General features: G+C 60.7%; 110 protein-coding genes, 7 tRNA genes and 3 rRNA genes (2 of these 120 running past the window's edge). 39 read left to right on the top strand and 81 right to left on the bottom strand.

The window, feature by feature from the left end; translation table 11 throughout:
- From HU719_RS14760 to tyrS, 55 genes are all read right to left on the bottom strand, one after another.
- Nucleotides 1–239, bottom strand: the start of a protein-coding gene (locus tag HU719_RS14760) for a catalase (protein WP_186534699.1). It extends 1201 nt beyond the left edge of the window; 239 of the gene's 1440 nt are visible here — the first part of the coding sequence; its start codon is at nucleotides 237–239; its stop codon lies off the left edge, out of view.
- A gap of 172 nt (nucleotides 240–411) precedes the next feature.
- Entirely contained in the window at nucleotides 412–798 is a 387-nt protein-coding gene (gene rplQ / locus HU719_RS14755) for a 50S ribosomal protein L17 (RefSeq protein ID WP_003255451.1), read from the bottom strand.
- A 42-nt stretch (nucleotides 799–840) separates the two neighbouring features.
- On the bottom strand, nucleotides 841–1842 hold the full coding sequence (locus HU719_RS14750) for a DNA-directed RNA polymerase subunit alpha (RefSeq protein ID WP_003255452.1): 1002 nt from the start codon (nucleotides 1840–1842) through the stop codon (nucleotides 841–843).
- A gap of 22 nt (nucleotides 1843–1864) precedes the next feature.
- Nucleotides 1865–2485 (bottom strand): 30S ribosomal protein S4, encoded by a 621-nt coding sequence (gene rpsD / locus HU719_RS14745; protein ID WP_011531898.1) that lies wholly within the window; start codon nucleotides 2483–2485, stop codon nucleotides 1865–1867.
- A 15-nt stretch (nucleotides 2486–2500) separates the two neighbouring features.
- Nucleotides 2501–2890 (bottom strand): 30S ribosomal protein S11, encoded by a 390-nt coding sequence (gene rpsK, locus HU719_RS14740; protein ID WP_003255454.1) that lies wholly within the window; start codon nucleotides 2888–2890, stop codon nucleotides 2501–2503.
- Nucleotides 2891–2908: 18 nt separating this feature from the next.
- Nucleotides 2909–3265 carry a 30S ribosomal protein S13 gene (gene rpsM, locus HU719_RS14735; RefSeq protein WP_186519385.1) on the bottom strand — a complete coding sequence of 119 codons (357 nt, stop codon included), beginning with the start codon at nucleotides 3263–3265 and terminating at the stop codon, nucleotides 2909–2911.
- Nucleotides 3266–3396: 131 nt separating this feature from the next.
- Entirely contained in the window at nucleotides 3397–3513 is a 117-nt protein-coding gene (rpmJ, locus tag HU719_RS14730) for a 50S ribosomal protein L36 (RefSeq protein WP_002555468.1), read from the bottom strand.
- Between the two features lie 29 nt (nucleotides 3514–3542).
- Nucleotides 3543–4874, bottom strand: coding sequence for a preprotein translocase subunit SecY (secY, locus tag HU719_RS14725; RefSeq protein ID WP_186519382.1), 1332 nt, complete (start codon nucleotides 4872–4874; stop codon nucleotides 3543–3545).
- Nucleotides 4875–5309 (bottom strand): 50S ribosomal protein L15, encoded by a 435-nt coding sequence (gene rplO, locus HU719_RS14720; protein WP_110996350.1) that lies wholly within the window; start codon nucleotides 5307–5309, stop codon nucleotides 4875–4877. It abuts the gene before it with no gap.
- A 3-nt stretch (nucleotides 5310–5312) separates the two neighbouring features.
- Nucleotides 5313–5489, bottom strand: coding sequence for a 50S ribosomal protein L30 (rpmD, locus tag HU719_RS14715; protein WP_008089798.1), 177 nt, complete (start codon nucleotides 5487–5489; stop codon nucleotides 5313–5315).
- A gap of 2 nt (nucleotides 5490–5491) precedes the next feature.
- Nucleotides 5492–5992, bottom strand: coding sequence for a 30S ribosomal protein S5 (rpsE, locus tag HU719_RS14710; RefSeq protein ID WP_011531894.1), 501 nt, complete (start codon nucleotides 5990–5992; stop codon nucleotides 5492–5494).
- A gap of 3 nt (nucleotides 5993–5995) precedes the next feature.
- The gene (gene rplR / locus HU719_RS14705; protein WP_029614571.1) at nucleotides 5996–6346 is read right to left on the bottom strand and encodes a 50S ribosomal protein L18; all 351 of its coding nucleotides are present in this window, start codon (nucleotides 6344–6346) and stop codon (nucleotides 5996–5998) included.
- 10 nt (nucleotides 6347–6356) lie between these two features.
- Entirely contained in the window at nucleotides 6357–6890 is a 534-nt protein-coding gene (rplF, locus tag HU719_RS14700) for a 50S ribosomal protein L6 (protein WP_186519380.1), read from the bottom strand.
- 12 nt (nucleotides 6891–6902) lie between these two features.
- The gene (gene rpsH, locus HU719_RS14695; RefSeq protein WP_186519378.1) at nucleotides 6903–7295 is read right to left on the bottom strand and encodes a 30S ribosomal protein S8; all 393 of its coding nucleotides are present in this window, start codon (nucleotides 7293–7295) and stop codon (nucleotides 6903–6905) included.
- 210 nt (nucleotides 7296–7505) lie between these two features.
- Nucleotides 7506–7811 carry a 30S ribosomal protein S14 gene (rpsN, locus tag HU719_RS14690; protein WP_186519376.1) on the bottom strand — a complete coding sequence of 102 codons (306 nt, stop codon included), beginning with the start codon at nucleotides 7809–7811 and terminating at the stop codon, nucleotides 7506–7508.
- A 13-nt stretch (nucleotides 7812–7824) separates the two neighbouring features.
- On the bottom strand, nucleotides 7825–8364 hold the full coding sequence (gene rplE / locus HU719_RS14685) for a 50S ribosomal protein L5 (RefSeq protein ID WP_003255474.1): 540 nt from the start codon (nucleotides 8362–8364) through the stop codon (nucleotides 7825–7827).
- A 20-nt stretch (nucleotides 8365–8384) separates the two neighbouring features.
- Entirely contained in the window at nucleotides 8385–8699 is a 315-nt protein-coding gene (rplX, locus tag HU719_RS14680; protein WP_023629180.1) for a 50S ribosomal protein L24, read from the bottom strand.
- Nucleotides 8700–8710: 11 nt separating this feature from the next.
- Nucleotides 8711–9079: a 50S ribosomal protein L14 gene (gene rplN, locus HU719_RS14675; RefSeq protein WP_186519374.1), complete on the bottom strand. Its 369-nt coding sequence runs from the start codon at nucleotides 9077–9079 to the stop codon at nucleotides 8711–8713.
- Between the two features lie 23 nt (nucleotides 9080–9102).
- A complete protein-coding gene (gene rpsQ, locus HU719_RS14670; protein WP_023534981.1) occupies nucleotides 9103–9369 on the bottom strand; it encodes a 30S ribosomal protein S17 in 267 nt (88 codons plus the stop codon).
- A 2-nt stretch (nucleotides 9370–9371) separates the two neighbouring features.
- On the bottom strand, nucleotides 9372–9563 hold the full coding sequence (rpmC, locus tag HU719_RS14665) for a 50S ribosomal protein L29 (RefSeq protein ID WP_186519372.1): 192 nt from the start codon (nucleotides 9561–9563) through the stop codon (nucleotides 9372–9374).
- Entirely contained in the window at nucleotides 9563–9976 is a 414-nt protein-coding gene (gene rplP, locus HU719_RS14660) for a 50S ribosomal protein L16 (RefSeq protein WP_009397508.1), read from the bottom strand. The genes rpmC and rplP overlap by 1 nt, the downstream gene beginning before the upstream one ends.
- A 12-nt stretch (nucleotides 9977–9988) precedes the next feature.
- Nucleotides 9989–10675, bottom strand: coding sequence for a 30S ribosomal protein S3 (gene rpsC, locus HU719_RS14655; RefSeq protein WP_003255481.1), 687 nt, complete (start codon nucleotides 10673–10675; stop codon nucleotides 9989–9991).
- A gap of 13 nt (nucleotides 10676–10688) precedes the next feature.
- A complete protein-coding gene (gene rplV, locus HU719_RS14650) occupies nucleotides 10689–11021 on the bottom strand; it encodes a 50S ribosomal protein L22 (protein ID WP_003103908.1) in 333 nt (110 codons plus the stop codon).
- An 11-nt stretch (nucleotides 11022–11032) separates the two neighbouring features.
- Nucleotides 11033–11308, bottom strand: coding sequence for a 30S ribosomal protein S19 (gene rpsS, locus HU719_RS14645; protein ID WP_010486981.1), 276 nt, complete (start codon nucleotides 11306–11308; stop codon nucleotides 11033–11035).
- 16 nt (nucleotides 11309–11324) lie between these two features.
- Nucleotides 11325–12149: a 50S ribosomal protein L2 gene (gene rplB / locus HU719_RS14640; protein ID WP_008089816.1), complete on the bottom strand. Its 825-nt coding sequence runs from the start codon at nucleotides 12147–12149 to the stop codon at nucleotides 11325–11327.
- A gap of 14 nt (nucleotides 12150–12163) precedes the next feature.
- Nucleotides 12164–12463 (bottom strand): 50S ribosomal protein L23, encoded by a 300-nt coding sequence (rplW, locus tag HU719_RS14635; RefSeq protein WP_010220306.1) that lies wholly within the window; start codon nucleotides 12461–12463, stop codon nucleotides 12164–12166.
- On the bottom strand, nucleotides 12460–13062 hold the full coding sequence (rplD, locus tag HU719_RS14630; protein ID WP_186519370.1) for a 50S ribosomal protein L4: 603 nt from the start codon (nucleotides 13060–13062) through the stop codon (nucleotides 12460–12462). The genes rplW and rplD overlap by 4 nt, the downstream gene beginning before the upstream one ends.
- A gap of 12 nt (nucleotides 13063–13074) precedes the next feature.
- Complete coding sequence (gene rplC, locus HU719_RS14625; RefSeq protein ID WP_186519368.1) at nucleotides 13075–13710, bottom strand: 50S ribosomal protein L3; 636 nt, start codon at nucleotides 13708–13710, stop codon at nucleotides 13075–13077.
- Between the two features lie 80 nt (nucleotides 13711–13790).
- Nucleotides 13791–14102 (bottom strand): 30S ribosomal protein S10, encoded by a 312-nt coding sequence (rpsJ, locus tag HU719_RS14620; protein ID WP_003186070.1) that lies wholly within the window; start codon nucleotides 14100–14102, stop codon nucleotides 13791–13793.
- 141 nt (nucleotides 14103–14243) lie between these two features.
- Nucleotides 14244–15437: an elongation factor Tu gene (gene tuf / locus HU719_RS14615; protein WP_186519348.1), complete on the bottom strand. Its 1194-nt coding sequence runs from the start codon at nucleotides 15435–15437 to the stop codon at nucleotides 14244–14246.
- Nucleotides 15438–15468: 31 nt separating this feature from the next.
- Nucleotides 15469–17616 (bottom strand): elongation factor G, encoded by a 2148-nt coding sequence (gene fusA / locus HU719_RS14610; protein WP_186519365.1) that lies wholly within the window; start codon nucleotides 17614–17616, stop codon nucleotides 15469–15471.
- Between the two features lie 30 nt (nucleotides 17617–17646).
- Nucleotides 17647–18117 (bottom strand): 30S ribosomal protein S7, encoded by a 471-nt coding sequence (gene rpsG / locus HU719_RS14605; RefSeq protein ID WP_003246741.1) that lies wholly within the window; start codon nucleotides 18115–18117, stop codon nucleotides 17647–17649.
- 106 nt (nucleotides 18118–18223) lie between these two features.
- Complete coding sequence (gene rpsL, locus HU719_RS14600) at nucleotides 18224–18595, bottom strand: 30S ribosomal protein S12 (protein WP_003255492.1); 372 nt, start codon at nucleotides 18593–18595, stop codon at nucleotides 18224–18226.
- A gap of 209 nt (nucleotides 18596–18804) precedes the next feature.
- A complete protein-coding gene (gene rpoC, locus HU719_RS14595; RefSeq protein WP_186534698.1) occupies nucleotides 18805–23004 on the bottom strand; it encodes a DNA-directed RNA polymerase subunit beta' in 4200 nt (1399 codons plus the stop codon).
- Nucleotides 23005–23069: 65 nt separating this feature from the next.
- Entirely contained in the window at nucleotides 23070–27143 is a 4074-nt protein-coding gene (rpoB, locus tag HU719_RS14590; protein WP_186534697.1) for a DNA-directed RNA polymerase subunit beta, read from the bottom strand.
- Nucleotides 27144–27362: 219 nt separating this feature from the next.
- On the bottom strand, nucleotides 27363–27728 hold the full coding sequence (gene rplL, locus HU719_RS14585; protein WP_007957596.1) for a 50S ribosomal protein L7/L12: 366 nt from the start codon (nucleotides 27726–27728) through the stop codon (nucleotides 27363–27365).
- A 78-nt stretch (nucleotides 27729–27806) separates the two neighbouring features.
- Nucleotides 27807–28307: a 50S ribosomal protein L10 gene (rplJ, locus tag HU719_RS14580; protein WP_186534696.1), complete on the bottom strand. Its 501-nt coding sequence runs from the start codon at nucleotides 28305–28307 to the stop codon at nucleotides 27807–27809.
- Nucleotides 28308–28506: 199 nt separating this feature from the next.
- Nucleotides 28507–29202: a 50S ribosomal protein L1 gene (gene rplA, locus HU719_RS14575; RefSeq protein WP_186534695.1), complete on the bottom strand. Its 696-nt coding sequence runs from the start codon at nucleotides 29200–29202 to the stop codon at nucleotides 28507–28509.
- Nucleotides 29202–29633, bottom strand: coding sequence for a 50S ribosomal protein L11 (rplK, locus tag HU719_RS14570; protein WP_186519355.1), 432 nt, complete (start codon nucleotides 29631–29633; stop codon nucleotides 29202–29204). The genes rplA and rplK overlap by 1 nt, the downstream gene beginning before the upstream one ends.
- A 119-nt stretch (nucleotides 29634–29752) precedes the next feature.
- Nucleotides 29753–30286 (bottom strand): transcription termination/antitermination protein NusG, encoded by a 534-nt coding sequence (gene nusG, locus HU719_RS14565; RefSeq protein ID WP_186519353.1) that lies wholly within the window; start codon nucleotides 30284–30286, stop codon nucleotides 29753–29755.
- A 9-nt stretch (nucleotides 30287–30295) separates the two neighbouring features.
- Nucleotides 30296–30664 (bottom strand): preprotein translocase subunit SecE, encoded by a 369-nt coding sequence (secE, locus tag HU719_RS14560; protein ID WP_186519350.1) that lies wholly within the window; start codon nucleotides 30662–30664, stop codon nucleotides 30296–30298.
- 44 nt (nucleotides 30665–30708) lie between these two features.
- Nucleotides 30709–30784 (bottom strand) — tRNA-Trp (locus HU719_RS14555).
- A gap of 54 nt (nucleotides 30785–30838) precedes the next feature.
- A complete protein-coding gene (gene tuf, locus HU719_RS14550; protein ID WP_186519348.1) occupies nucleotides 30839–32032 on the bottom strand; it encodes an elongation factor Tu in 1194 nt (397 codons plus the stop codon).
- Between the two features lie 80 nt (nucleotides 32033–32112).
- Nucleotides 32113–32188 (bottom strand) — tRNA-Thr (locus HU719_RS14545).
- 28 nt (nucleotides 32189–32216) lie between these two features.
- Nucleotides 32217–32290: transfer RNA gene (locus tag HU719_RS14540), tRNA-Gly, on the bottom strand.
- 23 nt (nucleotides 32291–32313) lie between these two features.
- Nucleotides 32314–32398: transfer RNA gene (locus HU719_RS14535), tRNA-Tyr, on the bottom strand.
- A 143-nt stretch (nucleotides 32399–32541) separates the two neighbouring features.
- Nucleotides 32542–32967, bottom strand: a complete 426-nt coding sequence (locus tag HU719_RS14530) for a hypothetical protein (protein WP_186534694.1) — start codon at nucleotides 32965–32967, stop codon at nucleotides 32542–32544.
- A gap of 7 nt (nucleotides 32968–32974) precedes the next feature.
- Nucleotides 32975–33724, bottom strand: a complete 750-nt coding sequence (locus tag HU719_RS14525) for a pantothenate kinase (RefSeq protein WP_186534693.1) — start codon at nucleotides 33722–33724, stop codon at nucleotides 32975–32977.
- A complete protein-coding gene (gene birA, locus HU719_RS14520) occupies nucleotides 33714–34673 on the bottom strand; it encodes a bifunctional biotin--[acetyl-CoA-carboxylase] ligase/biotin operon repressor BirA (RefSeq protein WP_186534692.1) in 960 nt (319 codons plus the stop codon). Before birA ends, HU719_RS14525 begins: the two co-directional genes overlap by 11 nt.
- Nucleotides 34674–34827: 154 nt before the next feature.
- Nucleotides 34828–34943, bottom strand: a 5S ribosomal RNA gene (gene rrf, locus HU719_RS14515).
- 133 nt (nucleotides 34944–35076) lie between these two features.
- Nucleotides 35077–37970 (bottom strand): 23S ribosomal RNA (locus HU719_RS14510).
- Between the two features lie 242 nt (nucleotides 37971–38212).
- A tRNA-Ala gene (locus HU719_RS14505) sits at nucleotides 38213–38288 on the bottom strand.
- Between the two features lie 23 nt (nucleotides 38289–38311).
- Nucleotides 38312–38388: transfer RNA gene (locus HU719_RS14500), tRNA-Ile, on the bottom strand.
- 87 nt (nucleotides 38389–38475) lie between these two features.
- Nucleotides 38476–40012, bottom strand: a 16S ribosomal RNA gene (locus HU719_RS14495).
- Together the 16S, 23S and 5S rRNA genes with 2 tRNA genes alongside form the textbook arrangement of a ribosomal RNA operon.
- A gap of 565 nt (nucleotides 40013–40577) precedes the next feature.
- Nucleotides 40578–41777: a tyrosine--tRNA ligase gene (gene tyrS / locus HU719_RS14490; RefSeq protein WP_186537218.1), complete on the bottom strand. Its 1200-nt coding sequence runs from the start codon at nucleotides 41775–41777 to the stop codon at nucleotides 40578–40580.
- 212 nt (nucleotides 41778–41989) lie between these two features.
- On the opposite strand from tyrS, the gene HU719_RS14485 reads away from it, so the two are divergent.
- Together HU719_RS14485 and HU719_RS14480 are read left to right on the top strand one after the other, a co-directional pair.
- Nucleotides 41990–43405 carry a peptidoglycan DD-metalloendopeptidase family protein gene (locus tag HU719_RS14485; protein WP_186537217.1) on the top strand — a complete coding sequence of 472 codons (1416 nt, stop codon included), beginning with the start codon at nucleotides 41990–41992 and terminating at the stop codon, nucleotides 43403–43405.
- Between the two features lie 4 nt (nucleotides 43406–43409).
- Nucleotides 43410–44501 carry an anhydro-N-acetylmuramic acid kinase gene (locus HU719_RS14480; RefSeq protein ID WP_186537216.1) on the top strand — a complete coding sequence of 364 codons (1092 nt, stop codon included), beginning with the start codon at nucleotides 43410–43412 and terminating at the stop codon, nucleotides 44499–44501.
- Between the two features lie 74 nt (nucleotides 44502–44575).
- Here HU719_RS14480 and erpA read toward each other — a convergent pair whose 3' ends face one another.
- Both erpA and argC read right to left on the bottom strand, forming a co-directional pair.
- Entirely contained in the window at nucleotides 44576–44926 is a 351-nt protein-coding gene (gene erpA, locus HU719_RS14475; RefSeq protein ID WP_186522465.1) for an iron-sulfur cluster insertion protein ErpA, read from the bottom strand.
- A 143-nt stretch (nucleotides 44927–45069) separates the two neighbouring features.
- Nucleotides 45070–46104: an N-acetyl-gamma-glutamyl-phosphate reductase gene (gene argC / locus HU719_RS14470; RefSeq protein WP_186537215.1), complete on the bottom strand. Its 1035-nt coding sequence runs from the start codon at nucleotides 46102–46104 to the stop codon at nucleotides 45070–45072.
- A gap of 140 nt (nucleotides 46105–46244) precedes the next feature.
- On the opposite strand from argC, the gene hemJ reads away from it, so the two are divergent.
- The 6 genes from hemJ (at nucleotide 46245) to HU719_RS14440 (ending at nucleotide 50129) form a co-directional block, all read left to right on the top strand.
- Complete coding sequence (gene hemJ / locus HU719_RS14465; protein ID WP_186522463.1) at nucleotides 46245–46670, top strand: protoporphyrinogen oxidase HemJ; 426 nt, start codon at nucleotides 46245–46247, stop codon at nucleotides 46668–46670.
- Nucleotides 46671–46766: 96 nt separating this feature from the next.
- On the top strand, nucleotides 46767–47549 hold the full coding sequence (locus tag HU719_RS14460; RefSeq protein ID WP_186537214.1) for an SDR family NAD(P)-dependent oxidoreductase: 783 nt from the start codon (nucleotides 46767–46769) through the stop codon (nucleotides 47547–47549).
- Nucleotides 47550–47612: 63 nt separating this feature from the next.
- Nucleotides 47613–47951 carry a histidine triad nucleotide-binding protein gene (locus tag HU719_RS14455; protein ID WP_151925239.1) on the top strand — a complete coding sequence of 113 codons (339 nt, stop codon included), beginning with the start codon at nucleotides 47613–47615 and terminating at the stop codon, nucleotides 47949–47951.
- A 66-nt stretch (nucleotides 47952–48017) separates the two neighbouring features.
- On the top strand, nucleotides 48018–48665 hold the full coding sequence (gene coq7 / locus HU719_RS14450; RefSeq protein WP_186522461.1) for a 2-polyprenyl-3-methyl-6-methoxy-1,4-benzoquinone monooxygenase: 648 nt from the start codon (nucleotides 48018–48020) through the stop codon (nucleotides 48663–48665).
- Between the two features lie 10 nt (nucleotides 48666–48675).
- Entirely contained in the window at nucleotides 48676–49713 is a 1038-nt protein-coding gene (locus HU719_RS14445) for a DUF2157 domain-containing protein (protein ID WP_186537213.1), read from the top strand.
- On the top strand, nucleotides 49710–50129 hold the full coding sequence (locus HU719_RS14440) for a hypothetical protein (RefSeq protein ID WP_186537212.1): 420 nt from the start codon (nucleotides 49710–49712) through the stop codon (nucleotides 50127–50129). Before HU719_RS14445 ends, HU719_RS14440 begins: the two co-directional genes overlap by 4 nt.
- 24 nt (nucleotides 50130–50153) lie before the next feature.
- Here HU719_RS14440 and HU719_RS14435 read toward each other — a convergent pair whose 3' ends face one another.
- The gene (locus tag HU719_RS14435) at nucleotides 50154–50576 is read right to left on the bottom strand and encodes an OsmC family protein (RefSeq protein ID WP_186522458.1); all 423 of its coding nucleotides are present in this window, start codon (nucleotides 50574–50576) and stop codon (nucleotides 50154–50156) included.
- Between the two features lie 187 nt (nucleotides 50577–50763).
- Between HU719_RS14435 and crp the strand changes: the two genes are divergently transcribed.
- Nucleotides 50764–51408 (top strand): cAMP-activated global transcriptional regulator CRP, encoded by a 645-nt coding sequence (gene crp / locus HU719_RS14430; protein WP_186522457.1) that lies wholly within the window; start codon nucleotides 50764–50766, stop codon nucleotides 51406–51408.
- Here the strand turns inward: crp and HU719_RS14425 are convergent.
- The 13 genes from HU719_RS14425 to HU719_RS14365 all read right to left on the bottom strand — a co-directional run bounded on the left by HU719_RS14425 (nucleotide 51405) and on the right by HU719_RS14365 (nucleotide 65996).
- Nucleotides 51405–52109, bottom strand: coding sequence for a lipoate--protein ligase family protein (locus HU719_RS14425; RefSeq protein ID WP_186537211.1), 705 nt, complete (start codon nucleotides 52107–52109; stop codon nucleotides 51405–51407). The genes crp and HU719_RS14425 overlap by 4 nt on opposite strands.
- A 118-nt stretch (nucleotides 52110–52227) precedes the next feature.
- Entirely contained in the window at nucleotides 52228–53061 is an 834-nt protein-coding gene (gene trpC, locus HU719_RS14420) for an indole-3-glycerol phosphate synthase TrpC (RefSeq protein ID WP_186537210.1), read from the bottom strand.
- Nucleotides 53058–54107: an anthranilate phosphoribosyltransferase gene (gene trpD, locus HU719_RS14415; RefSeq protein WP_186522454.1), complete on the bottom strand. Its 1050-nt coding sequence runs from the start codon at nucleotides 54105–54107 to the stop codon at nucleotides 53058–53060. The genes trpC and trpD overlap by 4 nt, the downstream gene beginning before the upstream one ends.
- Before the next feature lie 9 nt (nucleotides 54108–54116).
- Nucleotides 54117–54710 (bottom strand): aminodeoxychorismate/anthranilate synthase component II, encoded by a 594-nt coding sequence (locus tag HU719_RS14410; RefSeq protein WP_186522453.1) that lies wholly within the window; start codon nucleotides 54708–54710, stop codon nucleotides 54117–54119.
- A 74-nt stretch (nucleotides 54711–54784) separates the two neighbouring features.
- Complete coding sequence (trpE, locus tag HU719_RS14405) at nucleotides 54785–56266, bottom strand: anthranilate synthase component I (RefSeq protein ID WP_186522452.1); 1482 nt, start codon at nucleotides 56264–56266, stop codon at nucleotides 54785–54787.
- Between the two features lie 70 nt (nucleotides 56267–56336).
- Nucleotides 56337–57155 (bottom strand): phosphoglycolate phosphatase, encoded by an 819-nt coding sequence (locus tag HU719_RS14400; protein ID WP_186537209.1) that lies wholly within the window; start codon nucleotides 57153–57155, stop codon nucleotides 56337–56339.
- Nucleotides 57152–57826 carry a ribulose-phosphate 3-epimerase gene (gene rpe, locus HU719_RS14395; RefSeq protein ID WP_186522450.1) on the bottom strand — a complete coding sequence of 225 codons (675 nt, stop codon included), beginning with the start codon at nucleotides 57824–57826 and terminating at the stop codon, nucleotides 57152–57154. Before rpe ends, HU719_RS14400 begins: the two co-directional genes overlap by 4 nt.
- A gap of 453 nt (nucleotides 57827–58279) precedes the next feature.
- Nucleotides 58280–59107, bottom strand: coding sequence for an ABC transporter permease (locus HU719_RS14390; protein WP_186523555.1), 828 nt, complete (start codon nucleotides 59105–59107; stop codon nucleotides 58280–58282).
- An 11-nt stretch (nucleotides 59108–59118) separates the two neighbouring features.
- Nucleotides 59119–60366 (bottom strand): ABC transporter permease, encoded by a 1248-nt coding sequence (locus tag HU719_RS14385; protein ID WP_186535128.1) that lies wholly within the window; start codon nucleotides 60364–60366, stop codon nucleotides 59119–59121.
- A 66-nt stretch (nucleotides 60367–60432) separates the two neighbouring features.
- Complete coding sequence (locus tag HU719_RS14380) at nucleotides 60433–61467, bottom strand: ABC transporter substrate-binding protein (protein WP_186523559.1); 1035 nt, start codon at nucleotides 61465–61467, stop codon at nucleotides 60433–60435.
- Between the two features lie 40 nt (nucleotides 61468–61507).
- Nucleotides 61508–62620: an ABC transporter ATP-binding protein gene (locus tag HU719_RS14375; protein WP_186523560.1), complete on the bottom strand. Its 1113-nt coding sequence runs from the start codon at nucleotides 62618–62620 to the stop codon at nucleotides 61508–61510.
- Nucleotides 62621–62967: 347 nt separating this feature from the next.
- Nucleotides 62968–63597, bottom strand: coding sequence for a response regulator (locus HU719_RS14370; RefSeq protein ID WP_186518272.1), 630 nt, complete (start codon nucleotides 63595–63597; stop codon nucleotides 62968–62970).
- Nucleotides 63594–65996, bottom strand: coding sequence for a PAS domain-containing sensor histidine kinase (locus HU719_RS14365; protein WP_186535129.1), 2403 nt, complete (start codon nucleotides 65994–65996; stop codon nucleotides 63594–63596). Before HU719_RS14365 ends, HU719_RS14370 begins: the two co-directional genes overlap by 4 nt.
- Nucleotides 65997–66092: 96 nt before the next feature.
- Between HU719_RS14365 and HU719_RS14360 the strand changes: the two genes are divergently transcribed.
- Complete coding sequence (locus tag HU719_RS14360; protein WP_186535130.1) at nucleotides 66093–67091, top strand: alpha/beta hydrolase family protein; 999 nt, start codon at nucleotides 66093–66095, stop codon at nucleotides 67089–67091.
- A gap of 154 nt (nucleotides 67092–67245) precedes the next feature.
- Here the strand turns inward: HU719_RS14360 and HU719_RS14355 are convergent, their stop codons facing one another.
- The 3 genes from HU719_RS14355 to HU719_RS14345 are packed head-to-tail and all read right to left on the bottom strand — an operon-like array spanning nucleotide 67246 to nucleotide 69699.
- Complete coding sequence (locus HU719_RS14355; protein WP_186535131.1) at nucleotides 67246–68010, bottom strand: TerB family tellurite resistance protein; 765 nt, start codon at nucleotides 68008–68010, stop codon at nucleotides 67246–67248.
- 1 nt (nucleotide 68011) lies between these two features.
- Complete coding sequence (murU, locus tag HU719_RS14350) at nucleotides 68012–68683, bottom strand: N-acetylmuramate alpha-1-phosphate uridylyltransferase MurU (RefSeq protein ID WP_186518281.1); 672 nt, start codon at nucleotides 68681–68683, stop codon at nucleotides 68012–68014.
- The gene (locus HU719_RS14345) at nucleotides 68680–69699 is read right to left on the bottom strand and encodes an aminoglycoside phosphotransferase family protein (RefSeq protein WP_186535132.1); all 1020 of its coding nucleotides are present in this window, start codon (nucleotides 69697–69699) and stop codon (nucleotides 68680–68682) included. The genes murU and HU719_RS14345 overlap by 4 nt, the downstream gene beginning before the upstream one ends.
- Nucleotides 69700–69831: 132 nt before the next feature.
- Here HU719_RS14345 and HU719_RS14340 point away from each other — a divergent pair, with 132 nt between their 5' ends.
- The 11 genes from HU719_RS14340 to HU719_RS14290 all read left to right on the top strand — a co-directional run bounded on the left by HU719_RS14340 (nucleotide 69832) and on the right by HU719_RS14290 (nucleotide 83922).
- Complete coding sequence (locus HU719_RS14340) at nucleotides 69832–72645, top strand: LPS-assembly protein LptD (RefSeq protein WP_186535133.1); 2814 nt, start codon at nucleotides 69832–69834, stop codon at nucleotides 72643–72645.
- Entirely contained in the window at nucleotides 72626–73945 is a 1320-nt protein-coding gene (gene surA / locus HU719_RS14335) for a peptidylprolyl isomerase SurA (RefSeq protein WP_496197694.1), read from the top strand. The genes HU719_RS14340 and surA overlap by 20 nt, the downstream gene beginning before the upstream one ends.
- Nucleotides 73942–74931 carry a 4-hydroxythreonine-4-phosphate dehydrogenase PdxA gene (pdxA, locus tag HU719_RS14330; protein ID WP_186535134.1) on the top strand — a complete coding sequence of 330 codons (990 nt, stop codon included), beginning with the start codon at nucleotides 73942–73944 and terminating at the stop codon, nucleotides 74929–74931. Before surA ends, pdxA begins: the two co-directional genes overlap by 4 nt.
- Nucleotides 74928–75728: a 16S rRNA (adenine(1518)-N(6)/adenine(1519)-N(6))-dimethyltransferase RsmA gene (gene rsmA / locus HU719_RS14325; protein WP_186518290.1), complete on the top strand. Its 801-nt coding sequence runs from the start codon at nucleotides 74928–74930 to the stop codon at nucleotides 75726–75728. The genes pdxA and rsmA overlap by 4 nt, the downstream gene beginning before the upstream one ends.
- Before the next feature lie 246 nt (nucleotides 75729–75974).
- Nucleotides 75975–76355 carry a Co2+/Mg2+ efflux facilitator ApaG/CorD gene (gene apaG, locus HU719_RS14320; protein ID WP_186518292.1) on the top strand — a complete coding sequence of 127 codons (381 nt, stop codon included), beginning with the start codon at nucleotides 75975–75977 and terminating at the stop codon, nucleotides 76353–76355.
- Complete coding sequence (locus HU719_RS14315; protein WP_186518295.1) at nucleotides 76355–77236, top strand: symmetrical bis(5'-nucleosyl)-tetraphosphatase; 882 nt, start codon at nucleotides 76355–76357, stop codon at nucleotides 77234–77236. The genes apaG and HU719_RS14315 overlap by 1 nt, the downstream gene beginning before the upstream one ends.
- A complete protein-coding gene (glpE, locus tag HU719_RS14310) occupies nucleotides 77233–77562 on the top strand; it encodes a thiosulfate sulfurtransferase GlpE (protein ID WP_186535135.1) in 330 nt (109 codons plus the stop codon). The genes HU719_RS14315 and glpE overlap by 4 nt, the downstream gene beginning before the upstream one ends.
- Before the next feature lie 282 nt (nucleotides 77563–77844).
- Nucleotides 77845–79767, top strand: a complete 1923-nt coding sequence (locus tag HU719_RS14305) for a PrkA family serine protein kinase (RefSeq protein ID WP_186518299.1) — start codon at nucleotides 77845–77847, stop codon at nucleotides 79765–79767.
- A 152-nt stretch (nucleotides 79768–79919) separates the two neighbouring features.
- Nucleotides 79920–81191: a YeaH/YhbH family protein gene (locus tag HU719_RS14300; protein ID WP_186518301.1), complete on the top strand. Its 1272-nt coding sequence runs from the start codon at nucleotides 79920–79922 to the stop codon at nucleotides 81189–81191.
- A complete protein-coding gene (locus tag HU719_RS14295) occupies nucleotides 81188–82756 on the top strand; it encodes a SpoVR family protein (protein WP_186535136.1) in 1569 nt (522 codons plus the stop codon). The genes HU719_RS14300 and HU719_RS14295 overlap by 4 nt, the downstream gene beginning before the upstream one ends.
- 59 nt (nucleotides 82757–82815) lie before the next feature.
- The gene (locus HU719_RS14290) at nucleotides 82816–83922 is read left to right on the top strand and encodes a multifunctional CCA addition/repair protein (protein ID WP_186535137.1); all 1107 of its coding nucleotides are present in this window, start codon (nucleotides 82816–82818) and stop codon (nucleotides 83920–83922) included.
- A 14-nt stretch (nucleotides 83923–83936) separates the two neighbouring features.
- Here HU719_RS14290 and folK read toward each other — a convergent pair whose 3' ends face one another.
- A complete protein-coding gene (gene folK / locus HU719_RS14285; RefSeq protein WP_186535138.1) occupies nucleotides 83937–84446 on the bottom strand; it encodes a 2-amino-4-hydroxy-6-hydroxymethyldihydropteridine diphosphokinase in 510 nt (169 codons plus the stop codon).
- Entirely contained in the window at nucleotides 84437–84793 is a 357-nt protein-coding gene (folB, locus tag HU719_RS14280) for a dihydroneopterin aldolase (protein WP_186518309.1), read from the bottom strand. The genes folK and folB overlap by 10 nt, the downstream gene beginning before the upstream one ends.
- A gap of 74 nt (nucleotides 84794–84867) precedes the next feature.
- Here folB and plsY point away from each other — a divergent pair, with 74 nt between their 5' ends.
- On the top strand, nucleotides 84868–85437 hold the full coding sequence (gene plsY, locus HU719_RS14275) for a glycerol-3-phosphate 1-O-acyltransferase PlsY (protein ID WP_186518312.1): 570 nt from the start codon (nucleotides 84868–84870) through the stop codon (nucleotides 85435–85437).
- Nucleotides 85438–85464: 27 nt separating this feature from the next.
- Here plsY and tsaD read toward each other — a convergent pair whose 3' ends face one another.
- Nucleotides 85465–86490 (bottom strand): tRNA (adenosine(37)-N6)-threonylcarbamoyltransferase complex transferase subunit TsaD, encoded by a 1026-nt coding sequence (gene tsaD / locus HU719_RS14270; protein ID WP_186518314.1) that lies wholly within the window; start codon nucleotides 86488–86490, stop codon nucleotides 85465–85467.
- Nucleotides 86491–86695: 205 nt separating this feature from the next.
- On the opposite strand from tsaD, the gene rpsU reads away from it, so the two are divergent.
- The 16 genes from rpsU to HU719_RS14190 all read left to right on the top strand — a co-directional run bounded on the left by rpsU (nucleotide 86696) and on the right by HU719_RS14190 (nucleotide 106768).
- Nucleotides 86696–86911 (top strand): 30S ribosomal protein S21, encoded by a 216-nt coding sequence (gene rpsU, locus HU719_RS14265; protein WP_002551877.1) that lies wholly within the window; start codon nucleotides 86696–86698, stop codon nucleotides 86909–86911.
- A 276-nt stretch (nucleotides 86912–87187) separates the two neighbouring features.
- Nucleotides 87188–89179 (top strand): DNA primase, encoded by a 1992-nt coding sequence (dnaG, locus tag HU719_RS14260; protein ID WP_186518316.1) that lies wholly within the window; start codon nucleotides 87188–87190, stop codon nucleotides 89177–89179.
- A gap of 67 nt (nucleotides 89180–89246) precedes the next feature.
- Entirely contained in the window at nucleotides 89247–91094 is a 1848-nt protein-coding gene (gene rpoD, locus HU719_RS14255; protein ID WP_186518318.1) for an RNA polymerase sigma factor RpoD, read from the top strand.
- Between the two features lie 119 nt (nucleotides 91095–91213).
- On the top strand, nucleotides 91214–94957 hold the full coding sequence (locus HU719_RS14250) for an EAL domain-containing protein (protein WP_186518320.1): 3744 nt from the start codon (nucleotides 91214–91216) through the stop codon (nucleotides 94955–94957).
- A 16-nt stretch (nucleotides 94958–94973) separates the two neighbouring features.
- Nucleotides 94974–95050: transfer RNA gene (locus HU719_RS14245), tRNA-Ile, on the top strand.
- Between the two features lie 479 nt (nucleotides 95051–95529).
- Nucleotides 95530–95991, top strand: a complete 462-nt coding sequence (locus HU719_RS14240) for an Lrp/AsnC family transcriptional regulator (protein WP_186535139.1) — start codon at nucleotides 95530–95532, stop codon at nucleotides 95989–95991.
- A gap of 248 nt (nucleotides 95992–96239) precedes the next feature.
- Nucleotides 96240–96554: a helix-turn-helix domain-containing protein gene (locus HU719_RS14235; protein WP_186535140.1), complete on the top strand. Its 315-nt coding sequence runs from the start codon at nucleotides 96240–96242 to the stop codon at nucleotides 96552–96554.
- A 160-nt stretch (nucleotides 96555–96714) separates the two neighbouring features.
- Nucleotides 96715–98397, top strand: coding sequence for a flavin monoamine oxidase family protein (locus tag HU719_RS14230; protein ID WP_186535141.1), 1683 nt, complete (start codon nucleotides 96715–96717; stop codon nucleotides 98395–98397).
- A gap of 16 nt (nucleotides 98398–98413) precedes the next feature.
- Nucleotides 98414–99202, top strand: coding sequence for a carbon-nitrogen hydrolase family protein (locus HU719_RS14225; RefSeq protein ID WP_186518326.1), 789 nt, complete (start codon nucleotides 98414–98416; stop codon nucleotides 99200–99202).
- A 37-nt stretch (nucleotides 99203–99239) separates the two neighbouring features.
- On the top strand, nucleotides 99240–101534 hold the full coding sequence (gene pqqF / locus HU719_RS14220) for a pyrroloquinoline quinone biosynthesis protein PqqF (protein ID WP_186518329.1): 2295 nt from the start codon (nucleotides 99240–99242) through the stop codon (nucleotides 101532–101534).
- Between the two features lie 164 nt (nucleotides 101535–101698).
- Nucleotides 101699–101770, top strand: a complete 72-nt coding sequence (gene pqqA / locus HU719_RS14215) for a pyrroloquinoline quinone precursor peptide PqqA (protein ID WP_003243383.1) — start codon at nucleotides 101699–101701, stop codon at nucleotides 101768–101770.
- A 77-nt stretch (nucleotides 101771–101847) separates the two neighbouring features.
- The gene (pqqB, locus tag HU719_RS14210; RefSeq protein ID WP_186535142.1) at nucleotides 101848–102759 is read left to right on the top strand and encodes a pyrroloquinoline quinone biosynthesis protein PqqB; all 912 of its coding nucleotides are present in this window, start codon (nucleotides 101848–101850) and stop codon (nucleotides 102757–102759) included.
- Nucleotides 102760–102786: 27 nt separating this feature from the next.
- Entirely contained in the window at nucleotides 102787–103524 is a 738-nt protein-coding gene (gene pqqC, locus HU719_RS14205) for a pyrroloquinoline-quinone synthase PqqC (RefSeq protein WP_186535171.1), read from the top strand.
- The gene (gene pqqD, locus HU719_RS14200) at nucleotides 103521–103796 is read left to right on the top strand and encodes a pyrroloquinoline quinone biosynthesis peptide chaperone PqqD (RefSeq protein WP_186518333.1); all 276 of its coding nucleotides are present in this window, start codon (nucleotides 103521–103523) and stop codon (nucleotides 103794–103796) included. Before pqqC ends, pqqD begins: the two co-directional genes overlap by 4 nt.
- A 31-nt stretch (nucleotides 103797–103827) precedes the next feature.
- A complete protein-coding gene (pqqE, locus tag HU719_RS14195; protein WP_186535173.1) occupies nucleotides 103828–104967 on the top strand; it encodes a pyrroloquinoline quinone biosynthesis protein PqqE in 1140 nt (379 codons plus the stop codon).
- Nucleotides 104948–106768, top strand: coding sequence for a S9 family peptidase (locus HU719_RS14190; RefSeq protein ID WP_186535143.1), 1821 nt, complete (start codon nucleotides 104948–104950; stop codon nucleotides 106766–106768). Before pqqE ends, HU719_RS14190 begins: the two co-directional genes overlap by 20 nt.
- 112 nt (nucleotides 106769–106880) lie before the next feature.
- On the opposite strand, the gene HU719_RS14185 is transcribed toward HU719_RS14190, so the two are convergent.
- Entirely contained in the window at nucleotides 106881–107039 is a 159-nt protein-coding gene (locus HU719_RS14185) for a YqaE/Pmp3 family membrane protein (protein ID WP_033727371.1), read from the bottom strand.
- A gap of 154 nt (nucleotides 107040–107193) precedes the next feature.
- A complete protein-coding gene (locus HU719_RS14180) occupies nucleotides 107194–108465 on the bottom strand; it encodes an aspartate aminotransferase family protein (RefSeq protein ID WP_186535144.1) in 1272 nt (423 codons plus the stop codon).
- Nucleotides 108466–108675: 210 nt separating this feature from the next.
- Here HU719_RS14180 and HU719_RS14175 point away from each other — a divergent pair, with 210 nt between their 5' ends.
- On the top strand, nucleotides 108676–109599 hold the full coding sequence (locus HU719_RS14175) for a LysR family transcriptional regulator (protein ID WP_186518339.1): 924 nt from the start codon (nucleotides 108676–108678) through the stop codon (nucleotides 109597–109599).
- Nucleotides 109600–109918: 319 nt separating this feature from the next.
- Here HU719_RS14175 and HU719_RS14170 read toward each other — a convergent pair whose 3' ends face one another.
- Nucleotides 109919–111697: an acyl-CoA dehydrogenase C-terminal domain-containing protein gene (locus HU719_RS14170; protein WP_186535145.1), complete on the bottom strand. Its 1779-nt coding sequence runs from the start codon at nucleotides 111695–111697 to the stop codon at nucleotides 109919–109921.
- Between the two features lie 123 nt (nucleotides 111698–111820).
- Nucleotides 111821–112627, bottom strand: partial view of a GGDEF domain-containing protein gene (locus tag HU719_RS14165; protein ID WP_186518343.1) — the 3' portion only. It continues 477 nt past the right edge of the window; 807 of the gene's 1284 nt are visible here — the last part of the coding sequence; its start codon lies off the right edge, out of view; its stop codon occupies nucleotides 111821–111823.

The following is a 112627-nucleotide window of genomic DNA, read 5'->3' as shown; positions in this document are numbered from 1 at the left end:
GCGGCAAACAAGGCAGCGCTGCTGTAGCCCGTGATGTCCCGGGTTACGGTAAAGGTGCCGTAGGCGCCCGAGCCCTTGGCGTGTACCCGGCGCTCAGGAATGTTCTCGCGGTTGAAGTGGGCGAGCTTCTCAATCAGGTGGAAGTCATCGAGCAACAGCGGGCCACGGGGGCCTGCGGAACGGGAATTCTGGTTGTCGGCTACGGGTGCACCGCTGGCGGTGGTGAGAATCTTGCTCATGGGCTCTCCTTATCGATCTTCAGTCGCCGGCTAATCGGCATGCAGTGAAGTATCCGCGAGGTGTACAACCAGAGCCAATTAATTGATTAGGTAGTTACGATAGATATTTGCAATGTTTGCAGACACAAAAAACCGGGCACTAGGCCCGGTTTCTTGTAAGCAGACTGACGTCTTACTCGGCGGCTTCTACAGCACCACCAACTGGACGATCAACCAGCTCGACGTACGCCATAGGCGCGTTGTCGCCAGCGCGGAAACCGCACTTCAGGATGCGCAAGTAGCCGCCCTGACGAGTGGCGTAGCGCTTGCCCAGATCGTTGAACAGTTTGCCAACAGCAGACTTCGAACGGGTACGGTCGAAGGCCAGACGGCGATTGGCAACGCTGTCTTCCTTGGCCAGGGTGATCAGCGGCTCGGCAACGCGGCGCAGTTCCTTGGCTTTCGGCAGGGTGGTTTTGATCAGCTCGTGCTCGATCAACGACACAGCCATGTTCTGGAACATAGCTTTGCGGTGAGAGCTGGTACGGCTCAGGTGACGTCCACTTTTACGATGACGCATGATTCATTCCTTACCAAACACTACGTTCGGTGATTACGACGATCAGGCAGTCGCCTTGTCGTCTTTCTTAAGGCTTGCAGGCGGCCAGTTGTCGAGGCGCATGCCGAGAGACAGACCACGGGAGGCCAGGACGTCCTTGATTTCAGTCAGGGACTTCTTGCCCAGGTTAGGAGTCTTCAACAACTCTACTTCGGTACGCTGAATCAGGTCGCCGATGTAGTAGATGTTCTCCGCCTTGAGGCAGTTGGCCGAACGTACAGTCAGTTCCAGGTCGTCAACCGGGCGCAGCAGGATCGGATCGATCTCGTCTTCCTGCTCGACCACAACCGGCTCGCTGTCACCTTTGAGGTCGACGAACGCGGCCAGCTGCTGTTGCAGGATGGTCGCGGCACGACGGATAGCCTCTTCAGGATCCAGGGTACCGTTGGTTTCCAGATCGATGACCAGCTTGTCCAGGTTAGTACGCTGTTCAACACGGGCGTTTTCGACCACGTAGGCGATACGACGCACCGGGCTGAACGAAGCGTCCAGCTGGAGACGGCCAATGCTGCGGCTTTCATCTTCGTCAGTCTGACGAGAGTCGGCCGGCTCGTAACCGCGACCACGAGCTACAGTGAGCTTCATGTTCAGGGCGCCGTTGGACGCCAGGTTCGCGATTACGTGATCGGGGTTGACGATCTCGACATCGTGATCCAGCTGAATATCGGCAGCGGTAACCACCCCCGAACCCTTTTTCGACAAGGTCAGCGTAACTTCGTCACGACCGTGCAGTTTGATAGCCAGGCCTTTCAGGTTCAACAGGATTTCAATGACGTCTTCCTGTACACCTTCGATCGCGGAGTACTCATGGAGTACGCCATCGATCTCGGCCTCGACTACTGCACAGCCAGGCATGGAGGACAACAGGATGCGGCGCAGCGCGTTGCCCAGGGTATGGCCGAAGCCACGCTCGAGAGGCTCGAGCGTGATCTTGGCGCGGGTTGGACTGACAACCTGCACGTCGATGTGACGGGGTGTCAGAAACTCATTTACCGAAATCTGCATGGATGCACCTATTTTCTAGCCCTTACTTGGAGTAGAGCTCGACAATCAGGTTTTCGTTGATGTCGGCGGACAGGTCGCTGCGAGCAGGAACGTTCTTGAAAACGCCCGACTTTTTAGCAGCATCCACGTCTACCCACTCAACGCGGCCACGCTGAGCGCACAGTTCAAGGGCTTGAACAATGCGAAGCTGGTTCAGCGACTTCTCGCGAACCGAGACCACGTCACCCGGACGAACTTGGTAGGATGGAATGTTTACAGTCTTGCCGTTTACGCTGATCGCTTTGTGCGAAACCAGCTGACGGGATTCGGAACGAGTCGAACCGAAGCCCATACGATAAACGACGTTATCCAGACGGCACTCAAGCATCTGCAGCAGGTTCTCACCAGTGGCGCCTTTCTTCGAGGCTGCCGCTTGGTAGTAACCGCGGAATTGACGCTCCAGTACACCGTAGATACGACGAACTTTCTGTTTCTCGCGCAGCTGGGTACCGTAGTCGGACTGACGGCCACGGCGCTGGCCGTGGATACCTGGGGCTGCTTCGATGTTGCACTTCGATTCCAGAGCGCGAACGCCGCTCTTCAGGAACAGGTCAGTGCCTTCACGGCGAGACAGTTTGCATTTTGGACCAATGTAACGTGCCATTTATCTGTCTCCTGATTACACGCGACGCTTCTTCGGCGGACGGCACCCGTTGTGCGGGATTGGCGTCACGTCGGTGATGCTGGCGATCTTGTAGCCGCAGCTGTTCAAAGCACGAACGGCGGACTCACGACCTGGACCTGGACCCTTGACGTTTACGTCGAGGTTTTTCAGACCGTATTCCAGCGCAGCTTGACCAGCACGCTCTGCAGCGATCTGAGCTGCGAACGGGGTGGATTTGCGCGAACCACGGAAACCCGAACCACCGGAGGTAGCCCAGGACAACGCGTTGCCCTGACGATCGGTGATGGTCACGATGGTGTTGTTAAAAGAAGCGTGGATGTGGGCGATGCCATCAACCACTGTCTTTTTGACTTTCTTACGAGGACGAGCAGCAGGTTTTGCCATGTCTATATTCCTGGGCGGTTACTTGCGGATCGGCTTACGCGGGCCCTTACGGGTGCGTGCGTTGGTCTTGGTGCGCTGACCGCGAACCGGCAGACCTTTACGATGACGCAGGCCGCGGTAGCAACCCAGGTCCATCAAGCGCTTGATCTTCATGTTGATGTCACGACGCAGGTCACCTTCAGTGGTGAACTTCGCAACTTCGCCACGCAGGGTTTCGATTTGCTCGTCGCTCAGATCCTTGATCTTTGCGGCTGGGTTAACCCCAGTGTCTGCACAGATTTTCTGCGCAGTAGTGCGACCGACACCATAGATGTAGGTCAGCGAGATAACAGTGTGCTTGTTATCTGGAATGTTGACGCCTGCAATACGGGCCATTCAGTGGGACTCCAATTGACAGCTACCTACGCCCCGGAAGCCAAGAAATAGGGCGCGAGATAATATCGCTGTAGAAACGAATAATCAACCCAGCAGCGCACTAGCTGCTGGGTTTGAAACGCAGATCACACTCAGCCTTGGCGCTGCTTGTGACGCGGTTCCGCGCTGCAGATCACGCGCACGACACCTTCGCGACGAATGATCTTGCAGTTGCGGCACAGCTTTTTCACCGATGCACGAACTTTCATACCGACTCCTCGAACCTTAAGGGGCTAAATCAGCGCAGCAAACCGCTGCCGCCGTAGCCTTTCAGGTTGGCTTTCTTCATCAGGGATTCGTACTGGTGCGAAACGAGGTGCGATTGTACTTGGGACATGAAGTCCATCACAACCACTACCACAATCAGCAACGAGGTCCCGCCAAGGTAGAACGGCACGTTTGCAGCCACCACCAGGAACTGGGGCAGCAAGCACACGGCCATCATGTAAAGAGCACCGAACATGGTCAAACGGGTCAGAACGCCATCAATGTAGCGTGCCGACTGCTCACCAGGACGGATACCCGGAATAAAGGCACCGGACTTCTTCAGGTTTTCCGCTACGTCTTTCGGGTTGAACATCAACGCTGTGTAGAAGAAGCAGAAGAAAATGATCCCTGCACTAAACAGCAGAATGTTCAACGGCTGACCAGGAGCGATCGACTGCGAGATGTCCTGCAGCCAGCCCATACCTTCGGACTGACCAAACCAGGCACCCAGCGAAGCCGGGAACAGCAAGATGCTGCTCGCGAAGATGGCCGGGATTACCCCCGCCATGTTCACTTTCAGCGGCAAGTGGCTGGTCTGCGCAGCGAAGACCTTGCGGCCCTGCTGACGCTTGGCGTAGTGAACGGCGATACGACGCTGACCACGCTCAATGAACACCACGAAACCGATAATCGCTACTGCCAGCAAACCGATAGCGACCAAGGCGAAAATGTTGATATCGCCTGTGCGTGCAGACTCGAAAGACTGCCCGATTGCTCTCGGAAGACCGGCAACGATACCCGCGAAGATCAACATCGAGATACCGTTGCCCACACCGCGCTCGGTGATCTGCTCGCCGAGCCACATCATGAACATCGCGCCTGCCACAAAGGTGGAGACGGCGACGACATGGAAGCCCAGGTCTACAGAAAACGCCACGCCCTGGTTGGCCAGGCCAATGGACATGCCAATGGCTTGAACCAGCGCCAGGATAACGGTGCCGTAGCGGGTGTACTGGCTGATCTTGCGACGGCCAGCTTCACCTTCCTTCTTCAACTGTTCCAGCTGCGGGCTGACAGCGGTCATGAGCTGCATGATGATCGATGCCGAAATGTACGGCATGATCCCCAGTGCAAAGATGCTCATGCGCTCCAGCGCGCCACCGGAAAACATGTTGAACAAGCTAAGAATGGTCCCCTCATTCTGCCGGAACAGATCCGCAAGACGGTCCGGGTTAATGCCTGGTACAGGGATGTGCGCGCCGATCCGATAGACGATGATCGCCATGAACAGAAAGCGCAGACGAGCCCAGAGTTCCGACATCCCGCCCTTACCGAGCGAAGAGAGAGCACCTTGCTTAGCCATTTATTCCTCGAACTTGCCGCCAGCTGCTTCGATAGCCGCACGTGCACCTTTGGTGACGGCGATACCCTTGAGGGTGACTGCGCGAGTGACTTCGCCCGACAGCATGATTTTCACACGCTGTACGTGCTGGCCGATCACGTTGGCGTCCTTGAGGGACTGAACGGTGATCAGATCGCCTTCCACCTTGGCCAGCTCGGACAGACGCACTTCTGCGCGATCCATGGCTTTCAGGGAAACGAAGCCGAACTTCGGCAGGCGACGGTGCAGCGGCTGTTGACCGCCTTCGAAGCCTGGAGCAATGGTGCCACCGGAGCGCGAGGTTTGACCTTTGTGGCCGCGGCCACCAGTCTTACCCAGACCGCTACCGATACCACGGCCCGGACGGTGCTTCTCGCGACGGGAACCCGGCGCTGGACTCAGATCATTGAGTTTCATCGATTAGCCCTCGACGCGCAGCATGTAGTAAGCCTTGTTGATCATCCCGCGATTCTCGGGAGTATCCTGGACTTCTACAGTGTGACCGATACGACGCAGACCCAGACCCTTAACGCACAGTTTGTGGTTAGGGATGCGGCCCGAGACGCTCTTGATCAGCGTTACTTTTACAGTTGCCATGATCAGAAGATCTCCTCGACAGTCTTGCCGCGTTTGGCAGCAATGGACTCAGGGGATTGCATGGCTTTCAGACCCTTGAAAGTGGCATGAACCACGTTCACTGGGTTAGTCGAGCCGTAGCACTTGGCCAGAACGTTCTGTACGCCAGCAACTTCGAGGACGGCACGCATGGCACCACCAGCGATGATACCGGTACCTTCCGAGGCAGGCTGCATGTAAACCTTCGAGGCGCCGTGGGCGGCCTTGGTGGCGTACTGCAGGGTGGTGCCTTTCAGGTCAACCTGGATCATGTTGCGACGAGCAGCTTCCATAGCTTTCTGGATAGCAGCTGGTACTTCGCGCGATTTACCACGGCCGAAACCAACACGACCTTTACCATCACCCACCACGGTCAACGCGGTGAAGGTGAAGATACGGCCGCCTTTGACGGTTTTGGCTACGCGGTTAACTTGAACCAGCTTCTCGATGTAGCCTTCGTCGCGCTTTTGATCGTTATTTGCCATAACTTAGAACTCCAGCCCGCCTTCACGAGCAGCATCAGCCAGCGCTTTGACGCGGCCATGGTACTTGAAGCCGGAACGGTCAAAGGCAACTTGAGATACACCGGCGGCTTTCGCGCGCTCAGCTACCAGCTTGCCAACCTTAGTGGCCGCGTCGATGTTGCCAGTGGCGCCATCACGCAGGTCTTTGTCCAAGGTCGAGGCGCTTGCCAGAACCTTGCTGCCGTCGGCCGAAATAACCTGGGCATAAATGTGCTGCGACGAGCGGAACACGCAGAGACGCACGGCTTCGAGCTCGTGCATTTTCAGGCGTGCTTTGCGAGCGCGACGCAGTCGAGTAACTTTTTTGTCGGTCATTTGCTAGGCCCTACTTCTTCTTGGCTTCTTTACGACGGACTACTTCATCCGCGTAACGCACACCCTTGCCCTTGTAAGGCTCTGGCGGACGGAAACCGCGGACTTCAGCGGCCACCTGACCCACGAGCTGCTTATCGATACCCTTGATCAGGATGTCGGTCTGGCTTGGGGTTTCAGCGGTGATACCGGCTGGAAGTTCGTAATCCACTGGGTGCGAGAAGCCCAGAGCCAGGTTCAGGATGGTGCCCTTGGCCTGAGCCTTGTAACCAACACCGACCAGCTGGAGCTTACGCTCGAAGCCTTGGCTTACGCCCTGGACCATGTTGTTCACCAGGGCGCGGGTGGTACCGGCCATGGCGCGAGCTTGCTGATCACCGTTGCGAGCGACGAAACGCAGCTCACCAGACTCTTCGGTAACTTCAACAGACGAGTGAACGTTCAGTTCGAGAGTGCCCTTGGCACCCTTCACCGAAAGCTGTTGGCCGGCGAATTTAACTTCGACGCCTGCTGGCAGCTTAACGGGGTTCTTAGCGACGCGAGACATGCCTATCCCCCCTTAGAACACTGTGCACAGAACTTCGCCGCCGACACCGGCAGCGCGCGCAGCGCGGTCAGTCATCACACCTTTGTTGGTGGAGACAATAGACACGCCCAGACCGCCACGTACTTTCGGCAGGTCAGTGACGGCCTTGTACTGGCGAAGGCCAGGACGGCTGGTACGCTTCAGTTCCTCGATGACCGGACGGCCTTCGAAGTACTTCAGTTCGATAGAGAGGGAAGGTTTGGCTTCGCCGGTAACTTCGTAGCTGGCGATGTAACCTTCGTCTTTCAGTACTTTGGCAACCGCGACCTTCAGGGTAGAAGAAGGCATGCTTACGACAGACTTTTCAGCCATCTGGGCATTACGGATGCGAGTTAGCATGTCCGCTAACGGGTCCTGCATACTCATGGGCTAGATGCTCCTGATACAAGAATTATTAGCCTTGCGGCTATCACAACCACCCGAGCAGGCAGGGTAAAAACCCCAGGCTCAGGTGAGCCGGTCATTCTAGACACAAGCCAGAAACGAAACAAGCCCCATATAGGGGCTTGTTTCTTTGCGAGGTCACCGGCGGTCGGAAGATTACTCCCCCTCCCCCCGGTGTCACGGCAACTGGGATTACCAGCTAGCCTTGACCAGACCAGGCACGTCACCGCGCATCGCAGCTTCGCGCAGCTTGTTACGGCCGAGGCCGAACTTGCGGTACACGCCGTGCGGACGACCGGTGATGCGGCAGCGGTTACGCATGCGCGCAGCGCTGGCGTCACGTGGCTGCTTCTGCAGAGCGACTACGGCAGCAAAACGCTCTTCAGGAGAAGCGTTCAGGTTGACGATGGTCGCTTTCAGCTCGGCACGCTTTTTGGCGTACTTGGCTACCGTGAGCTGACGCTTCAGCTCGCGGTTTTTCATGCTCTTCTTGGCCATTTTCCTACTCCAATCAGTTGCGGAACGGGAACTTGAAAGCACGCAGCAGAGCGCGGCCTTCGTCGTCCGAACGAGCAGTGGTGGTCAGGGTGATGTCCAAACCGCGCAGAGCATCGATCTTGTCGTAGTCGATTTCCGGGAAGATGATCTGCTCTTTCACGCCCATGCTGTAGTTGCCACGACCATCGAAGGACTTGGCATTCAGGCCGCGGAAGTCGCGAACCCGAGGCAGGGAGATCGCCAGCAGGCGGTCCAGGAACTCGTACATCTTGTCGCTACGCAGAGTCACCTTGACGCCGATCGGCCAGCCCTCACGGACTTTGAAGCCCGCGATGGATTTACGAGCGAAAGTCACAACTGGCTTTTGGCCAGTGATCTTTTCCAGGTCAGCTACAGCGTGCTCGATGACTTTTTTGTCGCCGATCGCTTCGCCCAGACCCATGTTCAGGGTGATTTTGGTAACGCGCGGGACTTCCATCACGTTCGAAAGCTTAAGTTCTTCCTTAAGCTTGGGAGCGATTTCGTTCCGGTAAATCTCTTTCAGTCGTGCCATGGTCTTCTACCTAGCAGTGTTCAAGCATCAACCGCTTTTTGGGTCGACTTGAAGACACGAATTTTCTTGCCTTCTTCTACTTTGAAGCCAACGCGATCAGCCTTGTTGGTTTCGCTGTTGAAGATAGCAACGTTGGAAGCGTGCAGAGGCGCTTCTTTCTCGACGATACCGCCTTGGACGCCCGCCATCGGGTTAGGCTTGGTATGACGCTTGACCAGGTTCACACCACCAATGACCAGACGGTCATCAGCGAGAACCTTCAGCACCTTACCGCGCTTACCTTTGTCTTTGCCGGCGATCACGATGATCTCGTCGTCACGACGAATCTTTTGCATGTCGGATCTCCTTAGAGCACTTCAGGGGCGAGCGAGACGATCTTCATGAACTTCTCGTTGCGAAGTTCACGGGTCACTGGCCCGAAGATGCGAGTGCCGATCGGCTCTTGCTTGGTGTTCAGCAGAACAGCAGCGTTACCGTCGAAACGAATGATGGAACCGTCAGCGCGACGTACACCGTGACGGGTACGGACGACAACAGCAGTCATCACCTGGCCTTTTTTGACCTTACCGCGAGGAATTGCTTCCTTGACGGTAACTTTGATGATGTCACCGATGCCAGCGTAACGACGGTGCGAACCGCCGAGCACTTTAATGCACATGACGCGACGAGCGCCGCTGTTATCGGCCACATCGAGCATGGATTGAGTCTGAATCATAAAATTTCTCCGACCCCTAGCCCTTAGACTTCAACAGCGCGTTCGAGGACTTCAACCAGTGCCCAGGACTTGGTCTTGGCCAGCGGACGAGTTTCGGTAATCGAAACTTTGTCGCCGATCTTGCACTGGTTGGTTTCGTCGTGCGCGTGCAGCTTAGTCGAACGCTTAACGTATTTACCGTAGATCGGGTGCTTTACGCGACGCTCGATCAGAACGGTGATGGTCTTGTCCATTTTGTCGCTGACGACACGGCCAGTCAGCGTACGGACGGTTTTTTCAGCTTCAGCCATGATCACTTACCTGCCTGCTGGTTGAGCACAGTTTTCACGCGAGCGATGTCACGCTTAACTTGCGAGAGCAGGTGCGACTGCCCCAACTGGCCAGTTGCTTTCTGCATACGCAGATTGAACTGGTCGCGCAGCAAGCCGAGCAGTTGCTCGTTCAGCTGCTGTGCCGATTTTTCACGAAGGTCATTCGCTTTCATCACATCACCGTCCGCTTAACAAAGGAGGTGGCGAGTGGCAGCTTTGCAGCAGCCAGGGCGAAAGCTTCGCGCGCCAGCTCTTCAGAAACACCCTCGATTTCATACAGGACTTTGCCTGGCTGAATCTGGGCAACCCAGTATTCCACGGAACCCTTACCTTTACCCATACGAACCTCGAGAGGCTTTTTGGTAACCGGCTTGTCCGGGAAGACACGGATCCAGATCTTGCCGCCACGTTTGACGTGACGGGTCAGAGCACGACGTGCCGACTCGATCTGGCGGGCGGTGAGGCGACCGCGAGCAACAGCCTTCAAGGCGAACTCGCCGAAGCTGACCTTGCTACCGCGCAGTGCCAGACCACGGTTGTGGCCAGTCATCTGCTTGCGGAATTTTGTACGCTTTGGTTGCAACATTTGGCGTACCCCTTACTTAGCAGCTTTTTTACGAGGCGCTGGTGCTTGTGGTTTCAGTTCTTCTTGGCGACCACCAATTACTTCGCCTTTGAAGATCCAAACCTTCACACCGATCACACCATAAGTGGTGTGAGCTTCGTAGGTGTTGTAGTCGATATCGGCACGCAGGGTGTGCAGAGGCACACGACCTTCGCGATACCACTCGGTACGTGCGATCTCGGCACCGCCGAGACGACCGCTCACCTGGATCTTGATGCCCTTGGCACCAATACGCATGGCGTTCTGCACGGCGCGCTTCATGGCACGACGGAACATAACGCGGCGCTCCAGCTGCTGGGCAACGCTTTGAGCAACCAGCATAGCGTCGAGCTCCGGCTTGCGGATCTCTTCGATGTTGATGTGCACAGGCACACCCATCTGCTTGGTCAGGTCCTGACGCAGTTTCTCAACATCTTCACCTTTCTTGCCGATAACGATACCGGGACGAGCAGTGTGGATGGTGATGCGTGCAGTTTGAGCCGGACGATGGATATCGATACGGCTTACGGACGCGCTTTTTAGTTTGTCTTGGAGGTACTCACGTGTTTTCAGATCCTTCAACAGGTAATCTGCGTAAGTAGCGCCGTCTGCATACCAGACGGAGGTGTGCTCCTTGACGATTCCCAGGCGAATGCCAGTGGGATGTACTTTCTGACCCATCTGATCGACTCCGTTACTTGTCCGCAACCTTGACAGTGATATGGCAAGACCGCTTGACGATGCGATCAGCGCGGCCTTTGGCACGCGGCATGATGCGCTTCAGCGAACGCCCTTCGTTGACGAAAACGGTGGAGACCTTCAGGTCATCAACGTCTGCGCCTTCGTTGTGTTCGGCGTTGGCAACGGCCGACTCGAGGACTTTCTTCATGATTTCAGCGGCTTTTTTGCTGCTGAAGGCCAACAGGTTGAGCGCTTCGCCCACCTTCTTCCCGCGGATCTGGTCGGCGACCAAGCGGGCTTTCTGGGCGGAGATGCGAGCGCCCGACAACTTAGCGGCTACTTCCATTTCCTAACCCCTTAACGCTTGGCTTTCTTGTCAGCCACGTGCCCGCGGTAGGTGCGGGTACCGGCAAACTCGCCCAGTTTGTGGCCGACCATGTCTTCGTTCACGAGAACGGGGACGTGTTGGCGACCGTTGTGTACCGCGATGGTCAGACCGACCATTTGTGGCAGGATCATCGAACGGCGCGACCAGGTTTTAACTGGCTTGCGATCGTTCTTCTCCACCGCCACTTCGATCTTCTTCAACAGGTGAAGATCGATAAAAGGACCTTTTTTCAGAGAACGTGGCACTGTCGTATCCCTCTAGTTACTTGCGACGACGGACGATCATGTTGTCGGTACGCTTATTACCACGGGTTTTAGCACCCTTGGTTGGGAAGCCCCATGGCGATACCGGATGACGACCACCGGAGGTACGACCTTCACCACCACCATGCGGGTGGTCAACCGGGTTCATGGCAACACCACGAACGGTTGGGCGAACGCCGCGCCAGCGTTTGGCACCAGCTTTACCCAGCGAGCGCAGGCTGTGCTCGGAGTTCGAGACTTCGCCCAGGGTCGCACGGCACTCAGCCAGTACTTTACGCATTTCGCCAGAGCGAAGACGCAGGGTCACGTAGACGCCATCACGCGCAATCAGCTGAGCCGAAGCACCAGCGGAACGAGCGATCTGTGCACCTTTACCCGGCTTCAGTTCGACGCCGTGAATGGTGCTACCTACTGGGATGTTGCGCAGCTGCAGGGAGTTACCGGCCTTGATTGGGGCCAGGGCACCTGCGATCAGCTGATCGCCAGCACTCACGCCTTTAGGGGCGATGATGTAGCGACGCTCACCGTCTGCGTAGCACAGCAGGGCGATGTGAGCAGTACGGTTCGGGTCGTATTCGATACGCTCGACAGTGGCAGGAATGCCATCTTTGTCGTTGCGACGGAAGTCAACCAGACGGTAATGCTGCTTATGACCACCACCAACGTGACGAGTGGTGATGCGGCCATTGTTGTTACGACCACCAGACTTCGATTTTTTCTCGAGCAGCGGTGCGTGAGGAGCGCCTTTGTGCAGCTCCTTGTTGACCACCTTGACCACAAAACGGCGGCCAGGGGAAGTCGGTTTGCATTTAACGATTGCCATGATGCACCCCTTCCTTACTCAGCACTGCTGCTGAAATCGAGATCTTGGCCTGGCTGAAGGGAGACGATCGCCTTCTTCCAGTCATTACGCTTGCCCAGACCACGTGCGGTACGCTTGGTTTTACCCAGAACGTTAACAGTCGACACGTTTTCGACTTTTACGCCGAACAGGCCTTCGACAGCTTTCTTGATTTCCAGCTTGGTTGCATCAGTAGCAACCTTGAATACGAACTGGCCTTTCTTCTCAGCCAGAACGGTAGCCTTCTCGGAAACGTGCGGGCCAAGGAGGACTTTAAATACGCGTTCCTGGTTCATCCCAGCAGCTCCTCGAATTTCTTCACGGCCGAGACAGTGATCAACACTTTCTCGTATGCGATCAGACTGACCGGGTCGGAACCTTGAACGTCACGAACATCGACGTGCGGCAGGTTGCGAGCAGCCAGGTACAGGTTCTGATCAACAGAGTCCGAAACGATGAGAACATCGGTCAGGCCCATGCCGTTCAGCTTGTTCAGCAGATCTTTGGTTTTCGGCGCTTCAACAGCGAAGTCCTGAACCACGACCAGACGGTCGCTACGCACCAGCTCACCGAGGATGGAGCGCAGAGCTGCGCGATACATCTTCTTGTTGAGCTTCTGCGAGTGATCTTGAGGACGAGCTGCGAAGGTTACACCACCGCCACGCCAGATCGGACCACGGCTGGTACCAGCACGAGCACGGCCAGTACCCTTCTGACGCCATGGGCGCTTACCGCCACCGGATACGTCAGAACGAGTCTTTTGCTGCTTGGTACCTTGACGACCGCCAGCCATGTAGGCCACGACTGCCTGGTGCACCAGCGTCTCGTTGAATTCGCCACCGAAAGTCAGTTCGGAAACTTCGATCGCCTGAGCGTCATTTACATTAAGTTGCATGTCAGTTTCCCCTTACCCGCGAGCCTTGACAGCTGGACGTACAACCACGTCGCCGCCAGTAGCGCCTGGAACGGCACCCTTGATCAGCAGCAGGTTGCGTTCAGCGTCTACGCGTACTACTTCCAGGGACTGCACAGTCACGCGCTCAGCGCCCATGTGACCGGACATTTTCTTGCCCTTGAATACACGACCAGGAGTCTGGCACTGGCCGATAGAGCCAGGAACGCGGTGCGATACGGAGTTACCGTGGGTGTTATCTTGACCACGGAAATTCCAACGCTTGATGGTACCGGCAAAGCCTTTACCTTTGGACTGACCGGTTACGTCTACCAGCTGGCCTGCAGTGAAGAGTTCAGCTTTGATCAGATCGCCAGCCTGGAAATCGCCTTCTTCAAGACGGAACTCCCAGACACCGCGACCAGCGGCAACGTTGGCCTTGGCAAAGTGGCCTGCCTGAGCGGCGGTCACGCGCGAAGCACGACGCTCGCCGACAGTGACTTGCACTGCACGGTAGCCATCAGTTTCTTCGGTTTTGAACTGGGTGACGCGATTCGGTTCGATCTCAACGACCGTGACCGGAATGGAGACACCTTCTTCGGTGAAAATACGGGTCATACCGCATTTACGACCGACTACACCAATAGTCATGTTGTAAACCTCATGAGTGTACGGGGCTTTCACCCGCTATGGCCGCCCATTTCAGAGCGTTACACGACAAGACCGAAGTCTTAGCCGAGGCTGATCTGCACTTCCACACCTGCCGCAAGATCAAGCTTCATCAGCGCATCAACGGTTTTATCCGTTGGCTGGACGATGTCCAGAACGCGCTTATGAGTGCGGATCTCGTACTGGTCACGCGCGTCTTTGTTGACGTGCGGGGAGACCAGAACGGTGAAACGCTCTTTGCGGGTAGGCAGTGGAATTGGACCACGCACTTGTGCACCAGTACGTTTCGCGGTTTCCACGATTTCCTGGGTGGATTGGTCGATCAGGCGATGGTCGAAAGCCTTCAACCTGATACGGATTTGCTGATTTTGCATTGGATTTCAGACTCCAGGCTGTTCCCAACGGACGCACTACGCCCGCTAAAAGGAGGCGTGATTCTATAGAGGCCTCAATTTAGTGTCAACCCAATAAAAAAAACCCCCGCTGAGCGGGGGTCTTTTTAATCGGTCGAGTAATTACTCGATGATTTTGGCTACGACGCCGGCGCCGACGGTACGACCGCCTTCACGGATGGCGAAGCGCAGACCGTCTTCCATTGCGATGGTCTTGATCAGGGTGACTTCCATCTGGATGTTGTCACCTGGCATTACCATCTCAACGCCTTCTGGCAGCTGGCAGTTACCGGTTACGTCAGTAGTACGGAAGTAGAACTGAGGACGGTAGCCTTTGAAGAACGGAGTGTGACGACCGCCTTCTTCCTTCGACAGAACGTAGACTTCTGCGGTGAACTTGGTGTGCGGCTTGACCGAACCTGGCTTGACCAGAACCTGGCCACGCTCAACGTCGTCACGCTTGGTACCACGCAGCAGAACGCCGCAGTTCTCGCCAGCACGACCTTCGTCCAGCAGCTTGCGGAACATCTCAACACCGGTGCAGGTGGTGGTGGTGGTGTCACGCAGACCAACGATTTCCAGCGGATCTTGAACGCGGACGATACCACGCTCGATACGGCCGGTAACAACGGTACCACGACCCGAGATCGAGAATACGTCTTCGATTGGCATCAGGAACGGCTTGTCGATAGCACGCTCTGGCTCTGGGATGTAGCTGTCCAGAGTTTCGACCAGCTTCTTGACGGCAGTGGTGCCCATCTCGTTGTCGTCTTTGCCTTCCAGCGCCATACGAGCCGAACCGATGATGATCGGGGTATCGTCGCCTGGGAAGTCGTAGGTGGACAGCAGGTCGCGAACTTCCATCTCGACCAGTTCCAGCAGCTCAGCGTCGTCTACCAGGTCAGCCTTGTTCAGGAAGACCACGATGTACGGAACGCCAACCTGACGGGACAGCAGGATGTGCTCACGGGTTTGTGGCATCGGGCCATCAGCGGCCGAGCAAACCAGGATCGCGCCGTCCATCTGGGCAGCACCGGTGATCATGTTCTTCACGTAGTCAGCGTGACCTGGGCAGTCAACGTGAGCGTAGTGACGGATCTTCGAGTTGTACTCGACGTGCGCGGTGTTGATGGTGATGCCGCGTGCTTTTTCTTCTGGAGCCGAGTCGATCTTGTCGAAGTCAACAACAGCCGAACCGAAAACTTCGGAGCAGACGCGAGTCAGAGCAGCAGTCAGAGTGGTTTTACCGTGGTCGACGTGACCGATGGTGCCAACGTTGACGTGCGGGAGGGAACGATCAAATTTTTCTTTAGCCACGACAGTGAACTCCTAGCCTAAAGGGGCTGAATCAGCCTTGTTTTTTAACGAGAGCTTCGACGATGTTCGACGGAGCTTCGGCGTATTTGGAAAATTCCATGGAGTAGCTCGCGCGACCCTGAGACATGGAACGAACGTCGGTTGCGTAACCGAACATCTCTCCGAGTGGCACCTCAGCAGTGATTACCTTGCCGGACACCGAGTCTTCATTACCCTGGATCATCCCGCGACGACGGCTCAGGTCACCCATCACGTCACCCAGGTAGTCTTCCGGGGTTACAACCTCGACCTTCATGATCGGCTCGAGAACCACGCCACCGCCCTTCTGGGCCAGTTGCTTGGTTGCCATCGAAGCAGCGATCTTGAACGCCATTTCGTTGGAGTCGACGTCGTGGTACGAACCGTCGAATACCGTGGCCTTGAGGCCGATCAGAGGATAACCGGCAACAACGCCGTTTTTCATCTGCTCTTCGATACCCTTCTGGATCGGGGCGATGAATTCCTTAGGAATCACGCCACCAACGACTTCGTTGGTGAACACCAGACCTTCGGTGATGTTGCCTTTGTCGTCCTGATCTGGCTCCGAGAAACGGATCCAGCAGTGACCGAACTGACCACGACCACCCGACTGACGAACGAATTTACCTTCGATCTCGACGTTGGACTTGGTGATCTTCTCGCGGTACGAAACCTGCGGCTTGCCGACGTTGGCTTCGACGTTGAACTCGCGCTTCATGCGGTCAACGAGGATGTCCAGGTGCAGCTCACCCATACCGGAGATGATGGTCTGACCGGTTTCTTCGTCAGTCTTGACGCGGAACGACGGGTCTTCTTGGGCCAGCTTGCCCAGTGCAATACCCATCTTCTCCTGGTCAGCCTTGGTTTTCGGCTCTACGGAGAGCGAAATTACCGGCTCAGGGAAGTCCATACGCTCAAGGATGATCGGCTTGTCGGCGTTGCACAGGGTGTCACCGGTGGTGACGTCCTTCATGCCGATCAGAGCAGCGATGTCGCCTGCACGTACTTCCTTGATTTCTTCACGCTGGTTGGCGTGCATCTGCACCATACGACCAACGCGCTCTTTTTTGCCTTTGACCGAGTTGATGACGGAGTCACCGGAGCTCAGGAAGCCAGAGTAAACGCGAACGAACGTCAAGGTACCCACGAACGGGTCGGTGGCAATCTTGAACGCCAGAGCCGAGAACGGCGCGTCGTCGTTAGCCGGACGCTCGTCGTACTGCTCAGGCTTGACTTCATCCTTCGGCACGTCGATCAGATCAGGGTGGATACCCTTGATCGCAGGGATCTCGGTTGGCGCAGGCAGGAAGTCGATGACAGCATCGAGAACCAGGGGAACACCCTTGTTCTTGAACGACGAACCACAGACAGCCGGAACGATCTCGCTGGCCAGGGTGCGCGCACGCAGACCGGCTTTGATCTCTTCGACGGTCAGCTCTTCGCCTTCCAGGTACTTGTTCATCAGCTCTTCGCTGGACTCGGCAGCAGCCTCGACCATGTTCGAGCGCCACTCTTCAGCGAGCTCAAGCATGTCCGCAGGAATTTCTTCCTCGCGGTAGGTGGTGCCCTTGTCGTCGTCGTTCCAGTAGATGGCCTTCATCTTGATCAGGTCAACCTGACCCTGGAAGTCATCTTCTGCACCGATAGCCAGCTGGACCGGAACCGGGGTGTGACCCAGGCGAGTCTTGATCTGGCCGATAACGCGCAGGAAGTTGGCACCGGCACGGTCCATCTTGTTCACGTAGACAACACGTGGAACGCCGTACTTGTTGGCCTGACGCCATACGGTTTCGGACTGCGGCTCAACGCCGGAGGTACCGCAGAACACAACGACCGCGCCGTCGAGTACACGCAGCGAACGCTCAACTTCAATGGTGAAGTCAACGTGGCCGGGGGTATCGATGACGTTTACGCGGTAGTTGTCGTACTGACCACGGGAACCCTGCCAGAAGGTGGTAACGGCAGCGGAGGTAATGGTAATACCCCGCTCCTGCTCCTGCACCATCCAGTCGGTGGTCGCGGCGCCGTCGTGCACCTCGCCCATCTTGTGGCTCAGGCCTGTGTAGAACAGGATCCGCTCGGTAGTGGTAGTCTTGCCCGCATCAACGTGCGCACAGATACCGATGTTACGGTAGCGGTTAATTGCTGTAGTACGAGCCATAAAGCCCTCGCAAAATGATTGATGCTTGAATTAGAAGCGGTAGTGCGAGAACGCTTTGTTGGCTTCGGCCATACGGTGCACGTCTTCACGCTTCTTGACTGCAGCACCTTTGCCTTCAGCAGCATCCAGCAGCTCGCCAGCCAGGCGCAGGGCCATGGACTTCTCGCCACGCTTGCGGGCGTAGTCTACGAGCCAACGCATTGCCAGAGCATTACGACGGGAAGGACGAACTTCAACCGGAACCTGGTAAGTGGCACCGCCGACACGGCGGGACTTGACTTCGACCAGCGGAGCGATGGCGTCGAGAGCTTTCTCGAAGATTTCCAGGGGGTCGCTGTTCTTGCGTGCTTTGACGGTATCCAGGGCACCGTAAACGATGCGCTCGGCTACGGCCTTTTTGCCGCTTTCCATCACGTGGTTCATGAACTTGGCGAGGATCTGGGATCCGTACTTCGGATCGTCAAGAATCTCACGTTTTGCTGCTACACGACGTCTTGGCATGATAAGCCCTCAAACGGTCTTCAGGTTAGCCCGGGACGTGGGTCTTTGACCCCTGCCCGACCTTACTCTTATCGACTCAAAAAAATGGATATGTGCAAACGGCCGATTACTTCGGACGCTTGGTACCGTACTTCGAACGACCCTGGTTACGGCCTTTAACGCCCGAAGTATCCAGAGAGCCGCGAACGGTGTGGTAACGAACACCTGGCAAGTCTTTTACACGGCCGCCACGAATCAGGACGACGCTGTGTTCTTGCAGGTTGTGGCCTTCACCGCCGATGTACGAGGAAACCTCGAAACCGTTGGTCAGACGCACACGGCATACTTTACGCAGTGCCGAGTTAGGTTTTTTCGGCGTGGTGGTGTACACGCGGGTGCACACGCCACGACGTTGCGGGCAGTTCTGCAGCGCAGGAACGTCCGATTTCTCGACCGAACGCTTACGCGGCTGACGTACCAGCTGGTTGATAGTTGCCATCTACTAGCTCCACTGATTGCCTTGCGACTCTATTGTCTTGCAAGAAAGCCAAAAATTGACGAGACGGAGTCCCACCAAATTTAAGGGTACAAAAGTCTACGGAGGATCTTGCACCCAGTCAAGACGAAGCCCCGACCATCCTCACCCGATCATCGGCAACATTACTGTCACCGAAGGTCGGGCGAGGCTGGCCGGGGCCTTGCCCTTACTTAGTTACCGCTGGAGTTCAGCGCTTCGGTCAGTGCAGCTTCGACCTCACTGGCGCTCACACGCAGCGGCTTGTCGGCTTCACGGCGACGCTTGCGCTCGCTGTGGTAAGCCAGACCGGTACCTGCCGGGATCAGACGACCCACGACCACGTTCTCTTTCAGGCCGCGCAGGTAATCGCGCTTGCCGGTAACGGCCGCTTCGGTCAGTACGCGGGTGGTTTCCTGGAAGGAAGCCGCGGAGATGAACGATTCGGTCGACAGCGACGCCTTGGTGATACCGAGCAGTACACGGGTGAACTTCGAGATGAACTTGTCTTCACCCGCCAGGCGCTCGTTCTCGCCGAGTACGTGAGTCAGTTCCATCTGGTCGCCCTTGATGAAGCTGGAATCGCCGGACTCGCTGATCTCAACCTTACGCAGCATCTGACGCAGGATGGTCTCGATGTGCTTGTCGTTGATCTTCACGCCTTGCAGACGGTAAACGTCCTGGATCTCGTTGACGATGTATTTCGCCAGCGCGCTGACACCCAGCAGACGCAGGATATCGTGTGGATCGCTCGGGCCGTCGGAGATAACTTCGCCGCGGTTTACCTGTTCGCCTTCGAAGACGTTCAGGTGGCGCCACTTCGGAATCAGCTCTTCGTAAGGATCGCTGCCGTCGGTCGGAGTAATGACCAGGCGACGCTTGCCCTTGGTTTCTTTACCGAATGCGATAGTACCGCTGACTTCAGCCAGAATCGACGCTTCTTTCGGGCGACGCGCTTCGAACAAGTCGGCAACGCGTGGCAGACCACCGGTGATGTCACGGGTCTTCGACGTTTCTTGCGGGATACGCGCAATTACGTCACCGACGCCGATCTGGGCACCGTCAGCCACACCGACGAGGGCGTTGGCAGGCAGGAAGTACTGAGCCGGTACGTCGGTACCAGGCAGGTACAGGTCCTTGCCGTTGGCATCGACCATCTTGATTGCCGGACGGATTTCCTTGCCAGCGGCAGGGCGATCCTTGACGTCCAGGACTTCAATGTTGGTCAGACCGGTCAGTTCGTCGGTCTGGCGCTTGATGGTGATGTTTTCTTCCATGCCCACGAAGGTCACGGTACCTTTCAGTTCGGTAACGATCGGGTGGGTGTGCGGGTCCCACTTGGCGACGATTGCGCCAGCTTCGACCTTGTCACCTTCCTTGACCGAAATCACCGCACCGTAAGGCAGCTTGTAGCGCTCACGCTCACGACCGAATTCATCGGCAATGGCCAGCTCGCCGGAACGCGATACAGCAACCAGGTTGCCATCGGCACGCTCGACCTGCTTCAGGTTGTGCAGACGAACCATACCGCCGTTCTTCACCTGGACGCTGTCGGCAGCCGAAGTACGGCTTGCAGCACCACCGATGTGGAACGTACGCATGGTCAGCTGGGTACCCGGCTCACCGATCGACTGTGCAGCGATTACGCCGACAGCTTCACCGATGTTCACCTGGTGACCACGGGCCAGATCACGGCCGTAGCACTTGGCGCAGATACCGAAGCGGGTTTCGCAGCTGATCGGCGAACGCACGATGACTTCGTCGATGCTGTTCAGCTCGATGAACTCGACCCACTGCTCGTCGACCAAGGTGCCGGCCGGAACGATGACGTCCTCGGTGCCCGGCTTGAATACGTCACGGGCAATGACACGGCCCAGTACGCGCTCACCCAACGGCTCGACGACGTCACCGCCTTCGATGTGCGGGGTCATGACCAGACCCTGGTCGGTGCCGCAGTCGATCTCGGTCACGACCAGATCCTGCGCCACGTCTACCAGACGACGGGTCAGGTAACCGGAGTTCGCAGTCTTCAAGGCGGTATCCGCCAGACCCTTACGAGCACCGTGGGTCGAGATGAAGTACTGCAGTACGCTCAGGCCTTCACGGAAGTTCGCGGTGATCGGCGTCTCGATGATCGAGCCGTCCGGCTTGGCCATCAGGCCACGCATACCGGCCAGCTGACGGATCTGAGCAGCAGAACCACGAGCACCGGAGTCAGCCATCATGTACATCGAGTTGAAGGACTCTTGCTCGACTTCGTTGCCTTCGCGGTCGATGACCTTCTCTTTCGAGAGGTTGGCCATCATCGCCTTGGACACTTCGTCGTTCGCCTTGGACCACAAGTCGATGACCTTGTTGTACTTCTCGCCCTGGGTTACCAGGCCGGAGGCGTACTGGCTCTCGATTTCCTTCACTTCATCGGTAGCGCTGTCGATGATGCGAGCTTTCTCGTCCGGGATGACGAAGTCGTTCACACCGATCGAAACGCCGGAAATGGTCGAATAGGCAAAGCCGGTGTACATCAGCTGGTCAGCGAAGATGACGGTCTCTTTCAGACCAACCACGCGGTAGCACTGGTTGATCAGCTTGGAGATCGCCTTTTTCTTCATAGGCTGGTTGACCACGTCGTACGGCAGGCCTGCCGGCACTACCTGGAACAGCAGCGCACGGCCGACGGTGGTGTCGACGATACGGGTGTTCTTGGTCGAGCTGCCATCACGGTCGTTCACGGTCTCGTTGATACGGACCTTGATTTTCGCGTGCAGGGCAGCTTCGCCGGCGCGGAATACGCGGTCGACTTCCTGCAGGTCAGCGAATACGCGACCCTCGCCCTTGGCGTTGATGGCTTCACGGGTCATGTAGTACAGACCCAGTACAACGTCCTGCGACGGAACGATGATTGGCTCACCGTTGGCTGGCGACAGAATGTTGTTGGTCGACATCATCAGCGCGCGCGCTTCGAGCTGGGCTTCCAGCGTCAGCGGCACGTGAACGGCCATCTGGTCACCGTCGAAGTCGGCGTTGTACGCGGCGCAGACCAGCGGGTGCAGCTGAATGGCCTTGCCTTCGATCAGAACCGGTTCAAACGCCTGGATACCCAGACGGTGAAGGGTCGGTGCACGGTTGAGCAGTACGGGGTGTTCGCGGATCACCTCGGCGAGCACGTCCCAAACCTCTGGCAGCTCGCGCTCGACCATCTTCTTGGCAGCCTTGATGGTGGTCGCCAGACCACGCATTTCCAGCTTGCCGAAAATGAACGGCTTGAACAGCTCAAGGGCCATTTTCTTCGGCAGACCGCACTGGTGCAGACGCAGGGTCGGGCCTACGGTAATTACCGAACGACCGGAGTAGTCAACGCGCTTACCGAGCAAGTTCTGACGGAAACGACCTTGCTTACCTTTGATCATGTCGGCCAGCGACTTCAGCGGACGCTTGTTCGAGCCAGTGATGGCGCGACCGCGACGGCCGTTGTCGAGCAGGGCGTCGACCGCTTCCTGCAGCATGCGCTTTTCGTTGCGCACGATGATGTCCGGCGCCGACAGATCGAGCAGGCGCTTCAGACGGTTGTTACGGTTGATCACCCGACGATACAGGTCGTTCAGGTCGGAGGTCGCGAAGCGGCCGCCATCCAGCGGAACCAGCGGACGCAGATCCGGCGGCAGCACTGGCAGGACGGTCAGGACCATCCACTCAGGCAGGTTGCCCGAGCCCTGGAAAGCTTCCATCAGCTTCAGGCGCTTGGACAGCTTCTTGATCTTGGTTTCGGAGTTGGTCTGCGGAATCTCTTCGCGCAGGCGGCCAATCTCGTGCTCTAGGTCGATAGCGTGCAGCAGCTCGCGAACTGCCTCGGCACCCATACGGGCGTCGAAGTCGTCACCGAACTCTTCCAGCGCTTCGAAGTACTGCTCGTCGTTGAGCAGCTGACCCTTCTCGAGGGTGGTCATGCCCGGATCGATCACCACGTAGCTCTCGAAATAGAGCACGCGCTCGATGTCACGCAGGGTCATGTCCATCAGCAAGCCGATACGGGACGGCAGCGACTTCAGGAACCAGATGTGGGCAACCGGCGAGGCCAGCTCGATGTGCGCCATGCGCTCACGACGAACCTTGGCCAGGGCAACTTCAACGCCGCACTTCTCGCAGATTACACCGCGGTGCTTGAGGCGCTTGTACTTGCCGCACAGGCACTCGTAGTCCTTGACTGGGCCAAAGATCTTGGCGCAGAACAGGCCATCACGTTCAGGTTTGAACGTACGGTAGTTGATGGTTTCCGGCTTTTTGACTTCACCGAACGACCACGAACGGATCATTTCAGGCGACGCCAGACCGATACGGATGGCGTCGAACTCTTCGACTTGACCCTGGTTTTTCAGCAAATTCAGTAGGTCTTTCAAGGCCTTTCCTCCTGGCGGAGCAGGGAGCGGGCTGTTTCAGCCCCGCTCCCAATTCGCGTCACGTGTTATTCGGTTTCCAGATCGATATCGATACCGAGCGAACGGATCTCTTTGATCAACACGTTGAAGGACTCGGGCATGCCCGGCTCCATACGGTGATCGCCATCCACGATGTTCTTGTACATCTTGGTACGGCCGTTCACGTCGTCCGACTTCACTGTGAGCATTTCTTGCAGGGTGTATGCCGCGCCATATGCTTCCAGCGCCCACACTTCCATCTCCCCGAAACGCTGACCACCGAACTGCGCCTTACCACCCAGCGGCTGCTGGGTAACCAGGCTGTAGGAACCAGTGGAACGCGCGTGCATCTTGTCGTCCACCAAGTGGTTCAGCTTGAGCATGTACATGTAACCAACGGTCACAGGACGCTCGAACTTGTTGCCGGTGCGGCCGTCGAACAGTTGCATCTGGCCGCTTTCTGGCAGGTCTGCCAGTTTCAGCATGGCCTTGATCTCACTTTCCTTGGCACCGTCGAAGACCGGCGTTGCCATTGGCACGCCCTTCTTCAGGTTGCTTGCCAGGGCCATGATCTCAGCGTCGGTGAACTCATCGAGGTTCTCCTGACGACCGCCGATCTCGTTGTAGATCTCGGTGAGGAAGCCACGGATTTCTGCGGCTTTGCGTTGCTCTTCGATCATGCGATCGATCTTCTCGCCCAGACCTTTGGCCGCGAGGCCCAGGTGGGTTTCAAGGATCTGACCGACGTTCATACGCGAAGGTACGCCCAGCGGGTTCAGTACGACGTCAACTGGAGTACCGTTAGCGTCGTGCGGCATGTCTTCAACCGGCATGATTACCGAGACAACACCTTTGTTACCGTGACGACCAGCCATCTTGTCACCCGGCTGGATGCGACGGCGGATGGCCAGGTAGACCTTGACGATCTTCAGTACGCCCGGTGCCAGGTCATCGCCCTGCTGCAGCTTGCGCTTCTTGTCTTCGAACTTGTCGTCCAGCAGACGACGACGGTCGACGATGTACTGTTGAGCCTTTTCCAGCTGCTCGTTCAGTGCATCTTCAGCCATGCGCAGTTTGAACCACTGGCCATGCTCCAGACCGTTCAGGACGTCGTCGGAGATCACGGTGCCTTTCTTCAGGCCCGCACCACCATCGACAACCTGGCCGTTCAGAGCCGAACGCAGACGCTCGAAGGTTGCACCTTCGACGATGCGGAACTCTTCGTTGAGGTCCTTGCGGATCTCGTCCAGCTGCATTTTCTCGATGGCCAGGGCGCGGCTGTCGCGCTCGACGCCGTCACGGGTGAAGACCTGTACGTCGATGACAGTACCCTTGGTACCGGTCGGTACGCGCAGGGAAGTGTCTTTGACGTCGCTGGCCTTCTCACCGAAGATCGCACGCAGCAGTTTTTCTTCCGGAGTCAGTTGGGTCTCGCCTTTCGGAGTGACCTTGCCGACCAGGATGTCGCCGGCGCCGACTTCGGCACCAACATAGACGATACCGGCTTCGTCCAGCTTGTTCAGCGCAGCTTCACCCACGTTCGGGATGTCTGCGGTGATTTCCTCTGGGCCAAGCTTGGTGTCACGCGCCACACAGGTGAGTTCCTGGATGTGGATCGTGGTGAAGCGGTCTTCCTGAACCACACGCTCGGACAGGCAGATGGAGTCTTCGAAGTTGAAGCCGTTCCATGCCATGAACGCGATGCGCATGTTCTGACCCAGAGCCAGCTCACCCATGTCGGTGGACGGGCCATCAGCCATGATGTCATGACGCTTGACCACGTCACCCTTGCTCACCAGCGGACGCTGGTTGATGCAGGTGTTCTGGTTCGAACGGGTGTATTTGGTCAGGTTGTAGATGTCGACACCGGCTTCACCGGTTTCAACTTCATCGTCAGCCACGCGAACGACGATACGGCTGGCGTCAACCGAATCGATCACACCACCACGACGCGCAACCACGCAGACACCGGAGTCACGGGCGACGTTGCGCTCCATGCCGGTACCTACCAGCGGCTTGTCGGCGCGCAGGGTCGGTACAGCCTGACGCTGCATGTTCGAACCCATCAACGCACGGTTGGCGTCGTCGTGCTCGAGGAACGGAATCAACGACGCGGCGACCGAAACAACCTGCTTCGGCGAAACGTCCATCAGGGTGACGTCTTCCGGCGCCTTGACGGTGAATTCGTTCAGGTGACGGACCGCTACCAGCTCGTCGATCAGCTGCTTTTTCTCGTTCATCGCGGCGGAGGCCTGGGCGATGACGTGATCGGCTTCTTCGATCGCGGACAGGAACACGATGTCGTCGCTGACCACACCCTCTTTCACCACGCGGTACGGGCTTTCGAGGAAGCCGTACTGGTTGGTGCGGGCGTAGGCCGCCAGGGAGTTGATCAGACCGATGTTCGGGCCTTCCGGCGTTTCGATCGGGCACACACGGCCGTAGTGGGTCGGGTGTACGTCACGGACTTCGAAGCCTGCGCGCTCACGGGTCAGACCGCCCGGGCCAAGAGCCGAAACACGGCGCTTGTGGGTAATCTCGGAGAGCGGGTTGTTCTGGTCCATGAACTGCGAGAGCTGGCTGGAACCGAAGAACTCTTTCACCGCCGCCGCAACCGGCTTGGCGTTGATCAGGTCCTGAGGCATCAGGCCTTCGCTTTCGGCCATCGACAGACGCTCTTTGACCGCGCGCTCTACACGCACCAGGCCAACGCGGAACTGGTTTTCGGCCATTTCGCCGACACAACGCACGCGACGGTTACCCAGGTGGTCGATGTCGTCGACGATGCCTTTGCCGTTACGGATGTCGACCAGGGTCTTGAGGACCTCGACGATATCTTCCTTGCTCAGCACGCCCGAACCTTCGATCTCGGTACGACCGATACGACGGTTGAACTTCATGCGGCCAACGGCCGACAGGTCGTAACGCTCGGCGCTGAAGAACAGGTTGTTGAACAGGGTCTCGGCTGCGTCCTTGGTTGGCGGCTCGCCAGGACGCATCATGCGATAGATCTCGACCAGCGCTTCCAGTTGGTTGCTGGTGGTGTCGATCTTCAGCGTGTCGGAAATGAACGGACCGCAGTCGATGTCGTTGGTGTACAGGGTCTCGATGCGAACGACCTGAGCCTTGGCGATCTTGATCAGCAGATCGGTCGTCAGCTCGGTGTTGCACTCAGCGAGAATCTCACCGGTGGCCGGGTGCACGATGGCCTTGGCGGTGGTACGGCCCAGCACGTACTCCATCGGCACGTCGAGTTCTTTCACGCCAGCCTTTTCGAGCTGGTTGATGTGGCGCGCGGTAATACGGCGGCCTTGCTCGACGATGACTTTGCCGGTTTCGTCATGGATATCCATGACGGCAACTTCACCACGCAGACGCTGTGGTACCAGTTCCAGGCTCAGTTTTTCGCCGGAAACGTGGAACACGTTGGTGGTGTAGAAGGTATTCAGAACTTCTTCGGTGCTGTAGCCCAGCGCGCGCAGCAGTACCGAGGCCGGCAGCTTGCGGCGACGGTCGATACGCACGAACACGCAATCTTTCGGGTCGAACTCGAAGTCCAGCCACGAACCGCGGTAAGGGATGATGCGCGCGGAGTACAGCAGCTTGCCGGAGCTGTGCGTCTTGCCACGGTCGTGGTCGAAGAACACACCAGGCGAACGGTGCAGCTGGGATACGATCACACGCTCGGTACCGTTGATAACGAAGGTACCGTTTTCAGTCATCAGGGGGATTTCACCCATGTAGACTTCTTGCTCTTTGATGTCCTTGATCGCTTTGTTCGACGATTCCTTGTCGAAGATGATCAGGCGCACCTTCACACGCAGTGGGACCGCAAAGGTCACACCACGCAGGACACATTCCTTCACATCGAACGCCGGATCGCCCAGGCGATAGCCGACGTACTCCAGGGCAGCATTGCCGGAGTAGCTGATGATCGGGAATACCGATTTGAAGGCCGCATGCAGACCGACGTCGCGGAACTGGTCCTTGGACGCTCCCGCCTGCAGGAATTCGCGATACGAATCCAGCTGGATGGCCAGGAGGTAAGGCACATCCATGACGTCCGGCAACTTGCTAAAGTCCTTGCGGATACGTTTTTTCTCAGTGTATGAGTAAGCCATCAGCATTCCCCAGCTTGGTCACCTGCTTGTTTGGCATCTCCCGGCGGGAGCAGCCAGAAAATCGTGCAAACCCCTTGGTTTGCGCCACCGTCTTGGTGGTTGCCGCTACGTTATCGGGGCCGACCTGATCGGCCACCAATAACGGAAAAAGGCCGGTGGCATAAGCCACCAGCCATCAGCCCTACGCTTGACGCTCAGGCTGGAGTCGCACAGTCGAAATTACTTCAGCTCGACTTTGGCGCCTGCTTCTTCCAGCTTCTTCTTAGCGTCTTCAGCGGCTTCTTTCGAAACGCCTTCAGCTACAACCTGAGGAGCGCCATCGACTTTCTCTTTGGCTTCTTTCAGGCCCAGACCGGTCAGCTCGCGAACGGCTTTAATGACGTTCACTTTCTTCTCGCCGGCTTCAACCAGAACAACGTTGAACTCGGTCTGCTCTTCAACAACGGCAGCAGCAGCAGCTGGGCCAGCAGCGGCAACAGCAGCGGTAACGCCGAAGGTTTCTTCCATTGCTTTGATCAGCTCAACAACTTCCAGAACGGTTTTCTGGCCGATTGCTTCGATGATTTGCTCGTTAGTCAGGGACATGACTTAAATCCTGTATTGGGGTGACAGCCTACGCAGCCATCAAATTAAACAATTGATTTTGAAAGAGGTTACGCAGCCTTAGGCAGCAGCAGCTTCTTTCTGGTCGCGAACGGCCGCCAGAGTACGAGCCAGCTTGCTGGTAGCGCCTTGAATGACGCTCATCAGACGTGCGATAGCTTCGTCACGGGTCGGCAAGGTAGCCAGTACATCGATCTGGTTGGCGGCAATGAACTTGCCGTCAAACGCAGCTGCCTTGATCTCGAACTTGTCCTGACCCTTGGCGAACTCTTTGAACAGACGAGCAGCAGCGCCCGGGTGTTCGTTGGAGAAAGCGATCAGGGTCGGGCCAGTGAAGACGTCGTTGAGGACACTGAATTCAGTGTCAGCAACAGCACGCTTGAGCAGGGTGTTACGTACAACACGTACGTAAACGCCAGCTTCACGAGCCTCTTTACGGAGTCCGGTCATTGCGCCTACAGTCACACCACGGGCATCAGCCACGACAGCGGACAGAGCGACTTTGGCAGCCTCGTTGACTTCAGCGACGATGGCCTTCTTGTCTTCGAGTCTAATTGCCACGGGTAAAACTCCTGCTTGTTACCGTTTCATCTGGCCGAAGCCGGATGTCGTTTTGGTGTCTGATTCGGTAAGGAACCGGGAGCACCATCTGCGTAGGCTGATGGTTTAAGGCTTGCGCCGCCTACGGTCTTGGATAGCCCCCGCCAGGCAGGGACCCCAATTTTTGCTGCCGGCGGGCATTATACCCGCCGACAAGGTGTTACACGTTCAGCGAGCTCTGATCGATGATCAGACCTGGGCCCATAGTGGTGCTCAGGGTAACGCGCTTGACGTAGATACCTTTCGAGGAAGCTGGCTTGATACGCTTCAGATCAGCGATCAGGGCTTCAACGTTTTCCTTCAGCTTGCCGGCTTCGAAGCCGATTTTGCCAACGGAGGTGTGGATGATACCGTTCTTGTCGGTACGGTAGCGAACCTGACCAGCCTTGGCGTTTTTCACGGCAGTGGCTACGTCGGGCGAAACAGTACCAACTTTCGGGTTAGGCATCAGGCCGCGAGGACCCAGAACCTGACCCAACTGACCGACAACGCGCATTGCATCAGGCGATGCGATGACAACGTCATAGTTCAGGTCGCCGGCTTTCATTTCGGCAGCCAGATCGTCCATACCTACGCGGTCAGCGCCGGCAGCCAGAGCGGCCTCAGCAGCTGGACCCTGGGTGAAGACAGCAACGCGTACGGTCTTGCCAGTGCCGTGTGGCAGCACAGTAGCGCTACGAACGACCTGGTCGGATTTACGCGGGTCAACACCGAGGTTAACGGCGATGTCGAACGACTCGACGAATTTGGCAGCCGGCAGCGAAGCCAGCAGAACTGCTGCTTCTTCGAAGCTGTAGGCCTTGCCTGCTTCGATTTTCTCGGCGATTGCCTTTTGACGCTTGGTCAGCTTAGCCATTACACACCCTCCACGTTCAGACCCATGCTGCGGGCAGAGCCAGCGATGGTGCGTACAGCAGCGTCCAGGTCAGCAGCAGTCAGATCAGCCTGTTTGGTCTTGGCGATATCTTCGAGCTGGGCACGGGTCACAGTACCAACTTTGACGGTGTTCGGGCGAGCCGAACCGCTGGTGAGGCCAGCAGCTTTCTTCAGCAGAACCGAGGCAGGAGTGCTCTTGGTCTCGAAGGTGAAGCTACGGTCACTGTAGACAGTGATGATCACTGGAGTCGGCAGACCGGCTTCTTGACCCTGAGTACGGGCGTTGAAGGCCTTGCAGAATTCCATGATGTTCACGCCGTGTTGGCCCAGTGCTGGACCTACGGGTGGGCTTGGGTTGGCCTGGCCGGCCTTTACTTGCAGCTTGATGTAAGCCTGAATCTTCTTAGCCATGAGCTACTCCAAAATCGGGTACGAACGCCTGAGGGCTCCCCGGATGACTTGCGTTTTATCCCAGTGACGACAAAACCCCGCAGCACATAGGGCTGCGGGGTGTGGGATGCTTCGTTCCGCTAGACCTTCTCGACCTGGCTGAACTCGAGCTCCACCGGGGTAGAGCGACCGAAAATGAGCACTGCAACCTGCAGCCTGCTCTTCTCGTAGTTAACTTCTTCGACGTTACCGTTAAAGTCTGCAAAGGGACCGTCAATAACACGGACCACTTCACCCGGCTCGAACAACGTCTTCGGCTTCGGCTTGTCGCTGCCATCGGCAACGCGACGCAGGATAGCCTCAGCTTCTTTATCAGTGATCGGCGCAGGCTTGTCTGCGGTACCACCAATGAAACCCATGACACGAGGAGTATCCTTGACAAGGTGCCAAGTCCCTTCGTTCATATCCATCTGAACCAGCACATAGCCCGGGAAGAACTTGCGCTCGCTCTTGCGCTTCTGGCCATTGCGCATTTCGACGACTTCCTCGGTAGGAACCAGGATCTCGCCGAACTCGTCTTCCATGCCAGCCAGCTTGACACGCTCCACCAGGGAGCGCATCACATGCTTCTCGTAACCCGAGTAAGCATGCACTACGTACCAACGCTTAGCCACGGGACACCCTTAGCCAACAATCAAGGAGACCGCCCAACCGAGCAGGGAATCAAGACCCCACAACAGCAGCGCCATTACCAAAACGACAGCCACGACAATCAGCGTGGTCTGCATGGTTTCTTGGCGGGTCGGCCACACGACTTTACGGATCTCGGTACGAGCTTCCTTCGCCAGCGTGAAGAACGACTTACCCTTCGCAGTCTGCAGAGCAACAAAGCCAGCGACAGCAGCCAGGGCGAGAAGTGCAAGGACGCGGTACAGGATCGGAGAGGCGGAGTAATATTGATTACCCACGACGCCAACAACCACCAAAGCCACTACAGCCAGCCACTTGAACAGATCGAAACGAGTTTCTTGGGCTTCAGTTTTGGGGGTCATCGAGGAGGATCCTGTAAGAAGAAAGCCAATCACACCAAGGTGAATGGCAGGTCAGGAGGGAATCGAACCCCCAACCTACGGTTTTGGAGACCGTCGCTCTGCCAATTGAGCTACTGACCTGTAACGCTGTATCAGGCCGGCCATTATACCGGCCTGATTAATTAAATCAACTACTTATTCGATAATTTTTGCAACGACGCCGGCGCCGACGGTACGACCGCCTTCACGGATGGCGAAGCGCAGACCGTCTTCCATTGCGATGGTCTTGATCAGGGTGACTTCCATCTGGATGTTGTCACCTGGCATTACCATCTCAACGCCTTCTGGCAGCTGGCAGTTACCGGTTACGTCAGTAGTACGGAAGTAGAACTGAGGACGGTAGCCTTTGAAGAACGGAGTGTGACGACCGCCTTCTTCCTTCGACAGAACGTAGACTTCTGCGGTGAACTTGGTGTGCGGCTTGACCGAACCTGGCTTGACCAGAACCTGGCCACGCTCAACGTCGTCACGCTTGGTACCACGCAGCAGAACGCCGCAGTTCTCGCCAGCACGACCTTCGTCCAGCAGCTTGCGGAACATCTCAACACCGGTGCAGGTGGTGGTGGTGGTGTCACGCAGACCAACGATTTCCAGCGGATCTTGAACGCGGACGATACCACGCTCGATACGGCCGGTAACAACGGTACCACGACCCGAGATCGAGAATACGTCTTCGATTGGCATCAGGAACGGCTTGTCGATAGCACGCTCTGGCTCTGGGATGTAGCTGTCCAGAGTTTCGACCAGCTTCTTGACGGCAGTGGTGCCCATCTCGTTGTCGTCTTTGCCTTCCAGCGCCATACGAGCCGAACCGATGATGATCGGGGTATCGTCGCCTGGGAAGTCGTAGGTGGACAGCAGGTCGCGAACTTCCATCTCGACCAGTTCCAGCAGCTCAGCGTCGTCTACCAGGTCAGCCTTGTTCAGGAAGACCACGATGTACGGAACGCCAACCTGACGGGACAGCAGGATGTGCTCACGGGTTTGTGGCATCGGGCCATCAGCGGCCGAGCAAACCAGGATCGCGCCGTCCATCTGGGCAGCACCGGTGATCATGTTCTTCACGTAGTCAGCGTGACCTGGGCAGTCAACGTGAGCGTAGTGACGGATCTTCGAGTTGTACTCGACGTGCGCGGTGTTGATGGTGATGCCGCGTGCTTTTTCTTCTGGAGCCGAGTCGATCTTGTCGAAGTCAACAACAGCCGAACCGAAAACTTCGGAGCAGACACGAGTCAGCGCTGCAGTCAGAGTAGTTTTACCGTGGTCAACGTGGCCGATAGTGCCAACGTTAACGTGCGGTAGGGAACGATCAAACTTTTCCTTAGCCATCGATACAGCCCTCTGCAGAAGAAATAGTCAAACTGCTGATAAAACAAAGGCAGATATTTTCATATCTGCCTTGTTTTGTATGGAGCTCTTGAGCGGACTTGAACCGCTGACCTCACCCTTACCAAGGGTGTGCTCTACCAACTGAGCTACAAGAGCGAAACACATTGTGCAACAACAGCAAACTTGGAGCGGGTAGCGGGAATCGAACCCGCATCATCAGCTTGGAAGGCTGAGGTTCTACCACTAAACTATACCCGCGGAGCTTGCGGCTCTCGCTAAAATGGTGGAGGGGGAAGGATTCGAACCTTCGAAGTCGAAGACGACGGATTTACAGTCCGTTCCCTTTGGCCGCTCGGGAACCCCTCCTAAGCGTGGGCGGCATTTTCAACTCTTGCCGTCCTGCTGTCAAGCTTTTTTTCAATTAAATCTTGAAGTTAGCTACTTTGACAGCGGCTTCCGGTTAACCACCTAAGTGGTGTTCCCTGTGAAGCGGGCGCCATTCTATCAATCTATTCACCAGTTGCAATACCCTCGCAGAAAATAATTTTCTGTTTTAAGTCTTTGAAATCCTTGGAAAGACTTGCGAGCACCTCTTGGTCCAGCAAACGCTCGCTTTCAGGGGCCACCTTTAGCCAGAAACCCTCCGCGCCGGGCAGCTGGCCCGCCAGTGGCAATGCACCGATATCCAGGCTCAGCAACCGCTGGCGCAACGCTTCAAGCTGATCACGCGCAGCAACCCCCCCCACTACCAGGCATTCATCCCGGCGCCGGGCCGGTGCCGCGGCACCGGTTTCACGTAACAAGCGAATTTCCTGCTGGCTGCCTTTATAAAGAGACAGCGGCGCAACCTCTTTGGCCTTGAGCGGCGCCTCCTGCTGATGCCACACATAATAGAAAGCGTTCAGTACCAGAAGCAGCAGAAACAACCAGCGCATAGACACCTCAGTTCAATGGGCAGGCCATGGCCAAGCCAACGAATACCAGGTCGGGCACGATCCTCGCCTGGGGCGCAGCATCGCGCACCAAAGGCGCATCGCCACCAGTCAGGAAAACGGTGAAGTCATCACCCCATAGCGCCCTCGCCTGCTCGATCTGGATACGCGCAAACCCCTGAAGCATCAGCACGCAGCCACGCTCGACCGCCTCGACAGTGGAGCGCCCAGGCGCAAGGCTGCCAAGCGCCCGCTCGGCGGATGCGTCGTCATAACGTATGCGCCGCGTATGGGTACGCAGTTGGCTACGCATCAGCGGCATGCCCGGGCAGATGTATCCGCCCAAATGCTCGCCATCAGTTGCGACGAAGTCGGCCTTGCCCGCGGTGCCCAGATCAATCACCAGGCACGCGCCTTTAGCCAGGTGGTACGCACCCAAGGCGGCAAGCCAGCGGTCCATGCCGAGGCGAAGATGATCTTCATAGCCATTTATGACGCCGGCCATCGCCTTTGCCGGTTGTGCAACGTGTACCTGGATGGCGAAGGTATCACCTAGCAGCCGACACAAGGCTTCGGTTTCATCCTCGCTACGCACACTGACCATTCGCGCACCGGTAAGCCGCAAGCCTTGCACAGCAGCAATTTCGGCAAGCAGCGCTTGATCGGAATCAACAATACCGCCACCGGCAATCACGGCATCTACCGCGTGAATGACACGCCACTTGATAAAGCTGTTTCCACAATCGAGCTCAAGAATCATCACGCAACCTCAGGCTGAGCTCACCACCGCTGTAGCTCTTTTCAACACCATCTACCTCAAGGCGCAAAGCACCTTGACCATCCACACCGCGCGCCACACCGTCTATGCGGGTGGAGCCGGCGACCAGAGAAACAGGGCGGCCCTGCCAGAGGTGCGCCTGCTCCCACTCTTCCTGGAATGCGGCGAAACCGTAACGAGCATGACGAGCCAGCTCGTGCTGCAGTTGCTGATTCAGCACCGCTACCAGATGGTTGCGATCAATGGGCTGGCCCGTCTCGCTGCGCATGGAAGCCCACAACTGATCAATGTCATCGTTCATCTGCATGTTCACATTGATACCAATACCCAGCACCACGTGACAAACATCAGCAGGGTCACCCACCAGCTCCAGCAAAATCCCGGTGATTTTCTTACCATTGACCAGCACATCGTTGGGCCACTTGAGGCCGACACCGGACAGCCCGAACGCCTGAAGTGTACGCATCACCGCGAGCCCGACTATCAGGCTGAGCCCCTCGAGCTGACGCATGCCGCCTTCGACACGCAGCACCAGGCTGTAATAGAGGTTTTCGGCAAACGGACTCACCCATTGTCGACCACGCCGGCCACGGCCAGCAGTCTGGCGCTCGGCTAGCACGACGAAAGGCGCCGCCTGGCCAGCAGTTGCCAGGCGCAGGCCTTCGGCATTGGTCGAATCCAAGGATTGCTGAATGAATGTCGGCCATTGTACGCCCAACTCAAAACCAGCAATTGCTTCTGCATCGAGCAGGTTAAGTGGCACCGCCAATTGATAGCCGCGGCCGCGCACCTTGTGAATGGTCAGGTTCAGCTCACTCTCAAGGTGCTGCAGCTGCTTCCAGACGGCGCTGCGACTCACCCCGAGCGTAGCCCCCAGGGCTTCACCGGAATGGAACCGGCCATCCTTGAGGAGGTTCAACAACTTCAGCATGCCAGTCTCGACTTGGAATAAGGCTGGCATGATAGCCACGGCCTTCGGCCTTGCATAGGAAAAGGGCCCTGCGGCAACAAGCGTTGCAGCGCTTTAATCGCCATAAAGACAAAACCCCTACCTGCATGCGCAGATAGGGGTTTTGCGAAATGAATCTTGACGATGACCTACTCTCACATGGGGAAACCCCACACTACCATCGGCGATGCATCGTTTCACTACTGAGTTCGGGATGGGATCAGGTGGTTCCAATGCTCTATGGTCGTCAAGAAATTCGGTAGCCAGTCCGTTCAGATGAACAGCCCAGCGAATTCGGATATGTGATTTGTGTGTGCCGCGAACTTTCGGTTCATGCGTCTTCACCACCACAATTCGGCTTACGCGCAAATTGCTTGGGTGTTATATGGTCAAGCCTCACGGGCAATTAGTATTGGTTAGCTCAACGCCTCACAGCGCTTACACACCCAACCTATCAACGTCGTAGTCTTCGACGGCCCTTTAGGGGATTCAAGATCCCAGTGAGATCTCATCTTGAGGCAAGTTTCCCGCTTAGATGCTTTCAGCGGTTATCTCTTCCGAACATAGCTACCCGGCAATGCCACTGGCGTGACAACCGGAACACCAGAGGTTCGTCCACTCCGGTCCTCTCGTACTAGGAGCAGCCCCTCTCAAATCTCAAACGTCCACGGCAGATAGGGACCGAACTGTCTCACGACGTTCTAAACCCAGCTCGCGTACCACTTTAAATGGCGAACAGCCATACCCTTGGGACCGGCTTCAGCCCCAGGATGTGATGAGCCGACATCGAGGTGCCAAACACCGCCGTCGATATGAACTCTTGGGCGGTATCAGCCTGTTATCCCCGGAGTACCTTTTATCCGTTGAGCGATGGCCCTTCCATACAGAACCACCGGATCACTAAGACCTACTTTCGTACCTGCTCGACGTGTTTGTCTCGCAGTCAAGCGCGCTTTTGCCTTTATACTCTACGACCGATTTCCGACCGGTCTGAGCGCACCTTCGTACTCCTCCGTTACTCTTTGGGAGGAGACCGCCCCAGTCAAACTACCCACCATACACTGTCCTCGATCCGGATAACGGACCTGAGTTAGAACCTCAAGGTTGCCAGGGTGGTATTTCAAGGATGGCTCCATGAGAACTGGCGTCCCCACTTCAAAGCCTCCCACCTATCCTACACAAGCAAGCTCAAAGTCCAGTGCAAAGCTATAGTAAAGGTTCACGGGGTCTTTCCGTCTAGCCGCGGATACACTGCATCTTCACAGCGATTTCAATTTCACTGAGTCTCGGGTGGAGACAGCGCCGCCATCGTTACGCCATTCGTGCAGGTCGGAACTTACCCGACAAGGAATTTCGCTACCTTAGGACCGTTATAGTTACGGCCGCCGTTTACCGGGGCTTCGATCAAGAGCTTCGCTTGCGCTAACCCCATCAATTAACCTTCCGGCACCGGGCAGGCGTCACACCCTATACGTCCACTTTCGTGTTTGCAGAGTGCTGTGTTTTTAATAAACAGTCGCAGCGGCCTGGTATCTTCGACCGGCATGGGCTTACGGAGCAAGTCCTTGACCCTCGCCGGCGCACCTTCTCCCGAAGTTACGGTGCCATTTTGCCTAGTTCCTTCACCCGAGTTCTCTCAAGCGCCTTGGTATTCTCTACCTAACCACCTGTGTCGGTTTGGGGTACGGTTCCTAGTTATCTGAAGCTTAGGAGCTTTTCTTGGAAGCATGGCATCAACCACTTCGCGCTCTAATGAGCACTCGTCATCAGCTCTCGGCCTTGAGATCCCGGATTTGCCTAAGATCTCAGCCTACCACCTTAAACTTGGACAACCAACGCCAAGCTGGCCTAGCCTTCTCCGTCCCTCCATCGCAATAACTAGAAGTACAGGAATATTAACCTGTTTTCCATCGACTACGCTTTTCAGCCTCGCCTTAGGGACCGACTAACCCTGCGTCGATTAACGTTGCGCAGGAAACCTTGGTCTTTCGGCGTGGGAGTTTTTCACTCCCATTGTCGTTACTCATGTCAGCATTCGCACTTCTGATACCTCCAGCAAGCTTCTCAACTCACCTTCACAGGCTTACAGAACGCTCCTCTACCGCATCATCATAAGATGATACCCGTAGCTTCGGTGCATGGTTTGAGCCCCGTTACATCTTCCGCGCAGGCCGACTCGACTAGTGAGCTATTACGCTTTCTTTAAAGGGTGGCTGCTTCTAAGCCAACCTCCTAGCTGTCTAAGCCTTCCCACATCGTTTCCCACTTAACCATGACTTTGGGACCTTAGCTGACGGTCTGGGTTGTTTCCCTTTTCACGACGGACGTTAGCACCCGCCGTGTGTCTCCCATGCTCGGCACTTGTAGGTATTCGGAGTTTGCATCGGTTTGGTAAGTCGGGATGACCCCCTAGCCGAAACAGTGCTCTACCCCCTACAGTGATACATGAGGCGCTACCTAAATAGCTTTCGAGGAGAACCAGCTATCTCCGAGCTTGATTAGCCTTTCACTCCGATCCACAGGTCATCCGCTAACTTTTCAACGGTAGTCGGTTCGGTCCTCCAGTCAGTGTTACCTAACCTTCAACCTGCCCATGGATAGATCGCCCGGTTTCGGGTCTATACCCAGCGACTAAAGCGCCCTATTAAGACTCGCTTTCGCTACGCCTCCCCTATTCGGTTAAGCTCGCCACTGAATATAAGTCGCTGACCCATTATACAAAAGGTACGCAGTCACCTAACAAAGTAGGCTCCCACTGCTTGTACGCATACGGTTTCAGGATCTATTTCACTCCCCTCTCCGGGGTTCTTTTCGCCTTTCCCTCACGGTACTAGTTCACTATCGGTCAGTCAGTAGTATTTAGCCTTGGAGGATGGTCCCCCCATGTTCAGACAAAGTTTCTCGTGCTCCGTCCTACTCGATTTCACTGGCAAGAGATTTTCGTGTACGGGGCTATCACCCACTATGGCCGCACTTTCCAGAGCGTTCCACTAATCTCAAACCAGCTTAAGGGCTGGTCCCCGTTCGCTCGCCACTACTAAGGGAATCTCGGTTGATTTCTTTTCCTCAGGGTACTTAGATGTTTCAGTTCCCCTGGTTCGCCTCTTGCACCTATGTATTCAGTACAAGATACTCAGCTTATGCTGAGTGGGTTCCCCCATTCAGAGATCTCTGGATCACAGTCTGTTTGCCGACTCCCCAAAGCTTATCGCAGGCTACCACGTCTTTCATCGCCTCTGACTGCCAAGGCATCCACCGTATGCGCTTCTTCACTTGACCATATAACCCCAAGCAATCTGGTTATACTGTGAAGACGACATTCGCCGAAAATTCGCTTTGCGCTTTACAGCGCTACACACAAATTTTACCTTAGCCTGATCCACCAGCAGTGAAACTGGTGTTCAGTCTATTTCTATCACATATCCGAATTTTTAAAGAACGATCTGACAAAAGTCAGAAATCAACATTCATCAACGAATGTTCATTTCTAAGTTCTGGACAGTGCTGCGAAACCTGAAGAGTGGTGGAGCCAAGCGGGATCGAACCGCTGACCTCCTGCGTGCAAGGCAGGCGCTCTCCCAGCTGAGCTATGGCCCCATTTGACCAGTGCACCAGGTAATTGGTAGGTCTGGGCAGATTTGAACTGCCGACCTCACCCTTATCAGGGGTGCGCTCTAACCAACTGAGCTACAGACCTATAACAGGGTCGCGTTTACAGCATCGTCTTTACACAATGAATCAAGCAATTCGTGTGGGAGCTCATCAGCAGGCTGATGTCTTCGATTAAGGAGGTGATCCAGCCGCAGGTTCCCCTACGGCTACCTTGTTACGACTTCACCCCAGTCATGAATCACACCGTGGTAACCGTCCTCCCGAAGGTTAGACTAGCTACTTCTGGTGCAACCCACTCCCATGGTGTGACGGGCGGTGTGTACAAGGCCCGGGAACGTATTCACCGCGACATTCTGATTCGCGATTACTAGCGATTCCGACTTCACGCAGTCGAGTTGCAGACTGCGATCCGGACTACGATCGGTTTTGTGAGATTAGCTCCACCTCGCGGCTTGGCAACCCTCTGTACCGACCATTGTAGCACGTGTGTAGCCCAGGCCGTAAGGGCCATGATGACTTGACGTCATCCCCACCTTCCTCCGGTTTGTCACCGGCAGTCTCCTTAGAGTGCCCACCATTACGTGCTGGTAACTAAGGACAAGGGTTGCGCTCGTTACGGGACTTAACCCAACATCTCACGACACGAGCTGACGACAGCCATGCAGCACCTGTGTCAGAGCTCCCGAAGGCACCAATCCATCTCTGGAAAGTTCTCTGCATGTCAAGGCCTGGTAAGGTTCTTCGCGTTGCTTCGAATTAAACCACATGCTCCACCGCTTGTGCGGGCCCCCGTCAATTCATTTGAGTTTTAACCTTGCGGCCGTACTCCCCAGGCGGTCAACTTAATGCGTTAGCTGCGCCACTAAAATCTCAAGGATTCCAACGGCTAGTTGACATCGTTTACGGCGTGGACTACCAGGGTATCTAATCCTGTTTGCTCCCCACGCTTTCGCACCTCAGTGTCAGTATTAGTCCAGGTGGTCGCCTTCGCCACTGGTGTTCCTTCCTATATCTACGCATTTCACCGCTACACAGGAAATTCCACCACCCTCTACCATACTCTAGCTTGCCAGTTTTGGATGCAGTTCCCAGGTTGAGCCCGGGGCTTTCACATTCAACTTAACAAACCACCTACGCGCGCTTTACGCCCAGTAATTCCGATTAACGCTTGCACCCTCTGTATTACCGCGGCTGCTGGCACAGAGTTAGCCGGTGCTTATTCTGTCGGTAACGTCAAAACAGCAAGGTATTCGCTTACTGCCCTTCCTCCCAACTTAAAGTGCTTTACAATCCGAAGACCTTCTTCACACACGCGGCATGGCTGGATCAGGCTTTCGCCCATTGTCCAATATTCCCCACTGCTGCCTCCCGTAGGAGTCTGGACCGTGTCTCAGTTCCAGTGTGACTGATCATCCTCTCAGACCAGTTACGGATCGTCGCCTTGGTGAGCCATTACCTCACCAACTAGCTAATCCGACCTAGGCTCATCTGATAGCGCAAGGCCCGAAGGTCCCCTGCTTTCTCCCGTAGGACGTATGCGGTATTAGCGTTCCTTTCGAAACGTTGTCCCCCACTACCAGGCAGATTCCTAGGCATTACTCACCCGTCCGCCGCTGAATCGAAGAGCAAGCTCTTCTCATCCGCTCGACTTGCATGTGTTAGGCCTGCCGCCAGCGTTCAATCTGAGCCATGATCAAACTCTTCAGTTCAATACTGCTTGGGTTTTTAAGAAACCCTAAACTTGGCTCAGCAATCTCAAATGACTACTATGATTTCTCATGTGGCCACTTGTGATGCTGATAATCTTTGCGACTATCAAACCGTACTCACAAGCACCCACACGAATTGCTTGATTCAATTTGTTAAAGAGCGGTTGGTTAAGAGCTTTTCGTCTCAACCGAGGCGCGCATTCTACGCTTTCCTCATCTGCTGTCAAGCGTTTATTTTGAAGTTTTTCGTTCAACTTCAAACGCTTAACTCGCTGCGATCTCTCGTAGCGGGAGGCGAATTCTACAGCGTTACAACCTGCTGTCAACCACCTTTTTTACCGCTGCCGATCAGAAGACCGAAGCACCACCAGGACCTTTCGTTTCGCTTAACTCGTTGATTCTCAAGGAGTTTCGCGTTCCGTTGTCGCTGGAAGTGGGGCGCATTATAAGGGGATCTGAAACGGCGTCAACCCTTTATTTCAAGAAACCGAAATATAAGCGAAAACAAAGCGGGGAGGCCGTTTGGCCTCCCCGCTTTTACTCGCCTCTATATATAGAGGGAGCCTTACTCGGCTTTAAGGGTGATCCGCGCAAAGGCCTTTTTACCAGCCTGCACCACATGGGTTGCGCCAACAGCGAACATGAAGCCGCGCTCAACAACTTCCCCATCCACTTTCACGCTACCCGCACCCAGCAGGTCGCGCGCAGCCGCCGAGTTTTTCACAAGGCCCGCCTGGTTAAGGATTGCGGCGATCGGCATGGCGTCAGCGCCAGCCAGCTCAACCTCCGGCAAGTCTTCCGGCAGCTCGCCATCCTTCATACGGTTACCGGCTGCGCGATGTGCATTGGCCGCAGCCTCGTCACCATGAAAACGAGCAACGATTTCCTCAGCCAGCTTGATCTTGATATCACGCGGGTTGGCACCCGCAGCAACGTCAGCACGGAACTGGTCAATCTCTTCCATGGAGCGGAAGCTCAGCAGCTCGAAGTAACGCCACATCAGCGTGTCGGGGATCGACACCAGCTTGCTGTACATCACACCCGGCGCTTCCTGGATGCCGACATAATTACCCAGCGACTTGGACATCTTCTTCACGCCATCGAGCCCTTCGAGCAGTGGCATGGTGACGATGTTCTGTGCTTCCTGGCCGTAGGCGCGCTGCAGCTCACGCCCCATCAGCAGGTTGAATTTCTGGTCGGTACCACCCAGCTCGACATCAGCCTTCAGCGCCACAGAATCGTAACCCTGCACCAGCGGATAGAGGAACTCGTGAATGGCGATAGGCTGATTGGTGGTGTAACGCTTGTCGAAGTCGTCGCGCTCAAGCATGCGAGCAACGGTGTACTGCGACGCCAGGCGAATGAAGTCGGCCGGGCTTAGCGTGTCCATCCAGGTGGAGTTGAACGCAACCTCGGTCTTGGCCGGGTCGAGAATCTTGAACACCTGCTGTTTATAGGTCTCGGCGTTATCCAGCACCTGCTCGCGGGTCAGCGGCGGGCGCGTGGCGCTCTTGCCGCTCGGGTCACCGATCATGCCGGTGAAGTCACCAATCAGGAAGATGACCTGATGGCCCAGCTCCTGGAACTGGCGCAGCTTGTTGATCAGCACCGTGTGACCAAGGTGCAGATCAGGCGCGGTAGGGTCGAAGCCCGCTTTAATACGCAGTGGTTGGCCGCGCTTGAGCTTCTCCACCAGTTCCGACTCGACCAGTACCTCTTCCGCACCGCGCTTGATAAGCGCCAGCTGCTCTTCAACCGACTTCATAGACAGACCCGCAAGGCTCAGATTCAAGGGGAGCCAACCATACAAGATCGGCCATCAAATACAAGTTTCGCAACGGAATGTGACCCGAGCGAGGCAAGGAAACGTCTACGCGCCCTTGCGTGAGAATGGATTTGGTTATATTTTATACAGTTATTTCATCTTCATCATGTCATTCATCTTTTCCATTTCACTTTTTCAAAGTCACCTCACCTATGACCAACGACACGCCTAAAGCGCCGCCGCTTTATCCGAAGAGCCATCTGCTGGCCGCAAGCGGCATCGCCGCCCTGCTCAGCCTGGCCCTTCTGGTATTCCCTTCCAGCGAAGTGGAAGCCAAGAAAACCACCCTTAACCTCGAGCTGGAATCCCCAGCCGAGCAGCTCAAAGAAGAATCCCGCACAGCGCCGCTGGTGCAAGCCGAACAGAACGCCGGTTCACCGTTCGCCCAGATCGAGGGTGAGCAAGCCAGCACCGCCGAAGGCAACACCCAGCCTGCCAGCGTTGCCAAGCAAGAAGAAAAAGCACCCGGCCACCGTGAAGTGGTGGTCGCTCGCGGCGACACGCTCTCCACCCTGTTCAACAAGGTCGGCCTGCCAGCCAACGTTGTCCACGACGTGCTGGCCAGCAACAAGCAAGCGCGCCAGTTCAGCCAGCTCAAGCACGGCCAGGTCCTGCAGTTCGAACTGGATAAAGACGGCCAACTGGCCAGCCTGCACAGCAAAGTCAGCAACCTCGAAACCATTCGCCTGACCCGCAGCGACAAGGGCTACAGCTTCGACCGTGAGGTCAGCAAGCCTGTCGTGCGCACCGCCTACGCCCATGGCGTGATCAAAAGCTCGCTGTCGGCCTCCGCGCAGCGTGCCGGCCTGTCTCACAGCATGACCATGGACATGGCGCGCATCCTCGGTTACGACATCGACTTCGCTCAGGACATCCGCCCGGGCGATGAATTCGACGTGGTCTATGAACAGAAGATGATGGACGGCAAGGTGGTCGGCACCGGCAACATCCTTTCCGCGCGCTTCACCAACCGCGGCAAAACCTACACCGCCGTGCGTTACACCAACAAGCAAGGCAACACCAATTACTACACCGCCGACGGCAACAGCCTGCGCAAGGCGTTCATCCGTACCCCGGTAGACTTCGCTCGCATCAGCTCGCGCTTCTCGGCCGGCCGCAAGCACCCGATCCTGAACAAGATCCGCGCCCACAAAGGCGTCGACTACGCCGCCCCGCGCGGCACGCCGATCAAGGCGGCTGGTGATGGCCGCATCGAGCTGGCCGGTCGCCGCGGCGGCTACGGCAACACCGTAGTCATCGCCCATGGCAACTCGTACAAGACCCTCTACGGCCACATGCAAGGCTTTGCCAAAGGCATCAAGACCGGCGGCACGGTCAAGCAGGGCCAGGTCATCGGCTATATCGGTACCACCGGCCTGTCCACCGGCCCTCACTTGCACTACGAGTTCCAGGTCAACGGCGTGCACGTCGACCCGCTGAGCCAGAAAGTGCCGATGGCCGACCCCATCGCCAAGGCCGAGCGCGCCCGCTTCAACCAGCAGAGCCAGCCGCTGATCGCACGTATGGATCAGGAAAAGGCCACCCTGCTCGCCGCGAACAAGCGCTGAGCCGATGGCGCTCTACTTGGGGGTAATGTCCGGCACCAGCCTTGATGGGCTGGACATCGCCCTGATCGATCAAGGCGAGCAGCTTGAGTTGCTCGCCACCCACTACATCCCCATGCCCGCCGACCTGCGCCAGGCACTGCTTGCTCTCTGTGCAAGTGGCCCTGACGAGATCGCGCGCGCCGCCGTTGCGGAAAACCGCTGGGCAGCCCTGGCTGCCGATGGCATCAAGCATCTATTGGCCGAGCAAGGCCTGGCGCCCGAGGCGATTCGCGCCATCGGCAGCCATGGCCAGACCATTCGCCACGAACCCGCCCGTGGTTTTACCGTCCAGATTGGCAACCCTGCCCTGCTCGCAGAGCAGACCGGTATTTGCGTGGTCGGCGATTTCCGCCGGCGTGACGTCGCGGCCGCTGGCCAAGGTGCACCGCTGGTCCCGGCGTTTCACGAGGCGTTGTTCGCCCACCTGGGCCAGCGCCTGGCCGTGCTGAACATCGGCGGCTTCAGCAACCTCAGCCTGATCGAGCAAGACAAGCCGGTGCATGGTTTCGACTGCGGCCCGGGCAATGTGCTGCTCGATGCCTGGGTCGAACGCAAGCGCGGCCAGGCGTATGACGCCAACGGTGCATGGGCAGCTACTGGCACCGTTCAGCAAGGGCTGCTGCAAGCCCTGCTCGGCGACCCATTCTTCGCCGGCAGCGGCCCAAAGAGCACTGGCCGGGAGGTATTCAACCTGCCCTGGCTGGATGCGCACCTCGCCCGCCTGCCGCAGCACCGCGACGAAGATGTCCAAGCCACCCTGCTGGAACTCACCGCGCGCAGCATCGTTGATTCGCTCTGCCAAGCCCAGAAAGGCAGCGAAGCGGTACTGGTGTGCGGTGGTGGCGCGCGCAACGGCGCACTGATGGCTCGGCTTGCGCAATTGCTGCCCACGGCCAAGGTATCCAGCACCGCAGCGCACGGCATCGACCCGGACTGGGTAGAGGGCATGGCCTTCGCCTGGCTGGCGCACTGCTGCCTCGAAGGTATCCCGGCCAACCGCCCAAGCGTGACCGCCGCCAAGGGCCTGCGTGTACTGGGCGCCATCTACCCAGCCTGAAGCAAGTCTGAACCAAGCCACAGAATGCAAAACGCCGCGCAATTAGCGCGGCGTTTTGCATGACGGCATGGCAATCAGATCGAGAACGAAGAACCACACCCGCAGGTGGTGGTGGCATTCGGGTTCTTGATCACGAAACGCGAGCCTTCGAGGCCTTCCTGGTAGTCCACCTCGGCGCCGGCCAGATACTGATAACTCATCGGGTCGACCACCAGTGCGACGCCTTCGCGCTCAACGATGGTGTCATCTTCGGCGACGTCTTCATCGAAGGTGAAGCCGTACTGAAAGCCCGAGCAGCCGCCGCCCGTCACGAACACGCGCAGCTTCAGGCGATCGTTGCCCTCTTCGCTGACCAGGGTCTTCACCTTGTGCGCAGCACCTGGGGTGAACTCCAAAGCCGTGGGGGTGAAGGTTTCGACGCTCATGTTGACTCTCCCGGCGCAGTGCCGCCTTAAAACTCGATGGGGCGTATTATCCGCTTGTCCGAGAAAATTGGTCAACAATACGAAAGCTGCAAGTGACTAGCTGCAAGCAAACGCGCGACGCCTGCTTGCAGCCAACGGCTGCCTTACGGCAGCAAGCCTGCGTGGGACAGGCCCATACGCTCATCCAGGCCGAAGAGGATGTTGAGGTTCTGTACCGCCTGCCCCGACGCGCCTTTGACCAGGTTGTCGATGACCGACAGCACCACCACCAGGTCACCCCCTTGCGGGCGGTGCACCGCGATACGGCAGACGTTGGCGCCGCGCACACTGCGGGTTTCCGGGTGGCTGCCGGCAGGCATTACGTCGACGAACGGCTCGTTGGCGTAGCGCTTTTCGAACAGTGCCTGCAGGTCTACCGAAGTATCCACCACATTGGCGTACAGCGTGGCGTGGATGCCACGGATCATCGGCGTCAGGTGCGGCACGAAGGTCAGGCCGATGTCCTTGCCGGCAGCCAGGCGCAGGCCCTGGCTGATCTCCGGCAGGTGGCGGTGGCCTTTGACGGCGTAGGCTTTCATGCTTTCACCGGCTTCGCAGAACAGCGAACCCACCGCCGCACCGCGGCCTGCGCCACTGACGCCGGACTTGCAGTCGGCGATGAGGCGCGATGGGTCGGCAATGCCGGCCTCCAGCAGAGGCAGGAAACCCAGCTGGGTAGCGGTCGGGTAGCAACCCGGCACCGCAATCAGGCGCGCCTGGCGGATTTTTTCGCGGTTGACTTCAGGCAGGCCGTAGACCGCATCGGCCAGCAGCTCCGGCGCGCCATGGGGCTGGCCGTACCACTTGCCCCACTCCACCGCGTCCTGCAGGCGGAAGTCGGCAGACAGGTCGATGACCTTGGTACCGGCTGCCAGCAGCTCGCCGGCAAGGGCATGCGCGACACCGTGCGGGGTTGCGAAGAACACCACGTCGCAAGCACCCAGCGCCTTGCTGTCAGGCACGCTGAAGCACAGGCCGTCGTAGTGGCCGCGCAGGTTCGGGTACATGTCGGCAACTGCCACGCCCGCTTCGGAGCGCGAGGTGATGACCGCCACTTCGGCTTGTGGGTGCTGCGCCAGCAGACGCAACAGTTCGACACCGGTGTAACCCGTGCCGCCGACGATACCGACCTTGATCATAACGCTTGCCCCTTATCAACGAGCCGACTGGAAAGCGCACGATGATAGGGGGGCGAAGCCTCTGTAACAACTATCCGCATGACCCTTCGGCGGCTGGGCTCTACTATTCGCACAACCGTGAAAACCTGAAGGAACCCCACATGCTCTACCTCTGGATCAAAGCGCTGCACATCGTCAGCGTGGTCTGCTGGTTCGCCGGCCTGTTCTACCTGCCCCGCCTGTTCGTCTACCACGCGCAAAGCCAGGACAGCATCAGCCTGGATCGCTTCATTACCATGGAGCGCAAGCTGTACCGCGGCATCATGAACCCGGCCATGATCGCCACCTACGTGTTCGGTGGCTGGATGCTCTACCTCAACCCCGGCTGGCTGAGCCAGGGCTGGCTGCATGCCAAGCTCACCCTGGTGGCGCTGCTGACCGTCTACCACCATATCTGCGGCGCGCAACGCAAACGCTTTGCCGCGGGCACCAACACCCGTAGCCATGTGTACTACCGCTGGTTCAACGAGGCGCCGGTGCTGCTGCTGCTGGGCATCGCGATCCTGGTGGTGGTCAAACCGTTCTAATGCCCGCCTGGCCTGGCGTTCGCGCGCCCCGGTAACGTCTTGTAGCAAAAGCGCCAGCCTGTACACTAGGCGCCCCCCACGCCCCAGGAGCCTTGCATGACCCGTTACGCCATGATTACCGGCGCTTCCAGCGGCCTGGGCCTGGCCCTCGCGGAAGCACTGGCGCGGCGCGGGCGCAACCTGATCCTGGTGGCACGCCAGCGCGAAACGCTGGAGCCGGTCGCTATCGAACTGGCCCAGCGTTTTGGCGTCGAGGTGCTGCTGCGTGCCTGCGACCTCAGCCAACCCCTGCGCTTGTCCGGTTTTGTGCTGGAGCTTGAAGAAGGCGAGCGGCGTATCGACCTGCTGGTCAACTGCGCCGGGCAGCGCACCTACGGCCCGTTTCTGGCCCACGAGTGGGCAGACGAGCAAGACCTGCTCGAGGTCAACATCCTCGCCCTGAGCCGCTTGTGTCATGCCATTGGCAACCTGATGGCGATCCATGGCGGCGGGCAGATCCTCAATGTCGCAGGCCTTGCCGGCGTCGCACCCGGCCCGTGGATGGCCGCCTATGCCGCAAGCAAGGCCTACGTGCTGAGCTTCAGCGAAGCCCTGCGCGAAGAGCTGCGCCGCACCGGTATCAAGGTCTCGGTGCTCTGCCCTGGGCCGGTTCGCTCGGCCAGGCGGCGCATCCCCAGGCTCGATCGCACCCGCCACAGCCTGAGCCCGGAGGAAGTCGCGCTATACACCGTGCGCGCATTGGATAAAAACCGCGCGCTGATCATTCCTGGCCGGCGCAACCGCTGGCTGGCCACGGCCCCGCGCCTGCTGCCGCGTTGGCTAGCCCGCAAACTGGCCGGGGTAATCCACCGCCGCTATTGCCCGACGGGCATGGAATAAGCACTGGGCGAGCGTCCCCCGGCTCAGTACACTCGGGCTCACACTCACTCTGGAGCCTGTGCTGTGGACGATCTATTCCTCAAAATCATCAACCGGGAAATCCCGGCAGATATCATCTACGAAGACGACCAGATACTGGCCTTCAAGGATATCGCCCCGGCGGCGCCGGTTCATTTCCTGGTCATCCCGAAAAAGCACATCCCCACCCTCAACCACCTGACCGAAGAGGACAAGGCCCTGGCCGGCCATATCCTCTTCACCGCCCAGCGCCTGGCCGTCGAGCAAGGCTGCGAGGAAGGTTTCCGTGTGGTCATGAACTGCAACCCAAAAGGCGGCCAGACCGTCTACCACATCCACATGCACGTGCTTGGCCAGCGCCAGATGAACTGGCCGCCGGGCTGACCCAAGGCAAGCCCTGCCCCGGGCTTTGAGGTAGACTGTCGGGCATCACTTCAGCGGAGGTGCCCGATGGCTACCGAACGTCACTACTCGCCGCTCGACCGCTTGTTGCTGCAGGCCGATACCGCCATGCGCACCTTGCTGCCCTTCAGCGGCCAACCTGCCCGCCCGTCACCGGCGATCATCCAGCCCGATGCCCAGCTCGACGAGCAGCAGTCGCGGCACATTGCCGGCCTGATGCGTATCAACCACACCGGTGAAGTCTGCGCCCAGGCGCTGTACCAGGGCCAGGCGTTGACCGCCAAGCTGCCCCAGGTACGCAAGGCCATGGAGCACGCCGCCGAAGAAGAAATCGACCACCTGGCCTGGTGCGAGCAGCGGATTCGCCAGCTCAACAGCCACCCCAGCGTGCTCAACCCGCTGTTCTACGGCCTGTCGTTCGGCATCGGCGCCTTTGCCGGGCTGGTCAGCGACAAGGTCAGCCTGGGTTTCGTCGCCGCCACCGAGCAACAAGTGTGCAAGCACCTGGACGAACACCTTGAGCAACTGCCAGACAACGACAGCAAGTCGCGGGCCATTCTGGAACAGATGCGCATCGACGAAGAACACCACGCCGAGTCCGCCCTCGAAGCGGGCGGCTACCGTTTCCCGGCGCCGGTGCGCTTTGGCATGAGCCTGCTGGCCAAGGTCATGACCAAGAGCACCTACCGTATCTGAGGCGCACTGCATGGAACGCTTCAACGCCAAGGATCTGGCACGCGCGGTGAGCGCCGGGGTGCTGCAACCCGGCCAGGACCGCGCCCTGCTCGACTTCCTGCGCCAGCAACCGCAAACCGCCAGCAGCTTCCAGTTGGCCCACGTCGCCTTCTACTTTGGCGCGCTTTTGATCATGGGCGCCATGGGCTGGCTGATGACCCTGGCGTGGATGACCATCGGCGATGTCGCGCTGCTGGCCGTTGCGTTGCTCTATATCATCGCCATTACGCTCTACGCCCTGGCCCTGCAACGGCGCCAGCAACCCATTGCGGCCGGGGTGCTTGCCGCGGTGGCGGTCAGTATCGTGCCACTGGCGGTGTTCGCCTTGCAGCGCCTGGTCGGCTGGTGGCCAATGGACGACGGGCAAAGCAACTATCAGCAGTACTACACCTACGTGCAGGGCGGCTGGCTGGCGATGGAAGCGGCAACCGTGCTGGCGGGTTTGCTGATGCTGCGGCTTATCCCGTTTCCGTTCATTGTCATGCCGGTAGCCGTGGCGTTGTGGTTCATGTCCATGGACCTGACCGAATGGCTGCATGGCGGGCTGTACAGTTGGGAGCAGCGCCGCACCGTGTCGCTATGGTTCGGCCTTGGCCTGCTGGCCGTCTTCATCGGCGTCGATGGCCGCACCGAACGCGACTATGCCTTCTGGGGTTACCTGGCCGGGCTTGCTGCGTTCTGGGGCGGGCTCACCCTGATGGACAGCGGCAGCGAGTGGGGCAAGCTGTTCTACTGCCTGATCAACCTGGGCCTGATGGCACTGGCCGTGCTGCTGCGCAGGCCGGTATTCATGGTGTTTGGTGCGATGGGCGTGGCCGCCTACCTCGGTTATCTGTCCTACGAGGTATTTGCCGACTCATTGCTGTTCCCGCTGGTACTGACTGTGATCGGCCTGGGCGTGATTGCCTTGGGCATGCAGTACCAGAAACGCCGTGAGGCGCTAAGCACCCGCTTGCGCAGCACCTTGCCGGCAGGCCTGTTGCGCCTGCTGCCGGCGCTGCAACGATGATGCGCAGGCTGGCGATACGCGCATTGCAGAGCCTGGGGCTGATCCCCGTGGCCTATTTGTTCGTCTGTTTGATGAGTGCAGGTTTCGGCCACTCGTTCAGCCTTGCGCTACCCGAGGTTGCCGCGCCCGACGGCAGCAGCGTGGTCGAACTGCTGTTGTTTACCGTGCCCGGGCAACTGCTGTTCGTGCTTCTGGCCTGCTTCTTCAGCAAGCGCCACTGGCTATTGGCAGGGTTCGCGCTATGCGCCACGCTGACCGCATGGCTGCAATGCCTGTTATTCGCCGATGCATTCGGCAACACCTGGAGCAGCGCAGAAATCGCCGGCTTGCTGGGTTACAACCTGCCATGGCTACTGGTGGCACTCGCCCCAGGCCTGGCATTGCTGCTAGTGACCGAGCGTAGCTACAGCGCCTGACCAACCGCCAGGCGCTGTCACCCCTCAGCCGAGTTCGACGATCTCGTAACCGTGGGTCACTTCAACCCCGGCGCGCTCAAGCATGATCGACGCCGAGCAGTATTTCTCGGCCGACAGTTCAACGGCACGCTTGACCTGCGCTTCCTTCAACCCACGGCCCTTGACCACGAAGTTGAGGTGGATCTTGGTGAACACCTTGGGCTCTTCGCCAGCGCGCTCGGCCTCAAGGAAGGCTTCGCAGCTTTCGACTGCCTGGCGCGACTTCTTCAGGATGCTGACCACGTCGAAGCTGCTGCAACCGCCAAGGCCGAGCAGGAGCATTTCCATGGGGCGCACGCCAAGGTTACGCCCCCCTGCTTCGGGCGGGCCGTCCATGACCACGACATGGCCGCTACCCGACTCACCGAGAAACATCGCGTCACCGGCCCACTGGATACGTGCCTTCATCTACCCGGACTCCACATTTCGTAAAAGGGTGCCAGCTTAGACCTGTTGAGCCTGTCGGAAAAGCTCAAGACGCAGCGCTTTGATGCCGATACTTGGTGAGCCGTCTGATAAGCTGGCGCCAATTGACTGGCGGGTCCGCCAGACAGCGCCCTAACAGCCCTTGCGTAGCATCAAACAGGATTTCCTGATGTTCTCCCCAGTCCTTCCCGCCAAGATCAAGAACATCGACAGGCTGCTGGCGCATTGCCAGCGCCGGCGCTATGCCGCCAAGAGCAATATCATCTGCGCAGGCGACCGGGCCGAAACCCTGTCGTTCATCATCAAAGGCTCGGTCACCATCCTGATCGAGGACGATGATGGCCGCGAAATGATCATCGCCTATCTGAACAGCGGCGATTTCTTCGGCGAGCTGGGCTTGTTCGAGCCAGTCGGTCAGGAACACCAGCGCAGCGCCTGGGTGCGGGCCAAGACAGAATGCGAAGTGGCTGAAATCAGCTACGACAAATTCCGCGAGTTGGGCCGCCAGGAGCCGGACATTCTCTACGCTCTGGGCGCGCAGATGGCCCAGCGCCTGCGCAACACCACGCGCAAGGTCGGCGACCTGGCCTTCTTCGATGTCACCGGGCGCGTCGCGCGCTGCCTGCTTGACCTATGCAAGCAGCCCGATGCCATGACCCACCCCGACGGCATGCAAATCAAGATTACCCGCCAGGAAATCGGGCGCATCGTCGGGTGTTCACGCGAGATGGTCGGCCGCGTCCTCAAAGACCTCGAAGAACGCAACCTGGTACAGGTCAAGGGCAAGACCATGGTGGTCTACGGCACCCGTTAATCGGCGGGTAACGCCGCGATTACCTGCGCATAAGCCTGCGACAGCCGCTCGAACCAAGGCACTGCAGGCGCCACTTCGTGCAGGGCGATGTGGCTGTCGGCGCGGCAGCGCTGTTCAATCGTGCAGCATTCGTTGAACCGGTTGACCGCCGCCACCATCGACTCACGCTCGTTGTCCAGCAACAGCGCGCCATGCACCAGCACCACAGGCCGCTTGCCCCCTAGCCCCTGGCGCCAGCGCTGGGCGGTGCCCACCAGTTTGCGGCCATTGAGGTTGACGTTGTAACGGCCGTCGCAGAAGGCGCCGTCGATTTCGCCCACCGAGGCCACGCCACCCCACTCGCGCAGCACATCGCACAGCGGCAGGCATAGCCGTTCGTAGGCGTTTTCGATGCGCCCATGATCACCTTCGCTGCGCGGCGCTACATACACCAACGCCACGTTGACCGTGGCAGGGGATTGCGGCACCGGCTCGCCGCCGGTTTCGCGCAGCAGTATTGGCCATCCGGCAATCGCAAGCTCGGTGCAGGCGGCTTCGAAGTTATCCAACCGGCTCATGCGCCGCGGCATCACCAGGGCATGGTCGGTGGGGCGCCAGAACAGCACGCCGGCGCCACGTTCGCCGCGGCAGACGGCGGCCAGCAGATCCTGCTCGGCTTGCAAGCCCTGCTCGACGGTCAGGGCCAGGGGTTGATCGGTCATTGATCCACCTGTGATGTTGGGTGTGGCGGCCGCATCGCTTTGCGTGGGAGCGGGCTTGCCTCGCGATGCGGCCGCTACGGGCATGAAAAAGCCGGCACACAGGCCGGCTTGGTTTCGATCAGTCCAGTGGCTGAACGGTCTTCTTCATTAGTTCTGGGAAGAACAACCGCTGTAGCTCAAGCCCCGGCTGCTCGGCACGCATGAATGCCTCACCGACCAGGAACGAGTACACGTCGTTGATTTCCATCAGCTCGACGTCTGCGCGGTTGAGGATGCCACTCTCGGTAATGGCCAGGCGATCACGCGGGATGCGCGGCAGCAGGTCGAGGGTGGTTTCCAGGCTGACATCGAAGGTGTGGAGGTTGCGGTTGTTGACGCCGACCAACGGGGTATCAAGGGTCTTCAACGCCCGCTCCAGCTCATCGCCGTCGTGCACTTCTACCAGCACATCGAGGCCGACGTCCTTGGCGGTGGCGGCCAGCTCGGCCATTTTCACGTCATCCAGCGCCGAGACGATCAGCAACACACAGTCGGCGCCCAAGGCGCGGGCTTCGATGATCTGGTACGGGTCAACCATGAAGTCCTTGCGGATAACCGGCAGCGATACCGCAGCGCGGGCCTGCTGCAGGTACTCGTCGGCCCCTTGGAAGTAGTCCACATCGGTCAGCACCGACAGGCAGGTGGCCCCGCCCTTTTCGTAACTGACGGCGATCTCGGCCGGCACGAAGTTTTCGCGGATCACGCCCTTGCTTGGCGAGGCCTTCTTGATTTCGGCGATCACTGCCGGCTTCTTGCGCTTGGCCTGCTCGATCAGCGCATTGGCAAAACCCCGTGGCGCATCGGCGGCACGTGTCAGGCGCTCGAGCTCGGCCAGGCTGACCCGCGCACTGCGCTCTGCCACTTCCTGGAACTTGCGGGCGATGATCCTCTCCAGCACCGTCGGGACACTCATGCTTCGTTCTCCACCTTGAATACCGCAGTAAAGGCGCCCAGCTCCTGCATTTTTTCCCAGGCCAACCCTGTGTGCAGTACATCGTGGGCCAGTTCAACGCCCTGGGCCAGGGTCATTGCATGGTCGGCAGCGTACAACGCAGCGCCGGCATTGAGCACGATCATTTCGGCGGCCTTCTGGCCGTTTTCGGTCTTGCGCCGGCCCAGTGCATCGCGAATCAGTTCCAGCGACGCCTGCGGGGTTTCTACCGCAAGCCCGTGCAGGCTCTGGCTCTTCATGCCGAGGTCTTCGGGCTCGACCCAATACTCGGTGATTTCGCCTTTTTTCAGCTCGGCCACAAAGGTCGGCGCAGCCAGGCTGAACTCGTCCAGGCCATCTTTGGAATGCACCACCAGCACATGCTTGCTGCCCAGGCGCTGCAGCACCTCAGCCAGCGGGCGGCACAGGGCCTGGCTGAACACGCCCACCACCTGGTGCTTCACCCCAGCCGGATTCGTAAGCGGGCCGAGCATGTTGAACAGGGTACGCAGACCCAGGTCACGGCGCGGGCCGGCGGCGTATTTCATGGCGCTGTGGTGGGTCTGGGCGAACATGAAGCCGATGTTCAGGCTATCGATACAGCGGCCCACCTGCACCGGCGTCAGGTTCAGGTAGATGCCAGCAGCTTCCAGCAGGTCGGCGCTGCCGCTCTTGCCCGAGACCGCGCGGTTGCCATGCTTGGCAACGGTACAGCCCGCAGCTGCCAGCACGAATGCGGAAGCTGTGGAAACGTTGAAAATGTTGGCGCCATCGCCGCCGGTGCCGACAATGTCGACCACCCCGTCGAGGCTCTTGAGCTCGACCTTGGCCGCCAGCTCGCGCATCACCGACACCGCGCCGACGATTTCGTCGATGCTCTCGCTCTTCATGCGCATGCCCATCAGGAAGGCGCCGATCTGCGCCTCGCTGCATTGGCCGGTCATGATCTGGCGCATCACATCGCGCATTTCCTCGGTGGTCAGGTCCAACTGGCCGACAATACGGCTCAATGCAGTCTTGATATCCATATTCGTTCCTTAACGGCGGCCGCCGGTCTGCTTGAGGAAATTGGCGAACAGCTCGTGGCCCTGCTCGGTAAGAATCGATTCGGGGTGGAACTGCACCCCTTCTATATTCAGCGTCTTGTGGCGCAGCCCCATGATCTCGTCGACCGAGCCATCGGCGTGGGCGGTCCAGGCGGTCACTTCCAGGCAATCGGGCAGCGTCTGGCGCTTGACCACCAGCGAATGGTAGCGGGTCACGGTCAGTGGGTTGTTCAGCCCCTCGAACACGCCCAGGTCGCGGTGCACCACCGGGCTGGTCTTGCCGTGCATCACCTGGCGCGCACGCACCACGTCGCCGCCAAAGGCCTGGCCGATGGATTGGTGGCCCAGGCACACGCCAAGAATGGGCAGTTTGCCAGCAAAGTGCAGGATCGCCTCGATGGACACCCCCGCTTCACTCGGCGTGCACGGGCCGGGGGACACCACGATGCGCTCGGGGTTGAGGGCTTCGATCTGCGCGATGGTCATCTCGTCATTGCGGATGACCTTGACCTCTGCACCCAGCTCGCCGAGGTATTGCACGACGTTGTAGGTGAAGGAGTCGTAGTTGTCGATCATCAGTAGCATGTGGAACGGACCTCTTGAATACGGGGGAATCCACGGGCGCCGATTCGGCCCCCGGGTCATGGACCACAGCCTGATCAGCCCTTGGCGGTCTGTTCGGCGAGGGCCACCGCGCGGAACATCGCCCGGCGCTTGTTGATGGTTTCTTCCCACTCCAGTGCCGGCACCGAGTCGGCGACAATCCCGCCCCCGGCCTGCACGTGGAGCTCGCCGTCCTTGATCACCGCAGTGCGGATGGCGATAGCGGTATCCATGTTGCCGTTCCAGGCCAGGTAGCCGACGGCGCCACCGTAGACGCCGCGTTTGACCGGTTCCAGCTCGTCGATGATTTCCATGGCGCGGATTTTCGGCGCACCCGACAGGGTACCGGCCGGTAAAATCGCACGCAGCGCATCCATGGCCGTCAGCCCTTCGCGCAACTGGCCGGTGACGTTGGACACAATGTGCATCACGTTGGAGTAGCGCTCGATGACCATCTTCTCGGTCAGGCGCACGCTGCCGGTGGCCGACACCCGGCCAACGTCGTTGCGGCCCAGGTCGATCAGCATCAGGTGCTCGGCGATTTCCTTGTCGTCGGACAGCAGGTCGTCTTCCAGGGCGCGGTCAGCCTCTTCGGTAGCGCCACGCGGGCGGGTGCCGGCGATGGGGCGCACGGTGACCAGGTTATCCTCGACACGCACCAGCACTTCTGGCGAGCTGCCCACCACGTGGAAGTCGCCAAAATTGAAGAAGTACATGTACGGCGTCGGGTTGAAGCAACGCAGGGCGCGGTACAGGTCGATGGGCGCCGAGGCGAAGTCGATCGACATGCGCTGCGATGGCACCACTTGCATGCAGTCGCCCGCCAGGATGTATTCCTTGATGCGGCCAACGGCGTTTTCGTAATCGTCGCGGGTGTAGCTTGAGCGGAACTCAGGCTCGGCCGCCTGTGGGCCGCCGAGGTCCAGGCCGCGGCGCGGGGTAATCGGCTGGCGCAGCTTTTCAAGCAAGCCCTGCAGTTGCGCCTGGCCCTGTTCGAAGGCCTGGGCATCGCTTGGGTCCGCCAGCACGATGGCGTGCATCTTGCCAGCCAGGTTGTCGAACACCACCACCGCATCCGACACCATCAGCAGGATATCGGGCACGCCCAGCGGGTCGGGGTTGGGGCAAGCGCCAAGGCGTTTTTCCACATAGCGCACGCAGTCGTAGCCGAAGTAGCCGACCAGCCCGCCATTGAACCGCGGCAGGCCGGGGATATCGGCCACTTTGTAACGGTCCTTGAACGCCTCGACAAAGGCCAGCGGGTCTTCTACATCATGGCTTTCGACCTCGACGCCGTCCTGCAAAATGCTGACGTGGTAGCCATGCACCCGCAATACGGTGCGCGATGGCAAGCCGATCATCGAGTAGCGCCCCCATTTCTCGCCGCCCTGCACGGATTCGAGCAGGTACGAGTTGGGTTGGTCGGCAAGCTTCAGGTAGATCGACAGCGGCGTGTCGAAGTCGGCCAGGGTTTCACAGGCCAAAGGGATGCGGTTATAGCCGGCAGCGGCCAGGCGCAGGAATTCTTCGCGGGTCATGGGTAGCCTCGTGGCAAGCAGCAATGGGGTCAGGCAAGCGGACGGGCCGGCAGGCGCCGGCGGGCAACAGTCAGGCGCGCCAGCGCCAACGGGCCAGGGCCTTGATGACTTTCATCCAGAATTTGCCGGTAACCACCACGTCGTTGTCTCTGCTGTGCGGGGCTTGAAGGTCCGCCAACGTTATCCCAGTGTCGGTGACTACGCAACCAGGCAGCAGCAGGCGCAGGTCACTGAGCACCAGGTTGGGGTCTTCTTCGGCGATTGGGCGGCCATGATTGTAGCCATAGCTCAGCCCTACGCACTGCACCCCGGCCGCCTTGGCCGCCAGCACATCACTGCGCGAATCGCCGACGAACAGCGCCTCGGCAGGCGCCACGCCGGCCATTTGCATGACAAACAGCAGCGCCGCCGGGTCGGGTTTTTTCTGCGCCAGGGTGTCGCCACCGATGATCCAGCGAAAATGCCGGCCGATTTTCATCTGGTCGAGCAACGGCGCAACGAAGCGCTCAGGCTTGTTGGTGATCAGCGCCATCTCCACGCCCTGCTTGCTCAGCCAGCGCAGGGTGTCGAGCACACCGGGGTAGACCACGGTGTGCTCATGGCTTTGGGCATAGGCCTCCATGAACAGCGCCAGCGCCCGCTCGGCCAGCTCGTCATCGACCTGGTCGTGGTCGATGCTGCCGGCCAGGGCGCGACGCACCAGCACCTGGGCGCCATTGCCAACCCACTGACGCACCGCGTCAAGGCCGGCCGGCGGGCGCCCGAGTTCGAGCAGCATGCGGTCGACAGCTACGGCCAGGTCAGGGACTGAATCGATCAGGGTGCCATCCAGATCGAACATCACCAGCCTGGGCAGCGTCCCCGGGAACAGCTGCTCGAAGCCGCTCATGGGCGGGCCAGAGCCAGTTCGGCGCGCATTTTGTCGATTACTTCCTTGTAGTCCGGGGCGTTGAAGATCGCCGAGCCGGCCACGAAGGTATCGGCGCCTGCGGCGGCGATTTCGCGGATGTTGCCGACGTTGACGCCGCCATCGATCTCGAGGCGAATGTCGCGGCCACTGGCATCGATCAGCGCGCGGGCTTCGCGCAGCTTGTCGAGGGTGCCGGGGATGAACTTCTGCCCGCCAAAGCCTGGGTTGACGCTCATCAGCAGGACCATGTCGACCTTGTCCATCACGTACTTCAGGGCATCCAGGCTGGTGGCCGGGTTGAACACCAGGCCGGCTTTGCAGCCGCCGTCACGGATCAACTGCAGCGAGCGGTCGATGTGCTGGCTGGCTTCGGGGTGGAAGGTGATGTAGGTGGCGCCGGCTTCGATGAAGTCGCCAATGATGCGATCGACCGGGCTGACCATCAGGTGCACGTCGATAGGGGCGGTGACGCCGTATTTGCGCAGGGCGGTACAGACCATCGGGCCGATGGTCAGGTTGGGGACATAGTGGTTGTCCATGACATCGAAGTGAACGATGTCGGCCCCATCGGCCAGAACCTTGTCGACTTCCGCGCCCAGGCGGGCGAAGTCGGCAGAAAGGATGGAGGGGGCAATAGCGTAGGGCTGCATGGCGCACCTGTTGGGCAGAATCACGGTGGCGCGCATTGTAACTCAGGCAAAGCGATGAGGGCTGATTGGTATCAAGGGTGTGCGGCAGCCCCCACATTTTTCATGCTGCCTGCCCTGGCCTCATCGCAGGCTGGCGCCAGCTCCGACGCAGGCCGTGCTCAACCGCAACATTGCTGGTTGGACCCAATCCTGAGGGAAATGATAGAGAGTCGTGGCGAGCGGGCTTGCCCCGCGTTGGGCTGCGCAGCAGCCCTGAAAACCAAGGGGCTGCTGCGCAGCCCAACGCGGGGCAAGCCCGCTCGCCACAAGGAGATATGGCTGGCGAAAACAGGGTTGTACAAAACCATAGAGTCTCCCACAGGAATCTGGGCCAGACCTCGGTATTGCTGCTGTGCGCGGCCTCTGTGGGAGCTGGCGCCAGCCTGCGATGAGGCCAGCGCGGGTAACCAGCGTTCAGCCGGGTTGCTGGGTACGCAGTTTTTCACTGCGCCCCCGCAACCATTCAAGCGTCAGCAGCAACACCACCGAAAACGCGATCAACAAGGTAGCCGCCGCCGCGATGGTCGGGCTGAGGTTCTCGCGGATACCGCTGAACATCTGCCGTGGCAGGGTCGCCTGCTCGGGGCCGGCCAGGAACAGGGTCACCACCACCTCATCGAACGAGGTGGCAAAGGCGAACAGCGCCCCGGAGATCACCCCCGGCGCAATCAGCGGCAATGTCACCCGACGAAACGCCAGCAGCGGCGAGGCGCCCAGGCTGGCCGCGGCCCGTACCAGGTTGTAGTTGAAGCCCTGCAAGGTCGCCGACACGGTAATGATCACAAACGGCACACCCAGCACGGCATGCACCAGAATCAGCGAGGCAAAGCTGTTGCCCATGCCCAGCGGCGCGAAGAACAGGTAGCTGGCCACACCAATGATCACCACCGGCACCACCATGGGCGAAATCACCAGCGCCATCACCAGCGACTTGCCGGGGAAGTCGCCGCGGGTCAGGCCGATAGCGGCCAGCGTACCGAAGACCATGGCCAGCACCGTCGCCGCCGGGGCGACGATGATGCTGTTCTTCAGGGCGCGCATCCATTCCGCCGAGGCGAAGAAGTCTTGATACCAGTGCAGCGAGAAGCCCTGCAGCGGATACACCAGGAAACTGCCGCTGTTGAACGAAAGCGGGATGATCACCAGCACCGGCAGCACCAGGAACAGCAGAATCAGGCCACACAGAATGCGCAGGGTGTAGAACCACACCCGCTCTACGGGCGACATGTAGGGGCTCAGCATGACAAGGCTCCTCAGCTCAGGCGCAGGCGGCTGGCGCCGACCAGCCAGCTATAGATCAGGTACAGCAGCACGGTGGCCAGCAGCAGCAACCCGCCGAGCGCGGTCGCCATGCCCCAGTTGATGCTGGTGTTGGTGTAGAAGGCCACGAAGTAGCTGACCATCTGGTCGTTGGGGCTGCCCAGCAGTGCCGGGGTGATGTAGTAGCCGATGGCCAGAATGAACACCAGCAGGCAGCCAGCACCCACCCCTGCGTAAGTCTGCGGGAAGTACACCCGCCAGAAGCTTGCGAACGGGTGGCAGCCCAGCGAGATCGCGGCGCGCATGTAGCTGGGCGAAATGCCCTTCATCACGCTGTACAGCGGCAGGATCATGAACGGCAGCAGAATGTGCACCATCGAGATGTACACACCCGTGCGGTTGAACACCAACTCCAGCGGCTGGTCGATGATGCCCATCGCCATCAGCGCACTGTTGATCAGCCCGCCGGACTGCAACAGCACGATCCACGCCGCCACCCGCACCAGAATCGAGGTCCAGAACGGCAGCAGCACAAGAATCATCAGCAGGTTGCTCTGCCGGGTCGGCAGGTTGGCCAGCAGGTACGCCAGCGGGTAGGCCAGCACCAGGCAGATGGCGGTGATCACCACCCCCATCCACAGGGTCCGGGCGAAGATATCCAGGTAAATGGCCTGGTCAGGCGTGGTCTTGGCCAGTTCGCCAAGGTCGTCGATCCGGTGATCGACCGACGCCAGCAGGTAGAACGGCGTGACGCTGCTGGTGTTGCGGCGAATCGCCTGCCAGTAGGCTGGGTCGCCCCAGCGCTCATCGATGCTCTGCAGGGCTTCTTTATAAGAGGCAGGCTCGACCTTGAACGGCAGCGCCCGGGCGGTCTTGGCCAGCAGGCTGCGGTAGCCGGCCAGCTCCATGTTCAGGCGCTTGGACAGGTCGCCCAAGGTCTGGTTCTTGCGCGATTCGGCAAGGTCTTCGCTCAAGGCCTTGTACACAGGCTCCGCGGGCAGGCTCTTGCCATCCCACTGCGCCACGGCCTCGACAGTGCGCGGCAGGCCGGCGACCACCTCGGGGTTGCCGATGCTCTTGTACAACAGCGCCGCAATCGGCACCAGGAACACCAGCAAAAGGAACAGCGCCAACGGCGCGATCAACGCCTGGGCCTTCCAGCGGTTGACCCGCTCGGCATGCTTGAGGCGCTGCTTGAGGCTTTTACCTGCGCCGTCGTTGAGGGGCACTGCAATGGCCATGGCGAACTCCGGAATTCGGGAAAACGGCGGGCGCCAGCCACACGGCCGGCGCCCCACGGGCGTGTGTTACTTCTTCGCAGCCCAGGCGTTGAAGCGTTGCTCCAGCTGTTCGCTGTTGTCGGCCCAGAAGGCCACGTCGATCTGCACCTGGTTGGCGATGTTCTCAGGCGTGGTCGGCATGTCTTTCTTCACCTCATCGGCCAGCAGCGGCACAGCCTTGGTGTTGGCCGGGCCGTAGGCGATGTTCTCGGAGTAGATCTTCTGCTGCTCGGGCGCCACGCTGTAGGCGATGAACTTCTTCGCCTCTTCGGCGTTCTTGGCGCCTTTCGGGATGGCCCAGGCATCGAAGTCGTAGATGCCGCCGTTCCACACCACCTTGAGGTTGCTTTCTTTCTGCACGGCGGCGATGCGGCCGTTGTAGGCAGAACTCATGACCACGTCACCCGAGGCCAGGTACTGCGGCGGCTGGGCGCCAGCTTCCCACCACTGGATGCTGGCCTTGAGCTGGTCGAGCTTCTTGAAGGCGCGGTCCACGCCGTCTTTGGTGCCCAGCACCTGGTAGACATCCTTCGGCGCCACGCCGTCGGCCATCAGCGCGAATTCCAGGGTGTACTTGGCGCCCTTGCGCAGGCCGCGCTTGCCAGGGAATTTCTTGGTGTCCCAGAAATCAGCCCAACTGGTGGGTGCGGTCTTGAGCTTGTCGGCGTTATAGGCCAGCACGGTGGACCAGACGAAGAAGCCGACGCCGCAGGGCTGGATAGCACCCTTGACGTAGTCGCTCTCGTTGCCGAACAGCGCAGGGTCGAGCTCTTCGAACATGCCCTCGTCGCAACCCCGTGCCAGCTCCGGCGACTCGACTTCGACCAGGTTCCAGGACACGCTCTTGGTGTCGACCATGGCTTTGATCTTGGCCATCTCGCCGTTGTACTCACCGGCGACGATCTTGCCTTTGCCCGCCTTTTCCCACGGCTCGTAGAACGCCTTGACCTGGGCCGCCTTGTTGGCACCGCCGAACGAAATTACCGTGAGGTCCGCAGCCAGGGCTTGGCCTGCGGTTACCAGGCCAAGGGCCAGGGCGGTCAGTTTCAACTGCTTGCGCATTATTGTTCTCTCCACAGTACAGGGTTGGTGAAGCAATCGATCAGTGGGCTTCGGCAATCGGATCGAGCGCGCGGGCGTGCTCCACCTCCCAGCCCAGCGGTACCACATCGCCCACAGCCAGCGCCGGGTCGAGCTCGGCGATTGGCTGCTTGACGAAGAAATCGGCCTTGCCGCAGACCTCAAGGCGCACGCGCACGTGGTCGCCCAGGTAGATGAATTCGGCCACTCGGCCCGAGAAGCGGTTGACGCAGCTTTCGCTGTGGCCGTTAAGGCGCACACGCTCGGGGCGCACCGACAGCGTGACCGGCTCGCCGGCCTTGCCGACGTTTACTGCCAAGGCCTCGACCCGCTCGCCACGCGGCAACTGCACCTGGCAACGCGTACCGTCGCTGGCAAGCAACGTGCCGTTGATGCGGTTGTTCTCGCCGATGAAGTTAGCCACGAAGGTATTGCACGGCTCTTCGTAGAGGGTGCGGGGGTCGGCAATCTGCTGAATTTCGCCCTGGTGGAACACCGCAACGCGGTCGGACATGGTCAGCGCCTCGCCCTGGTCGTGGGTCACGTACACCACAGTGACGCCCAGGCGCTGGTGGATATGCTTGATTTCCATCTGCATGTGTTCGCGCAGTTGTTTGTCCAGCGCACCCAGAGGTTCGTCCATCAGCACCAACTGCGGCTCGAACACCAGCGCACGGGCCAACGCCACGCGCTGCTGCTGTCCACCGGAAAGCTGGCCCGGGTAGCGCTTGGCGAAGGCGTCGAGCTGGACCATGCCCAGCACGCGCTTGACCCGCTCGCTGATGTCGGTCTTGCTCAGGTTGCGCACGCTCAGCGGAAACGCCAGGTTCTCGGCAACCGTCATGTGCGGGAACAGCGCGTAGTTCTGGAACACCATGCCGATGTCGCGCTTGTGCGGCGGCACGTTGTTGATCGAGCGCCCGTCCAGCAGGATCTCGCCAGCGGTGGGGGTCTCGAAGCCGGCCAGCATCATCAGGCTGGTGGTCTTGCCGGAGCCCGAGGGGCCGAGCAAGGTCAGGAACTCGCCTTTGCGAATGTCCAGGTTGAGGTCTTTGACGATCAGCGATTCGCCGTCGTAGCTCTTCTGCACACCACGGAAGCTGACCAGCGTCTCGTTCGAATTCGCCTCGCTCATGCCCTGCACCTTCTTGTTGGAATGACTGCGTAGGCACTAGCGTAGAAGAGGCGTAAAACCCCGGAAATCGGGGGCGCTGAGAGAATGTCATCAGCCAGATGGAAGACTTGCTGTAGGGCAATCCCTACACAGATGACGCTTTCAGATCACCACTTCAGGCTTCTGGGGGAGATTCTCTGGTTTTGTACAAGCCTGTTCTGGCCAGGCATATCTAATTGTGGCGAGCGGGCTTGCCCGCGTTGGGCTGCGCAGCAGCCCTGAAACAAAGGGCTGCTGCGCAGCCCAACGCGGGGCAAGCCCGCTCGCCACAACAGTCCATGGCCACAACAGTCCAAGGCATGTCGCAATCAGACCAGCTTATGCTCCATGGCGTACTTCACCAGCTCCGCCAGCGAGTTGACCTTGAGCTTCTGCATGAGCCGCGCCTTGTGCGTGCTGATGGTCTTGTTCGACAGCGCCAGCTGCAAGGCGATGTCATTCACGTTGGCGCCTTGGGCCAGGCGCTCGAACACCGAAAACTCGCGCTCCGAAAGCAACGTATGCAAGGGCCGCGTTTCGGTCAGCCCCACCTCGAACACCATGCGGTCGGCCAGCGCCGGGTCGATGTAACGCCCGCCCCCCGCCACCCGGCGGATAGCGGTCAGCAGCAACGCCGGGTCGCTGTCCTTGGTGGCATAACCTGCGGCCCCGGCCTTGAGCGCACGGGCTGCCATCTGCGCTTCGTCGTGCATCGACAGCATGAGAATCGCCGGCGGGTTGTGCAGCGCCCGAATGCGCGGGATCGCCTCCAGGCCATTGACCCCAGGCATGGAGATATCCAGCAGCACCACCTCGCATGGGGTGTGGCGCAGGGTGTCGAGCAACTGCTCGCCATTGCCCGCCTCGCCCGCCACTTGCATGTCCTTGGCCAGGCCGATCAACTGCTTGATGCCTTCACGGACGATGGTGTGGTCTTCGGCCACCAGCACTCGAATCACGGTTGTTTCTCCTGCTTCAATGGAATCGCCACGCTCAGGCTGGTGCCCTCGCCCGGCTCGCTGTCCAGGCTCATGCTGCCGCCCAGCATCAATACCCGCTCACGCAGCCCCACCAGGCCAAACGACGCCGGGCGCGGGGCATCGACGGCAAACCCGGCGCCGTCGTCTATGACGGTCATGCGCAGCTGCTCGCCCTCATGCACCAGCTCGATCTGCACGGTATGCGCCTGGGCATGGCGCATGACGTTGGTCAGCGCCTCCTGGAGGATACGAAACAGCCCGGTGGCCTTGGCATCGCTCAAGGGTGGCAGATTTTCCGGCACCTGCACCAGACACGGAATGTGCGTGCGGGCCTCGAAACGCCGGGCCTGCCATTCCACCGCCGAGGCAATGCCGGCATCCAGGATGGGCGGGCGCAGCGCCGTGGCCACATCGCGCACCAACTGGAACAACTGGGTAATCAGGCGCTTCATGCTTGCCAGGCGCTCGTTCAGCCCTGGGTCCAGCTCAGCGTAGGCCAGTTCGCACATCGACAGTTCAAGCTTGAGCACAGTGAGCATCTGCCCCAGCTCATCGTGCACCTCGCGGGCGATACGCGCCTTTTCTTCCTCGCGCACGCTCTCAAGGTGGGCCGACAATTCGCGCAGTTGCTCCTGCGAGCCGGCCAGGGCCAGCTCGGCCTGCTTGCCCGCCGTGATATCCCACACCACACCATCCCACACCACTCGGCCATCGGCCAGGCGCCGGGTGGTGGCCTTGATGTCGGCCCAGCGCTCGTCGCCTGCGCGGGTGAGAATACGGCCCTGCCACGACCAGTCGTGGTCCCCGGCCAGTGCAATGTCCTGGACCCGGTGATAATCGGCGCGGTCCTGCGGGTGGACCAGGTTGCGCAGGCCCATGTCCGGCTGCTGGATCTGCGCCGGGGTGTAGCCCACCAACGCTTCGCTGCCCTCGCTGATGTAGGGGAACTCCAGCTCGCCCGCCGCCGCGTCGCGCTCCAGGCGAAACACCAGCCCGGGCACGTTGCCGGCGATGCCCTTGAGCCGCGCCTCGCTCTCGCGCAGGGCGGCCAGGGCTCGGCGGCGCTCGGTCACGTCAGTCAGGTACACCACCAGGTACTCGGCGTCGCGAAAGCGCATGAACGACAGCGAAAGGTCCACCGGCAGCAGGCTGCCGTCGAAGCAGCGGCACTGGCTTTCGAACTGCAGGTCGGCGCCATCGCCGGTGCGCGCCCGCCGCCACAGTTCCAGCCAGCGGTCCATGCCCAGGCTCGGCTCGATGTCGATCAATGGCCGCTCCAGCAAGGCGCCCTCGGCAAAGCCGAGCATGCGTTCAGCGGCGTGGTTGGCGTAGCGGATGTGGCTGTCCCAGTTGACCCACAGAATACCCACGGTGCTCTGGTCGATGGAAAACTGGCTCAGGCGCAGCGCCTCTTCACGGGCCTGGCGCTGCACCAGGCTCTCGCGCGCCGCCAGCAGCGCACGCTCCAGCACCCGTTGCTGGCGGCGCCGCCATATCAACGTGGCAAGCGCGCACAGCAGCAGCATGCCGAACAGCAATGCCAGGTTCTGCCAGAAGCCGGCCGACTCGGAAAACCGTGGGTATTTGGGTTGCAGCCAGCGCTGGTGCAGCTGTTCAAGCTCTTTTGCCGGGATCGCCTGCAGGCCGCGCTCCAGCACCTCGGCGAGCAGCGGCCAGTCGCGGCGTGAGCCAACCCGCAACAACTGCGGCAGGCCGATATCCCCCACCACGGCCAGGTCGCCGAACTCGCTCTCGCGGGACAGCCGGCTCAGTTGCGCCTCATCAAGCACGGCAAACGCCGCCTGGCCGCCCAGCACCAGTTGCAGCGCCTCACGCTCGCTGGGCACCCCTTGCAGGTTGAGGTTGGCGTAGTTGCTGCGCAGGTAGTCGGCCAACCGCGAAGGCATGCGCACCACTACCCGGTCATTGGCGGTGAGTTTTTCCAGATCAACGGCAACTGCACCGCTGCGCATGCCCACCACCAACTGCGGCACGCGCATATAGGGGTCGCTGAACAGCCAGTCGCGCAGGCTGGCCGGGGTTTGCGCAAGGCCAGGGGCAAAGTCGATCTGCCCGGCCTGCAAGGCGTGCTCAAGCGCCGCCTGATCCTCGAAACCGCGCCAGGTGAGGTCCAGCCGCAGGTTCTGCGACAGCGCGTTGACCAGCTCGACGTTGGCCCCGTAGAACTGCTGCAAACGGCGGTCGAACTGGGCGTAGGGTGCCTGCAACACCAGGCCCACGCGCAGGCTACGGTGCTCATCGAGCCACTGCTGCTGCGCAGGTTCCAGCGCCACCTGCGCAGGCAGCGGCGGCCGGGCCTGCGCGATCAAGGGGAGACACAACCAGCCGATAACCCACAGGCAACGCAGTCGCTTCATCTATAACGCTCGTCTTGGCAAGGATGGCCGCCCGGCGTGGCCGTCGCGGACAAATACTATTAGGCTGCCGGTATCTCTATGGCTCTGGACCGATCCATGTTCACACTTTATCGCACGAAGCTGGCAATGATTTGCCTCGCCTCGCTCCTGCCACTGGCTGCCCAGGCGGACGATGCGCCCAAAACCGAGGCCGCAGCCCCTGCTGCCGAGCAGGTGCCACGCGCGCCGCTGCTGGAACGCAGCCTGGACGATGCCTTGGCGCTTGAGCGCCGGGTGCCCAAGGCCGAGCAACAGACGCTCCAGGCCAACGGCGAAAACTTCCTCGCCCTGTGGAAGCCGGCCAACGACAGCGACCCGACTGGCGCGGTGATCATCGTGCCGGGTGCTGGCGAGAACGCCGACTGGCCCAACACCGTCGGCCCGCTGCGCCGTGGTTTCCCGGATGTTGGCTGGCATACCCTCAGCGTGAGCCTGCCAGACCTGCTGGCCGAGCGCCCGCAAGCCCGCGTCGAGGCCAAGCCTGCCGCCGAACCCAAGGCGCCAACGGGCGAAACAGCACCCGCCAAGGACACCCCGGCCGATGCCAACGCCAACGTCGCCCAGGCGACCGCGCCAGAAGCCGACACTGCCGAGAGCACCGATGCGGTAGACGCTGCCGAGCACAACGACGAAGCCGACGCCGAGCGCATTTTCGCCCGCCTGGATGCCGCGATTGCCTATGCCCAGCAGCAGAAAGCCCGCAGTATCGTGCTGCTGGGCAGCGGCAGTGGCGCCTACTGGGCCGCGCGCTACCTGAGCGAAAAACAGCCACCACAGGTGCAGAAACTGGTGATGGTTGCCGCGCAAACCCCGGCACGGGTGGAGCATGACCTGCTCAGCCTGACCCCGACGCTGAAAGTGCCGACGGCCGACTTCTATTACGCCACCCGCAGCCGGGACCGCCTTGCGGCCCAGGCCCGCTTGCAGGCTAGCAAACGGCAGAAAGACAGCCGCTATCGGCAGTTGTCGCTGATCGCCATGCAGGGCAACAAGGCTGCCGAGCAAGAGCAGTTGCTGCGCCGGGTGCGCGGTTGGTTGTCACCCCAGGAGCAGTAATATCGCGGCGGGGCGCAGGCTCTGTAGGAGCGGCCTTGTGCCGCGAAGTGCTGGGTAGCGGCCCCAGCGATTTTCATATAGCCGAGAACCTGGGGCCGCTACGCAGCCCTTCGCGGCACAAGGCCGCTCCTACAGGGGCCCGTGTTGAGGAGGGCTACAACCCGCGCCGCTTGCGAATCATTGCATAGGCCTGGTGCAGTTCCCGGGTGATCTCGGTCGCCTCACGCACCTTGGCCTCGCTGGCCCCGCTGCCCACCAGTTTGTCCGGGTGATGCCGGCTAAGCAGCCGCCGATAGGCCTGTTTGACTTGGTCGCCCTCGGTCTCCGGCTCCACCCCCAGCAAGCGCAACGCCGTGGCATAGGTCATCACGCTGCCATCCTGCGACGCCTTGCGCGGCTCGTACTCCAGCGACAAGCCCTGCACCTGCGAGCGGCTCAGGCCAAGCTGCTCGCCCCAACCCAGCAACAGTTCGCGCTCGTGACGCCCCGCCTTGCCATCGGCCCAGACCATGCGCCAGCAGGCGCGCAAGGTACCTTCGGCCGCATGCGGCTGCTGGCGGATGCGGCGCAAGTGGGCCTTGAGCCGGTCCTTGCCCGCCTTGCCCCGGTTGAAAGCAGCAATTGCACGCTGGCGCGCAGGCTCACGCAGTTCAAGGCGGGCCATCTCCTGGCGGGCCTGTTGGATATGCCCCTCCAGCACGCGCCCATCGCTCTTGGCCAAGCGCCCAAGCAACACGAACAACACCTCATCGTCACGCAACGCCGGGCGCCCGCCCAGGCGCTCGCGCATATCGTCCCATCCTTGCAGACGCAGGCGCCGATCCATGGCCTGGCCCAACAACGCCCCGAGCAAAGCTCCAGGGATGCTGGCCACGGCAAAACCGGCCCCGGCACCAATCAATGTGCTTGGCCACCACATATCAGCGGCGCTCAGCGATCAGGCGCTCGACGTCGGCCAGGCGCTCGAGCGTGCCGACATCGACCCACTGCCCGGCAAAGCGCTCACCGCTCACCCGCCCGGCTGCCATGGCCTGGCGCAGCAACGGCGCCAGCTTGAAGGCACCGGCCTGACAGCCCTCGAACAGCGCCGGGTGCAGCACCGAGATACCGCTGAAGGTCAGCGTGCCGGGGGCATCATCGCCGTCCACCACCTGCTCGCCCTGCAGCCTGAAGTCGCCCCGCCCGTGGTGGCCGGGGTTATCCACCAGCACCAAGTGGGCCAGGCCCGGCAACGGCCGGCGCAGCGCGGCGAAGTCGTAATCGGTCCAGATATCGCCATTTACCAGCACAAAGGGTGCATCCCCCAGCAACGGCAAGGCCTGGTAGATACCCCCGCCGGTTTCCAGCGGCTCGCCCTCCGGCGAATAGCGAATGCTCAAGCCAAAACGCTGGCCATCGCCCAGATGCGCTTCGATCTGCGCGCCCAGCCAGGCATGGTTGATCACAACCTCGGTGAAACCCGCCTTGGCCAGCGCCTCTAGGTGGTACTCGATCAGCGGCTTGCCGGCAGCCGGCACCAGCGGTTTTGGCGTATGCAGGGTTAGCGGGCGCATGCGCTCGCCTTTGCCTGCCGCCAGAATCATTGCCTTCATGCACGGGCCTCGGGCTTCAGTTCAGCGATCAGCTGGCCAAGCTCGGCAAGTTCCGGGCGGCGGTTGATCACGTCTTCTATATAAGCGAAGAACCGCGGGACATCGGCCAGATAGCGCGGCTTGCCATCACGGTGGCAGATACGCGCGAAGATGCCGATCACCTTCAGATGGCGCTGCACGCCCATCAGGTCGCTGGCGCGCTGGAATGCTTCGAAATCAGCCTGCACCGGAATGCCAGCGGTCTGCGCCTGGGCCCAGTAGTCGCGCAGCCACGCCTCTACCCGTGCCTGCGGCCAGCTGAGGAAGGCATCCTTGAACAGGCAGGTGATGTCGTAGGTGACCGGGCCGTAGACCGCATCCTGGAAGTCCAGCACACCAGGGTTAGGCGCGCTCTGCATCAGGTTGCGCGGCATGTAGTCGCGGTGTACCAGCACTTTGGGCTGGGCCAGGGCGCTGTCGATCAGCAACTGGCTGACCCGCTGCCAGGCGGCCTGTTGCGCCCCAGTGAGCGTCAGCCCCAGTTCGCGGCCCACGTACCATTCAGGAAACAGCTCGACCTCGCGGCGCAGCAGGGCGTCGTCATAGCTGGGCAGCGCGGCGTCCATCGGCAGGCGCTGGAGCTTGATCAGCGCGGCGATGGCGTCGGCGAACAAGGTGTCGGCGTTGTCGCTGTCGATGACATCCAGATAGGTCTGGCGGCCCAGGTCGCTGAGCAGCAGGAAGCCGCGCTCCAGGTCCTGGGCGTGGATGACCGGTACATTCACCCCGCCAGTGGCCAGCAGATGGTCAATGGCGACGAACGGGCGGCAGTTCTCCTGCGGCGGTGGCGCGTCCATGATCACCAGGCTGCGCCCGCCCCCCTCCCAACGGAAGTAGCGACGGAAGCTCGCATCACTGCTGGCGGCGGTCAGCGTGCCCTGTGGCACCTCGCCCCAGCCTTGGGCGCGGAACAGGTTGGCAAGCTGCTCATCGAGCCAGGCAGTGAGTTGTTGCAGACGTACATCTAGATCAGGCATTTACAAGGGTCTCCGACGGCCCTAGCCGTCAAGCGGGTCATGCTTTATTATCCAGCATCTTTTTCAGACCATCGAGAGGCGTGCGGCCCCCACACGCGGGCAGATGGCACGCAGGAAGCCCGGACTAATAAGATGGCATTGAAATCCCCCGCGTTTCGTAGAAAATTTCCGTTGCTGGTGACCGGCGGCCTGCTGGCCCTGCAACCCCTGGCCACGTCTTATGTGGTCGCCGCCGAGCAGTTCGACTGCCAAGTGTCCGCCTCCGGTGGTTGGGACTGCAAGCCCAAGACCGCAAGCAACCTGCCGCCACGTCCGGTTCACCCGGGCGCTGCTGCCCCGAATACCGACGCCCAGGCGCCTGAACAGGTCGCCGAGGCTCAGGCCGACAAGCCTGCTCTGGTTACCGAGAGCAAGGGCCGTGGCCTGAAGGCGCGCAGCGAAGACTACAGTCACCTCGACTGGGTCCCACGCGACAAGCTCACCCCTGCGCAGCTGGCCGAAGCCGGCCCGTACTGCGGTGGCGCCTATATCGAGCCGACTCGCCCGGGCATGAACGACTCCACGCCCAAGGACGAAGCGCCGACCTACATCAACGCCAAGGTCTCCAAGTACCAGCAGGAGCAGCAGATCGCTACCCTCGCCGGTGACGTGGTCATGCGCCAGGGCAGCATGCAGGCCGAAGCCGACGAGGCGAACCTCTACCAGACCGAGAACCGTGGCGAGCTCAAGGGCAATGTGCGCATTCGCGACAACGGCACGCTGGTGGTTGGTGACCAGGCACAGATTCAGCTCGACAATGGCGAAGCCCAGGTCGACAACGCCGAATACGTGATGCACAAGTCGCACATCCGCGGCAACGCGCTGTACGCCAAGCGTTCCGAGAACGCCATCATCCGCCTCAAGGACGGTACCTATACCACCTGTGAGCCGGGCAGCAACGCATGGCAGCTCAAGGGCAACAACATCACCCTGAACCCGGCCACCGGCTTCGGTACCGCGACCAACGTCACCCTGCGGGTCAAGGATATTCCGGTGTTGTACACACCTTATATCTACTTCCCGATCGACGACCGTCGCCAGTCCGGCTTCCTGCCGCCGTCGTTCAGTTCCAGCGGCGACAGCGGCTTCATGCTGGTCACGCCGTACTACTTCAACCTGGCACCTAACTACGATGCCACGTTGTACCCGCGCTACATGAGCAAGCGCGGCCTGTTGATGGAAGGCGAGTTCCGCTACCTGACCAAGTCCAGCGAAGGCCAGGTCGGCGGCGCATTCCTCAATGACGACAGCAACGACCGCGAGCTGCAGACCGACTACAAGAAAGACCGCTGGATGATCAACTGGCAGCACAAAGGTGGCCTGGACGAGCGCTTGATGACCGAGGTGGACTACACCGACATCAGCGACCCGTTCTACTTCCAGGACCTCGAAACCGACCAGATCGGCGTCGATTCCAAGCCTGTCGTCGATCAGCGCGGTACGCTGACCTACCGCGGAGACACCTATACCGCCCGTCTGAACGCGCATGCCTATGAAATGGCCTCGCTGTCGACCATCACGCCGTATAACCGTCTGCCCCAGATCACGCTCAACGGCATGCTGCCGTACCACCCAAGCGGCTTCGACCTCAGCTACGAGACCGAAGCAGTACGCTTCGAACGTGACCTGAAGAACGACCTGGTGCGCAACAAGGATGGCGAACTGGACGATACCGCAGGTGCACTGGGCCGCCGCCTTGACGAGAACGTGTTCGGTCTCGCCCGTGCCAACGGCACTCGCCTGAACATTGCGCCGGCGATCAGCCTGCCAATTGAAGCCAGCTACGGCTACCTCACGCCGAAGCTGAAGTATGTCTACACCCAGTACGACCTGGACCTCGACGGCAAGGGCAAGAACGACATCGCCGGCAGCAACGCTGAACAGCGCAACCTGCTGGGCGAATACAGCAGCAGCCAAAACCGCGACATTCCGATCGTCAGCGTCGACAGCGGGCTGTACTTCGACCGCAACACCCAGCTGTTCGGCAAGGACTACCGCCAGACCTTCGAACCGCGCATGTTCTATCTGTATGTCCCGTACAAGGACCAGAAGGACATCCCGATCTTCGACACCACCGAAAACCTGTTCAGCTACTCCTCGCTGTTCCGTGACAACCGTTTCAGCGGCACCGACCGCATCGGTGACGAGAACAAGCTCTCGGTGGGCCTGACCAGCCGCTGGTTCGAAGACAATGGCTTCCAGCGCCAGCGTGTCAGTGTCGGCCAGGCTTACTACTTCCAGGACCGCAAGGTACAGATGCCTGGCATCGACTACCGCAAGCGCGACTACGCGCAGTCCAACGTGTCGCCGTACGCCATGGAATACGAGTACGCCTTCAACCGCGACTGGCGCTTCAATTCGGACTTCAACTGGGACCCGGACAGCCACGCAACCCGTTCGGCGAGCGCGATGTTCCACTACCAGCCGGAAGACAACCCGAACAAAGTGGTCAACGTCGGCTATCGCTACCGCAACGACATGGTCAGCTACGACACCCTGACCGGTCGCTGGCGTGTGGACGGCGGCGACTACGGCGAGCCGGGCGATGCCAACTACGTGAAGGACTACTACAAGATCCAGCAGCACGATTTCTCGGTCATCTGGCCGATCGTTCCGCAGTGGAACGCCATCGCGCGCTGGCAGCATGACTACAACCGCAACCGTACCCTGGAAGCCTTTGGTGGTTTCGAGTATGACAACTGCTGCTGGAAGCTGCGCGTGATCAACCGTTACTGGGTCGATTACGACGACTTCAATCAGGCCACCCCGGCAAACGAGAAGGGCGACCACGGCGTCTTCCTGCAAATCGTGCTCAAGGGCCTCGGCGGCGTCGTGGGCAACAAGGTCGAGTCGTTCCTGGACCAAGGCATTCAAGGTTACCGTACACGTGAAGACCAAGCTAATTGATCATCTGCGCCCGCTGATGCTGGGCGCTGTACTTCTGAGTGGCGCGGTGCATGCCGCGGTACAGCCCATTGACCGTGTAGTGGCCATCGTCGACAACGACGTGGTCATGCAGAGCCAGCTCGACCAGCGCGTGCGCGAGGTGCAACAAACCATCGCCAAGCGCGGTGGCGGCGTGCCGCCAGCCGGCGCGCTGGATCAGCAGGTGCTGGAGCGTCTTATCGTCGAAAACCTGCAATTGCAGATCGGCGAGCGTTCCGGCATCCGCATCACCGACGAAGAGCTGAACCAGGCCATCGGCACCATTGCCCAGCGCAACGGCCTGTCGATTGACCAATTCCGCGCCGCCCTCGCCCACGACGGCTTGTCGTTCGACGACGCACGTGAGCAGGTCAAGCGCGAAATGATCATCAGCCGTGTGCGCCAGCGCCGGGTGGCCGAGCGCATTCAGGTCTCGGAACAGGAAGTTAAAAACTTCCTCAACTCGGACATGGGCAAGATGCAGATGTCGGAAGAGTACCGCCTCGCCAACATCCTCATCCCAACCCCTGAAAGCGCCAACTCCGAAGCTATTCAGGCCGCCGCCCGTCAAGCCGGCGCCGTCTACGAACAGCTCAAGAAAGGTGCTGACTTCGGCCAGATGGCAATTGCCCGCTCGGCCAGCGAAAACGCCCTGGAAGGCGGCGAGATGGGCTGGCGTAAAGCAGGCCAACTGCCACCTGACTTCGCCAAGCTGCTTGGCAGCCTGTCGGTGGGTGAGATCACCCAGCCACTGCGCATCCCCAACGGCTTCATCATCATCAAGCTGCAAGAGAAACGTGGCGGCAGCGAAAGCGTCCTGCGTGACGAAGTGCACGTTCGCCACATCCTGGTAAAACCCAGCGAAATCCGCAGCGAAGCCGCCACCGAGCAGCTTGCCGAGCGCCTGTACGACCGGATCAAGAACGGTGAAGACTTCGCCACCCTGGCCAAGAGCTTCTCCGAAGACCCAGGTTCGGCGCTTAACGGCGGCGACCTCAACTGGGTTGACCCGAGCAGCCTGGTGCCGGAGTTCCGCGAACAGATGGCCAACGCCCAGCAAGGCGAAGTGACCAAGCCGTTCAAGACCCAGTACGGCTGGCACGTGCTTGAAGTGCTCGGCCGCCGCGCCACCGACAGCACCGACCAGGCCCGTGAACAACAAGCCATGAACGTGCTGCGCAACCGCAAGTATGACGAAGAGCTGCAGACCTGGCTGCGCCAGATCCGCGACGAAGCCTACGTTGAAATCAAGCTGCCTGGCGCTGACCAGGCTGCGCAGTGAAGCCCCTGCGCTTCGCCGTTACACCCGGTGAGCCAGCCGGCATAGGTCCTGACCTGTGCCTGCTGCTCGCCGCCGAGGCACAGCCCCACCCCCTGATTGCCATCACCAGCCGTGACCTGCTCGTCGAGCGGGCCGCGCAGCTGGGGCTGGCGGTCGACCTGCTCAGCGTCACGCCCGATACCCTGCCCGACCAGCCCGCGCTGGCCGGCCAGCTATACGTCTGGGATACACCGCTGGCCAAGCCGGTCGTCGCCGGGCAACTGGACCAGGCCAACGCCGCGTTCGTGCTCGAAACCCTTACCCGCGCCGGCAACGGCTGCCTCAACGGCGATTTTGCCGGGATGATCACCGCGCCCGTGCACAAGGGCGTGATCAACGAGAGCGGTATCGCCTTCTCTGGGCATACCGAGTTCCTCGCCGACCTCACCCACACCGCGCAGGTGGTGATGATGCTGGCCACCCACGGCCTGCGCGTGGCCCTGGTCACCACCCACCTGCCACTGCGCGATATCGCCGACGCTATCACTGCCGAGCGCCTGGAGCGGGTAACCCGCATCCTGCACGCCGACATGCGCGCCAAGTTCGGTATCGCCAACCCTCGCATCCTGGTGTGTGGGCTCAACCCCCACGCCGGAGAAGGCGGCCACCTGGGCCGCGAAGAAATCGACATCATCGAGCCAACCCTGCAACGCCTGCGCGCCGAAGGCATGGACCTGCGCGGCCCGTTGCCGGCCGATACCTTGTTTACCCCCAAATATCTGGAGCACTGCGATGCAGTGCTGGCGATGTACCACGACCAAGGGCTGCCCGTGCTCAAGTACAAAGGCTTCGGCGCAGCGGTCAACGTGACGCTGGGCCTGCCGATCATCCGCACCTCGGTCGACCATGGCACCGCCCTGGACCTGGCCGGCAGCGGCAAGATCGACACCGGCAGCCTGCGCGTCGCCCTGCAAACCGCCTACCAGATGGCCGAGAACCGACCATGAACGAGCAATACCAACACCGCGCGCGCAAGCGCTTCGGCCAGAACTTCCTGCACGACGCAGGCGTCATCGACCGTATTCTGCGTGCCATCCACGCCAAGCCCGGCGAACACCTGCTGGAAATCGGCCCGGGCCAGGGTGCCCTCACCGAAGGCCTGCTGGGCAGCGGCGCGCACCTGGACGTCGTCGAGCTGGACAAGGACCTGGTGCCGATCCTGCAACACAAATTTGCCGGCCGCGACACCTTCCGCCTGCACCAGGGCGACGCCCTGAAGTTCGACTTCAACCAGCTCGGGGTGCCAGAGCGCAGCCTGAAAGTTGTCGGCAACCTGCCCTACAATATTTCCACGCCGCTGATCTTCCACCTGCTGGCGCACGCCAATCTTATCCGCGACATGCACTTCATGCTGCAGAAGGAAGTGGTCGAGCGCATGGCCGCAGGCCCAGGCGGCGGTGACTGGGGCCGCTTGTCGATCATGGTGCAGTACCACTGCCGTGTAGAGCACCTGTTCAACGTCGGCCCTGGCGCCTTCAACCCGGCGCCGAAGGTAGATTCTGCCATCGTCCGTCTGGTGCCCCACGCCGTGCTGCCGCACCCGGCCAAAGACGCGAAGCTGCTCGAACAGGTGGTCCGCGAGGCGTTCAACCAGCGTCGCAAGACCCTGCGCAACACCCTCAAGGGCCTGCTCGACAGCGAAGCCATCGAGGCCGCCGGCGTCGACGGCAGCCTGCGCCCGGAACAGCTCGACCTCGCCGCCTTCGTGCGCCTGGCCGACAAACTGGCTGAGCAGCAAGGCTGATAGCAGCGCTGTCGTGCAGGCAGCTGGAGATTCCAGGGGTTTGTACAATCCTGTGCTGGCCTCATCGCAGGCTGGCGCCAGCTCCCACGGGGACCGCGCTGCTCAGCAACTTCAAGGTCTGGCACAGATTCCTGTGGGAGCTGGCGCCAGCCTGCGATGAGGCCGGAACGGGCTTGCACACACTGGCCTCAACCCCCGGCAATGGCCTAGACTGCGTTATTGCGTCAGCTCGCCCAAGGCCCTTGCATGTCCGACCCCCGCTATCAGATCGACGTCAGCGTCGTGACCCGCTATCTCAAAGACCAATCCGACCCCGAAAGCAGTCGCTTCGCCTTTGCCTACACCATCACCGTGCACAACCACGGCACGCTCAAGGCCAAGCTCATGTCGCGCCGCTGGCTGATCACCAACGGTGACGGCGAGGTCGAAGAAGTACGCGGCGCCGGCGTTGTCGGCCAGCAACCGTTGATCGAGCCCGGCCAGAGCCATACCTACAGCAGCGGTGCAGTCATCAGCACCCGCGTCGGCACCATGCAGGGCAGCTACCAGATGTTCGCCGAAGACGGCAAACGCTTCGATGCCGACATCGCACCGTTCCGCCTTGCCGTACCCGGGGCCCTGCACTGATGGCAACCTACGCCGTCGGCGACCTGCAGGGCTGCCTGCAGCCGCTCAAGTGCCTGCTCGAACGGGTTCACTTCAACCCGGCCGTCGACCGTCTGTGGCTGGTGGGCGACCTGGTCAACCGTGGCCCCGAATCGCTGGAAACCCTGCGTTACCTGTACTCGATCCGCCAGGCCCTGGTGTGCGTGCTCGGCAATCACGACCTGCACCTGCTTGCCGCCTGGCACAACGTCGAACGCCTGAAAAAAAGCGACACACTGCGCGAAATCATCGAGGCGCCGGATGCCGACCAGCTGTTCGACTGGCTGCGCCAGCAAAAGCTGCTGCATTACGACGAGGCACGTGGCATCGCCATGGCCCATGCCGGCATCCCGCCACAGTGGACCCTCGGCAAAGCGCTGGAACTGGCCGCCGAAGTCGAGCAAGTGCTGCGTGACGATAACCGTCTCAAGCTGTTTCTGGACGGCATGTACGGCAACGAGCCGAACAAGTGGAGCAAGGACCTCACCGGCATCGAACGCCTGCGGGTGATCACCAACTACTTCACACGCATGCGCTTCTGCACCGCCACCGGCAAGCTCGACCTCAAGAGCAAGGAGGGCCTGGACAGCGCGCCCAAAGGCTACAAGCCCTGGTTCGATCACCCCGATCGGCGCTCTCGCCACGTAAAAATCATTTTCGGCCATTGGGCCGCCCTTGAAGGCCGCGTTGATGTGCCCGGCGTAATCGCCCTGGACACCGGCTGCGTGTGGGGCGGCGCGATGACCCTGTACAACGTCGACAGCGGCGCCTACCACCGTTGCGACTGCACCCGCGAGGGTACCCCCCGCCCAACAGCGCCTACCGCTGCCGCGCTGCACAGCCCTGAAGGAACCGCACCATGACAGAATTCAAGCGCATCCCCCCCGAGCAAGCCCTGGCCCTGCGCGCACAAGGTGCGGTTGTGGTCGATATCCGCGACGCCGGGGCATATGCCGCCGGGCACATTACCGGCGCCACTCATCTGGATAATCACTCAGTCGCCGACTTCATCCGCAGCGCCGACCTGGACGCGCCTACACTGGTTGTCTGCTACCACGGCAATTCCAGCCAGAGCGCCGCTGCCTACCTGGTTGGCCAAGGTTTTTCCGACGTCTACAGCGTGGACGGTGGCTTTGAACTGTGGCGCGCCACCTACCCGGCCGAAACAGCCCAGGGTAGCGCCGAATAATTTTTTCATTTTTACTCCAGCCCGCATTCCGTGCGGGCTAGCGCCCGACCAGACAAACGGTCGAAGGCATCTTGCGCACTCCCCGCCCTTGACCTTCCCCAGAACCAACTACTCTTAAGTTCAGGCCATCCAAAACAGGGGAGAGCCGGTACACCGGCGTGCGGGTCATCGGTAGCGTTACAGGGTGTTCTGGGGGGTATACGGCAACCGGCAAAACCGGTTGCATGCCAGCATCGGCTGACTGATCCGGCGTCGTCTCCACGTATCGAGCGAGGTGACGTCATGAGCATTTTTAGCCACTTCCAACAACGTTTCGAGTCCACGCGCCAGGAAGAAATGTCGCTGCAGGAGTATCTCGACCTGTGCAAACAGGATCGCAGCGCCTACGCATCGGCGGCCGAACGGCTGTTGATGGCCATTGGCGAGCCGGAGCTGATCGACACCTCCGCCAACTCCAGGCTGTCGCGAATATTTTCCAACAAGGTGATTCGCCGCTACCCAGCCTTTGCCGACTTCCATGGCATGGAAGAGTGCATCGACCAGATCGTTTCGTACTTCCGCCACGCCGCCCAAGGCCTGGAAGAGAAGAAACAGATTCTCTACCTGCTCGGCCCCGTCGGCGGCGGTAAGTCGTCGCTGGCTGAAAAGCTCAAGCAACTGATGGAAAAGGTGCCCTTCTACGCCATCAAGGGTTCACCTGTATTCGAGTCGCCACTGGGGCTGTTCAACGCCACCGAGGACGGCGCCATCCTCGAAGAGGAATACGGCATCTCGCGGCGCTACCTGAACACCATCATGTCGCCCTGGGCCACCAAGCGCCTGCAGGAGTTCGGCGGCGACATCAGCAAGTTCAAAGTGGTCAAGCTGTACCCCTCGATCCTCAACCAGATCGCCATTGCCAAGACCGAACCTGGCGATGAGAACAACCAGGACATCTCTGCGCTCGTCGGCAAGGTGGATATTCGCAAGCTCGAAGAGTTTCCGCAGAACGACGCCGACGCCTACAGCTACTCGGGCGCGCTGTGCCGGGCCAACCAGGGCCTGATGGAATTCGTCGAGATGTTCAAGGCGCCGATCAAGGTGCTGCACCCGCTGCTGACCGCCACCCAGGAAGGTAACTACAACAGTACCGAAGGCCTGGGCGCGATCCCCTATACCGGCATTCTGCTGGCCCACTCCAACGAATCGGAGTGGCACACCTTCCGTAACAACAAGAACAACGAAGCGTTCATCGACCGGATCTACATCGTCAAGGTGCCGTACTGCCTGCGGGTCAGTGACGAAATCAAGATCTACGACAAGCTGCTGATCAACAGCTCGCTCGCCAAGGCCCATTGCGCGCCAGATACGCTGAAGATGCTGGCCCAGTTCACCGCGCTGTCGCGCCTGAAAGAGCCGGACAACTCCAACATCTATTCCAAGATGCGTGTGTACGACGGCGAGAACCTCAAGGACACCGACCCCAAGGCCAAGTCGATCCAGGAATACCGCGATTCGGCGGGCGTCGACGAGGGCATGAACGGCCTGTCGACCCGCTTTGCCTTCAAGATCCTCTCCAAGGTGTTCAACTTCGACCCTCACGAGGTGGCCGCCAACCCGGTTCACCTGCTGTATGTGCTGGAACAGCAGATCGAGCAGGAGCAGTTCCCGGCTGAGGTGCGCGAGCGCTACCTGCGCTACCTCAAAGAGTACCTGGCGCCGCGCTATATCGAGTTCATCGGCAAGGAAATCCAGACCGCCTACCTTGAGTCCTACAGCGAGTACGGCCAGAACATCTTCGACCGCTACGTGCTGTACGCCGACTTCTGGATTCAGGACCAGGAATACCGCGACCCGGAAACCGGCGAAATCCTCAACCGCATTGCCCTTAACGAAGAACTGGAAAAAATCGAGAAGCCCGCAGGCATCAGCAATCCGAAGGATTTCCGCAACGAAATCGTCAACTTCGTGCTGCGTGCCCGGGCCAACAACAATGGCAAGAACCCGAGCTGGCTCAGCTACGAGAAGCTGCGGGTGGTGATCGAGAAGAAAATGTTCTCCAACACCGAAGACCTGCTGCCCGTCATCAGTTTCAACGCCAAGGCCAGCAAGGAGGACCAGCAGAAGCACAACGACTTCGTCACCCGGATGGTCGAGCGCGGCTACACCGACAAGCAGGTGCGCCTGCTGTCGGAATGGTACCTGCGGGTCAGAAAATCGCAGTAACAGCGGCAAGCTATTAGCCGCAAGCTGCAAGCTGCTCAGCGCAGGGCTGGCACCTGCGCTGCAACCTGCAGCAGCGGTGGCTGCTCTTTCTTGCAGCTTGAAGCTCGCCGCTTGCAGCTTGGCAGCTGCTGCGCCCAGTCACCGGAGGGCCTATGAGCTACGTAATCGACCGACGCCTGAACGGCAAGAACAAGAGCACGGTCAACCGCCAGCGCTTTTTGCGCCGCTACCGTGAGCACATCAAAAAGGCAGTCGAGGAGGCCGTAAGCCGCCGCTCCATCACCGATATGGAGCATGGCGAGCAGATCAGCATCCCCGGCCGTGATATCGACGAGCCCGTATTGCACCACGGCCGTGGTGGCAAGCAGACCACCGTTCACCCCGGCAACAAGGAATTCACCGCAGGCGAACACATTGCCCGGCCCCAGGGCGGTGGCGGCGGCGGTGGGCGCGGCAAGGCCGGCAACTCGGGTGACGGCATGGACGACTTTGTCTTCCAGATCACCCAGGAAGAATTCCTTGAGTTCATGTTCGAGGACCTCGAACTACCGAACCTGGTCAAACGCCAACTGACCGGTACCGACACCTTCAAGACCGTGCGTGCCGGCATTGCCAACGAAGGCAACCCGTCGCGTATCAATATCGTGCGTACCTTGCGCTCAGCCCACGCCCGGCGCATCGCGCTGACGGGCAGCAGCCGTGCGCTGCTGCGCGAGGCGCAGAAAGAGCTCGAACGCCTGCGCAGCGAAGAGCCCGACAATTTCACTGATATCCAGGATACCGAGGCCGAAATTCAGCGGCTCAAGGCACGTATCAACCGCCTGCCGTTTCTCGACACCTTCGACCTCAAGTACAACCTGCTGGTAAAGCAGCCCAACCCCAGCTCCAAGGCGGTGATGTTCTGCCTGATGGACGTGTCTGGGTCGATGACCCAGGCCACCAAGGACATCGCCAAGCGCTTCTTCATCCTTTTGTACCTGTTCCTCAAGCGCAACTACGACCGCATCGAAGTGGTGTTCATCCGCCACCACACCAGCGCCCGCGAGGTCGACGAAGAGGAATTCTTCTACTCCCGAGAAACCGGCGGCACCATTGTGTCCAGCGCACTAAAACTGATGCAGGAAGTCATGGCCGAACGTTACCCGGCCAGCGACTGGAACATCTATGCCGCCCAGGCTTCCGACGGCGACAACTGGAACGACGACTCGCCCATCTGCCGAGAGATCCTCTCCAAACAGATCATGCCCCACGTGCAGTACTACACTTACGTCGAGATCACCCCGCGCGAGCATCAGGCGCTGTGGTACGAATACGAGCGCATCGGCGATGCGTTCCCCGACACTTTTGCCCAGCAACAGTTGGTATCGGCCGGCGACATCTACCCGGTCTTCCGTGAACTCTTCCAGCGCAGGTTAGCCACATGACCGCCAGAGCACAGAGACGCCAGCCCATCTCAGTTGGCTCGGAATGGACCTTCGAGCTGATCCAGACCTACGACCGCGAAATCGGCCGCCTGGCCGAGCGCTACGCGTTGGATACCTACCCCAACCAGATCGAAGTGATCACCGCCGAGCAAATGATGGATGCCTATGCCTCGGTGGGCATGCCGCTGGGCTACCACCACTGGTCCTACGGCAAGCAGTTCCTTAGCACCGAGAAGTCCTACACCCGTGGGCAGATGGGCCTGGCCTACGAAATCGTCATCAACTCAGACCCCTGCATCGCCTACCTGATGGAAGAAAACACCATGTGCATGCAGGCACTGGTGATCGCCCATGCCTGCTACGGCCATAATAGTTTCTTCAAGGGTAACTACCTGTTCCGCACCTGGACCGACGCCAGTTCGATCATCGACTACCTGGTGTTCGCCAAGCAGTACATCGCCCAATGCGAGGAGCGCCACGGCATCGATGCCGTGGAAGACCTGATCGACTCGTGCCACGCGCTGATGAACTATGGGGTCGACCGCTACAAACGCCCCTACCCGATTTCTGCCGAAGAAGAACGCCGCCGGCAGAAGGACCGCGAAGAACACCTGCAGCGCCAGATCAACGACCTGTGGCGGACCATCCCCAAAGGCAGCGAGAAAGGCGGCGAGCGCGACGATGCGCGCTTCCCGGCCGAGCCTCAGGAAAACATCCTCTATTTCATCGAAAAACACGCCCCGCTGCTGGAACCCTGGCAGCGCGAAGTGGTGCGTATCGTGCGCAAGATTGCGCAGTACTTCTACCCGCAGCGCCAGACCCAGGTCATGAACGAAGGCTGGGCGACTTTCTGGCACTACACCTTGATGAACGACCTCTACGATGAAGGCCTGATCACCGAAGGCTTCATGATGGAGTTTTTGCAGTCGCACACCAGCGTGGTGTTCCAGCCAGGCTTCGACAGCCCCTACTACAACGGCATCAACCCCTATGCGCTGGGGTTTGCCATGTACACCGACATACGCCGCATGTGCGAAAACCCAACCGATGAAGATCGCCACTGGTTCCCGGAGATCGCCGGAGGAGACTGGCTTTCAACGATCAAATTTGCCATGAGCAGCTTCAAGGACGAGAGCTTCATCCTGCAATACCTGTCGCCCAAGGTCATTCGCGACCTCAAGCTGTTCAGCATTCTGGATGACGACCAGCGTGATGACCTGTTGGTACCGGCCATCCACGACGACGCCGGCTACCGGGTGATTCGCGAGCAACTGGCGGCGCAGTACAACCTTGGCAACCGTGAACCGAACGTACAGATCTGGAGCATCGACCGCCGTGGCGACCGCTCGCTGACCCTGCGCCACCAACAGCACAATCGCAAACCGCTCGGTGAGTCCACCGGCGAGGTGCTCAAGCACCTGCATCGCCTGTGGGGCTTCGATATCCACCTTGAAACGGTCCAGGGCGACCAGGTGATGAAAACCCATCACATGCCCCCGCGCAGCGAACATGGCGAAGCCAGCGATTACGGGCGCATGGACCTGGCAATCGTGCACCACCTCTAGCGCAAGGCGCCGCCCTTGCTGTCGACAGGGTATCCTGTCGCCAGCAAGGGAGGTTTCACATGCAGATCTACAAAGTTGGCGGCGCCGTGCGCGATCGCCTGCTCGACCGCACCGTCAGCGATGTCGACTGGCTGGTGGTCGGCGCTACCGTCGAACAGATGCAAGCCCTGGGCTATCGCCCGGTGGGCGCTGATTTTCCGGTCTTTCTTCACCCCAAAACCGGCGAGGAATACGCTCTGGCGCGCACCGAGCGCAAGAGCGGGCGCGGTTATGGCGGCTTCACCTTCCACGCAAGCCCCGAGGTGACCCTCGAAGAAGACCTGGTACGCCGCGACCTGACCATCAATGCCATGGCCGAAGACGCCAGCGGCCAGCTCCACGACCCCTACCACGGCAAGGCAGATCTGGATAACCGCCTGTTACGCCATGTCTCCCCGGCATTCGCCGAGGACCCCCTGCGCGTGCTGCGCGTGGCCCGCTTTGCTGCCCGCTACGCGCCACTGGGCTTCAAGGTGGCCGATGAAACCCTGGCGTTGATGCGCCAGATCGCAGCGTCCGGTGAGCTACAGGCGCTGACCGCAGAGCGCAGCTGGAAGGAAATCGAGCGGGCGCTGATGGAAGCCGAGCCGCAGGTGTTCATCGAGGTGCTGCGCAGCTGCGCAGCCCTTGAAGAACTGATGCCCGAGCTTGTGCATGGCCCCGATACGCTTGCAGCCCTGCGCCAGGCCGCACGCCATCAGCAACCGCTGACAGTACGCTGGGCGTGCTTGCTGCGTGGGCTGGAGCCTGCATCGGTCAAAGCGCTGAACCAGCGTTTCAAGGCGCCACGTGAATGCCAGGAACTGGCGGTGCTGGTTGGGGAGTTTGCCGAAAAAGCCGATCAGGCCCTGACCCTTGCACCCGAACAACTGCTGGAGATTTTGCAGAGGTTTGATATCTACCGGCGCCCGCAGCGTTTCGAGGAGTTCATCGGCGCATGCGAAATGGCCGCGCTGGGGCATGGCCAGCCGAGTTATCCACAAGCTGACTACCTGCGCGGCGCAGCGGCGGCGGCACGCGCGGTGGATGTGAAGCCCTTGGTGGAACAAAGGCTCACCGGGCAGGGCTTGGGCGAGGCCCTCAAAGGCGAGAGGCTTAAAGCGCTGCAGGCTTACACCCAGCGCTAAGTGCACCCGCTGACTCAGCCCTGGGTCAGCTGCACTCCACGCCATTCGAAGGGCACCGGTGCCAGCACCTGATCGATATCAGCCTCGGCCCACAGCTGGCCCATTGTCTTGCCGGCCACCGGGTGCAGCAGTTGCGGGGCCAGCAGCGAGAGCGGCCAAAGCACAAAAGCGTTTTTGAGGATTTCGGCCCGGGGCAGCGTCAGCCCCTCGAACGTGCCGTGCAGGCCGTCATACATCAGCACGTCGATATCCAGTGGCAGGCCCTTGCGGTCCGGGGCATAGCGGCCGTTTTCGGCCTCGATGTGCTTGAGCCGGCGGCTCAGGTCGTGCAGCGGCACAGCCGTCTTGCCGCAGACCACCAGGTTGAAGAACGGCCCGCTCTTGATACCCACCGCCTGGCTCTCGAAAACCGCCGAACAGCGCATATCGGTGAGCATGCCAGCCAGCGCATCGAGCCCGGCACACAAATGCCGTTCGCGCTCGATATTGCTACCCAGGCCCAGGTAAACCGTACTCAGAGACATCCGCGCTCGATCTCCACGCCTACACCGCCACGGGCTGCCGGCACGGCGCCGGGCTTGGTCAACTTGAGGCGCACCCAGGGAATGTTGAATTCGGCCATCAGCACGGCCACCAGGCGCTCGGCAAAGGTCTCGACCAGCTCGAAGCGCGCCTGCTCGGCGAACGCCTGGACCCGCGCCGAAACGCTGGCGTAGTCGAGCGCGAGGGTGAGGTCGTCGCCGGCAGCCGCCGGGCGGTTGTCCCAGGCGAAACTCAGGTCCAAGCGCAGGCACTGGCGAATATCACGCTCCCAGTCATAGGCACCGATCACGGTATCGACTTCCAGGCCTTCGATGAACACTCTGTCCAAGCACTTCTCTCCACTGCACGACAAGGGCGACGGGCGCCGTTAGAATCAGGGCGTCCTCGCCCGGAATAGTTAGCATGTTTTGGTCACTGGCGCTGCTTGCCTACCTGCTTGGCTCTGTGTCCTTCGCCATCGTCCTGAGCCGCCTCAATGGGAGCCCCGACCCGCGTTGCAGCGGTTCGGGCAATGCCGGTGCGACCAACATGTTGCGCCTGGCAGGGCGCAAGCTGGCAATCCTCACCCTGCTTGGCGACCTGTGCAAGGGCTTGCTGCCGGTATTGCTTGCACGCCTGGCCGGGCTCGACCTGCAAGCGCAGGCCTGGGTGGGGGTATGCGCCGTGTTCGGCCATTTGTTTCCGCTGTACTTCCGTTTCAAAGGTGGCAAAGGCGTAGCCACTGCCGCCGGCATGCTCATGGGCGTGTACTTTCCGGCCGCGCTGCTGGCCATCGGCGCCTGGCTGCTGACCTTGCGCCTGACCCGCACCAGCTCGCTGGCGGCGCTTATTGCCGCGCCACTGACGCTGCCGTTGCTGGCCTGGCGCGAACCTGCCGCGCTGTTGCCGATGAGCGTACTGACGGTGATGATCGTCTGGCGGCACCGCAGCAATCTGCGGGACCTGTTCGCCGGCCGCGAACGGCATTTCTGATTCGCTCGCAGGCAATCGGCGTTTATTTCAGACCGGCGGTAACTGCTCCATCGGCCAGCGTGCCTGCACGCTGATCGCCAGGTCCTGTTGCTGCCCGGCCATCAGGCGCTGGCAGCCGGCGTAGGCGATCATCGCGCCGTTGTCGGTGCAAAACCGTGGGCGGGCGTAATAAACATTGCCTTGAAGACTGCCAAGCATGCCTTCGAGCGAAACCCGCAATGCCTGGTTGGCGCTGACACCGCCAGCAATGACCAGGCGCTTGAGGCCAGTCTGCTTGAGGGCGCGCTTGCACTTGAAGGTCAGAGTGTCCACCACCGCATCCTGGAACGCCAGGGACACGTCGCAACGGGTTTGCTCGTTGTCGTCCCCGGCATCGCGGCACTGCTGCCAGGTGTTCAGGGCGAAGGTTTTCAGGCCGCTGAAACTGAATTGCAGGCCAGGCCGGTCGCACATCGGGCGCGGGAACTTGAAGCGCCCAGGCGTACCCCGCTCGGCCAACCGCGCAATCTCCGGCCCACCTGGGTAATTCAGGCCGATCAGCTTGGCCGTCTTGTCGAATGCCTCGCCGGCTGCGTCGTCCAGGCTCTCGCCCAGCAGCTCGTATTGGCCGATGCCATCGACCCGAACCAGCTGGGTATGCCCACCTGAAACCAACAAAGCGACGAACGGAAACTCGGGGGGCTGTTCCTCGAGCATCGGCGCCAGCAGATGGCCTTCCATATGGTGCACGCCAATCGCTGGAATGCCCCAGGCGAAGGCCATCGCCTGGGCGCACGAAGCGCCCACCAGCAAGGCCCCGACCAGGCCAGGGCCCGCGGTATAGGCGATGGCGTCGATGTCGGTGGCAGCGCAGCCAGCCTCCTCCAGCACCTGGCGGATCAGCGGCAACATGCGCTTTACGTGATCACGCGAGGCGAGTTCGGGCACCACCCCGCCATAGGCGCGGTGCAGGTCGATCTGGCTGAACAATGCATCGGCCAGAAGGCCGCGTTCACTGTCGTATAATGCGACGCCGGTCTCGTCGCAGGATGTTTCCAATCCCAGTACTAGCATGGGTCCGTGCCTTGTGGAGGCTGAATTCGAAGGCGCGCATAATAGTCCCCGTGCCGGGTGCCGACCAGCGGTTTTCGATCAGAGGCTTTGCATTCCGGCCAGCTAAGGGTTAACATCCGCAACCCTTGAAAACCGACGTTCTCCAGCTCACCTTATGTTTTGCCAGGAGCACGTCTACCCCGGTAATGAATTAAGGTAGCCCTGGATGCCAGCCGTCAAAGTTAAAGAGAACGAACCCTTCGACGTAGCTCTGCGTCGTTTCAAGCGCTCCTGCGAAAAAGCCGGTGTACTGGCTGAAGTTCGTAGCCGCGAGTTTTACGAGAAACCGACCTCAGAGCGTAAGCGTAAAGCCGCTGCCGCTGTTAAGCGTCACGCGAAGAAGGTTCAGCGCGAACAGCGCCGCGCCGTTCGTCTGTACTAATACAGCCGTTCTACGCAAAGCTTCTGCCTCGCCCGGCCTCGTGCCGGGTTGATGGTAGCGGTCGTTTCAAGCCCTTGGCCATGCGCCCTGGGTGCCCCGGCAAAAGCCATGGGCAACCTGTACTACACCGTCAGAACTGGTCTTTGGCCAGCCGTGCACGTCCTTCCTGACGAGCCCCTAGGGCTGGTGACGAGCACAACACCTCTTCGCTACACCTCTTCTCCACTCCCGCGCACAAGCGTTTAGACTTGCCAGTTGCCTGATGACGAGACTGCCATGGCCGGGCTGATTCCCCAGAGCTTTATCGACGATCTTCTCAACCGCACCGACATAGTCGACGTGGTGAGTTCGCGCATCCAGCTCAAAAAAGCCGGCAAGAACCATTCGGCCTGCTGCCCGTTCCACAAAGAGAAAACCCCCTCTTTCACCGTCAGCCCCGACAAGCAGTTCTACTATTGCTTCGGCTGCGGTGCCGGTGGCAACGCCCTTGGCTTCATCATGGACCACGACAACCTGGACTTCCCCCAGGCGGTCGAGGAACTGGCCAGGGCTGCCGGCATGGAAGTGCCGCGCGAGGAAGGCCGGCGCGGGCAAAAGCCCCGCCAGCCGGTCGATTCGCCGCTGTACCCGCTGCTTGAAGCTGCCACCGAATTCTACCGCCAGGCGCTGCGTAACCACCCGACCCGCAAGGCGGCCGTGGAATACCTGAAAGGCCGTGGCCTGTCCGGCGAAATTGCCCGCGACTTCAGCCTGGGCTTCGCCCCGCCTGGCTGGGACAACCTGCTCAAGCACCTTGGCGCCGACACGCTGCAACAAAAAGTGATGATCGACGCCGGGCTGCTGATCGAAAACGCCGAGAGCGGCAAGCGCTACGACCGCTTCCGCGACCGGGTGATGTTCCCCATCCGCGACAGCCGCGGCCGGGTGATCGCCTTTGGCGGCCGGGTACTGGGCGACGACAAGCCCAAATACCTGAACTCCCCGGAAACCCCGGTGTTTCACAAAGGCCAGGAGCTGTATGGCCTGTACGAGGCGCGCAAGCACAACCGCAACCTCGATGAAATCATCGTCGTCGAAGGCTACATGGACGTCATCGCGCTGGCCCAGCAGGGCCTGCGCAACGCCGTGGCAACCCTGGGCACGGCCACCAGCGAAGAGCACCTCAAGCGCCTGTTCCGCGTGGTGCCGAGCGTTTTGTTCTGCTTCGACGGCGACCAAGCCGGGCGCAAGGCCGCCTGGCGGGCCCTGGAGTCGACCCTGTCGAGCCTGCAGGACGGGCGCCGCGCGCGGTTTCTGTTTTTGCCGGAGGGCGAAGACCCGGACAGCCTGGTGCGCGCCGAGGGCACCGATGCCTTCCGCGCACGCATCAACCAGCACGCACAACCGCTGGCCGATTACTTTTTCGAGCAATTGAGCAACGAGGCCGACCCGCGCTCGCTCGAAGGCAAGGCGCACATGGCCACGCTGGCCGCGCCGCTGATCGAACAAGTGCCCGGCGCCAACCTGCGCCAATTGATGCGTAACCGCCTGCGCGAGATTACCGGCCTCGACCCGCAACAAATGGAGCAACTGGCGCAAAGCCCGCCAGCCAGCAGCACCACGCCGGATTACGACCCCGGCTACGACTACGACGCCATGGCGAGCTACACGCCCGACCACGGCGACATGCACTACACGCCCGACTATGCCGCCGTTCATCAGGAACAGCCGGCATGGACACCCAACAAGGGTGGCGGCAAGAAACAGTGGGACGACAAGCCCTGGAGCAAGAAAGGCGGCAAACCGTGGCGCCGTGATGGCCAGCGCGAAGAAGCCCCACCGCGAGTCCCGGCACCAGTAGAGCCGCCGACCCTGTCGGCGCTGCGCACGCTGATGCATTACCCGTTACTGGCCGGCAAAGTCGAGGACGCGAGCCATTTTGCCGACGACGAGCACGTGTATAACCAACTGCTGGTGGCGCTGATCGAGGCCGCGCAGAAAAATCCTAAGCTAAGCTCAATGCAGTTGATTGCACGCTGGCACGGTACGGACCAAGGCCGTTTGCTACGGGCCTTGGCCGAGAAGGAGTGGTTGATCGATGCCGATAACCTTGAACAACAGTTTTTCGACACTATAACTAGCTTGTCCGCTCGCCAACGCGAGCGCAGCCTGGAACATCTGCTGAGGAAAGCACGTCAAAGCGAACTGAGCCCAGACGAAAAAAATCAGCTGCTCGCCTTGCTGAGCCGCAATGTTCCCGCACAAAACCCGACCTCATCTGGCGCGTGAGGTCCTAGCTCGGGTATAATCCTCGGCTTGTTTTTTGCCCGCCAAGACCTTCAGTGGATAGGGTGTTATGTCCGGAAAAGCGCAACAGCAATCTCGTATCAAAGAGTTGATCACCCGCGGTCGTGAGCAGGGCTACCTGACTTACGCGGAGGTCAACGACCACCTGCCTGAGGATATTTCAGATCCTGAACAGGTGGAAGACATCATCCGCATGATCAACGACATGGGGATCAACGTATTCGAGAGTGCTCCGGATGCGGATGCCCTGCTGTTGGCGGAAGCCGACACTGACGAGGCCGCAGCCGAAGAAGCTGCTGCCGCGTTGGCTGCAGTCGAAACCGATATCGGCCGCACGACCGACCCGGTGCGCATGTACATGCGCGAAATGGGTACTGTCGAGCTGCTGACACGCGAAGGCGAGATCGAAATCGCCAAGCGTATCGAGGAAGGCATCCGTGAAGTCATGGGTGCTATTGCCCATTTCCCGGGTACTGTCGATCACATTCTCAGCGAGTACGAGCGCGTCACCACCGAAGGTGGCCGCCTGTCCGACGTTCTCAGTGGTTATATCGACCCTGACGACGCCATCGCCACGCCGAACGAAGAAGTGCCGCAACCTGCTGCCAAAGCCGCTGCTGCCAAGGCAGAAGAGGAAGAGGAAGAAGACGGCGACGCTAGCGACGACGAGGAAGAAACCGAAAGCGGCCCAGACCCCGAAGTTGCCCGTCAGCGTTTCGGCGCGGTAGCCGACCAGCTCGCGATCAGCCTCAAGGTTCTGAAGAAGCACGGCCGTAACCACGCAGACAGCATTGCTGCCATGCAAGCTGTTGCCGACCTGTTCATGCCGATCAAGCTGGTACCGAAGCAATTCGAAGTCCTGGTTGAGCGTGTACGCGGCGCCCTTGAGCGCCTGCGTCAGCAAGAACGCGCCATCATGCAGCTGTGTGTGCGTGATGCACGTATGCCGCGTGCCGACTTCCTGCGTCTGTTCCCGAGCAACGAGACCGACCAGACCTGGTCGGGCGACCTGTCCAAGCGCAACACCAAATGGGCAGCTGCCCTGGGTGAAAAAAACGCTGCGATCGTCGCCTGTCAGCAGAAACTGATCGACCTTGAAACCGAGACCGGCCTGACCGTCGCGGAAATCAAGGACATCAACCGTCGCATGTCCATCGGTGAGGCCAAGGCCCGCCGCGCCAAGAAAGAAATGGTCGAGGCGAACCTGCGTCTGGTGATTTCCATCGCCAAGAAGTACACCAACCGTGGCCTGCAGTTCCTCGATCTGATCCAGGAAGGCAACATCGGCTTGATGAAAGCGGTGGACAAGTTCGAATACCGTCGCGGTTACAAGTTCTCGACCTACGCCACCTGGTGGATCCGCCAGGCGATCACCCGTTCGATCGCCGACCAGGCGCGCACCATCCGTATTCCGGTGCACATGATCGAGACGATCAACAAGCTCAACCGTATTTCCCGCCAGATGTTGCAGGAAATGGGCCGTGAACCGACCCCGGAAGAGCTGGGTGAGCGCATGGAAATGCCTGAGGACAAGATCCGCAAGGTATTGAAGATCGCCAAAGAGCCGATCTCTATGGAAACCCCGATCGGCGACGACGAAGATTCGCACCTGGGCGACTTCATCGAGGACTCGACCATGCAGTCCCCGATCGACGTAGCCACCGTCGAAAGCCTCAAGGAAGCAACCCGCGACGTGCTCTCGGGCCTGACCGCACGCGAAGCCAAAGTGCTGCGCATGCGTTTCGGTATCGACATGAACACCGACCACACCCTTGAAGAAGTCGGCAAACAGTTCGACGTGACCCGCGAGCGGATCCGTCAGATTGAAGCCAAGGCGCTGCGCAAGCTGCGCCACCCGACGCGAAGCGAGCATCTGCGCTCGTTCCTCGACGAGTAAAAACCAACCCCGGCCCAGGCCGGGGTTTTTTTATGTAAAAAACCAGCCTCGCACGCCCTCCCCAGGCGCGCCAAGCCCGTCTACACTCGATTGCAGACCCCCTGAATCGAGAGGCCGCTATGCCCTTGTTGCCGGCCCTTCTGTTGCTGTTCCTTTGCCTGTGGAACACCACAGCCGGCGCACTGACCCTGACCGACGAAGAAAAAGCCTGGCTCAGCGCCCATCCGCAGCTGCGTCTAGGCGTGGATGCTTCATGGCCGCCGTTCGAGTTTCGCGACCAGGACAACCGCTACCAGGGATTGGCCGCCGACTATGTAACCCTCATCCAGGAACGCCTGGGCATCGCCCTCACGCCGGTTGAACCCAGCAGTTGGGGCGAGGTGCTCGATCGAGCCCGCAAAAACCAGATAGACCTGCTACCCGGCATCATGTCCACCCCGGAGCGGCAGAGCTACCTGGCCTTCACCCGCCCATACCTGGATTTCCCCATTGTTATCCTCGCCCACAGCGGCGGCCCCAAGCCGCGCACGCTCGACGACCTCTATGGGCTGAAGGTGGCAGTGGTGGAGAACTACGCGCCCCACGAGCTGCTGCGCAATCATCACCCGGACCTCAACCTGGTGGCCCTGCCCAACGTCAGCTCAGCCCTGCAGGCACTGGCCACCGACGAAGTCGACGCGGTGGTCGGCGACCTCGCATCGAGCATCTGGAGCCTGCGCCAGCTCAAGCTCGACGGCCTGTATGTCAGCGGTGAGACGCCCTACCGCTATCAGCTGGCAATGGCTGCGCCCAGGGAGCAGAAAGTGCTGGTGGGCATCCTCGATAAAGTCATGGCCGACATGAGCAGCAGCGACATCAGCGATATCCAGCAACGCTGGGTCGGCAATGTGGTGGACCAACGCAGCTTCTGGCCTGACATGCTCACCTACGGCCTGCCTGCGGCGGCGCTGCTGATGACCGTTCTGGCCGTGGTGATCCGCATCAACCGCAGGCTCAGCTCGGAGATTTCCCGGCGTATTGCCCTGGAGCAGGAGCTGCGCAGCAGCGAGTACCACTACCGCGGCCTGATCGAGAGCCTGTCAGCCATCGCCTGGGAAGCCGACGCCAGCGACTTCACCTACAGCTACGTCTCGCCGCACGCCGAAGACCTGCTCGGCTACCCGCTGGTCGAATGGCTCAAGCCCGGTTTCTGGCGCGGCATCCTGCACCCGCAAGACGCGCTGTGGGCGCAGGCTTACTGCGAGAGCGAAACAGCAGCCGGGCGCGATCACAGCCTGGACTACCGAGTCATCCGCGCCGACGGCCAGCCGCTGTGGGTGCGCAACATCGTCAGCATGATCGAACACGGCCACAAGCCGCTGATGCGCGGCCTGATGATCGACATCAGCGAAACCAAGAACACCGAAGAAGCCCTGCGCCTGTCACAGCAGAAGTTCGCCTCGGTGTTCCAGCAGTGCCCGGACATCCTGGTCATTGCCCGCCACAGCGACGGCTGCCTGCTGGAAGTCAACGAAGCGTTCGAAGAGCAAATTGGCCTGGGCCCCGCCGAGGTGCTGGGCCGTACCGCCACCGAACTGGGCCTGTGGGGCGCGCAAGGGCACGGCCCTGGGCTGCTGGAGCGCTTGCAGCGCGGTGGCATCCGCAACATGGAAATGACCTTCAAACGCAGCAACGGCCAGCTTTTTACCGGCCTGACCAGCGCCGAGACCTTCCACCTCGATGGCACCCTGGCGCTGGTAGTTGCGGTGCGCGACATCACGCAACTGAAAGAAACCCAGCAGCAGCTGCAAACCTCCGAAGAGAAATTCGCCAAGGCCTTCCACGCCTCCCCCGACGGCCTGCTGCTGTCGCGCCAGAGCGACGGCCTGCTGCTGGAGGTAAACGAAGGCTTCTGCCGCCTGACCGGCTACGACATCAACCCCGGCGGCGAACAGACCGCGCTGGACCTGGGCATCTGGGTCGACCTCAGCGAGCGCCGGCGCCTGGTCGAGAAACTCAAGCGCGACGGCTTCGTGCGCGACCTCAGTTGCCACATCCGCCGCAGCGACGGCCAGATCCGATTGTGCGAACTGTCCGCGCGCCCACTGCCCATCGGCGGGGTGGACTGCATGCTGACCATCGCCCGCGACATCACCGAGCGCCACCTGATGCAGGAAAAACTGCAACTGGCCGCGACCGTGTTCGAAAATACCGCCGAAGGGGTACTGATCACCGACACCGACCAGCGCATCAGCGCGGTCAACCGGGCGTTCAGCGAGATCACCGGCTACAGCGAAATCGAAGCCTTGGGCCAAACTCCACGCCTGCTAGCTTCGGGCCAGCACGACAGCGCCTTCTACGCCGCCATGTGGCATCAATTAACCGCCGAAGGCCATTGGCAGGGCGAGATCTTCAACAAGCGCAAGAATGGCGAACTCTACCCCGGCTGGCTGACCATCAGCGCCGTGCGTAACAACGAGCGCGAAATCACGCACTTCGTCGCCGTATTCGCCGACATCTCCAGCCTCAAGCACGCCCAGGCCAAACTCGACTACCAGGCCCACCACGACCCACTCACCGGCCTGCCCAACCGCACCCTGTTCGAAACGCGCCTGCAGGCCGCGCTCAGCTGCGCCCAGCTGTCCAACCGCCAGGGCGCGGTGCTGTTCCTTGACCTTGACCGCTTCAAACACATCAACGACAGCCTCGGTCACCCAGTTGGCGACCTGCTGCTCAAAGGCATCGCCCAGCGGCTCAAAGAGCAGGTGCGCGACGTCGATACCGTGGCCCGCCTGGGCGGCGACGAGTTCATCATCCTGCTGCCGGGCCTGCACAAACCCAGCGATGCCAGCGCCATCGCCAATAAACTGCTGACCTGCTTCAACGCCCCGTTCCAGGCCGGCGAGCACGAATTCTTCACCAGTGCCAGCATCGGCATCAGCCTTTATCCACAGGACGGCAGCGACACCGCCACGTTGATCCGCAACGCCGACGCCGCCATGTACCGCTCCAAGGCCAAGGGCCGTAACCGCGTCGAAGCCTACACCCGCGACCTCACCGCCCAAGCCAGCGAGCGTATTGCCCTGGAACACGAACTGCGCCGCGCCATCGAGCGCAACGAACTGAGCCTGTGCTACCAGCCCAAGTTCAGCCTCAAGACGCAAAGCCTGGTGGGCGCCGAAGCCTTGGTGCGCTGGACCCACCCCACCTTCGGCGAAGTGCCGCCAGAGCGCTTCATCCACCTGGCCGAAGAAAACGGCACCATCCTGCAACTGGGCGACTGGGTACTGGAGCAGGCCTGCCGCCAGATGCACCAGTGGAAGCGCAGCTACCAAGCCTTCGGCCCGCTGTCGATCAACCTGGCCGGCGCGCAGCTGCGCCAGCCAAACCTGGCCAGACGCATCGAGCAACTGCTCAAGACCTACCAGCTCAAGGCCGGTGATTTGCAACTGGAGATTACCGAGAACTTCATCATGAGCCAGGCCGAAGAAGCCTTGAGCGTGTTGCACCAGCTCAAGCAGCTTGGCGTCCAACTGGCCATCGACGACTTCGGCACCGGCTATTCCTCGCTCAGCTACCTCAAGCGCCTGCCGCTGGACATCCTCAAGATCGACCAGTCGTTCATCCGCGGCCTGCCGGACGACCCGCACGACGCCGCCATCGCCAGGGCGATCATTGCGCTGGGCCGCAGCATGCAACTGACCATCATTGCCGAAGGTGTAGAGAACCAGGCCCAGCAACGCTTCCTCGCCGCCGAGGGCTGCGAGCAGATCCAGGGCTACATCGTCAGCCTGCCCCTGCCCCCGCAAGAATTCGCCGCGACCTTCCTGCGCATAGCACTATCGGATCTTTCAGATGGCACGGTATCGAAACCATCGTTATAATCCGGGCCACCTCTGAGGGCCTATAGCTCAGTTGGTTAGAGCAGAGGACTCATAATCCTTTGGTCCACGGTTCGAGTCCGTGTGGGCCCACCAAATACCAGGAAGCCGCGCTATTGCGCGGCTTTCGTCGTTTAAAGCCTACATCTTCTGCCCAGTCACAGCAGCCAGCACGGCGAGCATGGCTTGCCAGGAGCGAGCCGGCGCTGGCGGATTTGCTTACCAAGGCGGGTGGTGATAAGCCTGTAGTCCATGTTCTATATACGTAACAAAACGAAGTGTATGTAACGTATACGTAACCCCTCGAAAAACAAAACAGTCCCGTAGCTGACCACATAAGATGAGATCAGCTCGCAAAACTCTGAGAAGTCCACTCGCCGGCAGCCGTGCTTGCGGATCCAGCCGCGCCAGTACCAGGCCTTGAGACTCATGTGTCGTTCAACCCCGCCATCGCCCAAAGTGCCGGGTGACAGCCACCTGTCGTACCGGCTCGCTATAAAAAGCCAGTACCCTGCCCCCCTTGCACACCCCAACCTGCCTTCACTAGGCTAGCCCCTCGACCCAAGGGACCTGACATGCCGGCCACTTCCTCCATCGCCCTCGACGAAACCGACCGCCAGCTGATTGCGCTGTTGCAAATCAACGCTCGCGAAAGCGTCGCCACCCTCGCCCGCCAGTTAGGCATCGCCCGCACCACGGTGAACTCGCGCCTGGAGCGCCTGGAGCGGCACAAGGTCATTACTGGCTACGGCGTGCGCCTTGGCCAGCGCCTGATCGGCGGCGGGCTGCAAGCATACGTCGGGATCAAGGCGCAACCGCGCTCGGGCAAGGACATCGTCCGCCACCTGAGCGCCATGGGCCAGGTGCAGCAACTGTGCGCGGTCAGTGGCGAATTCGACTATGTGGCCTGGTTGCACAGCGATTCGCCGGAGCAACTGGACCAACTGCTCGACCAGATCGGCAGCCTGGATGGGGTGGAGAAAACCACTACCTCAATCATCCTCAGCAGCAAAGTCGACCGCGGGCAGCCGGGCTGATTGGCGTAAGTTCTCCAAACACCTTCTGCAGCAACGTCCCCCGCCGCCCCGAGCACTTTCTGAGTATGCGGTGCCAGCATGGTGGCACCGCAAATCACGACACATCTGGCAACTGCTCGGTCCCCGCGCCTAAGCGACTGGGTATAGGCTGAGGTCAAACCGACCATTGACGGATCTCTGGTCTGACTCAAAAATATACGTTATCTGCGTATACTTTCTAGAGCGCGAATACCTAAGGAGAACCACCAATGCCGCGCAACATCTTCACTGAACTCACCGAGGGCTTTGACGCCCTTGCAGATGAGCGTGCGGGAAAGCTCACGTTACGTACTCACCACGTGTCCTTCACCGAACTGGCGCCACTGGCAGCGAATGAGATCATCGAACTGCGTCAGCGGCTGAACATGTCCCGAGCCGTGTTCGCCACATATCTGCGGACCAATGTCAGGACGTTGGAAAATTGGGAACAAGGGCGCTCGCAGCCTAATGCCCAGGCCGTAGCTCTGATCCGGCTTGTACAAAAGTACCCAGAAACCGTCGACCACTTGGCCTCTTTAGCCTAGCCCGTCATATTCAACCAAAACCCCGCCATAACGACGAAACAACCTGCATATCGTCAACACTCTGTACCTTATCTACGAACCTCAACCCCCTCTAAAATGGCCCCCAGGCATTTCCTATACTCAGGCTCCGTTCCGCGTAGCCGCTCTGGCAAGGTCACTTATGAACAAGAACAACCGCCATCCCGCCGACGGCCAGAAACCGATCACCATCTTCGGCCCGGACTTCCCTTTTGCCTTCGATGACTGGCTGGAGCACCCGGCCGGCCTGGGCAGCATCCCGGCCGACCAGCATGGCGAAGAAGTGGCGATCATCGGCGCCGGTATCGCCGGGTTGGTGGCGGCCTATGAGCTGATGAAGCTGGGCCTCAAGCCTGTGGTGTACGAGGCCTCCAAGCTGGGCGGGCGGCTGCGCTCGCAGGCCTTCAACGGCACCGATGGCATCGTCGCAGAGCTCGGCGGCATGCGCTTTCCGGTGTCGTCCACCGCCTTTTATCACTACGTCGACAAGCTTGGGCTGGAGACAAAACCCTTCCCCAACCCGCTGACGCCGGCCTCGGGCAGCACGGTGATCGACCTGGAAGGCCAGACCTACTACGCCGAAAAGGCTGCCGACCTGCCCAAACTGTTCCACGAAGTGGCCGAGGCCTGGGCCGATGCCCTGGAATGCGGGGCGCAGTTCGGTGATATCCAGCAAGCCATCCGCGACCGTGACGTACCGCGCCTCAAAGAGCTGTGGAACAAGCTGGTGCCGCTGTGGGACGACCGCACCTTCTACGACTTTGTCGCAAGCTCGCGGGCGTTCGCCGAGCTGAGCTTCCAGCACCGCGAGGTGTTCGGCCAGGTGGGCTTCGGCACCGGGGGCTGGGACTCGGACTTCCCTAATTCGATGCTGGAAATCTTCCGCGTGGTGATGACCAACTGCGACGACCACCAACACCTGGTGGTCGGTGGCGTCGAGCAGGTGCCGCAGGGTATCTGGCGCCATGTACCGGAGCGCTGCGCGCACTGGCCGGCGGGCACCAGCCTGAAGGGCTTGCATGGCGGCGCGCCGCGTACCGGGGTCAAGCGCATTGCCCGCGCCGCCGACGGGCGCCTGGCGGTGACCGACAACTATGGCGATGCGCGCCACTACTCCGCTGTGCTGATTACCTGCCAGAGCTGGCTGCTGACCACGCAGATCGACTGTGAAGAGGCGTTGTTCTCGCAAAAAATGTGGATGGCGCTGGACCGCACTCGCTACATGCAGGCGTCGAAGACCTTCGTCATGGTCGACCGCCCGTTCTGGAAGGACAAAGACCCGCAGACCGGCCGCGACCTGATGAGCATGACCCTCACCGACCGCCTGACCCGTGGCACTTACCTGTTCGACAACGGCGACGACAAGCCGGGCGTCATCTGCCTGTCCTACGCGTGGATGAGCGATGCCCTGAAGATGCTCCCGCACCCGACTGAAAAACGCGTGCAACTGGCCCTCGATGCGCTGAAGAAGATCTACCCGAAAACCGACATTGCCGGGCACATCATCGGCGACCCGATCACTATTTCCTGGGAAGCCGACCCGTACTTCCTCGGCGCCTTCAAGGGCGCGTTGCCGGGGCACTACCGCTATAACCAGCGCATGTACGCGCACTTCATGCAGCAGGACATGCCCAGCGAGCAGCGCGGCATGTTCATCGCCGGTGACGATGTGTCGTGGACCCCGGCCTGGGTGGAAGGGGCGGTACAGACTTCGCTGAATGCGGTGTGGGGTATCATGACCCACTTTGGCGGCAAGACCCACGCCGACAACCCAGGCCCGGGCGATGTGTTCGATGAACTCGGCCCGATTGCCCTGCCCGACTGAACGAAGGAGCAGCGCCATGCGCATCGCCCTGTACCAAGGCCCGCCCGGCCCGTTGGATGTGCCCGGCAACCTCGAGCGCCTGCAGCACCAGGCGCAGGCCGCCGCCGCTGAAGGCGCAGGCTTGCTGGTGTGCCCGGAGATGTTCCTCAGCGGCTACAACATTGGCCAGGCGCAGGTCAGCCGCCTGGCCGAGGCTGCCGATGGGCCGGCGGCGATGCGCGTGGTGGAGATTGCCCAGGCGCACGGCATCGCCATCGCCTACGGCTACCCCGAGCGCAGCGAGGAGGGCGCGTTGTACAACAGCGTGCAACTGATCGACGCCCACGGCCGCAGCCTGTGCAACTACCGCAAGACCCATCTGTTCGGCGAACTCGACCGCAGCCTGTTCACTCAAGGCCCCGACCACTTTCCGGTAGTCGACCTGGACGGTTGGAAGGTGGGGATGCTGATCTGCTACGACATCGAGTTCCCGGAAAACGCCCGGTGCCTCGCGCTGGCGGGTGCCGAGCTGATCCTGGTGCCAACCGCGAACATGGCGCCGTACGATTTCGTCTGCCAGGTAACCGTGCGCTCGCGAGCGCAGGAGAACCAGTGCTACCTGGTATATGCCAACTACTGCGGCGCTGAGGCCGAGCTTGAATACTGCGGGCAAAGCAGCATTGTCGGGCCAGATGGCAGCCTGCTGGCGATGGCGGGGCGCGATGAGTGCCAGTTGCTGGCTGACCTTGACCGCGAGCAGGTACGCAAAGGCCGTGCGGCGTTTCCGTACCTGGCAGACCTGCGCCAGGACCTGCACCGAAGCTGACGCAGACAAGCCTGCCGTAGCGCGCTAGCATTCGCCCATGCCCGATACCACCCGCACGCTCTGCCTCGACAACGGCCTGCAGCTCACCCTGCGCCATGCCCCGCGCCTCAAGCGCGCAGCGGCAGCGCTGCGCGTCAATGCCGGCAGCCACGACGCCCCGGCGCAATGGCCGGGCCTGGCGCACTTTCTCGAACACCTGTTCTTTCTGGGCACAGCGCGTTTCCCGCTCGAAGACGGCCTGATGCGCTACGTGCAAGGCTTGGGCGGGCAGGTCAATGCCAGCACCCGCGAGCGCACCACCGATTACTTCTTCGAAGTGCCGCCCGCCGCATTGGCTGCAGGCCTGGAGCGGTTGACCGAGATGCTCGCCAGGCCCGACCTTAGCCTGCCACGCCAGCGCCGCGAGCGTGAGGTGATACACGCTGAATTCATCGCCTGGTCACGCAACGCCGAAGCGCAGCAGCAATTCGCATTGTTGCAGCAGGTGTCGCCGCGCCACCCGCTGAGCGGCTTCCACGCCGGCAACCGCTACACCTTGGCGTTGGGCGACAGCGCCTTTCAGCAGGCATTGAGCGGCTTTCATCAGCGTTTTTACCAAGGTGCGCAAATCACCTTGAGCCTGGCAGGCCCACAGTTTCTGGACGAACTTGAAGGGCTCGGCAGGCAGTTCGGCGGTGTATTCGCACAAGGCCCCGAGGTCTTCCGCGAGCCCCCGCCGCCACTGCTCGATGCAGCGTTATCGACGCCATGGTTGTTCGCCCATGACAACCTGCCGCCCGGCGCCGAGCCGGCTCTGGGCCTGCTATTGAGCCACCTGCTGGATACGCGCGCCGGCACTTGGCTGGGCGCACTGCGCGAACGCGGCTGGCTGCGTACATGCAGCGCGCAGGTGTTGCACGGGTACGCCGGGCAACTGCTCTGGCAGCCAAAGCTGCAACTGGCAGAACAGGCCCCCGTGGCTGAAGCGGAAAAACTGCTGCATGGCTGGTTGGGCTTCTTGCGCCAGCAAGACCTGCAACAACTCAACCAGCGTTACGCCCACCTGCAACAGCGCCGGGAACTGGCGGCGAATGCGCTGGAACTGGCCCAGCGCGACAGTGCCGGCCTGCCATTTGCGAAGCTCGACGCCCAAGGCCTGGCGGCACTGCAAGCGCTGCTGCGCGACCTGCCCCATGCCAACTTCGGCCACTGGCAGTTGCCGGCAGAAGAGCCCTTGCTGCAGTCCGCCCCTATCGCCCATAGCGCGCCCCTGCCGTCTGCCTTTGCCATCAGCGAAAGCCTGCCTGCAAGCCGCGAATTTGCCGCAGTCTACTTACGTTGGCGGATCACCTCAGCCGCCCGTGAACACTGCCTGCCAGTTCTGCAACGCGCCCTGCAACTTCTCCAGGCCCGCGCCGAACACGCTTCGTTGCAACTTGGCCTGAGCGCTGCCGGCGAGCACTGGCAACTGCGCGTCGCCGGGCAGCCGTGGTCAGCCATCCGTTTGCTCGGCGAAGCCTTGGCCCTGCTACGCAACCCACCCGCCGAACACTGGCATGCAGAACCTGCAACAGAGCCTGCCCTGATCCCGCTGCGGGCCTTGCTCAAGGCGTTGCCGGATGCCCTGCAACCGACTGAAAACCAGCCCCAGCCAGGCAGCCGGCTGGGTCAGCCGATGCTGACCGACCTGTGGCAACAGGCCTGCTGGCAAGGTTTGGCTAGCGGCCTTGGCCAGCAGCAGCTAGGCGCCTTGGGCTGGGCGTTGCAGGGGCTGATGGGCCAGCCCGGCGAGCCTGCGCCGCCGCTTGCCCTCCAAGGCCGGCGCTGGGTGCATGTGCCGACCGAAGGCCGCGAACCTGCGCTGCTGCTGTTCTGCCCGCTGCCAACTGAGTTGCAGGCCCCCGGCCGCCTGCTCGCGCACTTGCTGCAGGGCCGGGTGTACCAGCGCCTGCGGGTAGAGTTGCAACTGGGCTATGCGGTGTTCAGTGCCTTCCGTCAGGTCGATGGCCACGCCGGGCTGCTGTTCGGCGTGCAGTCACCGCATGCCAGCCCGGCGCAAATCCTCAGTCACCTGCTGCAACTGCTTGGCGAGGGCATCCAGCTCGACGCCCACGCGCGCCAGCAGTTGGCGGATCAGTTCGACGAAGGCGCCATGGCCAACCCCGAGGTAGCGGAGTGGGCCTGGCAGGCGCACATCGCGAAACACAATTCAGATCTATCCTTTCTTCGCTGGTCTATTCTCAACACCGAGCAGCACGTTCTGGACGTTTTGTTGCAGCAGCTGATCAGCGCCCGCCACGGCTGGTGCTGCCTGGCCAATGCCGCAGCAGTGGACGCTCACTGGCAGTGTTAGAGGGTCGATTGTTACCTGAGATGTAACGGCGCTTTTCGAATAATTAACCTTTCAGTACAAATTATTCTTGTAAGATAGCGCAATCTCGATTCAGGGAACCTCCTGCTCCAGGCGGCACCCAATAATCAGTTGTTCAACCAAACCTCACCGGAAGGAGACATCCCATGTGGACCAAACCTGCTTACACCGACCTGCGTATCGGCTTCGAAGTCACCATGTACTTCGCCAACCGCTAAGCAGCACTGCGGTACAACGCCTCGGCCCGCCGGGGCGTTTTCGTTTTCAGAGACGGTTTTTCCGATAGAGAGTGGCCATGTACATCCAGATTCTCGGCTCTGCCGCAGGCGGCGGGTTCCCGCAGTGGAACTGCAACTGCGTCAACTGCAAGGGTTACCGCGACGGCAGCTTGCGCGCCACTGCGCGTACCCAGTCGTCCATCGCCCTGTCCGACGACGGCGAGCACTGGATCCTGTGCAACGCCTCCCCGGACATCCGCGCCCAGCTCCAGGCCTTTGCCCCCATGCAACCGGCCCGGGCCCTGCGCGACACCGGCATCGACGCCATCGTGCTGCTGGACAGCCAGATCGACCACACCACCGGCCTGCTCAGCCTGCGCGAAGGCTGCCCGCACAAGGTGTGGTGCACCGAGATGGTCCACCAGGACCTGAGCACCGGCTTCCCGCTGTTCAACATGCTCAGCCACTGGAACGGCGGCCTGCAGTGGAACCGCATCGAGCTTGAAGGCAGCTTCGTCATCGACGCCTGCCCCAACCTGCGCTTCACCCCGTTCCCACTGCGCAGCGCCGCGCCGCCCTACTCGCCGCACCGCTTCGACCCGCACCCAGGCGACAACCTGGGCCTGCTCGTCGAAGACACCCGCACCGGCGGCAAGCTGTTCTACGCGCCGGGCCTTGGCCAGGTCGACGACAAGCTGCTGCAGATGATGCATGGCGCCGACTGCCTGCTGGTGGACGGTACCCTGTGGGAGGACGATGAAATGCAGCGCCGTGGCGTCGGTACCCGCACTGGCCGCGAAATGGGCCACCTGGCGCAGAATGGCCCCGGCGGCATGCTCGAAGTGCTCGACGGCTTCGCTCGCCAGCGCAAGGTGCTCATCCACATCAACAACACCAACCCGATCCTCGATGAAAACTCGCCCGAGCGCGCCGAAGTGCTGCGCCGCGGCGTCGAAGTCGCCTTCGACGGCATGAGCATCGAGTTGTAAGGAGGCCCTGTGAGCGACGCAACGCCGATGTCCCCTGCCGAGTTCGAGCAGGCCCTGCGCGCCAAGGGCGCCTTTTACCATATCCATCACCCCTACCACGTGGCGATGTATGAAGGCCGTGCCAGCCGCGAGCAGATCCAGGGTTGGGTGGCCAACCGCTTCTATTACCAGGTGAACATCCCGCTCAAGGACGCCGCGATTCTGGCCAACTGCCCAGACCGCGAAATCCGCCGCGAGTGGATTCAACGCCTGCTCGACCACGACGGCGCGCCCGGCGAAGACGGCGGTATCGAAGCCTGGCTGCGCCTGGGCCAGGCCGTTGGCCTGGACCCCGAGCAACTGCGCAGCCAGGAGCTGGTGCTGCCCAGTGTACGCTTTGCCGTGGATGCCTACGTCAACTTCGCCCGCCGCGCCAGTTGGCAAGAGGCGGCCAGCAGCTCGCTGACCGAGCTGTTCGCCCCGCAGATCCACCAGTCGCGCCTGGACAGCTGGCCGCAGCACTACCCATGGATCGACCCGGCCGGCTATGAATACTTCCGCACCCGCCTGGGCCAGGCGCGCCGTGATGTCGAGCATGGCCTGGCGATCACGCTGCAGCACTACACTACCCGCGAGGGGCAGGAACGCATGCTGCAAATCCTGCAGTTCAAGCTGGATATCCTGTGGAGCATGCTCGATGCCATGAGCATGGCCTATGAGCTGGACCGCCCGCCTTATCACACCGTCACCCGCGAGCGGGTCTGGCACAAGGGGATCGCCTTATGAGTCTTGACCGCCAACAAGTGCCAGCCTGGCGCCCGGGCTATCGCTTCCAGTACGAACCGGCGCAAAAGGGCCACGTGCTGCTGTACCCCGAAGGCATGATCAAGCTGAACGAAAGCGCCAGCCTGATCGGCGGGCTGATCGACGGCCAGCGCAGCGTCGCGCAGATCATCACTGACCTCGAACAGCAGTTCCCCGGTGTGCCCGAAGTCGCCGATGACATCGAGCAATTCATGGAGGTGGCCCGTGCCGAACACTGGATCACCCTCGCCTGACCCAAGCGGGCAACCGGCCTGCGTCGAGCACGTGGGGGCGGGCTTGCCCCGCGATCAGGTCGGCCTGCCGCTGTGGCTGCTGGCCGAGCTTACCTACCGCTGCCCGTTGCAGTGCCCGTACTGCTCCAACCCGCTGGACTTTGCCCAGCAAGGCAAAGAGCTGAGCACCGAGCAGTGGTTCAAGGTCATGGCCGAGGCGCGCGAAATGGGCGCGGCGCAGATCGGCTTTTCCGGCGGCGAACCGCTGGTGCGCCAGGACCTTGCCGAACTGATCGGCGAGGCCCGCCGGCTGGGCTACTACACCAACCTGATCACCTCCGGCATCGGCCTTACCGAGCAGAAGATCGCCGCGTTCAAGCACGCCGGGCTCGACCATATCCAGATCAGCTTCCAGGCCAGCGACGAGCAGGTGAACAACCTGCTGGCCGGCTCGAAAAAGGCCTTCGCGCAGAAACTGGAAATGGCCCGGGCAGTAAAAGCCCACGGTTACCCGATGGTGCTCAACTTTGTCACCCACCGGCACAACATCGACAAGATCGACCGCATCATCGAGCTGTGTATTGCCCTGGAAGCCGACTTCGTCGAGCTTGCCACCTGCCAGTTCTACGGCTGGGCGCACCTCAACCGCCTCGGGCTGTTGCCCACCCGTGAGCAGCTTGAGCGGGCCGAACGGGTGACCAACGAGTACCGCGCCAAGCTCAAAGCCGAAGGCCACCCGTGCAAGCTGATCTTCGTCACCCCGGACTACTACGAAGAGCGCCCCAAGGCCTGCATGAACGGCTGGGGCAGCCTGTTCCTGACCATCACCCCCGATGGCACCGCCCTGCCCTGCCACGGCGCGCGGCAGTTGCCGGTGCAGTTCCCCAACGTGCGCGACCACGACCTGCAGCACATCTGGTACGACTCGTTCGGTTTCAACCGCTTTCGCGGCTTTGACTGGATGCCCGAACCCTGCCGCTCGTGCGACGAAAAAGAAAAGGACTTCGGCGGCTGCCGCTGCCAGGCGTTCATGCTCACCGGTGACGCCAGCAAGGCCGACCCGGTCTGCGCCAAGTCGCCGGACCACGGCATCATCCTCAAGGCCCGCGAAGAAGCCGAACACGCAACCCTGGAGATCGAGCAAATGACCTTCCGCAACGAGCGCAACGCCCATGTCATCGCCCGTGGCTGAGTTCAGCGCCGCCCAGGCGGTGGCTGCCGGCACTGACTTTGCCGAACTCAAGGCCAGCGACGATGGCCTGTTCTGGGTTGAGTTCCGCCCCGCCGATGGCGCTTGCCGAGTGTGGCATTGGCTTTACCACCAGGCCCGCTGCCTGACCCCGGAAGGCTTCAGTGTGCGCAGCCGGGTTTACGAATACGGCGGCGGCAGCTATTGCCTGGGTGGCGACGGGCTGGTGTTCGTCAACGAGAATGACCAGCAGCTCTACACCCAGGCGCTAGACGGCTCGGCACCGCGCGCACTGAGCGCAGATGCCGCGTGCCGCTACGGCGATGTGCAATGGCACGACGGCCTGTTGCTGGCCGTTGAAGAACGCCATGGGGCGTCGGTGGAGCACCGCCTGGTGGCGTTCGCCGATGGTCAACGCACTGTGCTCGCCGAGGGCGCCGACTTTTATGCAGCCCCCACACTGAGCGCCGATGGCCAGCGCCTGGCATGGGTTGAATGGGACCGCCCGGCGCAGCCGTGGACAGTCACCCGCCTGATGTGCCGCGAACGCGGCGCCGATGGCGCCTGGGGCGTGGCGCGCTGCATCGCCGGGCAGGACGAGTCGCTGCAACAACCGCGCTTCGACGCCGCCGGCACGCTGTATTGCCTGTCGGACCGCAATGGCCACTGGCAGCCATGGGGCGAGGTCGATGGCCGCTGGCAGGCGCTGCCGGCCGCCGCCGCCGACCACGCCGGCGCGCCGTGGCAATTGGGCGCCAGCACCTGGCTGCCACTTGGGCCAGCGCAGTATCTGGCCAGTTGGTTCGAGGTCGGTTTCGGCCACTTGGGCGTGCGCAAGGCCTGCGGTGAGGTGGAGCGTTTCGCCAGCGGCTACACCCGTTTTCGCAGCCTGGCGATGGATGACGAACAGCTCTACGCTATTGCCGCCTCGCCCATCAGCCCGCCCGCGGTGATTGCCATCGACCGGCGCAGCCATGAAGTGAGCATCCTTGCCGGCGGCGCCGAGGTGCTGCACGCCGAGCGTATCAGCCAGCCGCAGCCCATCTGCTACGCCAGCGGCGATGGCGAGCAGGCGCATGCCTTCTTCTACCCCGCAGCAAACGCCAAGGCGCGGCCGCCATTGTTGGTGTTCGTCCATGGCGGGCCGACGTCAGCGTGCTCGCCGGTGCTCGACCCACGCATCCAGTTCTGGACCCAGCGTGGTTTTGCCGTGGCCGACCTCAACTACCGAGGCAGCAGCGGCTATGGCCGTGCCTACCGCCAGGCGCTGCACCTGCGCTGGGGCGAAACGGATGTCGAGGATGCCTGCGCGTTGGTGGCGCATCTGGCCGAATGTGGCTTGATCGACCCGCAGCAGGCCTTTATCCGGGGTGGTAGCGCCGGCGGCTACACCACCCTTTGCGCGCTGGCGTTCTGCGATGTGTTCCGCGCCGGGGCCAGTTTGTATGGCGTCAGCGACCCACTGGCCCTGGCCCGCGCGACGCACAAGTTCGAAGGCGACTACCTGGACTGGCTGATCGGCGACCCCGAGCAGGACATCGAACGCTACCAGGCGCGCACGCCGTTGCTGCATGCGGGTCGGATCAAGGCGTCGGTGATTTTCTTCCAAGGTGAGTTGGACGCCGTGGTAGTGCCCGCGCAGACGCGCTCGATGCTGGAGGCGTTGCAGGCCAATGGCATTGAAGCCGAGGGGCATTTCTACGAAGGCGAGCGCCATGGTTTTCGCCAGGCGGCGAATCTGGCCCATGCGCTGGAAGAGGAATGGAAGTTCTATTGCAGGGTGCTGCAGAGAGAGTCGGCCTGATAGATCGCCGGGAGGCCTTCGGCCTCCTTTCGCGACGCAAGGCCGCTCCTACCCGAGGGTCCTCTGTAGGAGCGGCCTTGTGCCGCGAACGGCCGCAAAGCGGCCCCGGCAATCAGCGCTTGGCGATGATGTACACCGCGTGCACGATCCCCGGAATGTAACCCAGCAGCGTCAGCAGAATGTTCAGCCAGAATGCCCCGGCAAACCCCACCTGAAGAAACACGCCCAGCGGCGGCAGAAGAATCGCGATGATGATGCGGATGAAGTCCATGTGAAGCGCTCCTTAAGGGGTTTCAACAAAGACTCGCCGGCTTGCACAGAGGTTCCACAACGCAAAAAAAACGCCCCGGGCCAAATACTTCAGGCCAAGGGCGATGCGCAGAAACGCGAGACGGTTCGTTCAAATTCTTAAGGCTACTGCGCCCTCATGCCGATACTTCACGGCGGCGCTGCGGCTGGGCGTGCAAGCGGGCAAAGGCACGGGCAAGGCGCAGCAGCATCTCGTCGATGGTGGCGCGGGTTACCGTCAGTGCCGGCGAAAACCGCACCACATCCGGCTGCGGCGCGTTAAGCAGCAAACCTTCATCCAGTGCAGCGGCCACCAACGCCTGGGCGTTGCCCTCGCGCAGTTGCAAGGCCCACAGCAAACCCTGCCCGCGCACCTGCGCCTGCCCATAGCGGCCTGCAAGGCGGCTCAAACCCTCGCGCAGGTGCTGGCCACTGCCTTGCACCTGCTCGAAAAACCCAGGTTCAAGCACGGCCTGCAGCACCGCCAGGCCCGCCGCACTCATCAGCGCATTGCCATGGTGGCTGCCTTGCAGCTCGCCGGGCTCGGCGCAGCAGGCCTTGCCGCGCGCCAGCAGCGCAGCCAATGGCGTACCGCCACCCAGGCCTTTGCCCAAGGTGATGATGTCAGCGCGCACCCCGTAGGTCTCTTCGGCCAGCAATGCCCCGCAACGCCCCACGCCGGTCTGCACCTCATCGAGAATCAACAGGATGCTCAACTCGCGGCACAGCTGGGCGACGCCTTGCAAGTAGTCGCGGGTCGCCGGGATAACGCCAGCCTCACCCTGGATCGGTTCGAGCATGATCGCCACAGTGCGCGAGTCCACCGCAGCATGCAGCGCCGCCAGGTCGTTGAACGGCACCTTGCTGAAGCCCGGCAGTCCCGGTTCGCAGCGGTTGCACGGCAGCGGGTCGGAAGCCGACAGCGCGCCCAGGCTGCGCCCGTGGCACGACTGGCTGGCGGTAATGATGTGGTAGGCGCCGTTGCGGTGCAGTTGGCCCCACTTGCGCGCCAGCTTGATCGCGCCCTCGCAGGCCTCGGCGCCACTGTTGAGCAGATAGGCCTGGTCGCTGCCGGTGCTCTGGCACAGGCGTTCGACCAGGCTAAGCGCGGTGTGGCCGTAAAAGCCTGCGCCCGGGTTGATCAGCGCCTGCGCTTGCTCGCCCATGGCGTTGACCAGCGCCTGCGGGCTGTGGCCGAGGCTGTTGACCGCGCCGCCTTGGGTGAAGTCCAGGTAGGCAACGCCCTCGTTGTCCCACAGCCAGCAACCCTGGCCGCGCACAAACACCGGCGCCGGGCGCTGGCCGGCGGCCATCAGGCGCTCACGCTCGGGCTGCCCGCGGGTAGCGAACTGGGCACGGGTGGGCTCGGCAAGCGCAGGGGCCGGGCGGCGCAGCTTGAACAGGTTCATCAGGGTCCACCCAGTCACGGTCGGCAGTGGTCAAGGCGCCCGGTCGGATGCCGAGTCAGTATTTTTGCCTTGCCTATCAAAAGTGTTTTTCAGTTGGGGTAACAATCGTGCCACTTGTTCGCTGTAACCCTCTGTAATACGGCGATAGACTAGGCGCCAGACGGCCTGCCGGCCATTTCGTTTTAGCAGCAATTTCGATAAGCGTTACTTATGGATTTCCGCCAACTGCGTTATTTCGTCGCGGTGTATGAAGAAGGCCATGTCGGCCGCGCCGCCGAGCGCCTGTCGCTGTCGCAGCCGGCGTTGTCGCAGCAGATCCGCCAGCTCGAGCACAGCCTCGACCTGAGCCTGTTCGAGCGCAGCAATAAACGCCTGCTGCCAACCTTGGCGGCCCACACCCTCTACAACCACGCCCAGCCCTTGCTCGACGGCTTGCAGCGCGCCCACGAGGCCATGCGCAACTTCAAGGGGCAGTCGCTGCGCACCTTGGCCATCGGCGTGCTGCAAACGGTGCGCCCGAGCCTGGTGCCGCAGCTGCTGGAGCGGGTGCGCAAGGCCCAGCCGCACTTGGTGGTGCAGATCTACGAATTGTCGGGGCTGGAAATCGAACGGCGCTTGCTCAACGGCAACCTGGATATCGGCATCAGCTACCTGCCCCCACGCCAGCCGGGGCTACACGGTTTGCTGCTGTACGAAGATGAGCTGCAACTTGTCATCCCCAACACCCACCCGTTGAAGGATTTCAAAAAGGTGTCGATACGCCAGGCGGCAGAGCTGCCGATGCTGATGCTTGGCGAGGAGTTCCAGGTCCGGCAAATCTGGAAAGAGCAGTTGGCCAACCAGGGGCGCCGGCCGCAGGTGCAGGCCGAAATGAACAATATGGCGGGGATTCTCGACAGCTTGGCGCACACCGCGCTGGCGACCATTTTGCCGGGCCGGGCCAAGGATGCGGCAGAAGACGACCAGGGCCTGCTGTGGAAGCCGCTCAGCGAGCCACGGGTGCCGCTGAAGGTCGGGCTGGTGTTCCGCGATGCCCAGCGCCAGCAGGCTTCGGTCGAGTTGCTGCGTAACCTGCTGGAGGCCGAAACCGATGCGCGCCCGCTTGGGGTTTCGCCGCTCGAAGGGCTGGGGTAAAAACCCACGCACAAAGAAAACCCCGCCTAAGCGGGGTTTTCCAGACTGTTTCCCTTGTGACATCCTTTTCGCCCCGCCGTCCTAGCAGGCAATCCTACGTGTGTCCCTGTTCTGTCCATTGCGCTTCCTGCGCTCCGTCCATGTAAGAAAGATTACCCGTGGATCCAATCGCATGTAAGTGGCGAAAAGTCACCACGTCATGTAGGAGAAAGCTTACAAGGGCGTTTTATTCTCAATCAGGTCTGACGTTGGGCCAGCCCCGCATCACTGGGCCAGCCCTTTCCTACAAAGGTTTCAGCCTGTTTACCGCCAACGCCTGTCAGAACTGGCTGGCGTCCAACAGGTACAGCGACTCGCTGCCCGCCTTCACCGAGGCCACCAGCGAATCAACCCGCGGCAACAGCCGTGCGAAGTAGAAACGCGCAGTGCCGAGCTTGGCGCCGTAGAAATCGGCATCACCCTCGCCGGCCTTGGCTGCGCGGGCCATCATCGCCCACATGTAGGCATAGCCAACGTAGCCGAACGCATGCAGGTACTCGACCGATGCCGCGCCGATTTCATCCGGGTTGCCCTTGGCCTTGTCCAGCAGCCAGGCGGTGAGCTCGTCGAGTTGGGTCACAGACGCTGCCAGCGGGCGCGTGAACTCGCCCAGGTCGCTGCCGGAGGCGGCAATGAACTGGCGGATCTCGTCGGCAAACAGGCGGTAATAGGCACCGCCAGTGGCCACCACCTTGCGCCCCACCAGGTCGAGGGCCTGGATGCCGTTGGTGCCTTCGTAGATCTGGGTAATGCGCACATCGCGCACCAGTTGCTCCTGGCCCCACTCGCGAATATAGCCATGGCCGCCGAATACCTGTTGGCCATGCACCGTGCACTCAAGGCCCAGGTCGGTCAGGAACGCCTTGGCTACCGGCGTCAGCAACGCTACCAGCTCTTCGCTGCGCTTGGCGGTCGCCGGGTCTTCGCTGAACTTGGCGCTGTCCAGTTGCATCGCCACGTAGGTGGAAAACGCGCGGCCGCCTTCGATCAGCGCCTTCATGGTCAGCAGCATACGCCGCACGTCCGGGTGCACGATGATCGGGTCGGCCACCTTGTCTTTGGCCTGGGGGCCGGTCGGGGCGCGGCTCTGCAGGCGGTCGCGGGCGTACTCCACAGCGTTCTGGTAGGAACGTTCCGCCGACGCCAGGCCCTGAATGCCTACGCCAAGGCGCTCGTAGTTCATCATGGTGAACATTGCTGCCAGGCCTTTGTTCGGCTCACCGACGATGTAACCCACGGCCTCATCGAAGTTCATCACGCAGGTGGCCGACGCCTGGATACCCATCTTGTGCTCGATCGAGCCGCAGGTTACCGGGTTGCGTGCACCAAGGCTGCCGTCGGCATTGACCATGATCTTGGGCACCAGGAACAACGAGATACCCTTTGCGCCTGCCGGGGCGTCGGGCAGCTTGGCCAGCACCAGGTGGATGATATTTTCGGTCAGGTCGTGTTCGCCGCCGGTGATGAAGATCTTGGTGCCACTGATCTTGTAGCTGCCATCGGCCTGGGGCTCGGCCTTGGTGCGGATGATGCCCAGGTCGGTACCGGCGTGGGGTTCGGTCAGGCACATGGAGCCCGCCCAGACGCCGGCGTACATGTTTGGCAGGTACTGCGCCTTGAGCGCTTCGGTGGCGTGGGCGTTGATCGACAGGCAGGCGCCAGCGGTGAGCATCGGGTACAGGCCAAACGCCAGGCTGGAAGCGTTGACCATTTCCTCGACCTGCGCCGAAATAGCCTTGGGCATGCCCATGCCGCCGAACTGTGGGTCGCCGCCCACACCCACCCAGCCGCCTTCGGCGTAAGTGTTGTAGGCCTCGATAAAGCCTGCCGGAGTGTGCACGGCGCCGTTGTCCCAGTGGCAGCCTTCTTCGTCGGCGGCGCGGCTCAGCGGGGCGATGCTTTTGCTGGCGACCTTGCCGGCCTCTTCAAGCACCGCCATGGCCGTTTCGGCGTCGACGACCTCGGCAAGCGCAGGCAGCTGCGACCAGAGGGTGGCCACGTCAAAGACTTCATTCAGAACGAAGCGCATATCGCGCAGGGGCGCTTTATAGTCGGCCATGACAACCTCTCGCTATAACGGTCGGGGCGGTCCGGCTGGACCGCGACACTGGGTTGCAGCCAGTGTAACCGAACAACTTTTACGAGACATAGGGTCATCATGCGACCGCATGGTCAGCAGTGGTCACGCCATGCGCACGGCTCCGCGCCTCGATTGCACGCCATAAGTCACCACGCAGTTACGCCCCGCGCCCTTGGCGCCGTACAGCGCTTCGTCAGCCGACTTGAGCACTTCTTCGGGGTTGCGGTGGTCCGCCAGGCGCTCGGCCACACCAATACTGATGGTGACCGACACCGTCGTGTTGGCGCTGCCGCTGCGCCGCTGGCGGCCAGCGGTGTCATCCTGCGGGCGGCTGTTCTGGTCGCGCAGCTGGATGGCGTAGTTGGCGATCATCTCGCGTACCGCCTCCAGGTGCGGCAGGCACTCTTCTGCGGTCTTGCCGGCGAACACCAGGGCGAATTCTTCACCGCCATAGCGGTAGGCACGCCCGCCACCGGTCACCTTGGCCAGGCGGCTGGCCACCAGGCGCAGCACCTGGTCGCCGACGTCGTGGCCGTGGGTGTCGTTGAATTTCTTGAAGTGGTCGACGTCGCTCATGGCGATCACGTAGTTGCGGCCCAGACGCTGCATGCGCTCGTTCAGGGCGCGGCGTCCCGGCAGCCCGGTCAGCTCATCGCGAAACGCCATCTGGTAGGCCTCGTGGGACACCGCAGCGGCGATCATCAGCATCACCTGGCTGCACATGATGTTGAGGGTGAACGGCAGGATGAAGGTTTTCGGCAGCATCCAGAAGATGCCGAGCAAGCCAATCACCTGCGCCGCATGCAGCGGGCGCGGCTCACGCAGGTACTGCACCACCAGCAACACGAACACCACGAAGAACAGCGGGTAGGCCAGCTGGATCAGGCTCATCCACTGGCCATGCAGCGC

Source organism: Pseudomonas farsensis (assembly GCF_014268805.2).
Taxonomy (GTDB): domain Bacteria; phylum Pseudomonadota; class Gammaproteobacteria; order Pseudomonadales; family Pseudomonadaceae; genus Aquipseudomonas; species Aquipseudomonas farsensis.
This window is presented reverse-complemented; position numbering and strand designations above follow the sequence as displayed.

What these genes read in the sequence shown, in the direction of transcription:
- rplQ (WP_003255451.1), bottom strand. Translation starts at nt 798, where the DNA reads ATGCGTCATCGTAAAAGTGGACGTCACCTGAGCCGTACCAGCTCTCAC.
- HU719_RS14750 (WP_003255452.1), bottom strand. Translation starts at nt 1,842, where the DNA reads ATGCAGATTTCGGTAAATGAGTTTCTGACACCCCGTCACATCGACGTG.
- rpsD (WP_011531898.1), bottom strand. Translation starts at nt 2,485, where the DNA reads ATGGCACGTTACATTGGTCCAAAATGCAAACTGTCTCGCCGTGAAGGC.
- rpsK (WP_003255454.1), bottom strand. Translation starts at nt 2,890, where the DNA reads ATGGCAAAACCTGCTGCTCGTCCTCGTAAGAAAGTCAAAAAGACAGTG.
- rpsM (WP_186519385.1), bottom strand. Translation starts at nt 3,265, where the DNA reads ATGGCCCGTATTGCAGGCGTCAACATTCCAGATAACAAGCACACTGTT.
- rpmJ (WP_002555468.1), bottom strand. Translation starts at nt 3,513, where the DNA reads ATGAAAGTTCGTGCATCGGTGAAAAAGCTGTGCCGCAACTGCAAGATC.
- secY (WP_186519382.1), bottom strand. Translation starts at nt 4,874, where the DNA reads ATGGCTAAGCAAGGTGCTCTCTCTTCGCTCGGTAAGGGCGGGATGTCG.
- rplO (WP_110996350.1), bottom strand. Translation starts at nt 5,309, where the DNA reads ATGAAACTCAATGATCTGAGTCCAGCGCCGGGTTCCCGTCGCGAGAAG.
- rpmD (WP_008089798.1), bottom strand. Translation starts at nt 5,489, where the DNA reads ATGGCAACTGTAAAAGTAACGCTGATCAAGAGCGTCTCGGGCCGCATC.
- rpsE (WP_011531894.1), bottom strand. Translation starts at nt 5,992, where the DNA reads ATGGCAAATAACGATCAAAAGCGCGACGAAGGCTACATCGAGAAGCTG.
- rplR (WP_029614571.1), bottom strand. Translation starts at nt 6,346, where the DNA reads ATGACCGACAAAAAAGTTACTCGACTGCGTCGCGCTCGCAAAGCACGC.
- rplF (WP_186519380.1), bottom strand. Translation starts at nt 6,890, where the DNA reads ATGTCTCGCGTCGCTAAGAACCCCGTTAAGCTGCCAGCAGGCGTCGAA.
- rpsH (WP_186519378.1), bottom strand. Translation starts at nt 7,295, where the DNA reads ATGAGTATGCAGGACCCGTTAGCGGACATGCTAACTCGCATCCGTAAT.
- rpsN (WP_186519376.1), bottom strand. Translation starts at nt 7,811, where the DNA reads ATGGCCAAGAAGAGCATGAAAAACCGCGAGCTGAAGCGTCAGCTCACG.
- rplE (WP_003255474.1), bottom strand. Translation starts at nt 8,364, where the DNA reads ATGGCACGACTGAAAGAGATTTACCGGAACGAAATCGCTCCCAAGCTT.
- rplX (WP_023629180.1), bottom strand. Translation starts at nt 8,699, where the DNA reads ATGCAAAAGATTCGTCGTGACGACGAGATCATCGTGATCGCCGGCAAA.
- rplN (WP_186519374.1), bottom strand. Translation starts at nt 9,079, where the DNA reads ATGATTCAGACTCAATCCATGCTCGATGTGGCCGATAACAGCGGCGCT.
- rpsQ (WP_023534981.1), bottom strand. Translation starts at nt 9,369, where the DNA reads ATGGCTGAAGCTGAAAAAACCGTCCGTACGCTGACTGGCCGTGTCGTC.
- rpmC (WP_186519372.1), bottom strand. Translation starts at nt 9,563, where the DNA reads ATGAAAGCGAATGACCTTCGTGAAAAATCGGCACAGCAGCTGAACGAG.
- rplP (WP_009397508.1), bottom strand. Translation starts at nt 9,976, where the DNA reads ATGTTGCAACCAAAGCGTACAAAATTCCGCAAGCAGATGACTGGCCAC.
- rpsC (WP_003255481.1), bottom strand. Translation starts at nt 10,675, where the DNA reads ATGGGTCAGAAAGTACATCCCACTGGCATTCGCCTGGGAATCGTCAAG.
- rplV (WP_003103908.1), bottom strand. Translation starts at nt 11,021, where the DNA reads ATGGAAGTAGCCGCTAAGTTGTCGGGCGCTCGCATCTCCGCCCAGAAA.
- rplB (WP_008089816.1), bottom strand. Translation starts at nt 12,149, where the DNA reads ATGGCAATCGTTAAATGCAAACCGACTTCCCCTGGCCGCCGTTTTGTG.
- rplW (WP_010220306.1), bottom strand. Translation starts at nt 12,463, where the DNA reads ATGAACCAGGAACGCGTATTTAAAGTCCTCCTTGGCCCGCACGTTTCC.
- rplD (WP_186519370.1), bottom strand. Translation starts at nt 13,062, where the DNA reads ATGCAACTTAATGTAAATGACGCTCAGGCGATCGAAGTTTCCGAACTG.
- rplC (WP_186519368.1), bottom strand. Translation starts at nt 13,710, where the DNA reads ATGACTATTGGTGTAGTCGGTCGTAAATGCGGTATGACCCGTATTTTC.
- rpsJ (WP_003186070.1), bottom strand. Translation starts at nt 14,102, where the DNA reads ATGCAAAATCAGCAAATCCGTATCAGGTTGAAGGCTTTCGACCATCGC.
- fusA (WP_186519365.1), bottom strand. Translation starts at nt 17,616, where the DNA reads ATGGCTCGTACTACAGCAATTAACCGCTACCGTAACATCGGTATCTGT.
- rpsG (WP_003246741.1), bottom strand. Translation starts at nt 18,117, where the DNA reads ATGCCAAGACGTCGTGTAGCAGCAAAACGTGAGATTCTTGACGATCCG.
- rpsL (WP_003255492.1), bottom strand. Translation starts at nt 18,595, where the DNA reads ATGGCAACTATCAACCAGCTGGTACGTCAGCCGCGTAAGCGTTCGGTC.
- rpoB (WP_186534697.1), bottom strand. Translation starts at nt 27,143, where the DNA reads ATGGCTTACTCATACACTGAGAAAAAACGTATCCGCAAGGACTTTAGC.
- rplL (WP_007957596.1), bottom strand. Translation starts at nt 27,728, where the DNA reads ATGTCCCTGACTAACGAGCAAATCATCGAAGCAATCGGCCAGAAAACC.
- rplA (WP_186534695.1), bottom strand. Translation starts at nt 29,202, where the DNA reads ATGGCTAAGCTGACCAAGCGTCAAAAGGCAATCGCCGAGAAAATCGAA.
- rplK (WP_186519355.1), bottom strand. Translation starts at nt 29,633, where the DNA reads ATGGCTAAGAAGATTCAGGCTTACATCAAGCTGCAAGTAAAGGCCGGC.
- secE (WP_186519350.1), bottom strand. Translation starts at nt 30,664, where the DNA reads ATGACCCCCAAAACTGAAGCCCAAGAAACTCGTTTCGATCTGTTCAAG.
- tuf (WP_186519348.1), bottom strand. Translation starts at nt 32,032, where the DNA reads ATGGCTAAGGAAAAGTTTGATCGTTCCCTACCGCACGTTAACGTTGGC.
- HU719_RS14530 (WP_186534694.1), bottom strand. Translation starts at nt 32,967, where the DNA reads ATGCGCTGGTTGTTTCTGCTGCTTCTGGTACTGAACGCTTTCTATTAT.
- HU719_RS14525 (WP_186534693.1), bottom strand. Translation starts at nt 33,724, where the DNA reads ATGATTCTTGAGCTCGATTGTGGAAACAGCTTTATCAAGTGGCGTGTC.
- birA (WP_186534692.1), bottom strand. Translation starts at nt 34,673, where the DNA reads ATGCTGAAGTTGTTGAACCTCCTCAAGGATGGCCGGTTCCATTCCGGT.
- tyrS (WP_186537218.1), bottom strand. Translation starts at nt 41,777, where the DNA reads ATGAAGTCGGTTGAAGAGCAGCTGGCGCTTATCAAGCGCGGTGCGGAA.
- HU719_RS14485 (WP_186537217.1), top strand. Translation starts at nt 41,990, where the DNA reads ATGACCAACGACACGCCTAAAGCGCCGCCGCTTTATCCGAAGAGCCAT.
- HU719_RS14480 (WP_186537216.1), top strand. Translation starts at nt 43,410, where the DNA reads ATGGCGCTCTACTTGGGGGTAATGTCCGGCACCAGCCTTGATGGGCTG.
- erpA (WP_186522465.1), bottom strand. Translation starts at nt 44,926, where the DNA reads ATGAGCGTCGAAACCTTCACCCCCACGGCTTTGGAGTTCACCCCAGGT.
- argC (WP_186537215.1), bottom strand. Translation starts at nt 46,104, where the DNA reads ATGATCAAGGTCGGTATCGTCGGCGGCACGGGTTACACCGGTGTCGAA.
- hemJ (WP_186522463.1), top strand. Translation starts at nt 46,245, where the DNA reads ATGCTCTACCTCTGGATCAAAGCGCTGCACATCGTCAGCGTGGTCTGC.
- HU719_RS14460 (WP_186537214.1), top strand. Translation starts at nt 46,767, where the DNA reads ATGACCCGTTACGCCATGATTACCGGCGCTTCCAGCGGCCTGGGCCTG.
- coq7 (WP_186522461.1), top strand. Translation starts at nt 48,018, where the DNA reads ATGGCTACCGAACGTCACTACTCGCCGCTCGACCGCTTGTTGCTGCAG.
- HU719_RS14445 (WP_186537213.1), top strand. Translation starts at nt 48,676, where the DNA reads ATGGAACGCTTCAACGCCAAGGATCTGGCACGCGCGGTGAGCGCCGGG.
- HU719_RS14440 (WP_186537212.1), top strand. Translation starts at nt 49,710, where the DNA reads ATGATGCGCAGGCTGGCGATACGCGCATTGCAGAGCCTGGGGCTGATC.
- HU719_RS14435 (WP_186522458.1), bottom strand. Translation starts at nt 50,576, where the DNA reads ATGAAGGCACGTATCCAGTGGGCCGGTGACGCGATGTTTCTCGGTGAG.
- crp (WP_186522457.1), top strand. Translation starts at nt 50,764, where the DNA reads ATGTTCTCCCCAGTCCTTCCCGCCAAGATCAAGAACATCGACAGGCTG.
- HU719_RS14425 (WP_186537211.1), bottom strand. Translation starts at nt 52,109, where the DNA reads ATGACCGATCAACCCCTGGCCCTGACCGTCGAGCAGGGCTTGCAAGCC.
- trpC (WP_186537210.1), bottom strand. Translation starts at nt 53,061, where the DNA reads ATGAGTGTCCCGACGGTGCTGGAGAGGATCATCGCCCGCAAGTTCCAG.
- trpD (WP_186522454.1), bottom strand. Translation starts at nt 54,107, where the DNA reads ATGGATATCAAGACTGCATTGAGCCGTATTGTCGGCCAGTTGGACCTG.
- HU719_RS14410 (WP_186522453.1), bottom strand. Translation starts at nt 54,710, where the DNA reads ATGCTACTGATGATCGACAACTACGACTCCTTCACCTACAACGTCGTG.
- trpE (WP_186522452.1), bottom strand. Translation starts at nt 56,266, where the DNA reads ATGACCCGCGAAGAATTCCTGCGCCTGGCCGCTGCCGGCTATAACCGC.
- HU719_RS14400 (WP_186537209.1), bottom strand. Translation starts at nt 57,155, where the DNA reads ATGAGCGGCTTCGAGCAGCTGTTCCCGGGGACGCTGCCCAGGCTGGTG.
- rpe (WP_186522450.1), bottom strand. Translation starts at nt 57,826, where the DNA reads ATGCAGCCCTACGCTATTGCCCCCTCCATCCTTTCTGCCGACTTCGCC.
- HU719_RS14390 (WP_186523555.1), bottom strand. Translation starts at nt 59,107, where the DNA reads ATGCTGAGCCCCTACATGTCGCCCGTAGAGCGGGTGTGGTTCTACACC.
- HU719_RS14385 (WP_186535128.1), bottom strand. Translation starts at nt 60,366, where the DNA reads ATGGCCATTGCAGTGCCCCTCAACGACGGCGCAGGTAAAAGCCTCAAG.
- HU719_RS14380 (WP_186523559.1), bottom strand. Translation starts at nt 61,467, where the DNA reads ATGCGCAAGCAGTTGAAACTGACCGCCCTGGCCCTTGGCCTGGTAACC.
- HU719_RS14375 (WP_186523560.1), bottom strand. Translation starts at nt 62,620, where the DNA reads ATGAGCGAGGCGAATTCGAACGAGACGCTGGTCAGCTTCCGTGGTGTG.
- HU719_RS14365 (WP_186535129.1), bottom strand. Translation starts at nt 65,996, where the DNA reads ATGAAGCGACTGCGTTGCCTGTGGGTTATCGGCTGGTTGTGTCTCCCC.
- HU719_RS14360 (WP_186535130.1), top strand. Translation starts at nt 66,093, where the DNA reads ATGTTCACACTTTATCGCACGAAGCTGGCAATGATTTGCCTCGCCTCG.
- HU719_RS14355 (WP_186535131.1), bottom strand. Translation starts at nt 68,010, where the DNA reads ATGTGGTGGCCAAGCACATTGATTGGTGCCGGGGCCGGTTTTGCCGTG.
- murU (WP_186518281.1), bottom strand. Translation starts at nt 68,683, where the DNA reads ATGAAGGCAATGATTCTGGCGGCAGGCAAAGGCGAGCGCATGCGCCCG.
- HU719_RS14345 (WP_186535132.1), bottom strand. Translation starts at nt 69,699, where the DNA reads ATGCCTGATCTAGATGTACGTCTGCAACAACTCACTGCCTGGCTCGAT.
- HU719_RS14340 (WP_186535133.1), top strand. Translation starts at nt 69,832, where the DNA reads ATGGCATTGAAATCCCCCGCGTTTCGTAGAAAATTTCCGTTGCTGGTG.
- rsmA (WP_186518290.1), top strand. Translation starts at nt 74,928, where the DNA reads ATGAACGAGCAATACCAACACCGCGCGCGCAAGCGCTTCGGCCAGAAC.
- apaG (WP_186518292.1), top strand. Translation starts at nt 75,975, where the DNA reads ATGTCCGACCCCCGCTATCAGATCGACGTCAGCGTCGTGACCCGCTAT.
- HU719_RS14315 (WP_186518295.1), top strand. Translation starts at nt 76,355, where the DNA reads ATGGCAACCTACGCCGTCGGCGACCTGCAGGGCTGCCTGCAGCCGCTC.
- glpE (WP_186535135.1), top strand. Translation starts at nt 77,233, where the DNA reads ATGACAGAATTCAAGCGCATCCCCCCCGAGCAAGCCCTGGCCCTGCGC.
- HU719_RS14305 (WP_186518299.1), top strand. Translation starts at nt 77,845, where the DNA reads ATGAGCATTTTTAGCCACTTCCAACAACGTTTCGAGTCCACGCGCCAG.
- HU719_RS14300 (WP_186518301.1), top strand. Translation starts at nt 79,920, where the DNA reads ATGAGCTACGTAATCGACCGACGCCTGAACGGCAAGAACAAGAGCACG.
- HU719_RS14295 (WP_186535136.1), top strand. Translation starts at nt 81,188, where the DNA reads ATGACCGCCAGAGCACAGAGACGCCAGCCCATCTCAGTTGGCTCGGAA.
- HU719_RS14290 (WP_186535137.1), top strand. Translation starts at nt 82,816, where the DNA reads ATGCAGATCTACAAAGTTGGCGGCGCCGTGCGCGATCGCCTGCTCGAC.
- folK (WP_186535138.1), bottom strand. Translation starts at nt 84,446, where the DNA reads ATGTCTCTGAGTACGGTTTACCTGGGCCTGGGTAGCAATATCGAGCGC.
- plsY (WP_186518312.1), top strand. Translation starts at nt 84,868, where the DNA reads ATGTTTTGGTCACTGGCGCTGCTTGCCTACCTGCTTGGCTCTGTGTCC.
- tsaD (WP_186518314.1), bottom strand. Translation starts at nt 86,490, where the DNA reads ATGCTAGTACTGGGATTGGAAACATCCTGCGACGAGACCGGCGTCGCA.
- rpsU (WP_002551877.1), top strand. Translation starts at nt 86,696, where the DNA reads ATGCCAGCCGTCAAAGTTAAAGAGAACGAACCCTTCGACGTAGCTCTG.
- dnaG (WP_186518316.1), top strand. Translation starts at nt 87,188, where the DNA reads ATGGCCGGGCTGATTCCCCAGAGCTTTATCGACGATCTTCTCAACCGC.
- rpoD (WP_186518318.1), top strand. Translation starts at nt 89,247, where the DNA reads ATGTCCGGAAAAGCGCAACAGCAATCTCGTATCAAAGAGTTGATCACC.
- HU719_RS14250 (WP_186518320.1), top strand. Translation starts at nt 91,214, where the DNA reads ATGCCCTTGTTGCCGGCCCTTCTGTTGCTGTTCCTTTGCCTGTGGAAC.
- HU719_RS14240 (WP_186535139.1), top strand. Translation starts at nt 95,530, where the DNA reads ATGCCGGCCACTTCCTCCATCGCCCTCGACGAAACCGACCGCCAGCTG.
- HU719_RS14235 (WP_186535140.1), top strand. Translation starts at nt 96,240, where the DNA reads ATGCCGCGCAACATCTTCACTGAACTCACCGAGGGCTTTGACGCCCTT.
- HU719_RS14230 (WP_186535141.1), top strand. Translation starts at nt 96,715, where the DNA reads ATGAACAAGAACAACCGCCATCCCGCCGACGGCCAGAAACCGATCACC.
- HU719_RS14225 (WP_186518326.1), top strand. Translation starts at nt 98,414, where the DNA reads ATGCGCATCGCCCTGTACCAAGGCCCGCCCGGCCCGTTGGATGTGCCC.
- pqqF (WP_186518329.1), top strand. Translation starts at nt 99,240, where the DNA reads ATGCCCGATACCACCCGCACGCTCTGCCTCGACAACGGCCTGCAGCTC.
- pqqB (WP_186535142.1), top strand. Translation starts at nt 101,848, where the DNA reads ATGTACATCCAGATTCTCGGCTCTGCCGCAGGCGGCGGGTTCCCGCAG.
- pqqC (WP_186535171.1), top strand. Translation starts at nt 102,787, where the DNA reads ATGTCCCCTGCCGAGTTCGAGCAGGCCCTGCGCGCCAAGGGCGCCTTT.
- pqqD (WP_186518333.1), top strand. Translation starts at nt 103,521, where the DNA reads ATGAGTCTTGACCGCCAACAAGTGCCAGCCTGGCGCCCGGGCTATCGC.
- HU719_RS14190 (WP_186535143.1), top strand. Translation starts at nt 104,948, where the DNA reads ATGTCATCGCCCGTGGCTGAGTTCAGCGCCGCCCAGGCGGTGGCTGCC.
- HU719_RS14185 (WP_033727371.1), bottom strand. Translation starts at nt 107,039, where the DNA reads ATGGACTTCATCCGCATCATCATCGCGATTCTTCTGCCGCCGCTGGGC.
- HU719_RS14180 (WP_186535144.1), bottom strand. Translation starts at nt 108,465, where the DNA reads ATGAACCTGTTCAAGCTGCGCCGCCCGGCCCCTGCGCTTGCCGAGCCC.
- HU719_RS14175 (WP_186518339.1), top strand. Translation starts at nt 108,676, where the DNA reads ATGGATTTCCGCCAACTGCGTTATTTCGTCGCGGTGTATGAAGAAGGC.
- HU719_RS14170 (WP_186535145.1), bottom strand. Translation starts at nt 111,697, where the DNA reads ATGGCCGACTATAAAGCGCCCCTGCGCGATATGCGCTTCGTTCTGAAT.